Raw genomic sequence first — 115,343 nt, forward strand, 5'->3', positions numbered from 1 at the left:
ATGGTACCTACACGATCACCGGCGTAGCGCCAGGCCCACAAACGGTGCGAGCGATTGCACCAGAGCACTACCGGGTCGGCGATGCCTACGCGGCCGAAGACCGTCTTTACGTTGCTTACGGGGGATCCAATCTCGGCGGTGGTTTTTACCACTTGATGATTCGCCAAATCGATCCGATCGACGGATCCGTTCTAGCGACGATTCCGACGACGATTCCGATACGATTTGGAATGGAGATCACGTTCCACGGAAACTCGTTCATCGTGGTCGACAATTGGAACGACCAAGTTCACGAAGTCGCGATGGACGGCGAACTCATTGAAACGGTACCGCTGGGGGACTCCGATGGCGAAGGCGGTTTCTTTACGGCCGAAGATTACGGCGCGACGGTGATCGGCAATTCGATCATCTCAGTACGGAAGATCGGTGGCGATTTGTTTCTGATGCAATACGATCGCGAGGGCAACCAATTTTCTGCGCGCCGCCCCGTATCGATCACTCCGTCTTCGATTGGATTGGTCGCTCCTTCGGTTTGGACCACCGGGGTCGGTCGATCGGCAGACGGCCAATCGATCGTGATCAGTGGAGACAATTCGGCGGTCGCATTGACAATCGATGTCGCTACCGGTGAAGGCATTTTGAGCCGCGAACAGTTTACTGATGTCGACGCGCGTGACTCCCTCGGCGGCGAGATGTTTTTGGCGTTCGACGGCAGCCCGATTTCGGTCATCGATAGCACCGGCAATATCAATCGTACGTTGAGTATCCCTGCCTACCCATTCGGTATAGGCACCGGTGTTTTTCGGGATAACGGATTGCAGGTTTCTGTCACCGCTGGTGAAACCCAGACGGCGCTCGACCACGGATTCAACTCGATGTTGTCGACGGTCAGCGGTACGGTCACCGAAGGAACTGCATTCCAAGGTGCTCAGGTCTACATTGACGTCAATGGCAACGGACAATTTGATCTCGCCGAACCAAACGCGACGACTGGTGCAGACGGAACTTACACGATCACCGACGTGGTGGCCGGAGAACACATCGTGCGGCAAGTGGAGCTTTCAGGTCGGACGACGATCGTTGCCGGTAGTGATGTGACACGACTGTTCGTCTATACGTCCAATAACCAACTCGACAGCACGATCGCTGAGATAGACACTGAAACAGGTGTCACACTACAGGAAATTGCGGCCCCAGGCCCGGCGAACCAGGCGACCGGTATGGCGGTCGAGGGCGGAAAAATCTTCTTGTCCAAGAACGCATCGATGTTTGTAGTCGACGCTGCGACCGGTCAAATGATCGACGAGATTCCTATTCCATCGGGCGTCCACAAAGGTTTGGCGATCCTTGATTCCGTCGCCTATCTGCACGACAGCAGCACCGGGACTCTGAAAACATTTGACCTGCAAACCCGCCGCGTCACCAATTCGATACAGCTCAACGGTTTGATTCCAGGTTACTCTCAGTCCGGTTTGGGCGGCTTGGGAGAATCGCCCGACGGCCAGTCCTTGATCATCACTGCGGGAACGTACGCTTATCAGATCGACCCGGTCACTGGATCTGTCATCGCCGACTTGGGTCAAATCTATCCGGGCGTAGGGATCGCCAGTGCGGGCGGGCTGTTGTTTGAACCCCATCAGTTTAGCGGTAGCCTCATGCTATCGATCGCTGTTCGCGATCAGACGGGACAATTGATCCGCTCGATTCCGGTTCAAATTACCAATAGTGTCCAAGCTCTTGGTGCCGAATCCGTTGCAGCTTCGGCTCATCGAATCAGCGTTTACGGCGGCGACAACTTTGCAAATCTAGACTTCGATAACGTTGCCGATACGGGCACGATTTCGGGCATGCAATTTATCGATTCGAACGCGAACGGAATCGTCGACGCGGGTGAGGTGCCGCAAGCCGGAGTCGTCGTGTTTGTTGATGACAACGCGAACGGCTTTCCAGATGCTGGCGAATCTCAAACAATCAGTCAGGCAGATGGATCTTACGTCTTGACCGATGTTCCCACCGGGAATTCGTTGGTCCGCACGATCACTCCCGCCAATCATCGTCCGACCGTTGTTTCCTACTCGGCGGATCGCCTGTTTGCGACTGGCCGCATTACCGACGGTAATAGTCCCACCGGCTACATCATGGACGTTCGCGAAATCGATCCGGCAACCGGCAACGTGATGACCGTTGCTCACACCGATCTTCCGATCTCCTATAGCCACTCCACCGCGTTCGATGGCCAGCAGCTAATTGTCATCGATAACACACTTGATTCCTTGTTTAAGATCGGACTCGATGGAACCCTGATCGAAACAGTGCCGCTACCGTGGGTCGGAAATGACATTTTGTTCGTCAACGGTCCGGTCATGGCTCGCGGTGCCATCTATGTGTTGGCCAGCAGCGGCGAACAGCAGTGGATCTACCGTTTCGACACGGAATCGAATCAGTTCGTTGAACCCAAGGCGTTGACGTTGTTGCTTCCTGCTGGGGATACCCCACCCCAGTTCAGCACCTCGTTGTCGGAATCGGTCGACGGTCAATCGATCATCGCCTACGCGAGCGACCAACGTGCTTTCACGATCGATCCGGCCACCGGACGAACGACCAGCGTCGTCGAACTCGCGGAGACTCAAGGTTTTGACTATGCAGCGACAGCCGTCGGTCAAGAATTGTTTGTCGGCTCAAGTGGCTCTAGCGGAACGCTTGTTTACAACGATGCTTGGGTGCTTCAACGCACGATGACGACTAACTTTACGCGCCAAGGTTTCGGCGGTGGACTCTATGAAGACAGCGGGTTGGTGGTCAGCGTTTCCAGCGGACAAACGACCGCCGATGTGTCCTTCGGCTATCGATCGACGCTGGGGACGATTTCGGGAACGATCCTCGATGACGTGAACAGCGACGGAATTTCGGATGTAGGCGATCAACCTCGCGTCGGCGTGGACGTGTTCTTGGACTCGAACCGCAACGGAGTCCTCGACGCGGGCGAAGTTTTCGTGACGACCGATGCAGCGGGGACTTACACGTTCACCGGAATCACGCCGGGCGATCATCAAGTTCAAGTCGTCACGACATCGGACGAGCGATCCGTCACGACCGCTGGACAAGCGACGCGATTGTTCACCACCCAAAGTGGCTCGGGAGTCGGCCCGACGGTGATTCGCGAACTGGATCCGATTTCCGGTGCGGTGCTCAATACGTTCGACGCCCCCGAAGATGTAGGCAACGCGGGTCTGGCGCTCGATCAGCACGCGTTGTATTTCGCGACACAGGATGACCTGTACAGCCTCGACCCCGATACTGGCGAAGTGTTCGCGTACCTAGAACTGCCCAACGGCGACTACACCGGCGCCGCGGCTGTCGGCGGGCATGTGTTCGTTGTCGAACCGAATACCAACAAGATCTTGAAGATCGAGCCACTCAGCCAAACCGTCGTCGCCACATTCACGTCGACATTCGATTTGACGGGCACGTTAGGCGAAAGCTTCGATGGCACCAAGCTAATCGCTAGCACCGCCAACAACGGTGTTGTTGCGATCGACCCGGTCGATGGCAGTGAGGATTCGAACGTCAATTTTCTGTGGATGGATGCCGGGTCTGGAGCGGCTGCCGGCGAGCACTACCACGGCTCGCAAGGCAAAATTCAAATACGAAACCAGCAAAACCAATTGACGCGAACTCTGCCGACCGCCTACCACCCGAGCTATGCATCCGGCCTAGCTGTCGCCGAAGTTCCCCACCGCGAAGCCCGACTCAACATGGCCGCCGACGCCACAATTTCAGGCGTCGACTTCTTAATCCGATCCGGCCTCGCCACATCGGACATCGAACTATCGGCAACGTCAATCAACGAAAACATCGACACTTCAGCTGCCGACGTCATGTTCGCTGAACTTTCAGCCGTCGACGCATCGCCAATCGGCCAATACTTCTTCTCCCTAGCCATCGGCAACGGCGATGACGACAACGAAAAATTCGTCATCGTCGGCAACGAACTGCGCATCAAGCAAAACGAAGTCATCGACTATGAAACCCAACCGACCTACCAAGTCCGCGTCTTCGTCGGCGACAACTCGCAAGTGCTGATGGAAAAAGAACTGACGCTGTCAGTGAACAACTTGATCGAGATGTCGACCAACGGCCCCTCAGGAAATGGAATAACAATCGCCAATGGAACCAGTCAACGTTCGCGAGTTGATTCGGTGACCGTCGAGTTTGATTCGGCGGTAACTGTCGAACCGGGCGCATTTGAAATCGTCAACTTGACCGACCCGACGCAAATCGTTTCCGTCACCCTTGCCCCCGCCAGCACAAGCACAGCTGCGGTCTTGTCTTTCGCGGGTTCATCCGTCGACGCGTTCGGATCACTGAAGGACGGGAACTACCGTTTGATCATCCATGAATCGCTGATCCACGACGGAGCTGGAAACTACCTAGATGCGAACCACGACGGCGAAACCGACGGCCAAATGACCGATGATTTCTTTAGGCTGTACGGCGACCGAGACGGAAACCGTGAAGTGGGATACGTCGACTTCCTCTACTTTCGGGGTTCCTACGGTTCGTCCAGCACTTCGGACGAGAACTTGTCCGCATTTGATCTCAACACTAACGGGATAGTCGACTACTACGACTACCTTTTCTTCAGAGGCAGCTATGGCAAAAAAATATTGCCGTAACTAGGCTGACACAGCTTCCCAATTTCCCGAGCAAACCTATGTTTTTCAAATACAGACACATCGCCTTAATCCTTTGCTTTTCATTAGGATTCCCGTCGATTTCAATAGCAGATTTCGTTCTCCATTTCGTGAATAGCGATGACGAGATTGTTACCGCATTAAACGTAAATCCGGGAGAGTCTGTTTCGTTCAAGCTGATACTCACACAAACCAACTCTGAGACGCGTCTAAGCGATGAAGGGCTTAACCTTTTTGACGCGTCCATTACTTCCAACAACCTGTTGTTTGGTACCCCAACTGGAATCTCGCTTGACGCGGCATTTTCTGAAAGCTTGCTTGGCGCGTCAACGTTCTCAGCGGAAGACTATGAGTTTCATGGCACTGCCCCAGTCCTAAGTCCTGACTCTGCAGTGACCCCAAACTTTTTTTCAACGCCGACGTTACTAATTCATGACTCAATTCTATTGGGAACGGGCACTTATCTAGTCGATTCAATGGCCACAGGTACGGCAACGCTTACGGCTGCCGGGATCCCATTCGACATCTTCCCCTCCTTTGTTCTTGCTGCCGACAATCCAGTGTTCGCCACTCAGTTCAACCCGACACCCGCAATGCTCACCCTTCAGGCCAACGCCGTTCCCGAGCCTTCGTCTGCCGTTTTGATAGGGCTAGCGATTGCGGTGGGCGGGCTTCGATTGCGTCGACGTCGGGTTTAGCTTGAATGGGGCGTCGGAGATTGCGGGCTGCTAGCCTGCAATTCACGACAGGCTGGCAACCTGTGTTACGGCGTCGGTTGTGCTTGCCACTGTCGATGCGCACAGAAGTAGAAAGACGGGCCACCGATCCATTGGTCTCTTGCGAGCCCCCGCCCGTGAATCGTTTCTTGATCGGCTTTGCCGCGTTTCTAATGCTGACTGGCCGATCAGACGCCAAACAGCCCAACATCTTGTTCGTTCTCGGATGACCATGCGCTGCAGTCTTTTACAGCCGAGAGTGGTCTGCCGGCATCCTATTGATTCCTGCAAACTTAATTTTGCGTTCACCGTCGACACAACCCACCCAACTCACCCATTCGGGTACATTTGAAAATAGGTCTAGAATCAAGCTGTTAGCACGGGAACCCTATCCTTGCCGCACCAAAGAAAACGCACTCGTTCAGCACGCCCCCGTTCAGTTCGACCTCGTTCAGCTCGATCGCTAGGTGTCGAACAACTTGAATCGCGAAGACTGCTTGCCAGCGATTTTGGTGATGAACCACTCTACTACGAGGGTTTTCCAAATTCTCCCCAACAGACTGACGAGTTAGTTTACGGGCCGAATTTCCCGAACGTCCAAACATATCGTGCCAACGGCCGATTTACTGCGACGGCCACCGACGGTGGCGGCTTCACATTCGGCGACCCAATTACGTTGACTTGGGGATTTGTCAACGACGGAACAACGCTCCCCGGCGGATTCGTTTCAGGAGAAGTCACGTCACCAAGCAACCTAATTTCGTTCCTTGGGGATATTTACGGGGTTAGTACAAACGACACGAACTATCAAGACGAACCTTGGTTTCCTCTGATCCAATCCGTGTTTGATCGCTGGGGAGAACTATCCAGCATCACGTATGTATACGAGCCCAACGACGACGGCGCGACATTTCCCAGCACACCTGGCAGCCTAGGGGTTCGCGCAGATATCCGAATTGGTGGTCACACGCTCGATGGCAACTCAAACGTACTTGCCTACAACGTCAGTCCGAATTTCGGTGACATGGTAATCGACACCGACGATTCGGTTTACAACAACATTTCGACGAATTCGCGACGTTTAAGAACCATCGTTGCTCATGAACATGGACACGGGCTTGGACTCAATCACGTCGAATCGAACAATGCTGCCTTTCTGTTAGAGCCATTCCTCAACGTTGCGTTTGACGGTCCACAACTCGATGACATCTACGGCGTCCAGAGTCTTTACGGTGACGCACTCGAACCCAACGATTCGATTGCCGAGGCGACTAGTTTAGGTGTGATCGCCGTCGGATCATCTGTCAGCCTCGGCAGTGACGCGAACGATACGGTCGTCGACATTTCGGATACTGACTTCTTAACTGTGGACAGACAAACCGACACCGACCTGTTCGCATTCACTACCGAAGCGGCCGCAGATGTCACCGTCACGTTGACTCCCGTAGGGCCGACCTACAACGAAGGCCCTCAAGGCGGAAGTCAGTCGGCCTACAACTTGCAAACTCGCGGCGACCTTACGCTAGAACTGCTTGATGCGAGCGGCGTGGTGATCTCAACCAGTAACGTGGCCGGCCTCGGTGGCACCGAGTCGATTAACTTGGTCCTGCCGCAATCGGGTACGTATCACGCTGCGGTCACGAGCGACTCTACTTTTGCCCAGTTCTACGAACTGTCGATCAATGTTGAGGCGACCCCGGCTGTGAATATCGCTTCAAATTTTGGTGGAACGAATCTACGCGAGGGTGGTAGCGCCGAATCCTATCAAATTTTTCTCGGCACCACTCCCGAAGGTGCTGTTGAGGTAACGGCTACGGCCGACGATCAGCTCGAGATCAGCTTAGACGCAGTCCTGTTCTCTACGTCGTTGAATTTGACGCTAGCCGATACGACGCCCGTCACGGTTTTCGTACGAGCTCTTGATGACAACGTTTCCGAAGGTGTTCATACGGGGACGATCGAGCACCAGATCACCGCCACCATGGATGGAACAGACTATCCGCTTTCCCGCACGATCGCTTCATTACAGCCGAGTATCGATGACAACGAACTTGGCAACTGGCTGTCCGCCGAGCCTCTTGCGGGTCAAGTCTTTGAGACCATTGGAAACGAGGGTTCACTTGACGATGCGAACGACGTTCGCTACTTCAACTTCGAACTCCTGGAAGGGGAAACCTTAGCAGTACGTGCCGAACCCGATTCGAATGAAACCTTGGTCTTGGAGTGGGTGGGAGTCTCAGCCGCGGCAACAGCAGCTTCACCTGGTTCGCCCGTTATCTTGACTTCGCAAGTCGCGCCAGCGACCGGCTCATACCAGTTGAAAGTTACTGCGAGTGGCGCGACGCAGTTCACGATGGACGCTTGGCGAAACACAATTTTGGAAAAGCTGAATGGTGATACGAGTCCTCTTAGTCCGCTGCCGCTTGTAGCGGGCTTGGGGTTGATCGACGGGACCGCCAGCAACGCTTCTATCTATGGAATCATCGGGAATTCAGACGCAGTGCCGGGGACCACCATCGAACTGGTCCAGAGAAATGCCCCGACCGAATTTGTTGACCTTACACAATTGCCTGCATCGAACTCGTTCATGCTCAACAACAACTCGACTTTGAGCACGAGTATTTCAGTGGGCAACGATGTCTTCCCGGCAGGAACTTGGAAGATGCATGACAATGGCAGCTTGACTCCGACAACTGGATTCACGATTCCATTGCTACAAGACAACACATCGATCCCGAACTCTGGCATTGTGACTGCGATGATGCCGTTCTGGGACGAACTTGATGCAAGCCTGATCTACTACGACGAAATTCTGATCGACGGTATTCCTGCGTTCGTTGCCCAGTGGCAAGACCGGCCCCATCGTAGCTTTGGAGGGGCTGTCACGTTTCAGGTTCAAGTTTTTGATGACGGACCTGTGTTAGCGAAATACGCCTACAAAGACGTATCGTTTGGCAACGTTGCAGTTGACGGGGGAGCTTCGGCGACCGTCGGTTTTCAAGCCAATGGCACGACCGCGGTGGCCCTTAGCACAAACTCGCCGTCGCTTTCTGATGGCGATGTCGTGGATGTCCAATTTGCCCTCGAGCCAGATGTGGACGTTTACTCAATCGACTGGACAGGCAAAGCGGGCACCAAGGTCGACCTAATTCTGGATGGACTTGGCAGCGAAAGCTACGCGGCGGAAGAGTTGCAAATCATCGGTCCGGATGGATCAACGGTGTTAGCAACGGCCGTAAACGATGCAGTGGCCTCTGGTGTTGCGACCGACCATGATTTGGCCATCTTGGGATTCGTTGTGCCGACCGACGGAGTCTATTTTGTTCGGCTCAGCGCAGCCTTGCAGTCCGAATATGCAATGACTGTTGCTGAATCAACCGTCATTGATACCGAGCCAAACGAAGGACCAGCAGCACTACGAACAATCCCCAGCGAAGGACATGTGATCGGGTCGCTCGACGCGAATTCAGACGTTCAGGATCGGTACTCAGTTTCGCTTGCCGCAGGTGAGACTCTGCTGGTTCGAACCGCAACGCCACTCGACCAGTTTGCATCGGTGAACAACACGCTGGACCCAGGATTGACGATCATTGCACCGGATCAGGTGACCGTAGTTGCCGAAGACGCCGACTCAGTCGACGGAAAGAACGCAGAAGTTGTATTCACGGCTGGCTCGGCAGGCGTGTACACCGTTGCAACGCAAGCGGCCAGCGGAGCGGGCGACTATCAGTTGGCGGTCGCGATTGTCGACGAAGTAACCGTTGACTTGCCCATCGGCACGAGCAATGACGTGACGGTCAAACTCAACGGCACCGACGTCGAGGTGCTAGACAATCATAATGGTGGAGCTGTCTTGGCAACCGCTCCGTTGTCTTCGTCCCTTTCGCTGACAATCAACGGCGGCAACTTGGACGATGTAGTGACGATCGACTATTCCGACGGCTTCTTTCGGTTCCCGAGTGGAATCAGTTTTGCGGATCCGGCCGGAACAGATCGCTTGATCATCAAGGGTACCGGCGGCTCGCTGGCCACGTACCAGTCGACCGGCAACACACTCGGCAACGCTAGCGTCTTGATACAAGAAGGATCGCTGCAAAGTACGATCACGTTCACCGGAGTCGAGCCGTTGGATGTGACCGAAATGAGTGCATTCGATGCTGACGGTACATTGAATGTTGGTATCGATACCCTAACGATTGGATCTACCACTGCGTCACTCGGGGCGATTGCGTTACTAGGCATCACCGAGAGTGCCGGCACCATTGTCGCCAGCAATGGCTTGTTGGTTGCCAACGGAGAGAGCGTCACAGGATTTGGAACGATTGACACCCCCAACGACATCGCATTCCAGGTGTTGATCAATGGTTCGATTGACGGTGCCAGTTCAACTCGTCCCATCACTTTGCCAGGCTACATCCAGGGCGTTGGGTCGCTGAACCATGTCAGTGTCACTGGCACTTATAGCCCTGGCGCTAGTGCTGCGCAAGTCATCAATGGCAGCGTAAGCTACGCAGCGGGCTCGGACTTGGTGTTAGAAATTGGCGGAACGACGCCCGGCAGCAGCGGGTTTGACCAAATCGTTCACACCGGGACCGCCTCACTTGCCGGCAATCTAAAAGTCGAACTGATCAACAGCTTTGCACCCGCGATAGGCGACTCGTTCACAATCATCACGTCGACCGATGGGATCGGCGGCACATTTGCAGTCGAAACGCTGCCAGCCCTATCCGCAGGCCTGGGCTGGGACGTCTCGTATTCCACGAACTCAGTGCGTCTAGATGTGATCGGCATCGACGAAACTCCGCCAACGATTACGGATGTGAAAATTGCTTCGTCGTCATGGTCGCCAACCTTCAAGTCTTTCGTTGATCCGATCGACTCCGACGGGCTGCCACTTCCCGGCGCTGATCAGCTCAAGAATTTGACTTGGTCTAATCTGGATACGATCATCGTTGAATTCAGCGAGAACGTTCAGCAGTCTGACGGATCGGACATCAACCTCGGCAACCTTTCGCTAGCGGGTGTCAACATCCTGGACTACGAAGCTTTTCCGGGCTTAATTGCAGTCTACACCGATGGTGGCGGAGCAGGGCCGTTTAAGCTGACCCTCCAACTCGACAGCGCTGCAGTGTTTGACGCCGAGAAGTTACTGTTGACGATTAACGATACGGTCCAGGACGCAAGCGGGAATTTGCTCGATGGCGAATGGACGAACTCGGTCAGCATGGTGTCGGGCGACGCGACTGCCGGAGGCGACTTTGCCTTTCGCATCGATGTGCTTCCGGGTGACACCACGGGCGACGACTTCTTGCTTGGAAATGACACCGATACAGTGGCCATGGTTCAGTTCACGTTTGCGGGTGGCCCCAGCTACGACCCGTTCACTGACATCAATGGTGACGGTTTCCTGTTGGGCGACGATACGGACACGGTAGCATCGGTACAGTTCAGCTTCCTGCCTTTCGGTAACCCGGTTGCTCCGCCGGAAGCCCCAAGCCCAAGTCCGTTGTTGGCTTCAACTTCTTCTTCGTTACGGCTACTCAGCGAAGAAGGGTCCGATGAAAGTTGGGCCAATTCAGTAGACGCCACGCTAAATGAACTTTTTTGATAGTCGAATGGTTTTGAACCAGTGCCCCGAACTTTCGCTGCGCTATTCCAATTTGTGTTCAACAATTCAATTATTGATGCTTACGGAGCAGTTCGAAACGATCAAGCAAATGCCGTTTGGACTTCCGATTGCTTGAGCCATCGGCTTCGGTGTCAAATGCAGAGCGGCGATGGGGATCCGGGCGAGGTTCTCCTAGTTTTAGGAGCAACCGGAATGTTGACGACGCTTGTTGATCAGCGACTGAAGGTTGGCGAGGTCAATTTTTCGGTGTCGAACGTGGCTGCGGAACCGAACGAAGTCGGTCGCATTCGCCACGGCATCTCACAGTTAAGTAGAATGATGGGCCACCTATCCATTGTTCTCTTGCGAGACCCCGCCCGTGAATCGTTTCTTGATCGGCTTTGCCGCGTTTCTGCTGCTGACTGGCCTGACCGACGCCAAACAGCCCAATATTCTGTTCGTATTTTCGGATGATCATGCGTTACAGTCCATTGGCGCCTACGGGTCGACGATCAATCAGACACCGAACCTAGACCGGATCGCCAAAGAAGGCGCCGTGTTTCGCAACTCGTTTTGCGCCAATTCGATCTGCGGGCCGTCGCGGGCTTGCATCCTGACAGGTAAGCACTCGCACATCAACGGATTTCTACACAACGGAAACCGGTTCGACGGTTCGCAGATGACGTTTCCGAAATTGATGCAAGAGGTTGGTTACCAAACCGCGATCATCGGCAAATGGCATCTCAGCAGCGATCCAGTTGGCTTCGATCACTGGGAAGTTTTGCCTGGCCAAGGCAACTACTACAATCCGGACCTGCTGCAGATGGACGGCAGTCGCAAACGATTCGACGGCTACTGCACCGACATCATCACCGAGCACACATTGAAGTGGCTCAAGGAAGATCGCGACCCCGACAAGCCCTTCATCATGATGTGCCAACACAAGGCACCGCACCGCAACTGGTCACCGCCACCACGCTACTACTCGCTTTACGACGACACCACGATTCCCGAACCGGACACTCTATTCGACGATTACAGTGGGCGCAGCGACTTGCTGAAAGAGAACGAAATGACGATCGCCAATCACATGCATTGGGGACACGACATGAAGTTTCACGGTGAAAACCAGTTTCCCGACCACTTTGCCGATCTGCACAAGAACGCTGAATACGGTCGCATGACAGCGGACCAGAAAGCCGCTTGGGACGCGGCGTACGAGCCCAAGAACCAAGCCTTCATTGCCAAAATGAAAGCCGGCGGATTCACCGATCGCGAAGTCACTCAGTGGAAGTACCAGCGATACATCAAGGACTATCTGCGATGCATTCAAGCCGTTGACGATTCGATGGGCAGCCTGCTAGCGTACTTGGACGAATCTGGAATAGCCGACGATACGATCGTGATCTACAGCAGCGACCAAGGATTCTACCTAGGTGAACATGGCTGGTACGACAAACGATGGATGTTCGAGGAATCACTACGAATGCCATTTTTGGTTCGTTGGCCTGGCGTGATCAACCCCGGCGTCGACTCGACCGCAATGATCCAAAACATTGACTATGCGCCGACGTTCTTGGAAATCGCCGGAGCCGAAGTGCCGGCCGAAATTCAGGGCCGCAGCATGGTCGAAATGATGAAGAACCAAGGCAAACCGTCGGCCAGTTGGCGAGACGCCATCTACTATGCGTATTACGAAAACGCAGCCTCCCACAATGTGCCGATTCACGACGGAGTTCGCACGGATCGGTACAAGCTGATGTTCTTCCCGCGGACTCGACAGTGGAATTTGTTCGACTTGGAAACTGATCCGCTGGAAATGGCGAGCGTTCACGACAGCGAAGCTTATGCGGATGTCTTGGCAGGAATGCAAAAACGGTATCGCGATCTTCGCCAGTTCTATGACGTAAACACTGCCATCATCCCGGCCACTCGCAACGAAGAGAAACGGTGGGCCGAGCGTCATCAGGAAATGAACCGTCAAGCCAAGCAGGGCGATGTCGATTTGGCCTTCATCGGGGACTCGATCACTCAGGGCTGGGAAGGCGCAGGCAAGGAAGTCTGGGAGAAATATTACGGCAATCGAAAAACGATTAATTTAGGCATCGGTGGCGACCGGACCGAGCATGTCATATGGCGACTAACGCACGGCAACCTAAGCAAAATCAAACCCCAAGTTGCCGTGCTGATGATTGGCACGAACAACACAGGACACTTGGACCAAGACCCTGCACAAGTTGCCGCAGGCGTTCAAGAGATTCTGAACATCCTGGCTGAAAGGTTGCCGGATACGAAGGTCGTGTTGCAAGGGATCTTCCCTCGCGGCAATGGCCCACTGGACCTGAAGCGGCTCAACAACATTGCGATCAACGAAATGATCCGCAAGATGGCCGACGGTGATCGAGTGCAGTTCCTAGAAATTGGCGATCAGTTTGTCGAGTCCGATGGGACGATCGATCCAAAGATCATGCCAGACAAACTGCACCTGTCGCCCGAAGGTTATGAGCGATGGGCAAAAGCACTTGAGCCAACGTTGATTGAACTGGGCCTTTAACGAACAACCCCAGATGCCCCTGCGACTCTGTCGCAGGGTGTAGGGTGTAGGGTTTGGTTCCTGTCAGCTGATTTGCAGCTGACGTCCCGCGATCGGAGTCGCGGGCCCACGCGAAGGTGGCTCGCTCGTTAACCGGCCAGCCGCGAGATGCGGTTGTGGGGCTCGGCGAGTTCTTCGGCGCTGGCCTGATAGCGGTATTGCATCAAGTAGGCGTCTTCATCGGTGTCTTCATAGAAGTCACGCAAAACCGAGACGGCGCGGAAGCCAATCTTTTTGAAAAATAATTGTGCAACGAGGTTCGTTTCACGGACTTCCAACATGATTCGGTTGCGACGTTCTTGGGACAACTTGCCCAACAGCTTTCCGATCATTGCGAACCCGACGCCCGAGCGACGACTGTCGGCACCGACAGCAAAGTTCAAGATATGCAAGCGGTTCTTGTGCAGCTCATAAATCATGAAGCCGACCACCTTGTCGTCTTCTTCGGCTACCATCCCGATGCAGTTCCGTTGGCGGAGGCAGCGGATGAAATCATCCTCTGTCCATGCAAACTCGAAACTCTTGTTTTCGATCCCCAACACTGCCGGCATATCCCGGCGGATCATCCAACGAATGTGAACACAAGTGCGTGTTTGTTCGGTTTCCACCCTGGGACTCCTTTCCAGCGAAACAACCTCGTCTCAGAAAACTAAATCCGTCTTCCGAGCCACTCCCGAGCCATCATGGCTGAGCGAATGGGAGATTAGCAGATGACCAAAATGGGACCAAGGTTAAAAAGCAAACTTGTTGGAAACGGAAGCATAAACCCGGGAACCCGTGAAACGAATGTGAAACGCGAGCAGGTTCGTCCTGCGGGATTGGCGCCGCTGACGCTGTTGATTGCCTACTGGATGTGCTGACGACATGGGAATGACGACATGGGAATGGGGTGAGCCGAGGACTGAAACGATCCAAGGCGGATGCAGGCTGACCCGGCCGCAGACCCGGCCGCAGACTCGGCCGCAGACTCGGCCGCAGACCCGGCCGAAGACTCGGCCACTTGCGAGTCACGACTCATGCGATCAATCACGACCGAGAAATCGGCGCGTAAAAAAAGCCCGAGCTGCGTTGACAACTCGGGCTCTTGAATCTTTGCTTTTTGCTGGCCTGAACTAGCCAGCAATTCTTAGATTTGGTTTAGCGGCGACACAGAGGATGTCCTTCAATCGCTCGAACTCTTCAGCATCGGTGAAGTGGATCGTGATTTTGCCGCGGCTGCGAGCCGACGACTTGATCTCGATTTTGGTGCCAAAGATCATTCGCATCTCTTGCTGCATCGCTTCGATTTGCGGCGACACAGGACGACGTTTTTGACGCGACGCGTTGACGATCACTTTGCCCGTATCTTCGTCTTCTTCGTTCTTCAGCAGCTCGGCCACATGAGTCTCGGTCGCCCGGACACTCCAGCGCTCGTCCATGATTTTGCGAGCGATGTTGACTTGGACTTCTTCGTCGCCGATCGGCAGCAACGCCCGTGCGTGTCCCGCACTGACTTCGCCAGCGGTTAGCCAGTCGAGGATTTGCTGGGGCAACTCGAGCAGTCGCATCAGGTTTGCGATCGTGCTGCGATCAATGCTCAAGCGGCGAGCCAGGTCATCCTGCTTGCACTTGTGCTCGGTGATGTAGCGTTTGAACGACATCGCCTTTTCGATCGGGTTCAAGTCCTTGCGTTGCAAGTTCTCGATGATCGCCAGCTCCGCGACCAATCGATCGTCGGCCTCGCGAACTTCCGCACGGATCTTGGTTAGACCTGCGTGGATGGTTGCTCGCAGGCGACGTTCGCCACTGATGAGTTGATACTTGCCGTCAACAATGCGAACCAGGATTGGTTGCAGTTGTTGGTGGCTCTTGATGCTTTCAGCTAGCGAAGCGATTTCGTCGACGTTGAATTCGCGGCGAGGTTGGAACGGATTGTTCTCGACCTCGCTGACGTTCAGTTCGATCGACTCGATGCCGTGCGATGCACTAGCGTCACCGTCGACGTGGTCCGAACCGCGTGGTGCGTCGTCGTCCATCGAATCACCAAGAAGAGCGGCAAGTCCTTTGCCAAGTCTTCGGTCTTTATTGGTCGTTGCACTAGTCACGTTGGAGCACCTCCATGCACAGCTGAGTATAGGCGAACGCGCCACGCGATCGCGGGGCGTATTGAAACACGGTTTTGCCATGGCTGGGGGCTTCGCAAAGCGAAACGTCCCTGGGCACGACATTATCAAAAACGATGTCTCCGAAGAAATCCCGAACTTCTTCATCAACTTCGTGAGTGAGTTCTAAATGCGGATCGTACATTGTCAGTAGGATGCCGCCGAAGGTCAGTCGTCCGTCAGTCGCGACGATGACCTTTTTGATGGTTTGAATTAATTGTGTCAGGCCTTCCATGGCGAAGTACTCGCACTGGATCGGCATCAGAACTTCGGTCGACGCGGTTAGTGCTGTCTGTGTCAACGCACCAACACTGGGCGGACAGTCAATCAGCACGAAGTCGTAGTCTTCGATGACAGCGTCGAAGTGGCGGCGGACCAGGCGGGTGTGGGCACTGTCGCTATGAGCCAGCTTGTCGACGTCGTGGAAGGTTCGGCTGCCAGGCACGACCGACAGGTTGTCTTGGCGAGAATCGACGATGTGGCCGACCAGATCATCTTCGCTGACAAGGGCGTGCCCGTCGGTGGGTGAGATGCCTAGGGACGTAGTCGCATTGCACTGGGGGTCCATGTCGACCAACAGCGTCCGCTGGCCGGCTAGAGCCAGCGCGGCAGAAAGATTGACGGCAGTGGTTGTTTTGCCCACGCCTCCTTTCTGATTGACCACGCAAAGTATCCTTCCCACCGGGGATGTTCTCGTCTTTGAGAATCTGACATTCAACGAAACCGAATCTGGCTCGCTCGATGGGCGGAAAGTAGGGCATATGTTCCGCATGAAACAAGACTGGTTTCACAAGAAACTACTCTTGACGTGGGAGGTAGATTCTGTGGTCGGCGTTTGGCGGTGAACCGGCATGGCCCTGCGACTCCGTTCGCAGGGTATAGGCTGCACTCATATACTGCTTTGCAGTTTCTATCCCGCGAACGGAGTCGCGAGTCCACTGGGGCTTGCCCGATTTTGATTTAGGCTAGATCAGGGAGGTAGAGGCGGTCCTGGCCTTGATACAGGTCAGCCTTTTCGGGGTTGCTTGCGATGTAGCGGCGGAACCTTTGGAAGTGGGCGTCATCTCGCGCCAGATGGTCGAGGCTCTCTGACTGAAAGACGTGCCCTGTCCGGCTAAGCGACTGGTTGATCCGGAGTGCTTGGTAATGCTTCCATAAGAAGCACTGTTCGAGTTGTATTCGCTGGCGATCTTGGGCCGCAGACTGCGAAGCTGGTCGCCCCAGTAAGGCTGACTCGGACCAATCCCACGAGCGAGGAGTCAGTGGTACCGCTGGGCCATGATTCGATTGCAGGCCGCCAGCGGATTCGAATCGGACAGCCGGTCGGTGATGAAGTCCGTCGCACCCGGTTGCTGCCAATGCGGAAGGTCGCCAAAGGTCACCTGGAATTCGGCGTCGGGATCAAAGAACTGGAAGTCCGAAATCCGCAACATTTCCGGTCACCCCTGTGGCCCTGCGACTCCGCTCGCAGGGTGTACGAGTTTGCAAACTGCTTTGCAGCTTACATCCCGCGAGCGGAATCGCGGGTCCAACTGGTTTGCCCGATTACCCGTTAGGATAGTGGGTTGAAGGTCAGGCCGCTTAGCAGCTTGGGATAGAAGTAGGTGCTCTTGGCGGGCATTCGCTCTTTGTGCAGGCTGATCCTTTCGACGTGCTCGAGCTGAGCCGGCATCACCAGAGCCGCCAGCGTGTACGGCTCGTCCGAATCGCTTTCGGCCTGACTGCCCTGCCCTTCGATCCCGTCAACCACTTCGGTGACTTCGTGAACGTAGGTTGGTTTGGGGTGGCCTTTGGCGGACAGCAGATCATCGATGACCAAGCGGTGCAGCAAACTGACACCCAGCCCACGCCAATCGGCACTTTGATCGGCGGCGATCTGGGCCATCTTGCCAGCCGATTTATCGGTCGCCCGGCACAGCAACCAGGTCTCGTCGCCGGTGGCGTACAAGCCGATCAGCCCCTGCTCGGCCGCCTGCTGCATCATGCCCCAGACTTCGGCCGCGGCGCGAGCGCCACCGGCCACCACATCGCAGTCAAAGTACTCGCCCAATGCCGTCGTGATTTCAGCTGACGAGAATGACCGCGTCCCTCGCAGTAGCCGGTGAGTAGGCAGCACGACCATCCCCGGGTCGCTCATCCCGACCAGCATCGTCATCACGAAATTTGCGGGATGGTCGACCGGAAGCGAACCACCCTGCTCTGCCGAATTCAGCTCGGCCGCGACTTGGTTTTTGTAGTTGCAACTGGTCTCGTAGCGATGATGCCCGTCGGCAACGAACATCGGCCGGTCGTCCATCAGAGCATTGACCTTGGCGATCACGGTCTCGTCCGTCACGGGCCATAGCGTGTGACGAACGCCCAGGTGATCGGTCGCTTCAATCGGTTCGGTACCGACCGTGGCCGCGTCCAGCAGGTCGATGACTTCGTTGGTCGGGTCGGGATAGAGTCCGAAGATCTGGCTGTTGTTTTGCTTCGTCGCCGTCGTCAGCTTCAGCCGATCAGCCTTGGCACTGGCGTGCGTTTCTTCGTGAGGATAGATGTTGCCTTCGCCAAACGGAGTCGTACGGACGCGGCCCTGAAATCCGCGGCGAGTGACGGTGGTGCCGTCGACTTCGAAGGTTTGGTGGTAGACGTAGTAGGCGGGCTTGGCATCGCGAACCAGGACTCCCTCGCTCTGCCACTGCTGGACGAACTTTGCCGCCCGCGCGTACTTCTCCTCGCCAGTCGAGTCACCGGGTTCGGTTCGGTTCAGGATGATGCGGATGACGTTGGCCGCGTGCCGCTTGTAGAGCTCGTCTTGAAGCTTTGGATCGATGACGTCATAGGGCGGCGCGACGACATCCGAGAGCGAACCGACATGCTGAAGATTGTAGCGCAGGGCGGCGAAAGGGCGAGTTTGAGGCATTTTTGCGGGCTAAGATTTTTTGTTGAAGTTGCCGTGAAACAGGCAATGTATCAGACCCCGAACGACCAATCTCAAGCAAACCCAAGCGCGCAAAACGAGCCGTAAAAATGCGAAAATGCTGAAGCGTCGGCGCACGAAAAAGCCCGGGCGTCGTTTCCAACGCTCGGGCCTTCGGTTTATTCAGTTCACACAACCGGCTTAATAGCGGTAGTGGTTCGGCTTGTAGGGACCTTCAACGGGAACGCCCATGTAGTCAGCCTGGTCCTGAGTCAGCTTGGTGAGCTTGACGCCGCAAGCAGCCAAGTGCAGACGTGCGACTTCTTCGTCGAGCGCCTTCGGCATCAGATAGACCTGAACCTTGTACTTGTCGTTGTCGCGGTTTTCCCACAACTCCATTTGAGCCAACACCTGGTTGGTGAAGCTGGTGCTCATCACGAAGCTTGGGTGACCCGTCGCACAGCCCAGGTTCACCAAGCGGCCCTTGGCCAAAATGATGACGCTGCGGCCGGTGTCGTTGAACGTATAGCGGTCTACGGCACCAACGTCCGAAGGCTTGATCTCGCTGACCGTTGCCTTACCGGCGGCGACTTGCTTGTCGATCCAAGCAATGTCGATTTCAGTGTCGAAGTGACCAATGTTGCAAAGGATCGCGTCATTGGGCATTTCGGTGATGTGGTTGCCCAGAATGATGTCCTTGTTGCCCGTCGTGGTGACGAACAAACGACCTTCCTTGCAGGCCTCATCCATCGTTGTGACTTCGAAACCTTCCATCGCTGCTTGCAACGCGTTGATCGGATCGATTTCAGTCACGATGACGCGACAACCGTAGCTCTTTAGGCTGTGTGCACAGCCTTTGCCGACGTCGCCGTAACCGCAAACCACGGCAACCTTACCAGCCAACATCACGTCGGTGGCTCGCTTGACGCCGTCCGCCAACGATTCCCGGCAACCGTACAGGTTGTCGAACTTCGACTTGGTGGCCGAGTCATTGATGTTGATCGCAGGCACTTGAAGGCGCGCGTTCTTGACCATCACGTCCAGACGGTGAACGCCGGCGGTGGTTTCTTCGCTGATGCCGGAAATGTCGGTCAACAGTTCTGGGAACTTGTCGTGAACCATCGCGGTCAAGTCACCGCCGTCGTCCAAGATCATGTTCAGCTTCTTGCCGTCGCCGAAGTCCAGCGTTTGCTCGATGCACCAATCGAACTCTTCATTCGTCATGCCCTTCCAGGCAAAGACGGGGATTCCAGCCGCAGCAATCGCGGCAGCCGCATGATCTTGGGTGCTGAAGATATTGCAGGACGACCAGGTCACTTCGGCACCCAATTCGACGAGCGTCTCGATCAAGACAGCCGTTTGGATCGTCATGTGCAGGCAGCCAGCGATGCGAGCACCAGCCAGTGGCTTGGACTTGCCGTACTTTTTACGCAGAGCCATCAGGCCCGGCATTTCGTTCTCAGCAAGCTGGATTTCTTTGCGACCGAATTCGGCCAGCGAGATGTCTTTGACTTTGTAAGGGAGTCGGTCCGTTTCGACTTGTGACACGCGTTTCTCTCGTTTCTTTGAGGGAACAGGAAAATGATATTGCCTGACAGCCGCGTTCTAGATTGTTGCCAAAACGCAGCGACGTGACGGACCGAACACAGGGACTCCCGCTGATTCGCACTTCTTTGATGCCAGTAACTCAGTTACCGTCCGGCTGATCCGATCGGCAACGTTGATATTTTAACGGTAAGTCAACAAAAAAGTAGGGCCAAAACGTTCACACTCCGTCAGTTCGGCCCAGCAAACGTCGCACCCTTGCTTCATGCTAGCATTCAAGCGGGCATCCAACCGCACCACCCGAATAGCGGTCGACATCCTGCCTCTCGCTACTGCCCGACCGAGCAGAACGCCTGGATCAGCTCGGACGACTTGGTTCCCTTTGGCGACTCAACACCGCTAGCGGTATCTACGCTGGTCGCCGAACTGGCCTGAATCGCATCCGACAAATTGTCCGGCGTCAAACCACCGGCAAGCGTCCAGGCGACTGATGGATTCAGCGACGCCCATGCAGCGATCGCATTCCAATCGAGCGTCTTGCCGCTGCCACCATGCGCGGCTCCGGCGTCAGCATCAAACAAAACGTGATAGCCAGCCTCAATCCACAGGCGGCTGGCGGCATCGATTTGCGAGACTGTTAGCGGCCCCGTCGGCAGTTTGATCGCACGTAGTTTTCGACCGGACACCTGCGAAGCCGATTCGACCGTTTCGTCGCCGTGCAGCTGAATCGCATCCAAGCCGACGACGTCAGCGATCTCGGCGATCCGCGCCGGAGCCTCGTTGACGAAAACACCAACGCGAAACAATCCCAGCCCAGCGGCAGCGGCCGACAGCTCTTGGGTGCGCGGGTCGTCAGGATCAACGTATCGAATGCTGGGCGGAAAGAAGTTCAGACCGATCGCGTCGCCGCCCGCCGCAGCGACCGCTTCGATGTCGCTGTGCAGTCGAACTCCGCAAATCTTGACCCGAAATATCATCACCACCCTCACAACCCGGAAATTTTGACTAACCCCACCCCCGCCGGCATTCCGACAACAACTGTACAGGTAGCTTGGACTTAGGATAACCAATGATGACGAACAACACTTCTTGGATGCCGCGACCCGACCTCGCGCTCGTTTTCACGACTGTCTTCGTGATCGTGCTGGCCAATCTGCCAGCACCGGTTCCGCACCAGGTTGTCGAAGTTTCCAACACCGAGGCAACTGATACGTCGCACACGTACTCCTTGGCCGTCAACGATCCGCGACTGCGACGACTGACTCGCCGCATCGACACCTACGGAAAATCCGCACCAGCCGCAGCGGTCGGAAAAGCGAAATGGATGGCGGAAACGTCATCGATCTATGCCGAGCGAACCTTGCTGGATCTGGCCAAGCTTGAAACGCAATCGGACGAAGCCACTTCGCTAGCAACGGGAAAAACACCGGCATCGTCCACCCCGATCATGATGGTTTCTTACGTCAAAACACCGGACGCAAAACCGACACCGACCAACTTAGTCGAGTACTGGTCAAACTTCAGCAAGACCAGCGAAAAGTCGATCGAAACGATCCGTACAAACTGGCAAAAACGCATCGCATCGCTCGGCCCGCCTCCGGTCAAGCTCGCCGGCACGGTGCCGGGCGTGATTTCGGGCGGAACGATCTACGTGGCCTCGATTCTGGCGATCTTCGCGACCCTGGTCATGGCTACATGGCGGTCGTCATACCCAACACGCCGACTGCAACACCCGGTTGCGATCACGACCGAAGACCACCAGTCCGTAGCGAACGATTCCGGACTCGCCATCACACTGCCGGCCGGATCGGTACGGCTACATCAACCCATGATGGTTCACCTGCGGCGAATGGCGTACGCCGGATTGATAGTGATTGCAATTTTGCAGTGGCTCTAAGCCAAATCGGCGTGCGTGCCCGTTCGCCAAGATTTGCAAACCAGTTCCCACACCATGCCGCCTCGCGTTTCCCAACGGACTCACAAAACTATTTGTGATGCAGCAGTCGCTTTGAATCGGCTTGGGTGATGCGGCCGAAGATGTCTCGCAGGATCACCTGCTCTAGCGAAACGTCGCGGCCTAGCGGGATCCAGCCCAAGGTTTGCGGGCTGTCGTCGTAACCATCTTGCTGGCGAACGATGGTTCCATCGTGGCGAACGGCCGCCGTTGATTCAGTCGCGTATTGGCTGCGATCGGTGTCTTCAAGATCCTTCTGCACGATGACTTCGATCGTGTAGGCCGCGCCACGCGGGCGAACGGTGATGGTGGCCCGTCGCCGGATCGACTGCAATGTACTTTGCAACCGCTCGAATCCCGCCGTACTGTCTTTTCGCCACGGCTCTAGCAGCGACGCACCGATCTGGTACGACGTCTCGACGGTACCGTCCAAGATGATCCCGTCCGAGTTCTGCACGGGCTGTTCGCGGACGATACGAAAATAGTCGTCGACTGCGTCGATTACCTGCGACCAGACGAAAACATCGTTCGCCGGCGGCAGCTCTAACGGGTTGGGCACGAACGTGTCGGGCACGTCATTCTTTAACCGATACGCCAACTGTCCGCACCCAGCCGTAATGCTGGTGGCCGCGATCGCCAGCATGGATGCCAACAACGTGCGCCGAGTGATCGGTCGTTTTGGTTTGGGCGTCAACATGCGGTCAGGAACGGGCACAGGTGTTTGCGTTTACGGGCGGCTGGCGACACTGGTTGGTAACGGTTTTGCACCAGGCGCATCGTCGGGGAACATCGACCAGACCGCGATCCGGTGCTGCATCGACTCCATAACTTCACGCTGCGACTTGCTGATTTTTTCGGCGCGAATCTTTGTTCGAATCTCGTCCTGCACTTCGCTAAGCGGGACGTTTCCGGCTTCGATACGTTCGAGCACGCGGACAATGTGCAGGCCTTCTTCGTCCTCAATGATCTCGCTCATCGCGTTAGTAGGGATCGAGAAAATTTGCTGATCAAGCTTGGCCGATGCCAGCGATCCTTTGGTCGTCCAATCGTGCAAGCCACCTTTGTTTGCAAATGGCTCTTGGCTCTTTTCACGAGCAACGGCCTGCATGTTGCCACCAAAGTAGGCTTCGCGGCCCATTTCCGCGATCGCTGCGTAGGCGTCGTCGCGAGTTGGAAAGCGGAAAAACATCACCGACATTTGCTCCCACCGGGCCCGCGTGGGGCGGTGAAACGAATCAGCGTTGATGTGATAGTACTCGTTGATTTCGGAGATCGACACATTCGGTTCTCGATCAACCTTGCTGCGAATGTAGAGGTGACCGAGCATCTGGTCGACGAACTCGCGCTGCCGCGATGCGAGCGAACTGCCCTTTTCTCTTAGCAACTTGTCCAGTTCGGACGGGTCTTCGGTTTTGTACTGTTTCAGCAACTCCGGCAACTCGGAATCGTAGAACATCTTGCGAGCACGCGAGGTCAGCTTGTCGTCGGCTTCGCGGCGTTTATCGGCGGCTTCCGTTCCGACCTGATCGATCAGGAAAGCTTCTCGCATCATTTTGTTTTGGATGGCTTGCGCGAGCGATTGGCGCAGCAAGTTGACCTTAAAGAACTGCAACTTGTCTTCGGGAACCTGCTGGCCGGTTTTTTCAATCGCTTCGTTGATTTTCGCTTCGACCTTGGGCATCAAATCGCCCAACAAAATCGGTGTTTGGCCAACGACGGCGACAATCGCCGCAGGATCGGTCGGCAGATCGACTTCTGCACCTCCCCCGGCTCCGGGTGCTCGCGCACCGGTTCCCTGGGCAATCGCCGTTGAAGCGACCAAGACAAGAGCAACAAAGGAGAGATGGCGCGGCAACATTCCGTATCCTGCAAGAAGACAACGGGGAAAAACGATCAGGTTGCTTCGGCTTGTAGAACGCCGGCGGTTGCCAAGGCAATAGGAAAAACAGGGCTGGCATAGAGCTGGTGATCAACCGAGGGCAAGAATCACGGCATGCAGGAGAAAAACGAGCGGTTCGGAGAGTCGACCAAATCGTGAAGGTTGATATCCCCACAACGGTGGCCCGTGATGTAGAATAATGGCCTGCCCTACCGGACTGTCGATTGGTCCTCCTACCCCGCCCTCTAGCGGACACCTGCCGCGTGTCTTGCTGAAAACGCTTGCCTCGCCGAAAGGCTGAAAGGTCGTTCCATGCTCAACCGCAGACAGCTACTTCAAGGATTGGCAGCCGGTGCCGCAATTGGCCCCACGCTGAACCCCGATCGCGTGCTGGGTTCGCCCGCCAGCAACACGAACGCGAAACGCATCGTTTTCTTCATGCAGAACCAAGGCTTCGATCCGAAGACGTGCGTTCCCGATGGCATGAGCAGCAGCGGATCGCTGGCCAAAGCCAAGCTGCCCGAACCGATCAGCGCTTTGGAACCTTACAAAGATCGGCTGCACATCATCAACGGCCTGCACGGCCGGCACACCAGTCCATCGCACAGCGCATTTTTCGGCGCCCTGGGCGGCTATCGCGGCAGCGACGGGGTGCCGCCAAGTGCACCGACGATCGACTATGAGCTCAGCAAGGTTCTGCCACAAACGCTGTTGCCGCATTTGTGCATTGGCATGGATTCGATCGAGAACATGTCGACCAAGCCAACGATTGCAACGCTGTCGGCCAGTGGTGCGGGGCAACCAATCTTCATGCATTCGAACCCGAACCATCTGTACCAGATGCTGTACGGCGGCATCTCGACCGGCGACATTCGCCTGCAACATGAAGCACGATCGAATGTGCTTAGCCAGATCGAAAAGATGGCGGTCAACAAGGGCATGTCTTTGCCGGCGTCCGATCAAAATCGTTACGGTCAGTTTGTCGAAGGCTTCAAAGAAATCAACGGCCTGCGAGACCGGCTGGACACAGTTGCCGATCACTTGCGGAAGTTCGCACCCGTGGTGGACGAGCGATACACGAAACCTGAATTCGAAACCGACTGGCACGACGTGCTGTTGGACCTTGGCATCTCGGCGCTGACATCGGGCATCACCAACACGCTGACGATCGGTTCAGGACGCGGCGAGATCTTTGGTGCGTGGAAGGGACTTGGCATCGATCAACAGGGCCACAACCTGGGACACATGGACCAGCCAGACAATCCGATCTGGATCAAGATTCGCCAGTACAACAGTCGCATGTTGGTGCGGATCATGGAAGCCTTGGAAAGCATCCCCGAAGGCAGTGGCACGATGATGGACCACACGCTAATCGTCTACACCAGCAACAACGCGGACAAGCAACACACCAACGGCGCGAACTGGCCGGTGATGTTGCTGGGCAACTTGGACGGTGCTTTCAAGACAGGCTGCTTCACCCAACTGGACGGCAATCGACCAATCAATGCGTTGTATGCATCGTTGTTGCAGGCGGCCGGCCAAAACTGCGATCGCTTCAATATGGACGACAAAATCGCAGGCAAGTTCGACAATGGAGTTGGACCGCTGAAGGAAGTGCTCGCATGATCAAGGCTAGGTCCGCTTGGGTGCTGGGGCAGACATTGGTTTGGATGTCGTTTTTTTCAGCATCGACAGCAAATGCCGAAACCTACACGCCTGGTCAGAAGTTCGATAAAGACTTTGAAACGTATGCACAGTCTTTTCTTGGCGATCACTGCGTCGACTGTCACGGCGACTCGGATCCCGAAGGCAATCTATCGCTTCATGATCTGGGACCAATCGACGAAGTCAACGCGGCGACGTGGCGAAGCGTCTGGGCGCAAGTCACGCTGCGTGAAATGCCGCCCAAAGACATGACACAACCCGAGGTGATCGAGCGATTGCAGTTCACGGACGGGATCGTCAGCGAGATGACTCGCGTCATGCAGGACAAAGGCGGTTTCTTCGACCACCTTGATCCGAACAAAGGAAACTTTTTGGATCACGACCTGCTGTTCGGCCCGCTGCCGGACGGCATCAAGTTGGCACCGACATCATCGCCCGCTCGCATTTGGCGACTCACGCCGCAAGAACACATCACGCGTCTGAACGAACTGATCAATCACGAACCGGCGTTCGATCCGTCCAAGCCAGGACTACGCAGCCATGGTGACGTCGTCCCGACCAATCACGGTGGCGAACTGAAGCTCTACTTCGGCGTCGATCGAATCATCAAGTGGCAAGGCGGAACCGTGGCGTACGCCACCGCAGTCAAGAGCGTGCCCGCCGTTCTGTCATCCGCTCGTGACCATGGACTCGAAAACTATCCCAACTTCTATTCGGTCAACAGCGCCGAGGCGACTCAGATTCTTGGCGTTGCCAACGACATCATTCGCTACATGGCCGAAGGTCCACTCAGCATCGCCGAGCCGTATCAGATCACGGACGACCCAAATTCCATCGCCGACAAAATGAAAGGCGACCTGCGCGGCTTGCCTACTAGTCTTGTGTACGGCACAAAGATCGAACGTCCGCTGACGCCGGTCTACGACCTGATGAAAGACGACGGTGTCACTGACGAGCGTTTACGAGCGGCGGTGGACTTTCTGTTCGAATCGCTGACGTTCCGTCCACCGACCAACAAGGAATCGAACCAGTATTTGACGATCGTCAAACGTTCGATCGAAAAACTGGGCAAACAAGATGGCGCAGTCCTAGGACTGTCGGCGATCTTCCTCGATCGGGATGCGTTATTCCGACCCGAACTAGCCAGCACTGGCAAAGCCGACCGCAACGGTCGCGTCATGCTAAGGGACTGGGAACTTGGCTTGGCTGTCAATCACGCCCTGCGGTACATCAAACCCGACGATGAACTCCGCGGCGCGATCCTGGATGGCCGCATGCGAACGCGGTCGGATGTCGAGCGTGAAGTCGAGCGGATGCTGGCGGATGACAGCATTCGCAAGCCTCGTGTGCTGCGGTTCTTTCGCGAATTCTTTGATTACGACCTCGGTGGCTACATCTGCAAAGATAACAAAGCGCTAGCCGAGACCGGCGTTAGCACGCGAGGCACGGCGCACTACAGCAGCATGTTCGACGCCACCGCCAGCACGGATCGTTTGATCGAAATGATCCTGCAAGACGACAAAGATGTGCTGAAGCAGTTACTGACGACGGATAAAGTCGTCGCCACCGAAACGGACAAAGTTTACTTTGGCCGAAAACGAACGGAAAAGGAAATTGCCGACTCGGTCGCCGCAGCCAAAAAAGCAGCAGCCGACGCCGCAAAGTTAGAAGCAGCCGAACTGGAAGCTTGGAAGCTGGCCAACCCTGGCAAGAAACCACCGAAGCCAGCTAAAGAGGCAGCCAAGGCGAGGCGAGATAACATCAATCACGAAGTCGAAGAAGCGGACCTTTCCGGTCCGAACATCTACGCTCGTGTTGGTCGGCGCAGCTTTGGCGCCGGCTCGATGAAACCAGAACGAATCTTGGCGACCGCCCCCGAGGGCCAGCGTTTGGGACTGCTGACGCATCCGAGTTGGTTAGTGTCGCATTCCGACGCGATGGACAATCACGCCATCCGACGTGGCCGATGGGTTCGCGAACGCTTGCTGGGTGGCGGCATTCCCGATGTGCCGATCACCGTCGACGCGATGCTGCCGGACGAGCCCAAAAACACGCTACGCCAGCGGATGCGAGTCACCACCGAAACGTACTGCTGGACCTGTCACGAAAAAATGGATCCGCTTGGATTGCCGTTTGAAATGTTCAACCACGCCGGCCTGTACCGCGAAACCGAACTCAACAAACCCGTCGACTCGACCGGCGAGATCATCGATTCGGGCGACCCGGGCCTCGATGGCAAAGTCGACAACGCCATTGAAATGATCCAGCGACTGGCTGATAGCGAGCGAGTGGAACAAGTTTTTGTTCGCCACGCTTTCCGTTTCTGGATGGGCCGCAACGAAACGATCAACGACGCACCCGTTCTGCAAGCAGCTCATCGGGCTTACAAAGACGACGGTGGCAGCATGAAAGCGATGCTGGTTTCGCTGCTGACGTCAGACGCGTTCCTCTATCGCACGCGATCCGAAACGACGCTCGCCGCCGCGAACTGAATCGGCAATTTTTATCTCGTACTCAAACTCTACGTCCGTCGAAATGGTGTCGCCAATCCGAGTCGCATTTGTTGGCCTCATCGTTACGGCTGCATCGTTCTCGCTTGATTCCGCGACGTTGGCACAAGATCGCTGGCCCGACGTCCGAGGGCCCGAGCGGAATTACCACCTGACTTCGTCGTCGGCGTATCCGACGAAGTGGAGCGTCGCCACCGATAAAAACATTCGCTGGCGAATGCCCTTGCCGGAAACCGGCCACAGCGGCATCGCTGCCTGGGGCGACCGGCTGTTTCTGACTTGTTTCCGAAAGCTAGACGAAGCCGACAACGGCCCTCAAGGCACGTGGGTTTCGCAGACACGCGGGTATTGCTTGGATTCAAATACCGGCAAAATTCTCTGGTTCTGTGACTTACCAGGCCAGCGGCCGAACCAAGTCAACGGCACGTTCACGGATTCAACGACGCCGACGCCAATCACCGATGGCAAGCATGTCTGGTTCGTCAGCGCTGGCGGATTCATGGCCTGTCACACCGTGGACGGCCAAAGAGTGTGGGCAAATGGATTCGAAGTTCGCACGAAACATTCCGCTAAACAATTCCAGCCGTTCCTGCACGACGGGAATCTGTACTACACGATGATGCGAGACGCGGACGATCCGCTCAGGCGCCCGCAAACGGCCACCGACTATGACAAGAACAGCAAGTCCGGCTGGCCCTGGATGCACGTTCGACGATTCGATGCGCTCACCGGCGATCCCACCGGAATCATTCCGGATGGAATCAGTGTTCACAGCAAAGGTGCGCTCGGATTGCTGCGGGGCGAAACCGTCTTGCTGCACGCCAAAGGTGGCAGCCACAGCCCGCCCGAAAAACCCTACGGCATCAGCCTCACTCGGCTCGACGACCAACAAACCCTGCTCTGGGAACAACCAGGACTGTCGTTCGAAGGCACCCACTTCATCGACGCGAAACACGCTTACTGTTTCGACAAAGATGACTTCGTCGTGCTGGACCTTGCCACAGGCGAGACCGTCAAACGGATCCGCGTTCGCGGCGCTGGACGCCTGACTGCGTATGATGAAACCGCCGGCCGCTACCAATCGGCCGTCGATGCTTCGAACCTAAAACCAAAGAATCTGCAAACTCACCGCACCAACATCGGCGTCGGCCGATACCATTTTTTCATGAGCGGCCAGCCCGGCATCCTCGGCCGCATCGATTTGCAAACCGACGAGGTGAGTTACCTGCAAGTACCGATCCAAGTCGTCGTTGAAAACGGCACCCGCAAATTCTCGTGGACTGACTTCCAGGCCGGTGACGACACGGGTTCTGGCTTCAAAGTCGAAGGCGACCGGCGACGTCTTGGCCACGGCTTCGGACACATTTCGGCCGCGACACCAATCGTCGTCAACAACCACATCTACTTTTCAACGGTACTAGGAACGACCTACGTTATCGACGCCAGCCACGAAGAGTTTGACGAACACTCACTCGTCGCTGTCAACGACTTAGGCCCGCCCGGCGAAACTTGGACCCTCGCCCCCTTCTCTGCCGCCGGCGGACACCTTTACCAACGCACCGCCAAAGAAATCATCTGCATCGGCGATCGACCTTAAATTCGAGCTTAGTATTTTTTCGAGATTCGAAGTAGCCAACGACCCCCTGCCACTTGCGGAGCACCATTCCCCCGGCACAAAATTATTACTAGCAGCTGTTAGCCCGGACACCCCTGAGTGTTTGTCCCACCTACCCCTAGCCAGTACTGAGATCATTAATGACGCGATCTTCCTTTTTTGCTGGACAGTCTCACAGTTCTCGATCTCGCCGCTTGCGACTAGCAGCGATTGCCCTGGGCATCAGCGTCGGAACACTCATTGCAATTGATTCGGCATCGGCACAAACGACTTGGGCTTTCCCAACTTCGGGAACTTGGTCTGACAGTACGAAGTGGAGCACGAACGTCGTTCCCGACAACGTGGCCGAAAACGTATTGATCGATCAAACAGGCACTTACACCGTCACGCTTGACGACAACAGGTCGATCAACAATCTCACGCTCAACGCGGCCGACGCAACCCTCAGCCACACCTCTGGCACCTTGTCGCTAAATGGCGCCATCAGCGTTACGGCTGGGCGATACGAATTAAGCAACGGCACGATTGAGGGAGGAATGGTTGTTGGTAGCGAACTTGCCTATCTAGGCGGCACGCTCAAGGGCGTTTCGGTTACCGGTGATTTGAACTTGTCTGAATCAGGCAGCTCGGTTGGACTCGCAGGCGGTACCACGATCGCCGGTGATGTAACGGTCGATAACTACTCAACCTTGTCTCTTGAACAAGTCCATGCCTTTAGCAACCAAACGATGACGCTAGGTGAAGCGGGTGGTGCGTCGTCGGGGACACTCTATGTTGCCACGGGTGGCGGCATGAATGTCGATAACACTGCGACAGTCAACTTGAAGTCAGGCAATCTGTATCTGCAAGGTGCACTGGTCAACGATGGAACCATCCTGGCCGACGAAGCGACTTCCGTGAGTATTGACGACTTCGGCGGCGGCGTCTTTACTAACACCGGCACCGTGACGTCAACCAACGGAGCCAACCTGAGCATCAATTCAGCGAACACCACCAACACCGGCACGATGTCCGCAACAGTGGGATCGACACTGGATTTGGGCGGTACGTGGTCCAATGTCGGTGGCACGCTGGCGGTTGACGACACGTCCACGCTAAATCTCGATGGCTCATTCAACACTGCCGATTTGGGAACCATCAATCTCACGCCCGGTGGCACCGTCAACATCACTGGAAACCAGAACAACACCGGCAGCACATTCGTCGGCGTTTCCGGTTGGAAACTAAACGGTGGAACGATCACCGGTGGATCGCTTGATGGCACAAGCTTGCCATTCGTAGGTGGCACCTTAAATGGTGTCGCGGTCACCAGTGATTTGAATTTGACGGACCCGTCGGGCTACCTCTCGCTCGCCGGCGGTACCACGATTGCCGGTGACGTCGCGATCAACAACAACTCGACCTTGTATCTCGAACAAGTTCACAACTTCAGCAACCAAACAGTCACCGTGGGTGAAGCCGGTGGTGCGTCGTCGGGGACACTTTATGTTGCCACGGGTGGCGGCATGAATGTCGACAACACTGCGACCGCCAACTTGAAGTCAGGCAATCTGTATCTGCAAGGTGCGCTGGTCAACGATGGAACCATCCTGGCCGACGAAGCGACGTTCGTGAGTGTTGACGATTTTGGCGGCGGCGCCATTACCAACACCGGCACCGTGACGTCGACCAACGGAGCCAACCTGAGCATCAATTCAGCGAACACCACCAACACCGGCACGATGTCCGCAACAGTGGGATCGACACTAGATTTGGGCGGTACGTGGTCCAACGTCGGTGGCACGCTGGCGGTTGACGACACGTCCACGCTAAATCTCGGTGGCTCCTTCAACACTGCCGATTTGGGGACCATCAATCTCACGCCCGGTGGCACCATCAACATCACCGGAACCCAGAACAACACCGGCAGCACGTTCGCCGGCGCTGCTGGATGGAAACTAAACGGTGGAACCATCACCGGTGGATCACTTGACGGCACGAGCTTGCCAGTCATTGGTGGGACGCTGAGTGGCGTTGCAGTCACCGGTGATTTGAATTTGACGGAATCAGGCGGCTACCTCTCGGTCGCCGGCGGCACCACGATTGCTGGTGACATTGACGTCAACAACTACTCGACCTTGTATCTCGAACAAGTTCAAACCTTCAGCAACCAAACGGTCACCGTGGGTGATGCCGGTGGTGCGTCGTCGGGGACAGTTTATGTCCTTCCAGGTGGCAGCATGAATGTCGACAACACTGCGACCGTCAACTTGAAGGCTGGCAGTCTGTATCTGCAAGGTGCACTGGTCAACGATGGAACGATCCTGGCCGATGAGGCAACTTCCGTGAGTGTTGACGATTTTGGCGGCGGCGTTTTCACCAACACCGCCACGGTGACGTCGACCAACGGAGCCAACCTGAGCATCAACTCAGCGAACACCACCAACACCGGCACGATGTCCGCGACACTGGGATCGACACTACAGTTGGGCGGTACGTGGTCTAACCTCGGCGGTACGCTGGCGGTTGACGACACGTCCACGCTGAATCTCGGTGGCTCCTTCAACACTACCGGTTTGGGGACCATCAATCTCACGCCCGGTGGCACCGTCAACATCACCGGAAGCCAGAACAATGCCGGCAGCACGTTCGTCGGCGCCACCGGTTGGAAGCTAAACGGTGGAACGATCACCGGCGGAACGCTTGATGGAACGAGCTTGCCATTCGTAGGAGGAACACTCAATGGTGTTGCGGTCAACGGTGATTTGAATTTGACGGAATCTGGCGGCTACCTCTCGCTCGCCGGCGGCACCACGATCGCCGGCGATATTGACGTCAACAACTACTCGACCTTGTATCTCGAACAAGGCCACACCTTCAGCAACCAAACGGTCACGCTCGGTGAAGCGGGTGGTGCGTCGGCGGGGACACTTTACGCCACTGCGGACGGGAACGACTTGAGGTTTGCGTCGGATTCAATCCTTGACGGCAATGGAACGTTGACGTCCTATACCGAACCCGTTTATCTCGACGGAGCGATCAGCCCAGGGTTCAGCGCTGGCAGTCTTCAATTCGACGGGGACAGCGAGTTCATCCTCGGCAGTACCGCGATGCTAAACATCGAACTCGGCGGTGTAAACTCAGGTGAACTTGACACCATCACGGCCAATAAATTGACGCTCGGTGGTGGGCTGAACGTTTCACTAATCAATGGTTTCACACTGGCCGACGGAATGGAGTTCAACTTCTTGTTCGTCAGCGATCCGCTCAGCGGCACCGGCATGTTCAGTGGTTTAAATGACATGGATCGAGTAGCAACCTTCGGCGGATTCGACCTGAACATTGCTTACAATGTTGGCGACGGCAACGACGTTCGGTTGTTCAGCACAGTTACCGCCATACCTGAACCGTCTTCCATCATGGTGCTGGCCTTGGGCAGCATTGCGGGTCTGGGATACAGGAAGCGACGTAAAACGCGAGCCCAGGAATGAATCAGATCCGACTACTTCTGCTAACAGTCTTAGCAGTTGGATTTCCTTGCGGCTTGCCTACAGGTTTCGCAGATGTGACGGCCTACATTGATGGCGTAGGCGACCTTTCCGAGCAAGCTGCTTCACCCGATGCCCAGCTCGGTAAGTTGCTTGGTCAGGCCAAAAGTCTGATCGAATCGGGAAACGTGGCCGGCGCTCACGATCTGTTGGCGACATTGGAAACAAACCCCGACGTTTCCGACGTCGATGTGGTAATCGCAGATTTGATGTTCTCGCTTGGCCGTGTCGCCGAGGGCCAGCAGTGGCTCGAAAGAGCTTCTGCAAAGAAGCCCCAGAGTTTGGCAGTTTACTTAGCTTTTAGCGAACTGGCGGTGCGGCAACGCCGTTGGTTCGATGGTTGGGTGCTTACGCGATTGGCCGAGCGACTTGACCCACCCGCCCACTGGTCAGCGACGCTGAAAGACAGTGTTGCAACACGGCTGACGCTGCTGAACGCCGTTTGCTGCGAAGGGCGAACCGAATGGAAGCAAGCCAGAAAAGGCTACGAAGATCTGGTCAACTTGTCCGAAAAGATAGGCGAGGGCATTGTTCGCGACGCAAATCTGGGACTCGCCCGATCTTGTTTTCGACTGCAGGACTACGACGCAGCGCTTGCCGCACTGACAACGATCACGAGCGAGGACAACTCCATCGGAACACCCAACCAGTTACTAGCTCAGTTCTATGAGCAAAGCGATATGCTTTCCGAAGCGGATGCGGCTTACGCAAAGAGCATCGCCGAAGCAAAGCCGGACCAACAACCATCAGCCCACTTGGCGTATGCTCGTTTCTTACTGCACACCAATGCACCGGAGATGGCGAAAAGGCATCTCCAATTTACGCTTCCCGAAAGCCCAAACACCAAAGAACAAGAATCCGAACTGCAGTTCCTGCAGGCGGTACTGGCGCGAATGGAAGGCGACGTGACCGATGCCCAAACACGACTATCGAAACTGCACCAAACACGGCCCAGTGCAGTTGCAGTTTCAAGTCACCTGGCCTCGATTTTGGTTGACCGCCAAGACGAAGCGATGCGGGCCAGAGCACTGCAAATCGCTGAATCGGCTGTCCGCAATTCTCCAAATTCAGCAGACGCCTGGGCAACGCTTGGCTGGGTCCGACTACGTTTAGGCGACTACGAAGCCGCTGACAAAAGTTTGATGCAATCACTGAAGCTTGGAAAACCATCACGCGACACATTGCACTATCTAGCAGAAATCAATCGAGCCGCCGGAAAGACGCAAGAAGCCGAAACGCTGGACAGACTTTACGAGACGGCGAAGGGCCCGAAATTCTTTGCCACACGCAAGTAGAATTGCCCCAGAACTTGCGGAGGCCACTCCATTCATGTCTGGCTACCATTCGGTTAAGTTGCATCTTTGAACGGATTTCGTTCGGGCGGTTCGTCGTGGCTGACTGTTTTTAGGATTTGCTGTACGAACGCGTTCAGTAGTGGAACTCGGTGCCGCACCCAAACGTGAGCGGCTTCGGGTTTGCAGCCTAGCCGCGATTTGGCATCCAGCGCCGTGCGGCCAAAGGAAATTCGCCGGCATCGCCAGCGGATCGCTTGCTCGATGACAGCCAACAGCAATCGATGGTAGACCGGCAGCGTCGCGTTCGACTCGTAGTCCATTCCAAGATAGAAACCGACCGCGGTATCACCGTCACGGATCACCGTCACAAAACCGATCAGCTTTCCGTCCTGACGAATACCAATATTGACGAAGTCCTCGGCAAGCGAATCCGACATCCTCGGCAGCGTACTCTGCTGCAGAGAGAACAAGCAAACGTCGGCTCGCTGGGCAACCGATTGGTACAGTCGGTACAAGTCGTCCGCCTCGGCATGAGCGTCGTCGATCGCCGCGACTTCGAACGATTCGTTCTCGAATGGTTTGAATACCTTTCTCGCCGCCGCCCGATATCGTTTCGTCAGACTAGCCGCATAGTCATCGAACGTTCGCCAGTCCGGGTCGATCGCTAGGACCATGTTGGGTTCCGTTTCCAACGGACTGTACCGAAAAGCAGCCAGCTCGGACGCTGGTTCTCGATCCCCTTCGAATAGATCTTTGACGATCACGTAATCGGTTTGCCCATGCAATCGATTGGCCCGCCGGATTCGATACAGACACTCGGCGACACCCGGCCACACTTTCGCCCGATCACAGCCTGGCGCGAACGCGACTCCGTCCGGTCCCCAAGTGTGCACGTTTCCGCACATCGTGATGCGTCGTTTGACGAGCGCGAGCGATTTGCGTTTCAACTCTGGCGACAAGGTCCAGCGCTGCTGAGATTTCTGATCAAACAATTGCTCACCACTGACGTTGAACGACTGAGTCGCAACCGCGGCAACCGGCAGTCCTGCGTCATAGACGATCGCAAAGTCGCGTACGATCTCGCCGACAAAGTCATCTTGTGCCCCGCTTAGAAACCGCCGGCTCATGAAGACTGACGCGGCACGAGTGACATTGTCCCAGTGACCAGCGTCAAGAAACTCGATCCTGCTCGCGACCGCGAATTGGAAATTACTCGGTCGCCTGGTACAGGTTTCTGATTGGGACTCTGCAGCCATGACAGCAGCCTCGGGTTTGGAGAGTTGTTTTGCAGCTACTTTCCCCGCAGGGAAAGCCACACACAGCAATTGCGAATCAGTACGAATCGGAAACAGACTCGCCTACGTGGTTAGCCGTGCACGCTTACATGGTCCGCTCAAGCTGCCTCGCGGTTGGATCCGCCGAATTTCCAAGCTTGGATTCACTGTAATCGCGAGAATCAACAACGTTGCCAGCAAGATCGACTTTGATTCGTCACTTTTGCTTGAAACGCAACGCATGCTCCGGCAATCGGATCGACGAATTTGCGGCAGCCAATGCAGCGTAGAGCTTGCCTAGGTCGTAGCGATAGTTTTTTGAGATTTGGATTTTCTCGCCGGACCTCATGTACATCATGATTGTGCTAAAATCGACGTGATTTTGATAAGTTTGCTTGATCTCGACGATTTCGCTTACCAGCACCGAGAACGAAGCTGTTTCAAAAATGGGATCGGCCATTTCAAAGCGGTCTGAGTCTACTGCTATTTTGAAAGTTCGATTGCGAATCCAGAAGAAAAGGGCAGCAAAAAACAAACAGAGCTCGACCAATGGAAAGGCAATATTTATCCAATAGAATAGCTGTTCGCGAGCCGCGGACGGCTCAATGTACATGCGAGCTGACACGTACATCAAGAATAGTGCGCCCATGTTAAACAGCAGCGTCATGGCCATTCGCCGCTGCTTTCGTTCGTAAAGATAGATATGACTCATGGACGTTTAAGTTTTAAAAATGGCGACGCGGTTATCCTGTTTTCTCTTCGCTTCAAGTTAGTATCGGCCGTTCAAAAAATGTTTCGACGACTCGCCGCGACGTGCTGTGTATCGATGATCGCCTTATTGGTCGCATCCGCGGCGACTGCTAGCGCGCAGACGAAGCAGGAAATCGCGAAGCAAAATTCTCTGCAACCTGCACCGTTCGTCTTGGCCGTCCTAAAGAAAGGCGAAACAAAGGAGATACAGCTCTGCTGGGATGCTGGCACAGGACGTGCGCCGGTCACATTTTTGGGCCACCAACGAGTGCTCACCGATGGAATTGTAACGGACAACCCCGGCGGTGTGATTCGCTACCAACAAAACGGCGTAACCGCGGAATTCGACAAAGCGAAGTCTACCGCGGTCCAATCGGCGCTCTACAAGACCGGTCAGTACACGGGACGACAAGATGATGGTTCGTACAAGCATGTAACGATCACTGTTGTTCGCGTAACCGCTAACCCGAACGCCAACGTCGGTGCTCACTCGGTGTTCGTCCACGTTGTCTCGGGCACAGGCCGCAGTATGCAATCGTCGGGCGAGATCCGAGTCTTAGTCGGCGAATAGCAAGCGGACGACCCGAGAAACATCGGCGATGAAAGCCAACGTTGCTGCCCGCTTGTTGAGCGCATCGAACGCACGCAAATGAAAAAAATCTCGCGACTGTCTGATTGACGCCGCTCCAAGCGAGCAAGTGTGGAATTGCGTCTTTCACTGCGAACGTTACCGCGACAAAAACCACCCAGTCGTCCCACTCGCCATCCTCAGGTTGAGGCCAGTATGCGGCGGCAAGTTTTCTGGCAAAAAATCAACTTGTACAGAAACTAAATGTTTAAAAATTAGTTAAACACTGGAAGACGTTCTCTCCGATCCCCCAGTTCCAGTAGTTAAGCCTGAGCATGCAATCCACTGCGAAAGTCAACTTGGAATGTCCCGTTTGCGGGGTGACCCAGTTTCGGCATCGTTTCAAGAAGAAAAACAGAGCGTTTTGGCAATGCCAGTCGTGTGACATGGAACTGCAGTATCCGTTGCCCACCGCGGACGAGTTGCGTGACTACTATGACAATAGCTACTCCGAAGGGATGTACAACGAGTTTGCGTCAGCCCAGACGATGAAGCGGATGACTGCGGGCCGTCGACTGCTAGAGATACGGCGACATCTTCCCATTGGTGGGCAGTGGCTTGACGTCGGATGCGCCGACGGAATGTTTATCGACGTGGCGAACGCAAACGGCGTCAACGTCGAAGGGGTTGAGCTATCGCAAGTCGCGGTCGACCTGGCTCGAAATTCTGGTTTAAAGGTTCACTGCGGCACGATCGATTCGTTGCCGGAAGACCGGATGTTTGACACCATCACCGCGTTTGATGTGCTGGAACATGTCCTCGATCCCGTCTAGTTTATCCAGGGACTTCGTCGCCGAGTTCGCGATGACGGGCACATCGTTTTGACATTGCCCGACTTGAATTCGATGGCACGCCGTCTGATGGGAAGCCGCTGGTACTTTTACATTCCCGAAGAACACTTGCACTACTTCAACCGCAAGAATCTTAGCCGGCTGCTTGAGCAAGAAGGCTTCACCGTCAAAGCCGCAAAACGAACGTACAAGCCGCTGACGTTTGACTACTCGTTGATTCAGTTCCAAGAGTACAACCCTCTGATTCACCGCACGCTCAGCACAGTCGGCAAATTGGTGCCTCAAGGCTTGCGATCTAAGATTGTTCCGCTGCCGATCGGCGAAATGATGCTGATCGCTCAGAAGAACCCTGCTTGGACTGGCACCCGCAAGGCGAAGCAGCCGGAAACACCGACTCGGACACGCGGATCCCGCCCCGCGAGTTCCGAATCGAAATCTCACCGCAGCTAGGTGCCTCGGTGCTAAGCGAGTGACTGCAATGCCAGAAAACTCGACATGCTCGAGTTTCAATAATGGCGTTTGACTGGCGTTACACCGGCGGAAATACAGATTCTCGCCCTCGTTCGCGCTGAAGTCGTAACCGTGCAGAATCGGTTTGCTGGTCAGTTGATCGGATTGATCACAGAAAACCTGTCATTGACCGTAGCGATCATGACTACAGTGCGCTCGATTTGCGGTATTTTTTGGTTTCCTCGGCGAGCCTGGGGGCCGATCACCACCTCTGCAAGTCCTTGCGTGTGATACGCTTAGCACTCGAGCAGAGACACTAGCCCTGCCTGTCTTTTACTATCCCCCTTATCACGCGGAGACACACCCAATGTCCATCAACATTCTCGACATGGTCAAGAGCCAAATTGGCGGCCAGATCGCTGGCCAAATTGCAGGCAAGTTTGGGGTGAACGAGCAAACGGCGAAGGCTGGGATTGATGCATTGTTGCCAACGATTCTGGGTGGGCTGGTCAGCAAAGTATCGTCGCCTGGCGGGACCGAAACGCTTGACAGAACACTCGACGAGGGCGATTACGACGGTGGGATGCTGGACAACCTTGGCGACATTTTCTCGGGCAACAGCGGCGACGAGTTGGCCAACAAAGGCGGCGGCGTGGTATCGATGATCTTCGGCGACAAGGCAGCCGTATTGGGGCCGATCATCGCAAAGCTCACGGGTATGAAGTCAGATTCCGTAATGTCGATGCTGGCGATGTTGGCACCACTGGTGATGAGCTACCTTGGTAAGGCCAAGAGCAGTGCTGGAATGGATGCCAACGGCTTGGCCAGCATGTTGATGTCGCAGAAGGACTCGATCGCATCCGCGATGCCTCCGGGCGTTTCCGATGCAATGGGATTGGGATTGCTTCCTCAAAGCAAACCAGCTGCAACTCCTGCACCCGCGCCCGCACCTCAGGCTGCAGAAGGCGGTGGCGGTGGTCTGGCCAAGATCTTGATCCCGCTCGTGATCTTGGGCGCGGTTGGCTACGGTTGCTACAAGTATATCTTCGCTGGAATTCGCCCGCCGGGCGAACAAGGCAACCTTATCATCGAGCAAGATCCGAATGGCGCCAACGATGGTGGCTACGGCCCAGAAGAAGGCAGCGCTCCTGCCGCGGCCACGCCAGCCGAAGCGACTCCGGCGACGACCGCGGCTACGCCAGAGTTTGACGTTACTAAAATGCCAGCCATGTTCAAATCGCTTGGTAGCACCTTCGAAGAAATCACTGACGTCGAATCGGCCAAAGCAGCAATGCCAAAACTTGAAACGATGGACAAGCAACTCGATGCCGCTTCGTCTAGCCTTGCCGCAGTCCCAGAGCTCGTTCGCGGACCAATCATCAAAACGCTTCAAGACAATATGCCTGCCGTCGAATCTGCGATCGAAAAAGCTCTGGCCATTCCCGGCGTGGGCGACGTGCTGAAGCCGATCGTTGACAGCATGATGTCGAAGATCAAACCGCTGCTCGGTGATGCCAGCTAATACGCTCGCCAGCTTGCTTCGAACTCGCCTGTATGCGTCGATGACGTAGCGGAACGACAGATGATCCAGTAGCACCACTGCGGTTGCTAGCAACGATGCGGTTTACCTTGACTCGGTATGGCGATAGAGCCTACCAAGCGTTCATGGTTCTGTATCGATTTCTAGTCGCCGCGATTGTGCTGGGCGCATCCGGTTGCCGGATGGGTGCTCACGTTGCTGTTTGGCAACCGCCGCAACTGGAATCCACTGTCGGCAAACGAGTTGCGGTATCGACGGTGACTGGTCCGAAAGAAGTCGCTGGGCCACTGCGCGAAAAGATGTTGGCGATGGCCCCCGCGGACTCGGGCCGCGATATGGCCACCATTGATCCCGAACAGATGGCTAGCACTGAATCGATTCGGTTGGTTTCAGGCACGGACGACGTCAACGACATCGCGCTCGCATCAGTAGCCAAGAAAGAAAACATCGACTACGTGCTTCGCGGCCAAGTGATTTCGCGAACGCAATCACCCGACACCAAATTCGATCCGACCGCACCGCTGGCGATCTCGTGGCGATTGATGTCGATTGGCGACAACCGTCACGTCGGCGGCCGCCCGGTGGTCGTGGATCTTGAATCCGCCCGAGAAACGTATCCAGATTTGGCGTTAGTCGCTGATCCCACCGAAGCCTTAACCACGGCGGCGGTACGCCAATCCTATCGTTTAGTTTCGCCCTGGATCGATCGCGAACGCATCCAGCTTGCCATTCCCTACGGGATGCCGGGCAGCAAAGAAGTCCGGCGCGGCAACATGCTAGCGCTCAACGGTCGCTGGGGCGAAGCCGAAACGGTCTGGCAAGAAACTCTAACCAAACACCCCACTCAAACGGCCGCAGTACACAACTTGGCGATCGCGGCCGCCGCGGGTCAAGACTTTTCAAAAGCAAAAGAACTGGCTCGCCGCGCAATCCGTCGCCAACCGACCGGGTTGCACAAACAGTCGTTAGTTTGGATCGAACAGAAACAACGTCTGTATCACCAAGCATTCAATTTGCCGGAACCGCCCGAAGGATGGTTCGTGACGCACAGCGACGACGAGTAACGAATCATTCGGCTCACTCTTGCGCCGCAGCTTCCTGCAACATGGATTGTACCCGCCGTTCGACTTCGGATGTGATCTCGGTCGTTTGGCCTTTGATCTTTTTGTCGCCGATGACTTCGACGCCCTCGCCGAACATCACCGTCGCACTTCGCCGTGCCTTGATCGACGCAGTGAACTTCCGCAATACGTCCTCTTCGAACTTGTCGATCGTTTCCGCCATTCGCTCGATCGACGGACGGTCCACGACGTAGTCGCCGGGGTAACTGAACGACTGAACGACCAAGAACAAGTCTTCCAAGTCATCATCAAGCGTGCGTTTGGCTTCTTCGGATAACGAATTTTCCGATCGCTTTCCAATGATCGTTTTCCGCGCTGCTTTGACCCGTTCAGGAATCGACTTGTCGCCGCCGCTCAATTCATGTCGCGCCTCGACTGCATCCAAAATGAAGTCACCAAGATTGCGGATCCGCTGCGGCAATCGTCCGATGCGAGTCTCGCCAAGGTATTCAAGTTCCTTGACCACCAACAACGCTTCAGCGAACCGATAAATCCGTTCGTCGAGCGGACGCCCAGTCTGACGTCGCCAAAAGATTGCCTCTTCCAGTTCTCCCATCGTTTCAACTAGCGATTCCGTCGGGTCATCTTCGTAGCGATACGAGATTGCACAGGGAACACAAACGATCCGGCGAGTTGCCTTGCGCGCCGCAGCCACCGCGATCGCTGCGGCTCCTTCGCGAAACGGAGTGACTCGGTCGCTGCAGTGATAGATCTCGCCTTCGGGAAAAATCACGAGCGGTTCGGGCTTGTCTTGCATCAATGACGACGCCAACTTGAAAGCGCCGATATCATTGGCTTCGCGATCAACACTGAAACAGCCATGCTTGCGTAGCAACCACTGAACCAAACGCGACTTGTCGTGAAAGACATGCCACGTTGCCATCAGGTACAGCGGCGTTCCAATCCGATCGGCAGCCGAATAGATCACGTAGGGATCGGCATGCGAAGAATGGTTCGGCATGATCATCACGCCATCACCACGATCCAAATGCGACCTCACAATGTCGTCGCCCGTCACGTCAATCTGCGATATTCGAACTTCGCGGTCACACTGCCGTGTGCGCATGCCGCGAAGCCAATTGACAATCGACGGTGACAGGGCAGGCGTCCAGACTTGCGGAGCAAACCGCATTCGGTATCGATTCATTGGGATTCGGTCCCGTTGAGTTTCTTGAGCGCCAACAACAATGCTTGTGTGCCCTTCTTGCGGTTCCCTTGTGCCGCGACGGCTTGATACAGTTGGTGGGCCAGCGCCAACCCAGGCAAACACAGGTTCACTCGCGCCGCTTCGTCTAGCGCGATGCCCATATCCTTGATAAAGTGTTCGACATAAAAACCAGGCTCGAAATCGCCGGCCACCATGCGTGGTGCCAAGTTGGATAACGACCAACTTCCCGCCGCGCCGCTGCTGACACTCTGCAGCACCGTTTCGACATTCAGCCCGACTTTCTCGGCGTACAGCATCCCCTCGCAAACCGCGATCATGCCGGCTGCGATCAACGTCTGGTTCACCATCTTGGTGTGCTGGCCCGATCCGGCCGGTCCTTGATGAACAATCGTCTTGCCCATCAATCGCAGCAACGGATCAATCGCGTCGACCACGACCGCATCGCCACCGATCATGATGGAAAGCGCCGCGTTGCGAGCCCCCAAGTCACCGCCGCTGACCGGTGCGTCGACCGAATGCACGCCGACCTGACGAGCTCGCCGATCGATTTCAACGGCAAGTGATGGCTTGCTGGTCGTCATGTCCACGACAACGCACCCCGGCGATGCGCCAGCGAGGACTCCGTCTGCGCCTAAGATCACGGACTCTACGTCCGACGGAAAACCCACAATTGTGAATACCACGTCACTGGATCTCGCAACGTCCGCAGGCGACGCCACCCGCGTCGCGCCGCAAGCCACCAGTTCGTCTGACTTTTCCGGCGAACGGTTGTAGACGGTCGTCTGGTAACCTGCCTCGATCAGATGACCGCACATGCTGCGTCCCATCACACCCGTTCCGATCCAGCCGATACGCGTGGACTTCGAGACCTTCAAAGTTGGGGTTTGATTCGCAGTCATAGTTGAGCAAAAGCAAGCGAGTTCGATTCGATAAAATCAAGGACTCTCGCCAAGCGGAATGGCGGTGGCCCATGTCGGCAGTATTTCGCCAGTATGGCATAAACCAATCACGATCGGCGTCTGGTGCGATTCACCGACCGCCGTTTTACCTTTCTGTTTCTTGCCACTGTCGGACTGTCCCTGCAAAGGACGACCAATCGACGAACTCAGCTCGACCGAATGCTTTGTCGACGTGTTTCGTCGCAGCAATCGAGTGATCTTAGCGGCTTCACGTTTCGCCATCACGTCGGAAATCACCGACGCGATCCCCTGCCCCGTTCGCAGCCAGTCGACTCGAACCGGTCGATCCGTCTGCCGTGACACCGCCTCGACAAAGTGACGAAAAAACATTGGACGAAACGACAGGTAAGTCGGCGTCACCAGAACCGGCGTCGTCCGGCCGAGCGTGGACAGACGAACGATTTCACCAGCGAGTACGTCGAGCGACATAGAACACGACAACTTGGGTTGCAGAGAAAAGGAAACGACCGCGAAAAATCGATCCGTCATTGACACGTTCAAATCACCCTCCTGCCCCGCGGGAGGGTCGGACTCAATCCCGTACGATCGCTTAGGTACCAGTCCTCATGCGTGCCAACATTGACTGGAAGTCGATCGTCACGCTGCGCGGAGCATTCTCGGAGGCATCGGGCGAATCGGTTCGCGTCAGCTCTAGCTCGTCTTCGATCACCAAGATGTCACTGTCGTCATGTGCCAAACGAATGTGATCGCTCCACTGGTCTTCGTTTTCATAGTTATCAGATTCGTATTCACTGGCAGCCATGTCGTCGGCAGCCTTCATTTCTAGATCATTGCTGCTGTCGCAGTCAGTGCTGCAATCGTCATCGCAACTGTTATGAGGTTCGAAACTCGATCCGATGTCCATCATGTTTTGGTGCACATCGCTTGAGTCCGAATACACTTCGACGGTCGGATCGACGCTTGTCATACCTACGATTTCTTGATGCAACATTGATTCCAAACTCATGCGAGCCGGTACCTTTGGTGCCACCGGTGCCTTTGATGCCGCCGGCGCCGATTCGCGAACAGGAATCGAGGGCTCTTTCGATGGCGAAGAATCCTTTGAAACGCTGGCGGAAATCTCTTCTTCGATTTCAAATTCGCCGAACAGAGCGGATGGCAGCGGTGCGACAGCTTTGTATTCTTCGTCGCTGTCATCGACCCACATTGCGGTCGACTGTTCCAAATCGATGCTCTCGTCGGCCAACTGCCACTCGTCTTCGTCCGCGAACCCGAGCGATTCCGAATCATCAAGTTCAGCGACTTCGCGACCGGACATGTCATCATCCGCAGCGGCAGGCTGCATCGACTTCTTTTCAAGCGGTTTCATCGGAGCCAATTCCAACTCACCAAATTCAATGGGTGATCCACCCGTCGCTTTTAACGCTGGCTCATCAACCATCGGGCATGGCAACTGCTGTAGCGCAGCCCAAGCCCGATCAACCACTGCTTCGGTGATCAGCGACTCGCCCGCTTCTTCAGCGGTATCGATAGCCTGGGTCATCATCTGGTTGACCAACCGAGGCACACCGCTGGACGCGTGATGAATGGCACTGACGGCCTCGTCAACGATCACGTCCTTTGGATCGGCGCCGCATCCGCGAATGATCTCGTGGATGTAGTACCGTGTTTCATGACCATTCATCGGATGCAGATAACAGCGAGTCGCGATTCGCTGCGTGAACGCCTCCAAGCTTGTATCGATAAGCACTTCGTCTAGCTTCATTGCGCCACAAACGACCGCCGAAACTCGTGGCTTACCACCTTTCATGATGTTGGTCACCATTCGCACCGCCTCCAAGACCTCCGGTGCAATCGATTGCGCTTCGTCGATCACGATCAACAGCCCACCGCTTGCGGAAGACGGTCCACAGACCCGGTCGACGAGCGCCAACTGCAAGTCATTCTCGGGGGCTTGGGAAAAGTTCATGCCCAAGTGGTGCAGCAGGTGCCGAAGAAACGACGCCCGATCGTCAATCGGTGTTTCACCGAGCACCACGACTTCGTGAGTTTCTTTGTATTGTTCGACCAATAGGCCACAGATCAGGCTCTTGCCCGTACCGGGAGGTCCGATCACCAGCGAAACGGCTTCCTGAGCATCGACGCTGCGACAGACTCGTGCGAACGCTTCTTCGACGCTTCCGAGTGCCACGTAGCGAGTGACGGCCGGGAAAGAAGGAAAGGCAGGAACGTGATAGTCTTGTTCAGTCGATTGCATCGTATGGCCCGCGTGCTTCGGTTGGGGGAGGTCAGTTTGCACTACAATCGGAATAATCGACACATCTTGCCGCCACCTTGAGTGGAATCAGAATTGACCGGACATTTGGGTGATGAAGGGACTCGCTAATCACACGCCAACTGTTTCCCAACCCCAAAATGAGCGGGCTGAGTCCCTCGCTCGCCAATCCAACGCGTGAAACACACGCTGGCTGCCGTGCCGATCCACGCGAATGAAACTTTCAATGGACGGCCAAGCGGCACAATCGGCATCGCTTACCGCCTGTTCCGGCTGGCGAGCTTCACTCTTTTTTCAGAGCTAACGTCGGCGCACCGCGGCGCCGATACGGACCACTGCCCAAGGGTCGCCGGTGGAGGCGACGCACCAGAATTGGGCCATTCACTCTCTTACGCCCCCAAGGAAATGTATGATCGGTTTATCACCTCGTAAGATCGACTTCTCGACTCTTTGCGAGACTATCGAAAAACGATTGTGCGAGCTCGGCCACCTTGTGCCGAACCAATTCCAGATGACTCAGCGCGAAGTCGTCCGAGGCGGAAAGTCCGTCGGCGTCTACTTTTGCGTTCACGGCCCAAGAAGCGTGAAGTTGACCGCGATTTGCGATTTCAATAAGAAACAAGTCATCTTTTACGGCAGCGACGGTATCCGGCGCGAAAGCATGCCTGTCGCTGTCCAACCACCGTCCGCAATCGCCTGCTAACGATCGACGGCCCCGGTCGCTCAGGTAAACGACGGGCTTTGCTCCACCCTCCATTCCAAGCAGGGGCGAGCCCAAGCGAGGAGAGGTTTCGAGCAGCCGGTCGCTCCATGACGTGTCACGGCTCAGGCAAAAGTCGAGCTATCGCAACACCGGACAGACATCGAACCATTCGCGATGCTGTTCGGCCATCCACGGCGTTGCCTCGGACGGTCCCCACAATCCGGTCGGATACGGGAACAGGGACGGCGCCGCAGGACTCTTCCAAGCCGCGATGATCGGATCGATGATTCCCCACGCCAATTCGACTTCGTCGCTACGTGCGAACAGGCTAGCGTCGCCGTTCATCGCGTCGAGCAATAAACGCTGGTACGCGTCGGGTAATTCGGCTCCGCCGGCCTGTTGAAAACTGAAATCCATCGTGCTGGTCCGTGTCTTCATTTCAGAATCTGGCACCTTGGTTTCAAAGTGCAGTTGAATTCCTTCGGCCGGCTGGACTTGGATCACCAAACGATTGCCGACCGGGGTGCGAGTCTTTTCGCCGAACAAAATGTGAGGCACATTCTTGAACTGGACCACGATCTGAGTCGTGCGACACGACATGCCTTTACCACTGCGCAAGAAGAACGGCACGCCCTTCCATCGCCAATTGTCGCAGTACAGTTTCAGCACCGCAAACGTTTCCGTTTGACTATTTTTCGGAACACCTTCTTCACGAAGATAGCCCTCGTATTGGCCGCGCATGGTGTTGTTGGCAAAATCGCTGCCAAGCATTTTGCGAACGCTGTGCAGCACCTTCACTTTTTCATCACGCACGAGCGCCGCGTCGTAACGCGCCGGAGGCTCCATCGCCGTGATCATCATCAACTGCAAAAGGTGATTCTGAAACATGTCGCGCAGAATGCCCGACGTGTCGTAATACCCAGCCCGACGTCCGATCACGACTTCTTCGGCAACGGTGATCTGAACGTGATCGACATAATTGCGATTCCAGATGGGTTCAAAAATGCTGTTGGCGAACCGCAACGCAAAGATATTCTGGACCGTTTCTTTGCCCAGATAATGATCGATTCGATAGATCTGGTCTTCGCGAAAGACACTATGAATCGAACAGTTCAGCGCCTGGGCGGTGGCCAAGTCCGTGCCGAACGGTTTCTCGATAATGACGCGGCGATAGCCATTGGTGTCGTCGGCGAGCCCGGCTTTCCCGAGCTGCTGGATGGCTTCCTCGTACAACTGCGGCATCGTTGACAAGTAATAAACGCGGCCAGCCGATGCGTCACTCTCGACAGTTTTCAAGAATTCAGCGAGAGCTTTGAAATCATCTTGGTTTTTGATGTCGCCCGCTTGATAGAAAATGTTCTCAGCGAACTTGTCCCAAGCTTCGGCCGTGAAGTGCTCGCCGCCGAACTTTTCCGTCATCGTTCTTAACGAATCACGCCACTCTTCGTGCTTGAATTCGCTGCGAGACACACCGACGATGCGAGAACCTTCGGGCCAACGTCCTTTGACAAACAAGCGAAACAACGCGGGAACCAGTTTGCGACTCGTCAGGTCTCCCGACGCACCGAAAATTACGATCGTGTCTGCCATAGCTGCTTTCCCAATGAAATCTAATCGCGTAATCGCGGCCCCTATTCGACTTGCACAGACACACAGCTTACGAAAGCTAGCCACTTGGGGCGAGGGCGATACAAATGCGGCCCAATTCGCCAAGCGAACGGATAGAAAGCAGGTCCAAACATCACTCTCTCTCAGGGAGAGTCGGACGCAGCAGCGGCCGAAGAGGGTTACGTCCGCCCCTCCCGCACGCAGGAGGTTGATTTTGAGCGTGTGAACGCTGGCGGAAGTTTCGAACGTTTCGCTACGGCAGCAGGTCGATGACGCGCTGCAAATCTTCGGGAATCGGCGCTTCGAATGTCATCCGCTTTCCGGTTTGCGGATTCGTGATGGTCAGCTTTCGGGCATGCAGCGCCTGCCGATCCAGCACCACACTGGTGTCAGACTCGTCACGCTTGCCGCTGGTCAACGATGAAATGCTGACGACGCTGTGACCGCCGTACAGTTTGTCGCACAAAATGGGACAACGAATATGAGCTAAATGGACTCGCAATTGGTGTGTCCGACCCGTTTTCGGCAACAAGCGAACTTGCGTGAATCGACCGTGTCGCGAAATCACTTCGTAAAACGTTGACGCAGGCTTACTGGTCATATGATTGGCCCGGACCGCCATTTTGTCGCGCTGGTACGGGTGCCGGCCAATCGGCGCATCAATCACGTCGCGATCCCGATCCAATGGTGCATTGGTGATCGCGAAATATTCTTTTTCAGTCGATCGGTCAGCGAACTGATCGGACAAATGCACGTGAACCGCATTGGTTTTCGCGATCACGATCACGCCCGATGTGTCTCGGTCGAGACGGTGAACGATGCCGGGACGAGTTGGCCCGCCGACGTCGGATAGCGACTGGAACCGATACGCCAGAGCGCTCGTCAGCGTACCGCTCCAGTGTCCGCGAGCCGGATGGCAGACCATACCGGGTGGCTTGTTGACGACGACCATGCCGTCGTCTTCGTACAGCACATCCAGCGGGATATTCTCGGGCACGGTATCGTCGGTCGCCAATGGCGGAACCCGAAAACGAATCTGTTGCCCGTGTTTCAATTTCAAGCTAGGCCGACAAATCTTGCCGTCCACTTCGGCGCCATCGTCTTGAACCGCCGCACGAATTTGAGTCCGGCTATATCCGTCGCAGCTTTGCGACAGGAACAAGTCAACGCGATCGCCATCGGAAGATTCCGGCACCACAAAGTCACGATACACCGCTTCGGCGATCATCACCTCGCCGTCGATGTCGTCCCCTGATTCATCATCAGCAGGAACGTCGGGCGCATCGTGTTTCAGTTCGGCTTCCGTGCGATCATGGTTTCGCGGCGAGTCATCGCCGCGTCGGTTACTCGGCACTAGCTGTTTCAGCCTTCGAATCTTCTTTGACTTCTTCGCCCTTGGCTTCATCAGCCGTTTCGCTAGCTTCTTCCTTGACACCCGTTTCGGCGCCGTCGTCGGCTGGCAATTCCAGGCCTTCATCCGATTCCATGACGGTTGAGTTTTCTCCACCGGGCAGATTCAGATCGGGCAAATCCAAGTCCGGCAGATCGGGTAGCGACGCACTGCCGGGAAGCGACGGCGGCAAAGAGGGATCGGACGGCGAGAAATCTTGATCGGCAAACCAAGCCAGGAAACTCTTTGTCCCTGGCTTTCCGAGAGCCGCGATGCGTTCTTCGGCCTTTTCGGTCATTTCATCGGATTCACCGACGGCGATGGTTTCTTTGTACTGTGCGATTGCTTCATCCAGTTCGCCAAGCGATTCGTGTGCACGCGCCAAACCGAAGTGACCACGCGAAATCAACAATGGGTCCGTAGCGCCGACCAACGCGTTTTCGTACGCTTTCTTGGCGTCGCCCAGCAACGTGACTGCGTTGTCACGGTCGGCGAACAACGCGTCCACGCCTTCGGTCAAAAACTGGTTGGCTTGATAGAGCTTCGCCCATTCGGAAGCCAACGTGCCAGGGAACTTCTCACTGACGCCGGCCAGGATTTCTGTATCGTTGCTGTTCATCGCTTCGATCAATTCGAACGTCGAATAGCTGCGTTTGCTGGTTTGTTCCCCGTTGTAAAGCATCCAGGCCAATCCAGCTACAATCAGCCCGCCGATCACGACGGCAATCACCTTGGAATGCGGCTCGATGACTTTGTTGATGCGATCTAGGTAAATCGCCAAGTCGTTTTGTTGCAGTTCGTGACGTCGATCGTTCATGATCTTCCGTGGACTTCGATCAGATGGGCAAACGGGTGTTTCAAGCCCGGAAGTATAGAAATGCCATGAGTTTAGCGTCAAGACGGAAGACGCTGATGTAGCGTCACGAATTGAGTTTTTAGGCGTTAAGAATGACGTTTTGGTAAAGCTTGCCATTTTTTCCCGCAAGCCACCGTCGCTATTTCTCGACTGCCTTTTCCTGCAACTCTTCCAAACTGGCCCATTCGAGGGTCGATATGTGACAAGCCTCGAGCACCACTTGGGGCGCCGCATCAGCGTCGTAGGCTTCACGCCAGCGGGCCGCACACAAACACCATCGATCGCCTGGTTTCAGGCCAGGAAATCGATAGACCGGCATCGGTGTGCTCAGATCATTGCCTCGCGATTTGCTGAATTCCAAAAACTCGGCCGTCACCTGGCAGCAAACCGTGTGCAACCCAGCGTCGTCGCCGCCGGTATTACAACAACCATCGCGATAAAACCCAGTCATCGGATCAGTGCTACATGACTCGAGTTCGGTGCCCAATACGTTTTTTGCCATGGTGATCGCGTGCAACTCGGTGAGGACATTGGAAAGCGATGATTGTAGCAAATCAAACGTCGGCCTACCAAAACGGCAAGAATAGCCATGCGGAAGTCGAACTCGCTGAGCGGTTCGACGGCGATTCAACAACTCTTTCCCGCAGGATCTCTTCACGCGGAATCGTAGCGGCGTCTTTCACTTTCCGCCGGCAGCCTTCGGATTGATCGGATCCACTGGTTCCGCGTCTTCACCGCCAGATTCCTCCATCGACGATTGCGAACTCTCGAGATTTGCCATGGCCGCTTCGTAGGCTTTGATCGCGTCCATATCCGCGTCACCTGTGACCGTTTTGTTAGCGGGCTCGCTGCATCCGGCAATTGCCAACACGCCGCAGAATAGGGAAAGGCGAGTCAAATTTTTCATATCTAGAATTTCTTTATTTGTGCAGTTTCACTGCGGGAACGGTAAAAATCTTTGACCGGTATTATCGAGTCGAAATCCGAGGTCAATTTAAGAATTTGTTAAAGAGGCACGCGGACCACTTCGATTGGACTCGCACAACCATCCCAGCCTGACCTTCTTTCCGAAGATCAGACCGTCATTTTTTCAGCTCGACTGACGCCCTAGAACTCTTCGATCGTTTCCGAACTTGCTCGAGTTCCCAAAGCGCCCCAAAGACCATACGGACTCGCACTGCCTGGTGACGCTGCGCCGTTACCATTAAGCCACACGTTCGAAGCGGTCTGATCGCCAGCTTCGATCGAATCGGTGATGAACTTGACGGCACCGTCACCCATCAAGACGTGGCATCCGCCTTGGTGATGGCTGGACATGGTCGCGATCAATGTGGTGCCCAATGTATTGTAAGGACCACAGATCTCGCGGTTCGGAGGCAGAATGTTTGTGACTCCACTGAAGAACGGACCATTGTCGGCCCAGCGGTAACCTCGCCCAAATGAGGCACGCGATTGCATCTTGTACTGCGCTTGCCAAAAACGAGGGCGTAACGGATCAACCAGGGGCTGGCATCGCGATGGGTTGTTGCGAATGTTGCCCAGCGAGATACCAGGGGCACTGGAGTTCGGTGCAGACTCAGTAACCTGACCTCGAATGCTGTTGTCGCCTAGATCGGTGACGATTTCACCCATTGCAACCGTGTTCGATAAACCATCCAGGCAATCGCGAAACTTCGCATCTTGTTGTGGCATGAAGAACCCACGGTGAGCCGCTCTGGCTTGATTGCTGGTGCCAGTTGTCACGACACGTCGGTTATTGGCGTTGCCCCAATACAAACTCCAACACGAATCCCCGAGTCCGGCGGCATAGTTGGTTCTTCCCAAGGCAGGCAGGCCAAAACCGGGATCGCTTGGGCATCGAAAAGCGGTAACATCAGTGGTCCAGGGAATGTACTGGATCTGGTCAGGGGTTGGCCCCATCGCTGGCCAAGGGTTGGTAGTCGTACCGACAGCCGCACCAGTGTTGCCGTCTGTTCGAACTGAGCTAGGATTCGAAATTTGCTCCCAAAGTGCTTGCTGTTCTAGATACGGCAGCGTCGGCACCAACATGCTCAATCGAATGCGATTGCCAGCGGAAGACGCCTGAAACCACAGACCATTATCGCCGGGATTGGTTCCAGTTCCGTGTGTCGGAAGCTGCTTGAACGCCGAGTGATAGTTGTGAATTGCCAAGCCGATCTGCTTGAAATTATTGCTGCAGCTCATGCGTCGAGCCGCTTCGCGGGCTGCTTGAACGGCCGGCAACAACAGCCCGACCAATACTCCGATGATCGCGATCACCACCAGAAGCTCAACAAGCGTGAACCCCCGCTTACTCTTGTGAATCTTCATCCATCTGTCTCCATTAGAACGAGAAAATCAATACATCTCCCAAGACACCCCCGCCGCAAATAACGGCGACCGAGAACCCCTTGCGTGACAACGATGGCGATTGTTACGCCTAAGAGCGGGGGATACAAGAACGATTCGCGACACCAGGCAAACGATTTGCGACGCCATTGCAAATCCAAGCCGGGCTTCCATCCATAAGCCTAACGGTTCGGCGGCATAGATGCGAAAAGATAATCCGGCGCTGGCCGAAGCACGCAGAGAATGTTCAGTGCAACGACACCTTAGCGGAATGGTTCGTGAACCGATCAACGCCCAGCTTTTATGAAAAGCGCAGGCTGCAGAAACAAGCCTACGCTCATTGAACCTGCTGAAACATGAATCGCAAGTTTCTCCGGTCGCAAGCTCCCCTAAACCTACTCCACGAATGCTAGCCCCCAAACCCTACCGCGTTAAAAAGATCAAACGAATTTTTTGGAACGCGAAGGAAATGCTTAGAGAAGACGAGTCGGCGTGCTGGCCCGCATCACGATGCGGAATCAACACGCCGGCCCATCGGAAGATTTCTTCGCCAAGAACAGAGTCGTTTCACCAAGAGACGCTTACTTTGCGTCTTTGCCAGTATTTGGTTTGATCGGATCGACCGCCTCTTTATCCTCGCCACCTGGCTTCTCCATCGAGGATTGTGAGTTCGAAAGCGCCGCCATGCTGGCTTCGTACGCTTTGATCGCGTCCATGTCCGCGTTACCGGTAACGGTCTTGTTAGCAGGTTCGCCGCAACCAGCCATCGTTAACGCAAAACAAAACAGTGAAAGGCAAGTCATGTTTTTCATCTTCGGAATCTCTTTTTCGGGGAGGTGCCGTAACATTTGAAGCAACGCATCGCAGGCCTAGCGGGCTAGACCTGCGCAACCATTTCCGCGTGACAAAATGAGAGTCAGACGGATTCTTTTTTCAGCTCGCCTGAAAACCTGATAGTCCGAGTCAGCTTGGTTTTCGGGTAGGGCCAGTTCCCAACGGCCGAGCGAATCAACGGATTGGCCGGTGGGAACCGGCCCTACTTTGATCCGCCTACCTGAACTTGAGTTGACTCGGACCGCTAGAACTCTTCACTAATCGTTTCTTTGTTGGCTCGAGTCCCCAGAGCTCCCCAAAGTCCGTAGGGGCTCGCGCTGCCCGGTGACGCTGCACCTGTGCCGTTGACCCACACGCTTGGAGCGGTCTGATTGCCAGCTTCGATCGAGTCGGTGACGAACTTGACAGCACCATCTCCCATCAAGACATGGCATCCGCCTTGGTGGTGGCTAGACATGGTCGCGATCAATGTGGTGCCCAACGTATTGTACGGACCACAGATCTCGCGGTTCGGAGGAAGAATGTTTGTGACTCCACTGAAGAACGGACCATTGTCGGCCCAGCGAAAACCTCTTGCGAATGCGGCGCGTGACTGCATCTTGTATTGGGCTTGCCAAAAACGAGGACGCAACGGATCAATCAACGGCAGACATCGCGATGGATTGTTGCGAATGTTGCCGAGTGAAATACCAGGGGCACTCGAATTCGGTGCAGACTCTGTGACCTGAGTTCGGCTGCTGTTGTCGCCAAGGTCGGTCAAGATTTCACCCATTGCAATCGTGTTGGACAAGCCGTCCAAGACGTCGCGAAATTTCGCGTTTTGCTGAGGCTGAAAGAAGCCGCGGTGAGTGGCTCGGGCCATCGCGGAGGTGGCCGCAGTTACAACTCGCACGTTGTTGGCATTGCCAAAGTACAGTTGCCAACACGAATCGCCGAGCCCGGCCGCGTAGTTGGTTCGCCCGAGTGCAGGCAGACCAAAACCGGGATCGCTTGGGCAGCGGAACGCAGTAATATCCGTGGTCCAAGGAATGTACTGGATCTGATCAGGTGTCGGTCCCATCGCTGGCCAGGGATTGGCTACCGTACCAACGGCCGCGGCAGTGTCACCGTCCGTACGCACCGAGCTAGGATTCGAAATCTGTTCCCAAAGCGCTTGCTGTTCTAGGAACGGCAGCGCCGGCACCAACATGCTCAAACGGACTCGGTTGGCGGTATCGGACGGATTAAAGTAGACACCCACGTTGGGATTGGTACCTGTACCGTGAGCCGGCAGCTGCTTGAAGCCCGAGTGATAGTTGTGAATTGCCAAGCCAATTTGCTTGAAATTATTACTACAACTCATCCGACGAGCCGCTTCGCGGGCTGCTTGAACGGCGGGCAACAATAGCCCAACTAACACTCCGATGATTGCAATCACTACTAAAAGTTCAACAAGCGTGAACCCTCGCTGTATACCACGATTCCGCATCTATCCATCTCCGTGGAAACGAGACCAATAAAAACTTGCCTACAGGACACCCCGCCGAAGACAACGGCGACGAAAAAATCCCTGCGGACAATCGATAATTTTGGAGCTGCGAGTTACGGCATACAAGAATAATTTGCGTCGTCAAGACTCATTTTCGCGACAATTTCGCAAGCGAGAAACGACCGAAAAAACAGCACAAAGACCCTACCGCAGGCGTGTACACGCTGCAACGCCACCCGCCGTGCCCCTACCCCTTAGGCCGGCAAACGCAACCCGACCACGAGAGCCCCCTCGAATGAGATTCCACCCTCAAAAAGCAACCCAAATCACCCTCAAATTTCCGAATGCCGTGCACAAAGAAGGCCGAATCCCCTTGCCTTATTCAGTTACTTTGGGGCCTTGGTACTTGTTAACGATTCGGTGGAAGCCGTCGACTAGTCTTGCTTCGTGGAAGCTTGAAAGCAGTCCGACGCTTAGTTTCATAAGTCGGAGACGAGAAAGAGCTTCAGCTTTGTCGATCGCGTGAATGGCTGCTTTGGCTTTCGGCTCGACAACAACAAGTTCGTTGACCAGCAAATCGGCTCGAAAGGCACAGGGATCATGCAAGTCGTAGTCGAGTGCAACGGGCTTTTTTTCAACCAACTTGAACCCTCGCTTACGAAGCTCATATGCAAGGCAACAACGATAGACCGTTTCCAAAAGTCCTGGCCCGAGTCGCCGATACACCTCGATCGCCGCACCTATGATCGCCTGTGTCAGTTCATTTTCACTGATCGCTTTCGCCTACCTCTTGTCGTTTGCTCTTCGCGATTCAGCGGCATGCACACGTTGCGCTAAAAAAACTCCTGTCTGTTTATTAAAACGCGAAGGGCGGAGGAGCGAAGAATCGCGGAGACAGAGAAAGAAGAAGAACAAAATGGCGCCTAGAGTTCCATGCCGTCTGGTAGCGGGGCGGTGAAAGTGACGCGTTGGTTGGTGGTGGGATGCGTCAGGGTTAGGCTTGATGCGTGCAGGCACAGGCGACTGATCGGGTTGGTCGTCGCGCCGTATTTGGCGTCGCCTGCGATCGGGTGACCGATGGCCGACATCTGTGCGCGGATTTGGTTCTTCTTGCCAGTTTTCAATTTGACGCGAACCAGCGTGTGAGCTTCGCGGCGCTCGAGCGATTGATACGATAGTGACGCTTTCACGCCGCCCCGATCGGGCGAATCTGACGCGTGGACAAGCAAGCGCTCGTCTTCGGATAAAAAGTGAGTGAGGTCCGCGTGGTCCGGGTCCGGCGTGCCTTCGACGAGGGCGTGATAGAACTTCTCGGACTTGCCCCAGTTGTCTTTGATCTTCTTTTGCACAAGCTCGCTCTTGGCCAGCAACAGAACACCCGACGTGTATAGATCCAAACGCTGGACAATGAAGCAGCGTTGGCGTTGTTCGGCCAAAGCTTGATTGACAATCGACTCGACCGTCAACTTACGCTCGTGCTTGTTACCAACCGTCAACAGTCCGTTGGGCTTGTTGAGTACAAAGATACTGTCGTCTTCGAACAGAACATCAAAGGGCAGCGACCGCGCGACCGGCGCTCGCTCTTTGCGAATCTCAACCAAGTCGTTTGGGGCAACCGGGGCGTCATGCTGAGTCGACGAGACACCGTTGATGTGAACCAAACCACTACGCAAAATCTCTTTCACGCGAGTTCGCTTCGTGTCACTGAGCGAGGCAACTAGATGAGCCAGCAAACCGGTCGGCTGCTTGGGACTGGGCAACCGTCGAATGGACATGGTTTTCTCGTGGAGCGAACAAACGAACGGATGAATCAAGTCGGTAAGAGCGAGATTCGAAGAGGCGAGTCAGGATTGTACTTGCCTGCGGGACTTTCACGAGAGCGGCCGTGTCGTTAGGTTCTCGCCATTCGATAACAACTAGACCACGACTCGTTTCCCAGTCCACTTGCCGGGTCCTTTCTTGCCGTCCCACGCTGCGTGGGGGGCGAAGGTTCGTTGGTCTAGCTCGTCGCGATTTTTACGGAACCATGATGCGACTAGCGACAGAGTATGGGGATGCGCGCCGTGGCCTCGATCGAGTTGGCTGGCTGTCATTGATGCCCACGACTTCATCTTGTCTTGAATCGCGTCGTATTCGGACGCGTTTCTTGGCGCAGCGATGCAGTCGGCGATTTCGCCGCTGTGGATCAAGTACCACGTGCCGCAGCCGTCGTGGCCGGGCACGGCATAGATGAACGTGAATCGGCGACGGGCTTGGCTGAGCAATTTCAGTTTGCGATCGATGTACTCGAGCGACTTGATCGTCTCGCGAGCCCGACCGGCCAGTTCGTACTGGTGATTCGCGGCGGCCGTTTCCATTTGCTGCTGGACGATGTCGAGCGGTTCGTGATTAAACCCATCCAGAAAACTCTCGGCCGCGCTGACGCGTTGGTCGTACGCCGCTCGTGAACAGGCCGCAGCACATGGTCCCAAGCACGTACCTATTTCGAGTCGTAGACAACCGGGACGATGATCCAAATCGAACAACTGCAATTGATCGGCGAACTGAAACGTTTGCTTCTGGCCACAGTCGCGGAGCTTGAAGACTTTGTTTAGCGTTTCCACGACCGCGTTCATTCGTGCGGCGCCGTAGAACGGGCCTTCGACGGCAATACAGTCCTCGGACGTTAATTGTTTCAGCGTCTTCGCTTTTGACGGACGCGAGATCGTGAAGAACGTCGCCGGATTCTTGCCCAGACAAAGGTAAACCGGCCGTTGACGCTTCGGCACTCCTTGAACGTTCCAGCGAGGCTCGAAACGGCGGATCAGTTGTTGCTCGCGAACTAGCGCCGCAAACTCACTCGGCTGCGACTCCCACTGGATCGCCCGCGCACTCTCGATGATCCGGCCGCCCTTTTCCTGCGAATTCGAGGCGGCAAAATAACTGAGCAATCGCGATCGCAGCGACTTGCTTTTGCCGACGTAGATCAGGTTGCCTTTGCGGTCCAGCATCCCGTAGACACCGGGCACACGAGGACACGACTGGATCACCTTCGCTTTCAATCCATCGATGCTGGCGTCGCCAACGGCGTCAACGGAGCGTGGCGGATGAGGGCTAAGCGGATCCGGACCAAAGCCGAAAATTGGCTGATCGCCAAAGAGTGCATCCATGCGAATTTTCGTCCTGTGATATTGTTAGGCCGCCGACCAGCCTAGGCCGTTGTACTCGAATCGCCGAGCAATTGGTTGATCTTCGCGGCGACAATGAAATCATTCTCGCTCAATCCGCCAATCGCGTGAGTCGTCATGTCGATGCGAACGTGACGGTATCCGGTCAGATGCAGATCCGGATGATGCTGTTCCGCTTCGGCCACGTCAGCGATGCTTTGCAACAACTTCATCGCTTTAACGAAGTTGCCACAGTTGACTTTACGAAAGATCGCCTTGCCTTCGTCGTCGAGCGTCCAGCCCGGCGTCGCCGCCAAGAACCCGACCGCTGAATCGCGATCGATCTTAGGCACGCCGCCTTCGCAAGGGACGCATCTTTTTTGGACCAGCGAATCAGTGGTGGGGTTTGTCATCGGGTTTCCTTTTCTACTTTCCGATTTGATCGGCAAGTTCCTTGGCGTTGTAGATCGATCTTAGCGCTTCCAAGATTCCAATGCCGGAAACGCTGACCGCCCTACCCTGCTTGTCGCTGTAGACATAGTCGCTGGTCAGGCTTTGGATGTTACCGTCAAAGATCAATCCCACCAACTCGCCAGCGCGATTGACGACCGGCGAACCGCTGTTCCCACCAATGATGTCGGCGGTACAAACGAAGTTCAATTGAGTGTCCAAATCAACGGAGTCCTTGGCCTTCATCCACGACGGCGGCAAGTCCATGTCGGCTTGTCCTTCGTGATCGGCCGCATGTTGATACGCACCGGCGAAGTTCGTGAACGGATCAATTTGCTTGCCGTCTTCTTCATATCCTTTGACCGTTCCGAACGCCAAACGCAGCGTAAACGTCGCGTCGGGGTATCCGCCGGTACCTTCGATCGCCGAGGTTGCACGAGTGATCTTCGCATAAGCTTGTCGTTCGCGTTCTTCGACTTCTTCGTTTCGTTTGCGAATGCGGCGGTACTCGTCTTCTAGTTTTCTGGCCAACACGATCATGGCATCGTCGCTGACCAAGACACGGTCGAGTCCGCCGTCGATCAATTCTTGGCGAACGTCGACATCAAACAGCTTCGTTTCGCTGACCAAAGCCGCCGCTCGTTCACGCGGCCCCAGCCCCGCCAATATTTCGACGACCAGACGATCGTCGGCACCGCGATGTTCGATCATCCGCGCTAGCTCGTCCGCCAATTTGACTTGTTCCAAGTCTGCGTAGATCGGCGCTGTGCTGAGCAGTTCTTGCAGCAACGATTCGCGTGACGAGTCCGTGTATCCTCGCAGCCGTTCTTCGTTCGGCTTGCGATCTTCGGCCGCCAGCAACGTGATCTGTTGTGCCAGATCGAACAGCGTGCTACGCAGCGACGCCGACTCGGTCAGCAGCTCTTTCTTTTCGGCCTGGATCGCTTCGATTGCCTTCCATGCAGAGGCGAGTTCCTGCAGTTCGGGGTTCTCCGAAATCTGTTGCAGAATTCGGTCCTCGCGGCCGCGTTTGGTCGCCATCGTTGCCGGATCTTGCAAACCCGCCAACATGCCGGTGTAAGCCTTGCGAGCGTTCTGGATTCCGAACAACTCGTCGCGAGCACGCCGGGTGGCTTCTTTGCCCTCGAGCCCAAACTGCTGCATCAAGATTTCTTTGCGGCGCAAGTAATCCAACACATACGGAATTCGGCTGTCACGCAGAAACTCGAGCGCCGCGACCGTGAAGATTCGCTGTGTCCGGCCCGGGTTACCGCTGACGAACACAAGCTCGCCATCGGAAAGCGGCTCGCGATTCCAGCTTAGAAAGTGTTCCAGTTTGGCCGGCTTGCCGTCTTCGTAGACGCGCATGATCGTCGCGTCGACGTTGTAGCGAGGGTATTCAAAGTTGTCCGCGTCGCCGCCAAAGAAAGCAGCCGCGGTTTCCGGTGCCCAAACCAAACGGACGTCGGTGTACTTTTTGTAACGATACAAGTGATAGCGAGCTCCGCCGAACAACGTGATCACGTCGCTGCGCAAGCCCGTCTTTTCAGTCGATTCGCTTTCGACCTTTGCGATCGCTGCACGGCGCTGGGCCGCAGAGTCTTCGGCCGATGCGTTTTCTTTGACTTCGGCATTGATGCGATCGGTGACGTCTTCGATCGAAACCAATTGGTTCAATTCCAGATCGGGCGTTTTCAGTTCGTCGGCTTGGGTCGCGGCCAAAAATCCGTCATCGATCAAGTTGCGATCGGCTGACGACAACTTATGCAGCGTATCACTGGCGACGTGATGGTTGGTCAGAACCAACCCGTCGGACGAAATAAACGATCCGCTGCCACCGCTGTTGAAGCGAACCGAACTGAGCCGCAGGTGGTCGGCCCACTCGGCCGTCGGCTCGAAACCGTGACGTTCCTTTAGCGTTTTGGTGGGCAGATCGTTGAACAAGTACATCCCCTCGTCACCCGAAAGATCCGGCGACAAGGACGCAAACGCGAGATTGAACATAAGCAAACAGGCAAAGATGCGAGACATGAGAAACGGCGGGGTTGGCGGGAGTGCGGCTTTGACAATCGGAATTAGCGACCGTGAAATCGCATGAGACCAGAGGTTAGACGACTAGTTTAGAGAACTCTGGGCGACCGCGCGGACAAGCGTATTTTGCCCCGCTGGGCTAATCATGCCAAGCGAGAAACCCAGACCCCGCAAACTGCCTATTCCTCCCGTCGGCTAAGGAGCGAAGTTCTAGGTTCGTGTACGACCAAAGCCATATTCTCTCTTTCCTACGGTCCGGATTTGTTCGTACAGTCGCAGCCAGAAACACATTTTCAGCCGCGAAGGATCGCAGTGATGGAAACGACAGGCGCACCACGGATTCTGATTTCACGCATGAGCGCAATCGGAGACTCGATTTTGACTTTGCCGGTCGCCTGTGCGATCCGCGAGAACTTTCCGGACGCCTTCATCGGCTGGGTGATCGAAAAGAAAGCGGCGCCGATGGTTCGCGGTCACCAAGCGCTTGACGCTGTGATCGAACTGGAACGCGGTTGGTTCACTTCGCCCAAACGGATGAGAGAAACTCGATCGACGCTTCGGCCCTATAACTTTGAGATTTCGATCGACTGCCAAGGACTGACAAAATCAGCGCTGGCCGGATACTTGTCGGGCGCAAAACGCCGCATCGGCTTTGCCGGCAAACATGGGGGCGAAATCAGCCGGGTGCTCAACAACATCAAGATCCCTCCGGTGTTTTCGCACATCACCGACCGATCGCTCGAGCTGCTGATTCCGCTGGATATTCATTCGCCCAAGGTACAATGGAAACTGCCGCTGTCGCCAGCGTCGCGAACCTGGGCGGCACGTTGGCGCCGAACGATTCCAGCCACTCGGCTGGCCGTGCTGAATCCCGGTGCGACCTGGGCATCAAAAGCCTGGGAACCCGACCGGTTCGGACAAACTGCAAAATACGCAGCTGATAAGTTTGGCTACCGCAGCGTGGTCGTTTGGGGCACGTTCGAAGAACGCTTGATGGCCGAACAAATCGTTGCCCACTCGGGCGGCGCCGCGACGCTTGCACCCGATACGGACCTGCATCACTTGGGTGCGCTAATCGAGCAAGCGGACTTGTTTATCAGCGGCGACACCGGCCCGCTGCACATTGCGGTCGCGGTTGGGACCGACACGATTGGTTTGTACGGCGCCACTCGGCCGGGCGATTCTGGCCCGTATGGCCAGTTTGCGTTGCAAAATGCCTACGAGAGCGGCTCGCGAACCCATCGCCGAGCGGCTGACAACACGGCCATGCGAGCAATCAGCACAGCGGACGTCTGCGAGGCGATCGATCAAATCGAAGCCAAGCGAGCGATCATGACGGCGGCCTGACCGACTCGCACTGAACGGGACACTCTGCCCTCGCCGCCCATCGAGCTTGCGAATCGGTGTATCTTTGAACCGACAGGGGAAATTTGCACTGATCCATCCCGAGTACTCGACGTGCCCAGACTCAACCACAACGATGCCATTGGCGATCGATATGACGGCGAGCTATTCAGTGATCCACCACTGAGTGATCCAGACGGGCAGAAAGTCGATTCGCCGTTCCGTCCTGACCGGATTGTTTCGGGTGGCCAAACAGGGATCGATCGCGCGGGACTGGACGTTGCCATCGACCTGGGGATTGAACACGGCGGTTGGTGCCCCAAGGGACGCTTGGCCGAAGACGGCACCGTGCCGGCAAAGTACCAACTGACCGAGTACTCGTCGCCGAAGTACTCCGCTCGGACGGCGCAAAACGTGATCGACAGCGACGCGACACTGATTCTGTATGAACGCAAACTGATCGGCGGCACATTGCTGACCGCTCGACTTTGCAAGCGGCACAAGCGACCGTGTTTCTTGATCCAAATGGATGCCGAAGGTCCGCAGGAAGCGATCGTTTGGCTTTCCGAACTGCGACCGGCAACGCTAAACATCGCTGGCCCACGCGAATCGACGTCGCCTGGGATTGCTGGTCGGGCGCGACCGCTGTTGTTGGAAATGCTCTCACAGCCTGTGTAACCGAACCGTTCATTGGCTTTCGGCACACCTTTCCAACGCAGAAGAGCAAGCCTGGGCAGTAAAGTCGCCGATAGCTTTTCTGTCCCCGCAGCCCAAACAAGTAGCCTGAACGGAATAGGCCACCCCATGCTTATTTGGTGCGTCGTTGTCATCGCGACCGCCGTGGGAACTCCCGCCAACAAACCTCAATCGCCGGCGTCGGATCCACGAATCCGGCGCCGGCCCTCATCGCGGCCACGGACGTTCCGCGCTTGACCAACCAGGATTTCACGGACCATGATTCACCAAATTTGTCGACGGCTTCGCCGAGTCGCTCTGGCCGCGTTGTTAACTGCAACCGCATCGGCTGCCTCCAACGACCATGCCGATGCTGGTGTTTTCACCTTTGCCCATGACTTTGGTGACCCGGGCGAAATTGGACAGGTCGAGGACCTCGTGCAGGTTCCTGCGTTGATCGAGACCGCCAAGTCGGTTGTGCTGAGTTCACAAGCGAGCGTGCCGATACAATCGCTGGCGTCACAATCACTGGCGTCACAATCACTGGCGTCACAGCAGCCGATCGAGGAAGAAGAGGAACTGTGCGGGTGGGCCGATTCGGATGACATGCACGTCGGGGTAGCGACGCACGACTCCTGTCCGATGCCGCCTCGATCCGAGGTGGCGGCATCACGTCACACGCCATCGCCAGCGATCACGACATCGGCGCTAGCGGCGACGGCAATCGCAGCGACAGGAGTCCAGGTGCAACAGTTTGTCGAGCCCTTCGCGATGGTTGAGCCGTACTTGGAAGACTCGCTAGCCAGTGTCGAGAGACTGCAGTCCTGGTACAGCGGTCTGGTCGCCAAAGCCGAGGCTCAAGCCCAAGCCCAGCAGGCTCGCGAGCGAGATGCGGCCGTCCGATCGGCGATCGCCGAAATCGCCCGCGCTGAACCGATTGACGTCAAGGGATTCGAACCGCCAGCGATCAATAGCACCGCAGTCGCTTCCATCGAAGTCACACGACTGGATCCGTTGGTCGGCGGCTCAGCTTTCATCGCCACGATCGAAGAAGAGTACATGGCGTACGATTGGTCGAAGCGTGACATGAAGTTGTGGTCCGCACTGCCGACCGTGACCCGGCCGTTCTGCATTCGTTCGCAAAGCGATCTGACGGTCAACGCGATGATGGAAAAGGCGTTCCAAGATGAATCCGCCCGAACGTCGCTCGCTTCGACGATCAAGTCGTCGCCCGAATGCCTGCTGGGCGAAGTGACGGACCGTGTCGACTCGCTAGTCAGTGCATGGTCGATTCAACAGCTCGCAAAGCCTACGTCGATCGGCAAAGCGATTGCCGTGGCCTTCACGTCAACCAAACAGGCGACCCAAGCAACGATCCAAGCGATCGCACTGCGGTTGCCAAAGACCGACGAAGGCCCCAGCGAAACAGGCAATAAGCTGCTGGCCCGAGCTGGTTTGGATGCACCAAGCGAAGAACCAGCCGACGAATCGATCGCGACGGCTCCGGAATCCGCTAAGCCGCTTCGCTAGCACGGGCGACTGCGAATCGCCGCAGCCCGACTGCAGCAACAAAAAAAAACGCCTCGTGGATTCACGAGGCGTTTTTCGTTGGATTGGGTTCGCAGAGCGAAGACTACACCGCAGCAGCGGCTTCTTCTTTGGCAACCACGTTAATGCGACGACCTTTTTGATCGAACATCACGTTTCCGTCGATCAACGCATAAAGCGTGTAATCGTTGCCTTGGCCGACACCCTTTCCAGGGTGCCACTTGGTGCCAACCTGGCGGATCAGAATGTTACCAGCAATAACGGATTGACCGCCGAACTTCTTGACTCCGCGACGTTGTGCGTTCGAATCGCGACCGTTACGGCTAGAGCCCTGTCCCTTTTTGTGTGCCATGGTGGCGTCCTGTATCGAAAGATTCGTTTGTTTTTGGATCTGAGTCGCGAAGAATAGCGGAGCGGCGGATAATTCTCAAGGGGTTTGGCCAACTGCCCACACACGAAGCCCACGGGTCTCTTGATCCTTCTTTACTCGACCACCTCCACCACGATGGGGTGGGTCGTTACACCACCATCAACGCCGGCGGTCAAGAAAAACTGGCGTTTCCCCAATTTCGCGATCGGATCGGCGGTCACAAAGAAATCTTGCTGCGTCATTCCTGCCGGAACCAGCAGCCCGTTGAGTCCGATGTTGTCGACATAAACGCCGTGGGTCGAGTTCCGCCCGGCCTCTTCTTTGCCAAAGCTGACTTCATTTTTAAAGCCGTCTTTTCGATCCAGGATCACGCGAGCGGGCACGGTTTCGCCTCTTCGCACGGTCAGTGTCCAAGCCGAGTCGGCTATTTCGGTTCGGCCGATCGGCTGGATCGTCGAAATCACTTCCGCTCGGTTGGCAACCTTCAATTTGCCGATTGATCCCACCCGTCGCTCGACGTTTCGCCCGAGCACCTTGGCCGTTGCAACCAAAGTCGGCTCGACCTCGCCGTCCCAACCCTTCGCGGACTCGGGAATCCAAACCATCGCCACCGCTGACTGCTGGCCCTTTTCGATCGTGACAGGAAAGTTCGATACAACTTCCTCCGGCAAACCCTGAATATCGAACTTCACCGGACCATCAAACCCATCGGTGCGGTCGACGTTGATCTGAATTTCACGACCTCCGCCCCGCCGCAGACTCTTGGTGACCGGTTTCACATGAGGCACAAACGCTGGCTGTGCCGCTCTCACTGCCAAGGTGTATCCGTAATCGTCACCGCCTTCCCCGCGAGTGTCGGTGACTTGCACGGTGTATCGCCCATCGGCCGGAGCGGTGAACAGTAACCGACTGCCCGTACCCGCCATCCGCATCGGATCGTCATCGTTTTCGTAGTAGATGTCAAACACGGGCAACCCGTTCGCCAAAGGCTGGTCACCCGGCGCAAGCGGGCGAACGACATAGGCGGGTTCGCCTAACGCATGAGTCGAGTGCGTGGTACCAAAGAATGTCCAGCGATTGCCGCTGTTCGGATAAACATTGAACCCCGAATCGGGACCACGCGGACGCATGAACAAGCGAGTCACTTCTCCGCTGGCGTACAAAAAATCGTTCAAGTTCAGCTCTTCGAAATTGAACATCCGAAAGTCATTGACCTGCGTGCTGTTCTTTCCGCGAAACGTAAAGTACGTGTCGCGAATCGCTTGCAACCGAACTCGCGGAACCCGTTGACCATCGTCGTCAACGATTGCAATAAAGGGATCAATCTTGCCAGCCTTGCCAGTGGCATCCGCATCAATCGCCCAAACTTCGCCCGCCCGAGCATGCCAGCGAAAACGGTCGACTTGACCTGGCAGAGAAATCACGCCGCTGATGCGGGCTCCGCGATCAACGTCGACCACACCCGACTGCGATTTCAATTCGGATTTCGCATCGGACTCGGACACACTGACCAGCTCGCCCAAGTCCATGTACTTTGGCGGAACAGCATGCGGTCCCTCGATCGGCTTCCCATTCGACTTGCCGCTCATTGCTGGCAATTCACGTCGTTCGACAGTGCCGTTCATCATCGAGACAAGGATCGATTTTCCGCCCAAGTCAATCGCCAAATCGCTAGCACCGCTGCCAACCGAATCGATCACTCCCGACGGTGTCCAATCCGACGTGCGGATGCGTTTCAAGTTGCCTGCTTCACTCATCACGACCAGTTCTTTGCCGTCACCGGTCAACGCAAAATTCACAAGCGGTGACTCGTCCACGAAACGAGTTGCGACGATTGGATTGATACGAGGTTTATCGACGGACTTCAATCGCCAAACTCGCAACCGGTTGTCGGCACTGCCTGCCAAGACGTACTTTCCATCGGCAGTAATCTCGACGGTAAAGACTTCACCTTCGGGCTGGCTAAGCGTGTCGAATCGTTGCCCCGTTTTAACGTCCCAGATCTTTACCGTTTCATCCGCACAGGCACTGACCAGCAGATTGCCGTCAGGCGAAAAGACCAAGTCAAAGATGGCACCGTTATGTCCGCTGAACGTTCGGATCGGATCGCCCGTCGCTGCGTTCCACAACACGATCTGGCGGTCATAGCCAGCGGTCGCCACCAGCGTTTCATCAGGCGAAAACACAGCTGCATACAGCACGTCGCTGTGACCGACCATCTCGACCAATCGCTCACCCGTGGCGACCGAATAAATAGCTGCGTCCCCATACGCTCCGGTAACACCCGACGCGATCAAAATCCGTTCGCCATCGCGGCTGAACTCAATCGCATTGACCTTGCCAAAATCGCCGCGGATCGTGTTAACCACTTTGTCGCCGTCGACCAACTCGACCGATCCAAATCGGGCGAGCGCGTGAAGCTTGCTTTTGCCTGACGCCGCGATCGCCGTGATTGGCTTCGCCGCATTTTTATTCGTCGCGATCTTTGGTGTTCGCAAGACTGTTTTGATCGGCATGTCGCCGTCCGGCCCAATCGCACCTTGTTCGATCCAAGCCTCGATCGTCGCCAGTTCGGCTTCGCTGGGCCCCTGTTCGCCATCGGGCGGCATGACTGGTTCCAACTTGCCCGCCGCCATCAAGAACAACCGACTACTCGACGGCACGCCGGCGGTGATCACCGCCCCATTTTCGCCACCCTTCATCATCGCAGCATGCGAATCCATCACCAAGTCACCTTCCGAATCGCCGTCTGCGTGGCAACTGATGCAGTATGTCTGGAAGATTGGTAAGACGTCGCGAACATAATCAACCGGCTCGGCCGCCGAAGTGGCAGCAAGCGAGCAAATGACAAGACAAAGAGATAGAAGATTTCGCATGGTGTTGTCGAATCAGTGGAATCGTGTGACTGGCTGATTGGTGGCTGCCTGATTGGCGAATAGCCAATTAGTGATTGAACGTGAACTCGGTGCTCGTCAGGATGCTCCAGGCAACGTCCTGCAGCGCCGTCGCTCGGTCGTCGCCGTATTCCCTCGTCACTTCCAACAGAGTCACTCGCTCGTCATCAGTCGGCTGCCGGACAAGAGCGCGAGTGAACAACGCGTTAATGATCGCGGCGTCGTCGGCACCGTCCTTGATCTGCTTAGCGATGAAACTGTCGTCGCTGGACAGTTTTTCGTTTATCGTGTTGCCGTTGGACAAGTGCAGCACCTGAACCATGCTGGGCTCGCTGCTGCGTTCACATTCGCACGTGATCTCGCGAGGGTTCCGCCCAAAGGTTTGCAGAAAGTACGAATCGACCGACGAATCGTACAGCTCAATCGCACGCGTTCCCTTGGGATAGAAATCCGTGTCCTGAAAATCGCCACCAGGAAATGCCAAACGCGTGAATGAAGTCACCGTCCCGAGCGTTTGATCGATCGAATCCAGCAGCACCTCGGCAATCATTCGCCGCGGATAATAGCGACTCAAGTACTTTTGTTCGTCGCGGTTTTCGTCCGTCGGCAGGCTGCTGCGTTGGTAAGTCTCGCTCGCCAAGATCGACCGCATCAATTCCTTCAAATCGAAATCTGCTTCGGCCAGATGCTTCGCCGCCGCCGCCAACAGGGACTCGTTCGACGCCGGATTGCTGGCGCGAAGATCGTCGACTTGTTCCACTAGACCGCGACCAAAAAAGTTCGCCCAAATTCGATTGGTGATCGAACGCGCGAAGTACGGATTGTCAGGATCCGTCATCCAAGCAGCCAAAGCTTCTCGCCGGTCGCTAGGATCATCGATCGCCAGAACATCAGCATCCAGCGGCGCAGGCGGTTGCGGTTTCCCCGTTTTGGGTTGAATCAAATCGCCCACGGTTGAAACGTACAACGTGCGAACGCCATCGCCATTGCGACCGTCGCCGCCCCAACCTTTCGCGTGGACGCGGGCGAACAGGTTCGCCATCGCGTAGTACTGATCGTTGGTCCATTTTTCGAGTGGGTGATTGTGACACTTAGCACAACCGATCGACAAACCCATGAACGCTTGGCAAGCACTTTCGGTCATTTCTTCCGGCGATTGATTCAGTGCATAGAAGTTTGTCGCTCCGTTCTGGTCACTCTTGCCCTTCGCCGTCAAAATCTCGCGAACGGTTTCGTCCCAAGGTTGGTTCTTGCGGACCGCCTCGTGTAGCCACTGGTAATACGACTTGACCGCAATCGGCCGTAGCCGTGTGCCATTGATCACTAGCACGTCCGACCACTTGTACGCCCAATAGTCGACGTAGTCTTCGCCAGCCAACAGGCGATCGACCAAACGCGAGCGACGATTGCGAACATCGTCGGCAAAGAACGCTTCCCGCTCGGCATCGGTCGGCAATCGGCCAATCGTGTCGACCGTCGCACGACGCAGGTATGTACTATCGTCACACCGCGGCGACGGTCTCAGGTGCAATGTCTTGAGCTGCGTCAGATTCAGCTCGTCAATGAAGTTCGACCGCGGCGCGTCGTCGTAGACATCGGCAGGGACGTCGTACGGATACGGAACCGTCATTCGGGCCAACGCCACCTTGCTGCCGAACCAGACCAGAACCGCCCCTTCGCCGCTGCCGCGGACCGAAGCCGTTCCGCCACTATCGACGCTGGCGACGGCTTCATCGGTCGCGGTGAACTGAGCCCAACGAGTCACGTCACGCTGGGAGCCATCGTTGTAGTGCCCCATCACGGTGATTGTGGAGGTGTCGCCCGGTGATAACAACGCGTTTTCCGGCGATACAGTGATTCGCGTCAGCCTTGCGTCATCGTCCGCGGGTGCATCCGCACCGTCGGCGATCCAGCGAGCGATCGTCTCGTAGTCTTGCGAACCGGCTTCCAAGCGGATGCCACCTTTGTGTGGCAATGCCCCGGTTGGCTTGGCGAGCACCAACGAACGCCCAGGATCCGAAATCTCAATCCGCCGTCCACGTGATTGACGTGCAATCGCGGCAAAATCAGCTTCGCTATCGTAACCTTTCAGCGACAGACGAAACCCGCCCTTGCCCGCCAGCGCACCATGACAAGCGCCCATGTTGCAACCGTTTTTGGTCAAAATATTTTGCACGTCATTGCGAAAGCTGATCGGTTTTGCGTCCTCGGCGTTCGCAATGCCGCAGCAAGCAGTGCCATTAACAAAAACGTACGAAACAGCAACAAACAGAATGGTGGTGATGCGATGCATGAACATGAAAAGGCTTCGTTATTAAATCAGGCGGGACTGCACGATCGAACAGCAGCTATGCGAATAGTTCTTTAATTTCTCGGACACCGAAATCCACTAACGGGAACGGCCGTCCACCGGGCCCCGGCATCTCAGCGTGCAAGTCCAAGCCCAGACTCTTGAAGATCGTCGCGATGATCTCGCCTGGACTCGTAGGCCGATCCACCGGCACCGCGCCGATCGGATCGCTAGCCCCGATCGCTCGGCCGCCCTGCACTCCGCCGCCCGCAAATGTGCAACTGAAACACTGAGGCCAGTGATCTCGGCCGCCTGCCGGATTAACCTTCGGCGTCCGACCAAACTCTGCCAGTCCGCAAACCATCGTATCGCCAAGCAACCCACGTTGATCCAGATCCTCGATCAGCGCCGAGTACCCTTGGTCGTACATCGGCGCAACGATGTTCTTCATGCCGTCAATGGTCGTGAACGGTTTGCTGCCGTGGATGTCCCAGGTGATTTCGCCAAAGACGGTCAAGAACGTGTTGATCGTCACGAAACGAACACCAGCCTCGACCAATCGCCGCGACAACAAACAGCACTGACCAAATCGGTTCATGCCATAGCGTTCACGCACCGCCGTCGACTCCTTCGTCAAATCGAATGCCTCGCGAGCCTGCGGACTGTTCATCAACCGATACGCGGCTTCGAAGTTCTTGTCCAGCATCTTGGCCGACTCGGTCGCTTCCAATTCGGCCATGCGACTTTCGATCGCCGCTCGCATCCGCCGGCGCCGATCAATGCGAACGTCGCCGAGCGTTTGCGGCGGCAACAGGTCGGGCACTTTGAAGTTGGGTTGGCTGGGGTCCGCCATCAACGCGAACGGATCATAAGCTTTGCCCAAGAAACCGCCCGATTGTCCGTTGGGCAAATTCCCGCCGCCGCGGCCCATCGTTTCAGGCAACACGACATGAGCGGGCAAGTCGCTGCGGCGGCCCTTCATGTACTGCAGCACCGCACCGGCGTGAGGATAGTTGACGCCGCCGGTGAACTGCCGGCCGGTCTGCAGCATCTGCCAACCGGCATCGTGAACCGCCGCCGCAGTGTGATAACACGAACGAACGATCGAGAACTTGTCGGCCACCTCGGCATGACCGGGCAAGATCTCGCTGACTTGAAAATCACCGCGAGTCGAAATTGGCTTGAATGGGCCACGCACTTCCGCCGGCGCTTCGGGCTTCATGTCGAACGTGTCCAACTGACTCGGCGCGCCCAAGTTGAAGATCATGATGCAGGACCGCTTATCCTTGGACGGATCGACGATGCCTCGTTCAGCCGCGGCCAAGAACTCAGGCAGCCCCAATCCGATCGCACCCAACGTGCCGATTTGTAAAAAATCACGGCGTTTGGTGCCGTTACAGGTGTGAGAAGTGCCGCGGGACGTCAAATTGAGCATCGATGGGGACCAGATCGCGATGGAAGAATCATTGCCACTGAAGGACTCTATCGTACACCGTTCCGCTGGTACCCGATTGCAATGATCGCGCACCTTCTTGTACAAATCACGCATGACGACAGAGACAAACCTGCTTCGCGACCGCTTTTTCGCTTCGCTGGCCGATGCCGCCTCGCTGCTGAGGCTATTTGACTTTGTGCCGGACGTTTTCGTGTATGTCAAAAACAAGGACGGTCAGTTCGTCGCCGGCAACCAACCGTGGCTAGAGATGCGTGGTGTTGCGTCGATTGACGAAATCGCGGGTAAAACCGACCTCGAACTGCACCCGCTCTATTGGGCTCGGCAATACCAACAGGAAGACCAGCGGGTGATCCAATCGGGGCAAGAATTGCCCGACCAAGTTTGGCTGGTGCCGTCAGGACAGGGAAAACTGAGCACGTTCATCAGCACAAAAATCCCGCTTCGTGGCGTTTCGGGTGAAGTCATCGGGATCGCGGGAGTCATGTATTCCACGGACAAAGACGACGCTTCGACGGGTGCATCGAACCCGATTGAACGAGCGACCGCAATTATTGCGGATCGCTTCGACGGGCCGTTGACGGTTGCCGAAATCGCGGCGTCGGTCGGATTGTCGGCCAGCCAACTGAATCGCCGTTTCCGAACCCGCTTCCAGATCCCGCCGTCTGAATACCTGCAGCGGGTCCGGATCCACCAAGCCAGCCGTCTGCTGACTGAAACGGACGCACCGATTAGCAGCGTGGCACTGGAAACCGGATTCTTCGATCAAGCTCACCTGACCCGCACATTCCGACGCTGGATGGGCATGACTCCGACCGATTTCCGCAAATCCGTCCGCTAGGTCTCTGAAGCCAGAAACGATGTTTCGGCTATACTGTCCGCTCGCATCTCTTGCCTCCCCTCAACCATCGTGTTCCCTTGAAAAACCACGGTTTCTTTCGAATCACCGCTGCCGCACCGACCACCTCGGTCGCTAATCCGGCCGCCAATGCCGCGGCGTCGATGCGGATGATCGATTCGGTCGATACCGACTTGATCGTCTTGCCGGAACTCGGTTTGACTGGTTACACGTGCGGCGATCTATTCGGGTCCGATGCTCTGCTGGATTCGGCGATGGACGCCTTGGCCGAGATTGCCGCGCACACATCGTTGCACCGGAAAATCGTGATCGTCGGATTGCCAATGGCCGTCGGCCCTTCGCTGATGAACGTCGCCGCCGTGATCGCCAATGGCAGCATCGAAGCGGTGATCCCCAAGACGTACTTGCCAACGTACCGCGAATTTTACGAAGGACGCCACTTTCGCGGCTCAACGTCAGCCGATCCGAAAACGATTGAACTGTTCGGCGACGAAGTCCCGTTCGGCACCGACATTCTGGTCCGGCACGGCGATGTGACGATCGCAGTCGAAATCTGCGAAGACTTTTGGACACCGATCCCACCGAGTTCACACGCTGCGATCGCGGGCGCCAATGTGTTGGTGAACTTGTCGGCAAGCAACGAAACGATTGGCAAAGCTTCCTGGCGTCGTGACTTGGTCCGCAGCCAATCGGGCCGCTGCATTGCTGCCTACGTTTATTCGTCGGCTGGACCAGGCGAGTCGACGTCGGACTTGGTGTTTGGCGGGCATTGCTTGATCGCTGAAAACGGCGGCATGCTGGGCGAATCTCGACGGGTTGGCGATGGAATCGAACCATCGCATGTCGAGCAAACCATCGTGACTCGCGACGTGGACCTCCACCGATTGGCTCACGACCGACGCGTGATCGGATCGTTCGACGACGCAATGACTGTCGTGCACCGCCAGTACCGAACTGTCACGGTCGAGTTTCCTGAAATCGATGAGGACTGGGGACCGCTGCCGCGAAAAAACTTGCTTCGACCTCTCGATGCTCATCCGTTCGTACCTGACCAGAGCGATGAACTGGAAGCTCGCTGCGCCGAGATTTTTGCGATCCAAACCGCGGGCCTGACCAAGCGTCTGTCGCGACTCGGGCCAACCACGAAACTTTCGATTGGAATCTCGGGCGGACTCGACAGCACGCTGGCGTTGCTGGTGGCACTTCGTGCCTGCGACGCGGTTGGCAAGTCACGTGCTGACATCGTCGGCGTCACGATGCCCGGTTTCGGAACGACGCAGCACACTCGTATGAGCGCCGATCAACTGATCGAAACGACCGAAATCTCGCCCGAGTGCATCGACATCCGGCGTTTGAGTCTGGACACGTTCTTGTCGCTCGGACATACGCCGCTGGGGGTTTCGATCAACAACGAAACCACGATCGACGAACTGCAAACGAAGTTAAATGACGTTGACGACGACGCAAAAGACTTAACGTTTGAAAACGTTCAAGCTCGGATTCGCACGATGCTGTTGATGAGCCGCGGATTCGTGCTGGGGACCGGCGATATGAGCGAACAGGCGCTCGGGTGGTCGACTTATAACGCAGACCATATGTCGATGTACAACGTCAACACGTCGGTGCCCAAGACGTTAGTTCAGTTCTTGGTACGGTTTGCTGCTGATCACTACTTCGACGGACCGCTGCGACAAGTCCTGCACCGCATCGCCGACACTCCGATCTCACCCGAACTGTTGCCACCACGCGCCGATGGGACGATTCGTCAGTCGACCGAAGCGACGGTGGGATCGTACGAGTTGCTTGACTTCTTTCTGTATCACTTTGTCCGCAACGGATCCGATCGCGACAAGATTCTGTTCTTGGCAAGCCATGCCAAGTTCGATCAAGCGTATGCACCGGAGCAAATCGAGAGAACGCTCGATGGGTTCATCAAACGATTTTTCTTCAATCAATTCAAACGCAACTGTGTACCCGACGGACCCAAAGTCGGTTCGGTAAGCCTGTCGCCTCGCGGCGACTGGCGGATGCCCAGTGATGCCGATGCGGATGCATTCGGTGAGTGATAACCGTACGAACCATCGCGATGCCAACGAACGACTGATTCGCGTGGCGGTTGAGCGGCAGATGATCACGTCGGAACAAGCGACGGAATTGCTTGATTTAGCCGAACGCAAGTCAGCGCCGGTCGGCCAAGTGGCGATCGAAGCGTCGATGATGTCGCCACCCCAAATCGAAATCGCAGAAGCGTTTGTGGACCCAGACGATCTTGCCCCCGGCTTTCGCCTTGTCGATGTGCTGGGACAGGGTGCGTTGGGCGTCGTCTATCGTGCTCATCAAGGACGACTACAGCGTGACGTCGCGATCAAAGCCATCATGCAAACGCGACTGCAGCAAAGCAATGTGCTGCAGCGTTTTCAAAAAGAGTCGGCCGCGATTGGACGCTTGCAACACCCCAATATCGTTTCGGCGTTTGATTCGGGGACCCACCAGGGGCGAGTCTTTTTGGTCATGGAATTGGTTCGCGGCATTGATTTGCGAATGCGGATCAAGCAAGGTCCGATACCGCTGTCGCACGCGTTGTCGATCGTGCGACAAACGGCATCCGGCTTGGCTCATGCGGCGTCGCACGAAATCATCCACCGCGACATCAAGCCGGCAAACTTGATGCTGACTGAAGTCTCCACAGGTTTTGACTTGCCGGTTGGAGTCCCGCTGGTGAAGATTGCCGACTTCGGCTTGGCCAGGCTCAACGACATTGGCTCTTCCGAAGACGCCGATCAATTGACCATGACCGGCACGACGCTTGGGACACCCATGTACTGTGCGCCCGAACAACTGACTGGCGATCCGGTTGATCACCGAGCCGACATCTATGCGCTCGGTGCAACGCTGTTTTCCGTTTTGTCGGGGGAAACACCATTCGAAGGCGGGACGACTCACAAACTGATCGCCGCCAAAATCATCGGCCAACCGCCACGCTACGATCGACTGCCCGAAAACCTACCGTCCGGCATGCATCAGTTGATTGCCGACATGATGCACCACGATCCCAACCAGCGGATCGGCGACTATACCGATTTGATTCGGCGGATCGACGAACAAATGGCCGGGCCAGACCTGGAAGACACGTTACTGATCGGCAGTTCGCGGCCGCCAAAACCAAAGCCTTCCCGGCGTGTTTGGCCGATCATTGCGGTTACAGGTGGACTCGTCGCGGCGGTGATTGCGGTGACGATGGCAGTGATCACAGGCAACCCGTTTCGAGAGACTCCGTTGACTCCGCCTGCTTCGCTGGAAACCGTGTGGTCCGAACCCCTTTTCGACGGCCAAAGCCTTGCCAGCTGGACAAATCATCAATCCGTTTGGAAGGTGACCGAGGACACCGAAGGATCAAGAGTGTTGGCGGGGAAGGGTAAGATATCGCGACGACTGGTACCGCTGCCACCCGATGTTGCGGCAACCGCGATAGCGTTGGGCCTGCGTGTGCGAGTGAACTTATTGACTGCCAAAGCAGCCGAGGTACAGTTTGCATTTGACGGTGATGATGTCACCACCGAGCCCCGCTGGGTCGTACGGCTAGATCCAGATCGCGCGATGCTTGGACATCGATCCGCAGTTGACGACAAACTTGACGTGTCCGGGTCGCTGCCCATCGAAACCGGCATATCGCCCGATGGGCCGAACTGGATCGAAGTCCAACTGCAGCAATATTCCGATCGCTGGTACGTACTTGTCGAAGGCAAACCGCTCGGCAGTTTCCTCAGCAACGCGTCGCTGGCGACAAACCAAATCCAGCTCGTCGCGATCGACGGTGAAGCGCATTTTTCAGACATCAGCACATTCGGACTGGAAGTCGATCGCACGTCAGAACCAGGCAGGTGATCCGCAGACGGATCGTCAGAACGAGACTGCGGAGACGAACTTGGCTTGATGTAGACAAATAACTCAATTCATTTTTTAGTTTGCGTCCATTTGAGTGTGTTAGAATGGAGGCTCGCGTAAATTCTTACCTTTATCAAACCAAGAAATGCTTGATCGCCGAATTTTCACCACGTTTTGCGCGATCGCCTTTGGGTCGATTTGCCATGCTTCGAATGTCGATTTTGGACGAGAAATCCGACCGCTGCTCAATGAACATTGCGTGGCTTGTCACGGCGGCGTGAAGAAAGCGGCGGATATCTCGTTCATTCATCGTGATGAGGCCCTATCAGTGATCGAACCGGGTGAACCCGAGTTCTCGCTTTTGATCGAGCGAATCATCACGACAGATCCTGATTCGATCATGCCACCGCCCGAGCACGGTCATCCGTTGACGAGCGAACAAATCAAGTTGTTCGAACGCTGGATCGCCGAGGGTGCGAATTGGCAACAACCTTGGTCGTATGAAAAACCGATCGCACCCGCGACGCCGGCCGTCGAAAAGGCTGACTGGTGCGACAGCCCGATCGACAACTTTGTTCTGCAGCGTCTGGAACAACTGTCGATCGCACCCGCGCCGGACGCATCGCCCGCCGAGTGGTTGCGACGCGCGACGTTAGACTTGACGGGGATTCCGCCTACACCGGCCCAGCATGAAGCTTTCTTGGCAAGTGTTTCATCCGATAGCAAAGCTGCCTATGCCGAGAAAGTGGACGAGCTGCTGAAGTCGCCAGGTTTCGGACACCGCTGGGCATCGGTTTGGCTAGACCAAATCCGATACGCCGATTCACGTGGGCTAGGTTTGGACGGTCGACGCGAGATCTGGAAGTACCGTGACTGGGTGATCAAGTCACTCAACAACGACATGCCGTTTGACGAATTCACGATCAAACAGATCGCTGGCGACCTGCTGCTCAACCCGACTATCGACGATCGCTTGGCAACCGCCGCAACTCGGCTGACTCAGACCAACGAAGAAGGTGGCACCGACGACGAAGAATTCCGGATCGCCGCGGTGCTGGATCGTGTCAGCACGGTTTGGCAAACTTGGCAAGGGATCACGTTCGGCTGCGTCCAATGCCACAGCCACCCGTATGACCCAATCAATCACGACGAGTTCTACAAGTTCGCTGCGTTTTTTAACAACTCGGTCGATTGCGATTTGAACGAAGAGTACCCACTGCTGAGCGTGCCGCTCGACGACAAGGATCTGGCCCGAGCCGGCGAACTGGACAATCAAATTGCCAAATTGAAGGAATCGATCTGGCAAAGCGAACATGCAATTGTCAGCGGCGACGAATCCGACTGGTGGCCACTCGATAAGTTCACTTCGGCAGCGAATCTCCAAACGCAAGTGAAAACAGAAGTACGCGATGGTCATACCGAATTCGCGACGCTCGACACGCTGTCGGCTGGCACCGTAATCACGATCGATGCAACCTTAGGCGATCAACACCAATCGATGTCAGCGATCCGCACAACTTTCCTGCCACGCAATCCCGAAACGGCTAAAGCGGATTCTGAATGGGGGTTCATGGTGTCGCACTTTGAAGCGACGTTGATCGCAGCCGATGGGACGCGATCGGCGATTGAATTGGCCCGAGTGATCGGCGATGAACCGCACCCGCTGAAAGATCCCGAACAAAGTCTGAACGCGAAAAACAACGACGGCTTCTCGGCCTACAGTCGCATTCATCACGCTCGCGCGGCAACTTTTGTTTTCAAAACGCCTGTTGAGTTGCCTGCCGGTTCACACTTGGAATTGAAATGGTCTAACAAAGCACAGATGCTTGGCGCGTTTCCGCTGGTGACTCGTCGCGGATACTTCGACGCATCCGGCAATCCGGACCTGATCGAACAACTTGCCAATGACGAACTGGCTTCGCTTCGCAAAGACCTAAAACGCCTCGCCGACGAACGAAGAACAATCAAATCCAGTCGCACTCCCGTGATGGCAGAGCGGCCCGAAAACCTCAAACGACCGACTCACGTGTTCATTCGTGGGCTGTTCCTGACCAAAGGCGAAGAAGTCACGCCAGAGATCCCGGTGGCGTTTGGCCAGCTACCTGCGGACGCGACAAAAGATCGATTGGCGCTGGCGAAGTGGTTGGTGTCGCCTGAAAACCCCCTGACATCGCGTGTCGCCGTCAACCGAGTTTGGGCACGGATGTTTGGGATCGGATTGGTCGCGACCGAAGAAGACTTTGGCACCAGCGGCGAAGCCCCGTCACATCCCCAGTTGCTGGACTACTTGGCGACCGAGTTTTCGACTCACCAAGGATTCAGCATGAAGAAGCTGATTCGCTCGATCGTGTTGTCTCACACCTACCGACAAACCGCAGCGATTCGTCCAGAAATTCAAGCTGACGATCCTGACAACCGTTTGATGGCCCGCGGACCGCGATTCCGAATGCCGGCTGAAATGGTTCGCGACCAAGCGTTGGCTGCTTCGGGATTGTTGACCGACAGCTTTGGTGGCAAACCTGTTTTCCCGCCCATCCCCGACGGCGTTTGGAAACCGTTTTCGGGTGACAAATGGGACACTGCTGGTCCCGACGACCCGAATCGGTATCGCCGCAGCATTTACACCTACACCAAACGCAGCATTCCGTATCCGATGATGTCGACCTTCGACGCGCCGTCACGTGAATTCTGCAACCCGCGCCGCTTGCGATCCAATACTCCTCTGCAAGCGTTGATCACGCTCAACGACGTGACGTTTGTGGAGTGCACCGAAGCACTTGCCAAACAAATGGAAGCCCACGGCAAAACGATCGATGAAAAACTGAGCTACGGATTTTTGGCGATGACAAGCCGCGAACCGGACACTTCGGAACTCGCGTCGCTCGAAAAACTATTCCTGCAATCGATGAAAGAAGAATCCAGCCCAGCCGAAGCGATGACTGATGTGGCTTCGGTTTTGATGAACCTTGACGAGATCATGAGCAAGTAATGAAACGACGAGAAACGATCGACCAGCAGTATCTGCGTCAAACGCTCGAAGAACGAACGCGTCGCCATTTCTTGCGTGACTCGGCGACCGGTCTTGGCGCGTTATGGATGGCCACCCAGTCGTCCAACACTAACGCCGCTTTTTTGCCAAACCACCAACCCGATAACCCGCTTAGCCCCGTCGCGCCTCCGTTGCCGGCAAAGGTCAAGCGAGTGATCTACTTGCACATGGTTGGCGCACCGAGCCAGTTGGAACTGTTCGACTATAAGCCGGACCTGAAAGAGCTGGACGGCCAAGATTGCCCGCAATCGTTCTTGGAAGGCAAGCGTTTCGCGTTCATCAATGGAACCCCCAAAATGCTGGGGCCTCAGTTTCCGTTCAAGCAATACGGCGAATCGGGTGCTTGGTTTTCCGACCGCATGCCGCACTTGGCCCAGCATGCCGACGACCTGTGCTTCATCAAAACGATGCAGACCGACCAGTTCAACCACGGTCCCGCTCAACTGATGGTTCACACCGGAACGGCACAAATGGGTTCGCCCTCGATCGGATCATGGGTGACCTGGGGGCTCGGTTCCGAGAACGCCGACTTACCCGGATTCATCGTCTTGCTTTCCGGTGGCCGGTTGCCTCGCGTCGGGAAAGCATTGTGGGGATCAGGTTTCTTGCCGTCAGTTTACCAAGGTGTTCAGTGCCGATCGCAGGGTGATCCGGTGCTGAACGTGTCCAATCCATCCGGTGTTAGCCGAGCCGATCGTCGCCGTGTGCTGGACACGCTGGACGAGCTGAACCGGCATGCTCATGAAACATTCGGTGACCCTGAAACGCTAACACGCATTGCCCAGTACGAGATGGCTTTCCGGATGCAGACGGCTGCGCCGGAGGTGATGGATCTAAACAAAGAGTCCGCAGAAACACTGGAAGCCTACGGCGCTGACCCGAACAAAGAATCGTTTGCCAACAATTGCTTGCTGGCACGGCGGTTAGTCGAAAATGGAGTCCGGTTTGTGCAACTGTACGACTGGGGCTGGGACACGCACGGGTCGAACAAGAGTGAAGCTCTTGAATTCGGCTTGGTCGATAAATGCACCCAAACGGATAAGCCGATTGCCGCGCTGCTGGCGGACTTGAAAGCCCGCGGGCTGATGGAAGACACGCTGGTGATCTGGGGTGGCGAATTTGGCCGGACACCGATGCGTGAAAACCGCGGCGGTAAGGAAATGGCGTTCATGGGTCGCGATCACAGCCCCGATGCGTTCACAATCTGGATGGCCGGTGCAGGCGTCAAAGCGGGCTACACCCACGGCATCACCGATGACGTCGGATACACGGCGGCCGTCGATCCGGTGCAGGTGCGTGACATGCACGCAACGCTTCTACACTTGATGGGATTCGACGCTCCGAAATTCAGCTACCCGTTCAAAGGACTGAATCAGAAACTAACGGGCGTGAAAGAATCACGCGTAGTGAAAGAAATCTTGACTTAGGTACCTATTCAGACAATGGGCCTCAGACAACTGGTCCGGCGTTCTTGATCGCGTCGCTTGCGCCGGATTCAAACGTTTTGAAATTCTGCTGGAACAAGCCAGCGAGTTTCTTGACACTGGCGTCATAGGCAGCCTTGTCTGCCCAAGCGTCGCGAGGCGATAGGATTTCGGAAGGAACGCCGTCGCACGTTATTGGCACTTTCAGTCCAAAGACCGCATCGGTTTGCGTTTCGGCTTCACCCAGCGAACCGCTGTGGATCGCGTCGATGATGGCCCGCGTGTGCTTCAAACTCATTCGTTTGCCGACACCGTATGGGCCGCCCGCCCAACCCGTGTTGACCAACCACGCCTTCGCGCCGTGCTTTTGAATCTGTTCGGCCAACAGTTCGGCATACTTAGCCGGGTGCCAAACGAGGAACGCGGCACCAAAGCAGGCACTGAACGTCGCAGTCGGTTCGTTCACATTCATCTCTGTCCCCGCGGTCTTCGCCGTGTAACCGCTGATGAAGTGGTACATCGCTTGTTCGGTCGTCAACTGCGACACAGGCGGCAGAACACCGAACGCGTCACAGGTCAAGAAAATGATGTTCTTAGGGTGCGGCCCGACGCAAGGGATCTTGGCGTTCTCGATAAAGTCGATCGGGTAAGCCACGCGAGTGTTTTCGGTGATCGACGCGTCGTCGTAATTGACCTCGTGAGTCGTCTCGTCGAAAACAACGTTTTCCAGCACCGCGCCATAACGAATCGCGTCGAAAATCTCTGGCTCGTTCTCCTGCGACAAGTGAATGACTTTTGCGTAACAGCCGCCTTCGATATTGAAAACGCCTTTGTCTGACCAGCAATGCTCGTCGTCGCCAATCAGTTGCCGATGCGGATCGGTCGACAAAGTGGTTTTGCCGGTCCCGGACAGCCCAAAGAACAAAGTCAGATCATCCTCAGACGCTTGATTGGCGCTGCAGTGCATACTGAGCACGCCCCGCTTTGGCATCAAGTAGTTCATCACCGTGAAGACGCCCTTCTTCATTTCGCCGGCGTACTGAGTCCCCAGGATCACCAGTTCGCCCGTTTCGATCGACAAGTCAATGCTCGTCTTGCTGGTCATTTGGGCGGTATGCGGATTGGCGGGGAATGCACCCGCGTTGAAAATAACAATGTTGGGATCGCCAAAACTTGCAAGCTGTTCTGCGGTTGGCCGAATCAACATGTTGTGCATGAACAAGGCGTGATAGGCACTCTCGGCAATCACTCGAACCTTGATGCGGTGATCGGGATCCCAACCCGCGAAACCGTCGAACACATAGATCGCGTCGCGTGTGTTGAGATAGTCGATTGCCCGTTGACGGTTGATCGTGAACGACCGGTCGGCCAACCGGATGTTGACGTCTCCCCACCAAATGTCGTCCGTCGAATCTGGGTGATCGACGATCCGTTTGTCTTTCGGGCTGCGTCCAGTCTTGTCGCCGCTGCGTGTGGCAAGCGCGCCAGACGCTGCGATGACCGCGTGATTTCCAGCGATGGCGAACTCATACAATCGCGCCGGGGTCGCGTTGTGAATGATGTTGGAAACGTTAAGACCGTAGCCAGACAAATCAATCGGATTGACGCTCATGGAACACTGCTAAATCGAGTCGGCGAAATGAAATCTTTCGCCAGCAAGTTTAGCGCCGAGAGCGTCGTGTGGCGACCCGGCGTCGCTTACAAAGAACCGTCGCGGCAAAAACCGAAAGCACCGCCATCGTGGTTGGCTCAGGAACCGCCACGACTGCTGTTGCAAAGGCCGCGAACAATCGCGGCGGCGGCGATGGCCCGGACGTGCTAGCGTCGAACGCGAACTGAGTCGAAAAACTTGTGTTGGTAAAGAACACTTGGTTATCAATCCCGGAAACCATCAAGTTTCCGCTCGCATCGATGTCGATGTCATACAGACCGGTCGCGTCGATGATGTTTGCGGTCGAAACGATGTTACCGGCCGCATCAAGTTTCAGAATTTCGTCGTTGCCATGAACGGCAAAGTAGTTGCCCAACCCATCCGCCACCAATCCATTCAGACTGAGCCCGGAGGTCGCGGTCGGCAAATTGATTTGATCCAATCGCAACAACGTGTTGGGATCGTAAACGTTTAGCACTGTCGGCGAAGATGTCGCGGACGTGCTTTCGGTTCCCAACGCATAGAGCCGACCGTCGAAACCGAAGTTCAAGTCGTTGGCAATGAAGTCGGTGGCAAATCGCGTCGATGTGAATCCACTTGCCGCATCAAACCGTAAAATACCTTGCTCATTGCGAGCCCCCACGGGCTGGTCGGCAACGAACACCTGGGCGCCGATTGCCGCGACCGTGCCCCGGTTGAGGACGTTGCCGATCGCAAAACCGGTACCCGGCCCGGACCGATCCGTTTGGACGCCGGTCGCTTGGTCAATCGTTGACAGAGACGGGTTGAAGGTGCCGTTGAACACGTGAATGTTGCCCAGCGTGTCCACTGCGATGTCGCGCGGCACCTCGGTGCTGCCTGCACCGGCGTCATCAGCGACCGTAAACGCTTGAATAAAAAGTCCAGCGCTCGTGAACTCGCGAAGCGTATTTGTGTTGACGTCCATGACCAACACATTGCCCGGCGTCACGATAGCGGCGCCAAGCTGTGCTGGAGCAACGCTAAGCAGAAACGCAAACGACAACGCGCCAGCGATGCAAAATTGACGGGACATCTTTCAGACTCGGCACATCAAGGATCGGAAACACAAAGCTCTCCCGTAGTCAGGAAAAGCTAGCGGTCCAGTATAGTCCCTAAGACGTGACCAGTGGCGTTATTGCGAAACCGTTCCGGTGACCACGCACGAAGTAGCTCGTTTCCCGGGCAAGTTTGTGACAATTCGGATTTCTTGCGAAATCGGCGTGTCCGTACCGTCGCCGGTGTAGACCAGCTTGACCATGTGCAGCTTTTTCGAACCGACCGGGACAACGAACTTGAATCGTTCATCGCTGCATTCAACATCGGAAATCTCAAACGGCTCTTCGCCACGGACTATCAGCTTCTTCTCGACCGATCCGTTGGGCTGGGTCGTCCCCAAACTGACCGCTTCGGGCGAAACGTTGACCGGCGGACGAACTCGACCCGAAATCGACATTTCGGTCGTCGGAAAACTGCGGTCATTGCTGATCAGCGTCAAGCGTTCACGAATTTCGCCGTCGCTCATCTCACCGTTCATTCGAACCGACATGCGGTAACGAACTTGGTTTGATGTTCGTTCTGCGGGATCCAAACGGACTCGTAAATCAGAACAATGGCTGCGAACGTCGATGATTTCCCAGCTGGGGTTTCCGTTGTGCGTGATCATGACTTCGCGTTCACGTTCTTCGCCGGCCGGAACGTCACCGAAAGCGACTTCCGGCGGATCAAACGTGATGTCAGTGCGAATGAATCCGCTGACGTTCAATTGGACTTCGGCGTACTTGGGACGATCAAACACGACGGTGATCGTCGCGGCCTTTTGACCGATGAAGCTGCTGGTGTTGAAGGTCGCGACAACCGCCGCCGTTTCGTGAGTCTGCAGGGTATCCGCGGTCAACGTTGGCGTGGTGCATCCGCAACTGGTGCGAACCGCCGCCACGTGGACTTCTTCATTGTAGATATTGGTGAAATCAAAGTGGTATTCGCACTTGGTTCCTCGTCCGACCGTGCGGAACTCATGCTTCTTTTCTTTGAACATCTTGTCGGCGTAGTTGTCCGCTGACGCTGTTGTTGGACTTAATGTCTGGCAAACAGCCGCTACCAACGCAACAACCAAGAATTTCGACCATTCGCGACGTTCAAAACGCACCATCATTCCATACCGGTGAGAGGGGGAAGGGATAATCTAAAGCCACTGGATTCCGCCATCCGCGCAGGTTAACACGAACCGCAAATTTCACCCAGGTGGATCAGAGCTTCCGGTAGTTACCGTTTCGGCAACTTCGAGGAAATTTTCCAGTAATTCCGATAATCGCTCCATCGGAAGCCCCACGACGTTGCTGACGCTGCCGTCGCCGATCACCTGCAACCAGTCATTTCCATCCTGGTATCCGAACGCTCCCGCTTTGCCTTCCCAAAGCATCGAGTCCAGATAATCTTCCAACATCTGCTCGGTCAGCTTCTGCATTTTCAACTCAGTCCGGACCACGTCGACGACACACATTTCGTGTTTCACAGACCAAACGCAAACGCCGGTGTAAACGTCGTGCTTGCGACCGCTCAGCAAACGCAACGTGGTTTCAGCATGATCTTGATCGTGCGGTTTACCCAAAATTTGCCCCAGACACGACGCCACCGTATCGGCTGCGATGATCAGCCCCGTGTCAACTTTGGTGGCGATGTCGGCCGCTTTGCGATACGCATAGCGAGCAACCATTTCCGGTGCCGTTTCGCGGCTGCACATCCCACACTCGGCTTCGTCCGAAGCGACCTGGACCGAATAGTCGTATCCAGCCGCAGTCAGCAACTGAGCACGGCGCGGCGAACCGCTGGCCAAAATCAACGGCTCGTCGGTTGGCAATTCCGCACGTGGCAGGTTCCGCATCAACGGCAAGTCTTCGGTGGGTTTCATCGCAGCGATTGTTTTGAAAATGGGAGACTTGAAATCAGAGACGCTCGTTACGCCGGTGGCGCGGGATCATCATCGGATTGCGGTGGCGGGTCCGACGGTGGTGCATCGGATGACGGCGGGCTGTCGTTTCCCGTATCCGCAGGCGGCGGAAGCTCGGGTGGTGGATTCGCGCCGGCTTGCTGACGTTGCTCTAACTGTTTGACGGCACCGCGCAGCGATTCAAGCAATCGTGGTACTTGGCCGGCCGCGACAAACACGCGCGCACTGACCGCCGACTGTGGAAAGAAGCTGGTCAGAAAGTCCAAACCAAACTCACTCGCGCCGTGACCGATCATCACGCCGTTGGCGTACACGCCGCTGAGCACTTCGTCGGGCAACTTCAGGTCGTCGTAGATTTCCTGCGGCGACGGCCTGCGCTGGTTTGGGTTAGGCGGCTGGACCGGTGGTGCTTGTGGATTGCCGAAGCGACCCTTGTACAGTTCCAAGTTCGTATTGAGCGCGTCAATGAACTGAGGCATCACCGGATGCGGAATCACGACTCGCTTGGCCACTTTGTGCGGACGTCCGATCGTCTGCAAAAAGTCAACGATATATTCATTCGGCCCCGTCATCACGATCGCGCCGGTGCTGAAGCAACCGTCGGCGACGTTTTCGGGAACGCGAGCACGTACAGCAGGATTATTGTCGCTCGATTGCGGTGGCTCGGGCGATGGTGGATTGGAGTCCGAAGTCATGCGGCGATACGTGCTGGATCAGAGAGTTGAAGTGGCCCGAACAAAAGCGGTCCCTCATTCTAAACGGCTCGTCGAGCTTGCCACACCCCAGCTTGCCACATACCAACCCAGCGATCCTAGCGGCGAAGCTATCGCTATCTCAACTTTCCAGTTCTTCTCGCACTCGCTGCGGCGTCGCCGTTCGCCGCGGCATCACCAATTCGGGCGATGCCAACAGAGTCGCAAAGAACGCCAGCGTGGCCACCACGACGACAACGTTGATCGTCCAAACCGAATTGCGGCCCGTCACGATTTCTCCCAGCGTCCAGGCCCAGTTCGTGATCTGCCAACCGGAATAGGAATACGAACGATAATCGTTCAAATGCAATCCGATTGAATAAGGAACGATCGCCGCCAACATCGCAACGGCGACCAGTGCCGCGATGCCAATTTCTGCTCTCGGATTGTTTCGAATCCGAATGATTGCCACCAGCCATCGAACAACCACAAGAAAACCGACCAAGTAGGCGGAATAGCCGACGCAAAGTTGCTTCAACATGCCGGTCACGATCGTCGTTCGTCCGCCCGCAAACTGGCCAGCCAAATCAATGCCGATCACAACCGCCGCAGTGATCACAACAATGTTCACGACGGAAAATACTAGCCCGCTGGCCGGTCCCGGCGTCAACCAAGTCAACGTCGCTCGCGCAAGTAGGCTGCTTGGCAATTCGCGTCGGACTCGCGGCGTCATCGTTGACGATTCGCCCGTGAACATGCTGCTGCACAACGTCCACAACCCGGCCAATCCCGTCGCCGCCATCGACGAAATCGCAATTCCTGCATCGTCGTCCAGCATTTTGATCGCCAACATGCAAAGCCCCAGCACAACCGCCGATACGATCATCAACGACACTCGCAGGTGCGTCGACCGGTTCTCGCTTTCGGGCGTCAATTGAGCTGCCGTCGCAGTCAGGAACAAATGTCCCAGTGCCAGGCTTAGCGAGATCGTCGCAATCACAGCCAACAACACCTGCTCTCCCGTCAACGGATTGCCTTCCAAAATCATCCCGATCACCAGAAAACCAATGGTCCATTCGGCCATCAACAACATGCCCATCACCGCCAACAGAGTCGTGATCCGGCCAGTACGAGTGCGGGCAACCGGCGCAAAGAACAAAGCGACAATCGTCAACTCGATCGCCGACACCAACAGGATCCCCATCATCAACAAAGTCGTCGGCAGGTCGACACCGCGAAGTGTGTAGGCATACGCAACACACGGAAACAACGCCACAAAATAAAGCAGCATCTGCAACATCGCGCTAGCCAACTTACCCAGCACAATTTGCCAGGGACTCAGCACCGTAATCGACAACAGCTCGAGCGTCCCGTCATCGATTTCGCCTTCAAGCGACCGGTACGCCGCCAACGGGACGACGATCAGCATTGGCAGCGCAAGAACCAAGTAGTAGCCAATCAGCATCCGTGGCGCTGACGGCGACGTGTAAATCTGTGGCATCATCGACAGGCTGCCGATGATCGTCCAAGCCAGCGCGGCAACCAACAATACCGAGAACGTGATCACGAACTGGCGACTCTTCAGCGCCTGACGAGTCTCTTTGACCAAAATTGGATTCAGAGCATCGCCAATCCGTTCGCACCACGCGTCGAGCCGGTCCAATCGGCTGGCTTGCGGCGATTCGGGAATCACATCAACGGTGGGATCGGTCGTGATCGATGTCATGGCGAACAGGATAAGAAAAGGTGCATGGATTTCGACTGACCGTATCGTACAACGCCGGGCGGCGGCACGTGGGAATCGTCCGAAAATCGCAGCAGACCCTGTGTTCGCAATCGCTGCGCGGGCGTTAAACGAAACCGGGGGCGCGGGTATAGTGATGGACAGAGTTGCGGATTTTCCTGGCTAGAAACGGACGATGAGGACGGTGGGTATGGACGCGATTTTCAAGAATCTGACCGAGGCACAGCGCGAGGCAGTCGCTCACGTCGACGGTCCCATGCTGATTTTGGCGGGACCCGGATCCGGAAAGACTCGCGTTGTCACCCACCGGATCGCCAACATGATCCAACAAGGTGTCCAGCCGTGGCAGATCGCGGCGCTGACATTTACGAACAAAGCCGCCGACGAAATGCGGTTGCGAGTCAATGCGTTGGCACCGAACCAACCCGTTTGGATGGGCACGTTCCACCGCTTTTGTGCCCAACAACTGCGCCGCTACGCGACGATGGTCGGGCTGCAAGAAAATTACTCGATCTACGACACGTCCGATTCAAAACAAGCGATGAAACGGGCGGTCTTAGCCGCCGGTGTCTCGACCACTCACGCATCGCCCGATCAGATCGCTTCAGCAATCAGCGATGCCAAAAACCGTTTGATGACGCCTGAAATGATGCTGGGCCAGACACTGCGTCCGCTCGACACATTGGCGGCCAAGGTTTACCCGATCTATCAACAGCAATTGTTGACGGCCAACGCCGTCGACTTCGACGATCTGCTGCTGCACGTCGCCAACTTGTTGCGTGAGAACCCGGAACTGCGCAGCGAGATGGACCGAAAGTTCAAATACATCTTGGTTGACGAGTATCAGGACACCAATTTGGCTCAGTACGCGATCGTTCGCGCCCTTTCGATTGATCAACCCAACCTCGCCGTCACCGGGGATCCCGACCAATCGATTTATGGCTGGCGAGGCGCCGACCTGAACAACATCCTGGATTTCGAAAAAGATTATCCGTCGGTAAAAACGGTTCGGCTAGAAAAAAACTATCGCAGCACGCCAAACATTCTGCGCGCCGCCGATCAATTGATTCGGCACAACCGACGTCGCAAAGCGAAAGACCTGTTCACCGATCATCCCGAAGGTGACGCGGTGATTTTGAGGATGTTCGAGGACGGCTATCAGGAAGCCGATGGCATTGCGGATGAGATCATTCGCGCGATCACCGACGAAGGAATGAAGCCGTCCGACTTTGCGATTTTCTGTCGCATGAACGCACTGACACGTTCGCTCGAACACGCGCTGCGTAGCCGTTCGCTGCCGTACCAAATCATCAACGGCGTCGAGTTTTATCAGCGACGTGAAATCAAAGACTTGCTGGCTTACCTGCACCTGATCAACAACCCCAGCCACGATGTGGCGCTGATGCGGGTGATCAACACGCCGACGCGAGGCATCGGAAATCGCACGGTGGAACGAATCCGCGATTTTGCGGATTACAACGCGATTCCCATGCTAGAGGCGGCTCGGCGAGCCAACGAAATCGAGGGCTTGGCGAAGCGTGCGATCACGATGATCGGCAAGTTCATCAAGATTTACGACCGATTGGCGATCAAGGCAAACTCGTCACTGGAAGACATGATCCGCTATCTAGTTACGGAAACGGAATACGAAGCGTATTTGGAAAAGACAGCCGTCGAACAACAAGACGCCAACCCGATGTCGAACGTCGACGAACTGATCACAGCGGCTGTAGAATTCGACCGCCAACACCCCGACGACGGATCGCTAGAAGCGTTCTTGGAACAAGTCGCCTTGGTCTCCGACACGGACTCGATCGACGGCGAAACCGACCGGGTCACGATCATGACGTTGCACGCTTCGAAGGGACTGGAGTATCCGCGAGTGTTCATCATCGCGGTCGAAGATGACCTGCTGCCGCACAAGCGATCCAAGGAAACCGACGCTCAGTTCGAAGAGGAACGGCGTCTGTTGTTCGTCGGCATCACGCGAGCGAAGGAGTGGCTGCAGATGAGTTGTTGCAAGCGGCGCGCGATTCGCGGCGATACTCGGCCCGTCATCCCCAGTCCGTTCCTGAACGAGTTGCCGCTTGATGAAATGAAGCGGATCGAAAGCACCGGAAATCGCGATTGGTTTGACGAGGAAGAAGACAGCTACGACCAGTCCTATCCCGATTCGTGGGACTTGCCCGACGAAGGAGAACCGACCAGTGACACCATCGCGGAATCAGCACCGATCGTTGCACCGGCGGGTTTCGAGATCGACGAAATTTCGCAGTTGCCTCAAGAAGAACTGGCCGCAGCGGTGAAGCCCAAAAAGAAAAACAACGTGATCGTAGCCGGATTAAAAACGGGCGCGGATCTGTTGGCTGGCGGCGCACCGCCATTGATGAGTTACCGCGAGGGGACTCAGGTCCGCCACGCCGAACATGGCGAAGGCACGATCATCGAAGTCACCGGCCGCGGCCCCAAGCGAACGGCCAAAGTTCAGTTCGACCACGGCGAACATAGCTTCCGTTTGGCGTACGCAAAACTGGAAGTTCTGTAGGGACACAAAAAAACCGGCCGACAGCCTTTTTCAGACTGCCGACCGGCTTTATGGTTGCTTCGACCTTTCGGCGGCAAAATGGAGCCGCTGGGAGAAACGCGAAGATCTCGACGTGCTTCTGCACAAGTCTTTAAGTGATCTAGGCGAACCCTAAAAATGATCCCTCTGCCGAAAACTACTGGGCCGAAGCAGGCGCTGGCTTTGTTCAAAGCCAACGCCTTTATTTTAGACTCACGTAAGCGGTCAGCAAAGGCATCGACAGAACTTTCGCGTCAGATGAAGTCCGATTGAGAAAGTTTTGTACTTTTTTGATGCCGACTCTCTGCCTGGACTTCCACGTCTTCGAGATCGTTCGGAAACAAGCCCCGCACATCGCACTCTCGCTCTGGGAGAGTCGGACGCTATAGCGGCCGGAGAGGGTCTCGCAAAAGCCGCTGCCGCTGCCAAGTCCGCCCCTCCCGCAAGCGGAAGGGTAAATTTGGCGCGACGAAAGTCGAAGGTATTTCCGAAAAAGTCCTTAAGGCCTTACTCGTCTTCAGGCTTGATTTCTTCGAAACCCATTTCCTTGTCCATCGACTCGTAGTAACCGCGACGGATGTCGGTAATGTCGCTGGCGACCATTCGCGCCATCATACGATTGACGGGCTGTTTGAATTGGGCACGCAGTTCGTCGGTCGACGGTTCAAATTTTGTCGGTTCGACGACGTAGACGACTCGTTCGGGTTGGTTGACCGCAGTCGCAACTTTCCCTTCGTCCGTCGTGAACACCGCACTCATGAATTTGTCCCCAACCGAGTCCAGTTCGGGAACGTTACCAATCGTCGCACCTTGGAATCCGAACGAGTCCATCCAAGTGAACGGGCCGAGGTCTTGGCGGAAGTTATCCTTCTTGTCGTCGGGAACCAAGTCGGCAAGCGGCGCGCCGGCTTCCGCCTTCTTGGCTAGTTCAGCAGCCGCAGCTTTGGCCAACTTTCGGGCCTCTTCCATCCGAATTGCCATCACCACTTCGTCACGAACTTCGTCGAGCGATGGCGTGTAGGCTTCGGTTTCTTCGACTTTCCAAGTCACATAAATTTTACCCGATTGGTCGTCGGCGGTACGAACGGGCGAGAACAACGGCTGCTTGGCCAATTGTGTTTGGCCGTTGTCAAAGCCGAACATCATGACGGCGAAGCTTGGGCCACGGCGACCGAACTGGGTGCCGACTTCGAATGAGTTCGAGATCGGCTCGTCGCTGATGGTGAGTTCGTCGTGAGGTCCAATCGATTCGAGTTTCAGTCCCAACTCACCAGCAAGCTTGGCTAGGTCTGGACGAACTGGTGGCTCGGCTTCCTTGCCAGAAGCAAGGTAGCTTTGGTAGATGCCTTGGCGGCTGAAGTAGGTTCGCATAGCCGAGGTTGCGGCCGTGACCGCTTTGTCCATTCGCTCGCGAGCCTTCGGCGCGGCCAAGTCGTTGGCGATATCGTCGCGAACGTCTTCAAACGTTTGAACCTTCGGTTCTTCCTTTTTAGGTTCTTCCTCTTCCTTGGGCTCGTCTTTTTTAGGTTCTTCTTTTTTAGGCTCGGGCTTCTTTTCTTCGGCTGGCTCTTCCTCCGCAGCTTCCGGCTTGGCTTCCTTCGCCTCAGCCTTTTCTTCTGCTGGCTCTTCGTCTGCCTTCATCTCTTCTTTTTCATCAGCCGTCTTGTCGGCTTCCGCATCCGCAGCAGCTTCGCCTTTTCCTTCAGCTTCGTCGTCTTGGAAAGCGACCAAGCGAACGGCGCTGGTTCGAGTGACGCTGGACGATTTCTTATCGTCGGCTGCTTCGGCCGCATCTTCGACGGACTCTTCAACCGCTTCCTTTACTTCTTCTTTCGCGTCGTCAGCCTTTGCATCCGCCTTCTTCTCTGCCTTGACTTCTGCTGCTGGCTCTTCCTTCTTTTCTTCTTCCTTGGCTTCTTCTACCACCGCGTCTTCCACCATCGCTTCTTCTTCAGCGACTTCTTCTTCGGTTGCTACTTCGGCTTCCGCTTCTTCAACAGTGGCTTTTTCTTCAACAGCCGCTTCTTCGGGCAACTGGAAGTCGCCGCCCTTCAAACGGCGCTCGTATTCAGCGCGGATGGCTGCTTCGTCTAGCTTGGCGACTTCTTCGTCCAAGTAGGTTTGATAGTTACCGACCAAGTATTCGAACTTGGCGTTGTATCGTTTGTGGAAACCGGGTTCAGCCGACTGATCGCTTGGATCACGGTCCTTACCGTCTTCGAAGACTTCACGAATCCGCGATGCGGCCGGTTCGGCGTCGGTTTTGTCGATGTAGTCGTTGACCAGAACGCCGTACGTGTTGACGACTGCATTTTGGTTCAGCTTCAAGAAGTTTCGCCACTGTTCGTCCGGCGTCAGCAACGGCCCTTGGGTACCAAATAGGCCCGAATTGCCGCGACGCAAGTAAACGTCGGCCAGCAAATGGCTGCGTAGTTGTTCGTACAGGTGAGGCGGTCCCATGCGGTTGCTGGTCGATTTCATCAATCGAGCAGTGATTTCGCTGGGGCTGATCAAGCCATCGGTGAATCGTTCCAACCAAACTTGCAATGCGTTGTCGTCAAGTTCGAAACCGGCTTTGCGAGCCCGATCGGCGAACATGAACGTGCGAATCGTGCCTTCATTGTTGGGGTTTTCGTTGATCCCGAGCGATCGAATTTGCTTTGCTTGGGCGTCATACTGGAATCCCGACGTGCGAGGCACACCACCACGAGCGATCGTTTCGTTGGCCAATTCGCCAAGAAAATTGACCGTGGCAGCGTGATTTTGAGTGAAATACCCGACACGCGTCTGCGTCAGCTCCGTGCCCGCGTATTTTGCGACGACCACATCGCCGGCCGCGCCAGCTTGTTTTTGCAAGTAAGTTTGCAAAATGGGCAGAACGACGAACGAGACCAATGCGAGCAAGGTCGCGAAGATCATGAACGGTTTAAGGTTCTGACGAAACAGTTCAAAAGGACTGGTGCTCATGTGAAACGAACTTTCGGCCGCGGGTGGTCTGGCGGGATCGGGTCAGGAGGAATACGGTTGCGACGATCACGAAGGGAATTCGGCGTGTCGGCTTGACAACGGCGCCTCAGCGTTCAACTCTCTTTGCAGACGAGAAGATTTTTCGAAACTGTGACATCGTCGCGAACCGGAAAGGGTATCGCCGGCGGTTTTGAAGGGTCAAGCCGAGATTCAACGGTTTCTGTCATTGAAGCGGCCAACCAGGACACGTGTTGGCCGTAAAACTGTCAGGAAGTGTCCAGGCCTCCTCGGGGCCGACAAAGAAGATTGACGAAGAAAACAAGCCACCGGGTCAAATCCCGGGGCATTCATAACCATTTCATCCCAACCATTGATGTGTTTGCATGGCCAAGAGCACGGGCAAGACGTTAGTGATCGTCGAATCGCCGGCGAAAGCACGAACGATCGGAAAATTCCTAGGCCCAAATTATGTGGTCGAGGCCAGTATCGGGCACGTCCGCGACTTGCCAGCGGGCAAAAAGGAAGTGCCGGAGAAGTACAAAGGTGAATCCTGGGCGTACTTGGGCGTCAACACGGACGACAACTTTGACCCGCTGTACATCGTTCCCGACGAAAAGAAAAAACAGGTCAAGAAGCTAAAAGACGCACTCAAAGGCGTCGACGAACTCTATCTGGCGACGGACGAAGACCGCGAGGGTGAAGCGATTAGCTGGCACCTTCAAGAGCTGTTAAAGCCGAAGGTGCCTGTCCACCGCTTGGTTTTCCACGAAATCACCAAAGAAGCGATCGCCAACGCACTCTCAGCGACTCGCAAGATCGACGATTCGCTGGTCAAAGCTCAAGAAACTCGCCGGATTCTGGACCGCTTGTACGGATTCGACATGTCGAACCTGTTGTGGCGAAAAATCGGCAAAGGCACCAGCGCCGGTCGTGTCCAATCGGTGGCCGTTCGATTGATCGTCGACCGCGAACGTGACCGAATCGCGTTTGTGGATTCGACCTACTGGGATTTGGACGCTGTCTTTTTGACGGACAAGAAAGAAACGCTGCAGGCGACACTTTCGACCGTCGATGGACGCCGGATCCCGCGGGGAACGGATTTTGACTCGACGACCGGTAAACTGAAGAACGCCGATCTGTTGCAGATGGACGAGAAAGAGGCCAATGCGCTAGCCGAAAAACTTCGCAAGGCGGACTTCAAGGTCACCAAGGTCGAAGTCAAACCGTTCACTCAGCGACCGCTGCCACCGTTCACGACCAGCACGATGCAGCAGGAAGCCGGCCGAAAGCTCGGATTCACCGCAAAACGTGCGATGAGTGCGGCTCAGCGGCTGTATGAAAACGGTTACATCACCTACATGCGTACCGACAGCACGACGCTTTCGAAAGAAGCCATCACGGCGGCACGAGATCTGGTCCGCAGCGAGTACGGCCCCGACTTTTTGCACCCCGACGTCCGAGTTTACAAAGGCAAGGTCAAGAACGCCCAAGAGGCTCACGAAGCGATTCGGCCCGCCGGTACGCCGTTCCGCGTCCCGGAAACCGTCCGCGGCGAGTTGGATTCGGACCAGTTCCGATTGTTCGATCTGATTTGGAAACGCACGATCGCTTGCCAAATGGCCGATGCGAAAAAGCAACGAATCAGCGTCACCATCGAAGGCGGCGGCGCGACCTTTACGGCCAGCGGAACCAGCATTCTGTTCGAAGGTTTCTTGCGTGCCTACGTCGAAGGCAGCGACAACCCGGACCAAGAACTGGCCAACAAAGAGAAACTGCTGCCGAATGTCAGCGAATCGGATCCGCTGAACCCCGACGCGCTCGATCCCAAGGGACACACCACTCAGCCGCCGGCCCGTTACACCGAAGCCTCCCTGACGCAGACTTTGGAAGAAAAAGGCATCGGCCGGCCGTCAACATTCGCGTCGATCATCGGCACGATCACCGACGAGCGACGGAACTATATCGTCAAAAAGGGATCGGCATTGGTTCCAACGTGGCGTGCGTTCAGCGTGACGCGGCTGATGGAACAGCACTTTGGGACGCTGGTCGATTACGAATTTACGGCCCAGCTTGAGGACTTCCTGGACTCGATCAGCCGCGACGAGGCCGACCGCGATGACTATTTGCGCAAGTTCTACTTCGGTGACGATTCGACGGACAAGCACAACGTCGGGCTAAAGAATCGGCTGGTCGAAAAGCTGGACCAGATCGACGCCAAAGAATCGGCGATGTTTTCGATGGGGACTCCGACCGAAGGCGAACATCGCGAAGAGGTCTTCGTTCGTGTCGGAAAGTTTGGCCCGTACTTGGAACAGGGCGAACGAACAGCGTCGATCCCGGACGGCTTGCCGCCGGACGAAATGGACTTGGCCAAAGGCCTGGAATTGCTCGAGGCTGGCCAAGTCGAAGAGGACCCGATCGGGATCCACCCTGAAACCAACAAGCCGATTTACTTGAAAGTCGGTCGGTTTGGCCCGTACATCCAATTGGGTGCCCCCGACGATGAAGAGAAACGCAACCAGGGCCTGTTGCAGGGCATGGAAGTCGGTGACTTGACGCTGGAACTGGCTTGCAAGCTGCTGACGCTGCCGCGAACGCTCGGGGACCACCCTGAATCGAAGCAGCCGATCCAGGCGTTCGATGGCCGTTATGGGCCGTACATCAAGTGCGAAAAAGATACTCGTTCGCTGCCAGCGGGAATGTCGCCGCTTGAAGTCACGTTCGAGGAAGCGATGGCGCTGTTGGCACAGCCCAAAACGCGCGGCCGAGGGACACCGAAGGAACCGCTGAAGCTGTACGAAAAGCCGTCGCCAATCACCGAAAAGGAAGTCAAAATCCTGGAAGGTCGCTTCGGACCGTACGTCACCGACGGCGAAACGAACGCCAGCCTGCGAAAGGGAATGGACCCGAAAGAAATGACTTTCGACGCCGCCCTGGACCTGCTGGCCGAACGAGCCGCCAAAGGACCAACCAAGAAGAAAAAGAAAAAAGCGACGAAGAAAAAGGCCGCCAAGAAGGCTGCACCTAAGAAAAAGGCCGCAAAAAAGAAAACTGCTACAAAAAAAGCAGCCAAAAAGAAGGGCGTGGCCAAGAAGAAGCCCTAGCCGTCGGGCCGCATCGCGGAGCCCAGCAGAGTCCGCCGAAGCGAAGGCTCGGCGGAAGGCCCAAAACACCCTCTTTCGTATTTCCTTTGGTGTCACTACACTTCGGCACCCTAACAACCCACTCGGAGAATCTGATCCATGCCGTCCGGAATCGAACGTGTTCGCGAAATTCGTCGTCGACGCACCCGCAAGAAAAAAGTTGCGAAGCTGTTGGCTCGCGCCCAAGCCGGAACGATGGAAAAGTCGGAAGTTGCTCGCAAGCTACGCCGAATGACCACCGGTGCAGAAATCATCATCGCTCGCGAAGGCTTGGCGTAAGTCGAGTTCGAGCCGGTTGTTAGAAAGCAAAGGCCGAAACTCTCGACGAGTTTCGCTACGGAGCGTCTTGCAGTGCTGGAATCGCTGCTTCGCTAGCGGCGGATCATGATTCCACCGACTGACTTACCCAGTGGTTCTCGGTCATCGACGCTGACTCCGTCAATCTTGCCTGACATCGCCGATTTGATTCGGCGGATCAGCTCTTTTAAGTCTGCGGGCGACCCTTCGGCGTCCAGTGTGACACTGCCATCCGGTTCGTTTTGAACGAAACCGTGAACGGCTAGATTCACCGACTGCTCGACCACCGTCATCCGGAAACCGACTCCCTGGACGTGTCCGGTGAACTGGACGTGCACGCGTTTAGGCTTTATCGACATTTGGATCTGACGTCCGAGGGATCAGAGGTCACGGGACAGCGCTAAAGAAGGTCTTCGGTGACCGTATCGCTGATGTCTTTGGCTGGCCGCGGCACTGCTGGGTTCAACCGCTCGATCACGACCATGCACATGTCGTCGAACGGCGGAGCGTCACCGATGTGTTTCAAAACCGCTTCGACGATGCTGTCCTTGATCGCATCGGCATCACCAGGTGCGGCCGTCAGTCCCCGCAACCGATCGATCCCGAACTCTTCGTCCTGCTTGTCCATCGCTTCGTTGATCCCGTCGGTGTACAGCACCGCCAAATCGCCGACTTCGAACTTGAACCGCACCACCTCGTACTCCATGCCGTCGTCGATAGCGATCGGCAAACCCGATTCCTCTTCGCTGGGCTCACAGATCGATCCGTCGGACTTTTTGCGAACCAGCGGAGCCATGTGGCCGGCGTTCACGATCGAGACATATTCGTCGGTTGGGTCGACCACGATGACCAAGAACGTAATGAATCGCTCGACATGCAGCCGACTCATGTGGTCGTTCAGCCGCTCAATCGCGCTTCCCACGTCGGGATCGCTTGCCAAGCAAAAACGCGTCTCGGCCGACAACTTCGCCATGAACATCGCCGCCGCGACTCCGTGACCCACGACGTCCGCAACGACGATCGCCACGCGTCCATCGGTCAGGTGGATGTAGTCAAAGTAGTCGCCGCCGATGTGGTTGGCAGCTTTGTAGAAACTGCGAACGCGAAATCCTGTCGCGTCGGGCGGCGATTGCGGCAAGAACGCCTGCTGGACTTCGGTGGCTAGCTTCAAATCCTGCTCCGTTTCCTTTTGCTGCAGCGCCTGTTCGTGCATGCGGGCGTTGTTGATCACGATTCCAGCTTGTGCGGCGACACCGGCCAGCAAATCAGTGTCCTCTTCGCGGAACTGGCCACGTCCTTGGGTCGAATCGATCTGTAGGGCTCCGTAGGCTTTCCCATCGGCGTCAAGCAGCGGAGCACAGATCATCGACTTGATCGAGAAGTCGGCGATCGATTGGCTGCTGTCAAAGCGACTGTCTTCGGATGCATCAAGCGACAGAATTGCTTCACCCGAATTCATGACTTCACGCAAGATCGTGCGGCTGATTCGGACGGTTTCGGTTTCGTCCTGTAGTGCACGCGTCTTGACCCAACGCGGCACAAGATTGCCCGCGGCATCCTGCATGACGATAAAGCCACGGTCAGCCGCAGGAAAAATACTGAACAGACTGCTGAGCACCTTCGGCAATACTTCATCGACCGCCAACGCACCGGTCAGGTTTCGGTTGATCTGCATCAACGCCTCGAGCTTTGCCTCGGGCGTTGCGACCATCTTCAGCCCCTCGGCAGAGCTGCGGAATTCGATTTTTGCACCGAACGCAGTTCCCGAGTCTTCGCCGTTGCCATTGGTTTCGGTCTCATCGACCATCATGATGCCGAAGTTCGATCCGTCGAACGTCATTTCGTTGCCGGCACGCGCAAACTCGGGGATCACTTCGCCCTGAAATTCGAACTCGACGTCACTGACTCGGATCCGGTCGCCCTGAGCCAAAAGCTCAGGCTCGGTCAGCAATTGCCCGTTCAAAAACGTCCCATTTCGACTGCCCGAGTCTTCGACGAAGAACTGATCGCCTTCCTTGAAGACCTTTGCGTGATAACGGCTGACGGCGCCGGCTTCGACCACAATGCTGCACTCGGGGTGACGCCCAAGCGTGGTTTCCCGATCGACCAATTCGAATCGCGTGGATTCGCCGCTGCTGTTGTTGGTAACCAAAAAAGCCATCGATAATCCCTGGTGCATTCAGACGTAACTGGCGTCATTGTAGATGCGAGGCGCGCACTCCACAACGAACCACCGACCGCGATCGAATCCCCTAATCGATCTCGCACGGCTAACGGCCCGAGCGACTATTCGTCGATCTCGAAGCTTCGTTTGACGCGTTTCCACAAAGTCTCGGGCTTCCCCAGGATTCCCGCCCACGGGTCCCACGAATCGGGAACTGGCGAGACGAACTCCATCGTGTTTTTTAAAGTCGGATGATCGACCTTCAAACGCCAACTATGCAGCGCAATGCCCGGCGCGAATCCGCGACGTCCGCCATACTTGACGTCGCCCAGAACCGGAAATCCTCGATCGGCAAACTGGACTCGGATCTGGTGCTTGCGACCACTGATCAACTGAATCGCCATCACCGTGGCTTGCTCGGTTCGCCCCAGCACGATGTACCGCAACGCGGCTTCTTGAGTATCCCGACCATCCGGCACGACTCGCATTCGCTTGGCCGGTTCATCCTTGCGAACGTGATCGACAAGAAATCCCTGGTCACCTTCGATTTCGTTATCGACGCCAAACAAGCCCTCAACAATTGCCAGATAGATTTTGCCAGCACCACCGCCTGACTTGTCCGCAAATTGCGGCGTCAGTCGCGACGCCGACTTGCTCGTTCGCGCCAGCACCAATGTGCCCGTCGTCATCAAATCCAAGCGGCTGACGACGCCGATGAAGACCTTGCCAGGCTTCTGGTACTTGATGCGAACGTAATCGCAAGCCATCTCGTGTACCGTCGGCATCCCCGGCTCGGCACCCATTGTCGCGATGCCCGCGGGCTTGTTGACGACCAGCAAGTGGTTGTCTTCGAACAGTACAGAAAGGTTGCTCATCGTGATCCGAGTGTTGGCACTGATTTAGTCTACGAAAATCCCCGTAGACATCCCCGTAAACATCCCAGCATCTTACGCTAAACGGTCCGAGGCGATGTGGTACTGCGGATCTTCGGAAACGTTAATCTCAACCAAATCGCCTGCGTTATCCAGCAATTCGCGACACTCGGCGCTAAGGTGAGTCAGGTGCAGGCGTTTGCCTGCGGCCTGGTACTTTTCGGCAAGCCCGTTGATCGCTTCCAGTCCAGATTGGTCGTAGACGCGGGTGTAGTAAAAGTCGATCACGACGTCGTCGGGATCGTTGGCGACGTCGAACATTTCTTTGAACGATGTCACCGAAGCAAAGAACAGCGGCCCGTGCAGTTGATAAATCTTGCTGCCAAATTCGTTCAGTTTGGAATCGGCACCAATGTGAGTCGCGTGCTGCCAAGCGAATACAAGAGCCGACACGATCACACCCAAGATCACGGCGGTGGCCAAGTCGTGCATGAAAACCGTATAGCCGGCGACCAAAACCATCACCAACATGTCGCTGGTTGGCATCCGGCGGAACATCTTCAGCGACGCCCACTCGAATGTGCCGATCACAACCATGAACATCACGCCAACCAAAGCCGCCATCGGGATCTGTTCAATCCACGGCGCCAAAAACAAGACAAACAACAACAGGCAAATCGATGCGGTGACACCCGACAAGCGTCCGCGTCCACCCGAGTTCACGTTGATCAGCGACTGGCCAATCATCGCACATCCGCCCATGCCCCCGAACAAGCCGCAAGTCATGTTTGCAACGCCCTGGCCAATGCACTCACGATTGCCCTGACCACGCGTTTCAGTGATCTCGTCGATCAACGTCAATGTCATCAACGACTCGATCAAACCGACGCCGCACAGCACGACTGCGAATGGCAGAATGATTCGCAATGTTTCGAAATTCATCGGCACCATGTCGAAGTCCAGAAAGAACAACCGCGGCAGCCCGCCGCTGATGCCAGACTCTTCGCCATCGGTCGATGCGATCGCCGCAGCCACCCTGTCGGACGCCGCTTTGATCTCGGGTGTTGATTCGATCGAGCTCGCTGCACCTGCGCTGACAAGGCTGGCGTTTAACGCCAATGCATCATCATCGTTTTCATTTTCGTTAGTCAGAACTGCCAAGTCAGCTCGAGCATCCGCGATTGACTTGGCCTTGGTGTTGGTTCGCAGCATGTCGCCAACAGTTGCCAACATATTGGGTTGGCCCGGTTCGACACCGCGATTGACGGCGATCGAAATCATCGTGATCGTCAAAATCGCAGCAAGTGACGCAGGAATGGCCTTCGTCAGTTTTGGCAACCACGCGATGATCGCCATTGTCAGTGCAACCAGAGCCAACATCAGTCCCAAACGAGTGCCGGACAGGAACACCAAATTGCCATCGTCGGACAGCGTTTTGAAACTGCCAAGCTGGGCCAATCCAATCACGATCGCTAGACCGTTGACGAAACCTAACATGACCGAGTGAGGAACCATGCGGATCAGTTTGCCGAGCCGGCCAATGCCGATCGCAATCTGAAACAATCCACAAAGAATTACCGTCGGGAACAGGTACTCAACGCCATACGTCGCAACCAGTGAAACGACCACTACGGCCATCGCACCAGTGGCACCGGAAATCATGCCAGGCCGACCGCCAACCACAGCAGTGATCAGCCCCAGAAAAAACGCCGAGTACAGTCCAATCAGAGGAGAAACGCCGGCAACAAACGCGAACGCGATCGCTTCGGGGACGAGAGCCAGGGCGACAGTTACGCCTGACAGCACGTCGTTCTTGATGGAACCAGATTGTTGGCGAAAAAAGTTGAGCATCGGGCTAGGGGGCAAAAGGAAGTTCGACAAAGATTGTGCCGAACTCTAACACACCCACAAAAAAGCGATAGTTCAACGCATTTTGCGAGGCGATCGCCCCCATTAACAAGCCCCGGACACAACGATCGGCCCCGCAAAAAATCGACAACCTGCTGCTTTCTCGCCAGTCAAATTAGGGCCGGTTCCCACCGGCCAACCCGTTGATTCGAGCGGCCGGCGGGAATCAGCCCTACCCGAAAACAAAGCTGACTCGGACCACTAACGCCCGTCTGATCTGCCATACGCGTCGCTGAGCACTTGCATGGTGTGCTTGACCTGGATTTTCGAACCTGCTTGTTTCAAGTGGACCGACAACTGGGTCATGCAGCCGATATTGCCAGTTGCAACGACTGCGGCGTCTGTGGCAATCACGCTGGCCGCTTTCTGTTGTCCCAGCGACGCGGCCACTTCGGGCTGGTCGATGTTGTAAGTTCCTGCCGACCCGCAGCACAAATGTCCGTCGGCGATTTCGACCAACTGCAAACCGGGAACCATCCTCAACAATTGACGCGGCTCGCTACGAACCCCCTGCGCATTGGCCAAGTGACATGCATCGTGGTAGGCGACGCGAATCGGCTGGTTCGTATCCGCAACGGGCACCAAGTCACCTAACTCGGCCAAGTACTTCGACACGTCAACGACGCGATCGCGAAACGAACTCGCGCGATCGTGATCTGATGTCCCCTTCAAGATCACCGGGTACTCGTGCATTCCGCTGCCACAACCGGCAGCATTGGTCACGATCGCATCAACATCGTCTGGAAATGCAGCCAAGTTTTGGCGGGCAAAATTCTGCGCCGCCGCATGGTTTCCGACATGCCACGAAAGCGCACCGCAGCAAGTTTGTTTCTTCGGCACGACGACTTCGACACCGTTACGAGTCAACACGTCAATCGTCGCTGTGTTGATGTCGGGATCCAAGACGCTTTGCGCACACCCGATCAACAAGGCTACTCGCCCACGCCGAGTCCCAACCGCAGGATTCACGGATGCCCATGCTTGTTTGGGCGGCAACCGAACGGGCAGCAAGTCCAACATCACGCGCAGCGAATTCGGCAACACACTGGCAAACGGCTTGACCAGCTTCCCCGACATCGCGGCAATTCGAAAACGCCCAGGATACGGAAGCGTCAACTGAGCCACCGTGCGACGGAAACGGTCGCCCCACGTTCGCGATCGCTTAGGCTCAATCAACGCACGAAAGGGACTGATCAATTCGCGGTACGACACGCCCGACGGACAAGCCGGCTCGCAAGCCAAACAACCCAAACACGAATCGAGATGCGGCGTCGCCTCGTCGATCGACAACGTGCCCTCCAAGACTTCTTTCATCAAGACGATACGGCCACGCGGCGATGCAGCTTCTTGGCCGATTTCCTGATACGTCGGACAAGCCGCCAAACAGAACCCGCAGTGAACGCAGGTGCTGACCGCCGAAATCATGTCCGGTCCGCACGCACCATGTTGGTCAGGATTGATTTTGTGAAGCATTGTTATTCGCCGAATCGGTTCAGAGGATCCATGGCCGCTTTGATATTCCGCGATAACTGCGACTGATAGATTTTGCCGATGATCGCTTGATTCCAGTCGCCTCGAACGACCAGCCCGGTCAATGCAAGTTTTGTCAGACGCTCACTCAAAAACGCGATGTCGTCGGTGGCAACCCAGACGATGTTGTCTGCGGCGCTGGCATGATGATCGAAATCGCAAAGCGACTGCGACGATGCCGGCACTTTTACAACGTGCGAACGGTCACCGGCGAACGTGAGCTCCGTCACGCTCTGCCAAAACGAATCACTCGAATCTAACTCGCGAACATCATCGCCCCAGCGCCCCGAGACCTGCGCTGCGATCGCTTGATTGACTTGCGGCGGCCCAGCAAGTCGCAAGTAAAGATTGAATTCATTCCTCCGCGAATCGATCGCGTCGAACTCCCACTGGCTGGCGGCCGCTTCGCTGATTCGCCGATTCAAATTGTCGCTTGACTGGCAATTCACCACCAACGTCAGCGTCGACGCGGGCTTGGGAAAGACCTTGAACGTCAACTCGGTCATCACGCCAAGCCGACCGAGGCTGCCGACCATCAACTTCGGAATGTCAAATCCGGCTGCGTTCTTAACGACCTTGCCGCCGCTGCGGATCATCTTGCCATCGCCCGAAACAAACGAGCAACCAATGATGAAGTCACGCAGCCCGCCAAACCGAAACCGCCCTGCCCCCGACAACCCAGCCGCCACCGTGCCACCGATAGTCGCGCCAGCCTGAACCAACATCGGGTCAAACGGCAAGTACTGATTGCGACCGGCAAGCACCGCGTTGATCTCGTCAATCCGCGTTCCAGCTAGTGCCGTAAACGTGAACTCCGACGGCTCGTACTCGATCACGCCCGACATCGCCGACAACGAAACGCGAGTCGTGTCACCGTCACGAGTCATCGTTGACATCGCAGGCTTGGTCATATTTCCGCACGGCGTGATTTGTTGGTGCCCACGAATCGCGTCCACCAATTCGGCTTCATTTGCCGGTCTTAGAATCGAATCATTCACGTTGGATCACCCCCGCCTTTTCGAGCGGATGTAGCCCAGCCATCCCCAGCGACGGTGCTTCGGGGCCGGGAAACATTTTGCCGGGATTCGAAATCAACTTTGGATCAAACGCTCGCCGCAGTCGATCGAACATCTCAACGGTGTTGGCGTCATACATTTTCGCCAAGAAGTCTCGCTTCTCCATTCCCACGCCGTGTTCGCCGGTGATCGATCCCCCCATTGAAATGCACAGTTGCGACAAATCCGCTGCGACCGCTTCGGCGCGATGCAACATCCCGTCGATGTTGCCGTCGAACATGATCAGCGGGTGCAAGTTTCCATCGCCAGCATGAAAAACGTTGGCGATTCGAATGCCACTGTCGACCGACAGTTTCTCGATCGCCACAAGCGCCTCGCCCAACCGATTACGCGGGACCACGCCGTCTTGCACCAGAAAATCAGGACTCAACCGACCGACTGCCGAAAAGACACTCTTGCGTCCTTTCCAAATCCCCATCCGCTGCTCGTGATCCTTGGCGATCATTTGCACGACTGGCGAAGTGGCCGTGATGACACGCTGAAGCAGCTCGCGTTCGAAAGCGATTCGTTCTTTAGGGCCTTCCAGTTCGACGATCAGAACCGCTGCGGCGCCGGTTGGATAGTTACACTTCACCGCCGCTTCGGCGGCCTCGATCGACACTGCGTCCATGATCTCGATCGCGCCTGGCAACAAACCCGATTCAATCACTGCCGAGACTGCGTCGCCGGCCGCACGCAGCGAATCGTATCCGATCAAAACCGTGTGGAACATTTCGGGCTTGGGCAACAGCCGCAACGTGATCTCAAGTGCGATCCCGAACAGCCCCTCGCTGCCACAGAACAGCCCCGTATAGTCCGGCCCAATCGACTCGGTACTTGCGCCGCCCATCGTCACGACTTCGCCAGCCGCCGTGACCACCTTCATGCCCAAAACATGGTTCGACGTCATCCCGTATTTCAAGCAATGGGCACCGCCGGCATTGAATGCGACGTTGCCGCCGATCGTGCACACCGTTTGGCTGGACGGATCGGGGGCAAAGTACAGCCCGTACGGATCAGCGGCCTGTGATACTTTCAAGTTGATCACGCCGGGCTCGACCACTGCCGTCCGCGCATCCGGGTTCAAGTCCAGAATCCGGTTCATTCGGTTCAGCGCGATCACGATCCCATCGGCGACCGGCAGCGAGCCGCCCGACAGACTGGTCCCCGAACCGCGTGCCACAAACGGAACGTCGTTTTCGAAACACCACCGAACTGCCGCAACAATCTCGTCAGCCGTTTCAGGGATGACCACCGCCAACGGCTTAGCACGAAACGCAGCCAGTCCATCCGATTCGAACGCCGACCGAGACGCCGCATCGCAAACGAAACGATCAGCGGGAAACAGTTTCCCCAAATCCATCACTCGGTCATCTGCTCTGGTGATCGTCACATCCAACCTATGGTTCTTTCAATGCGGAATGGTAGCGAAACAACCGCACTGTAACTGATCCGAGGGGGCGACTGGTGGCCGACCACAGCAATCCGCGAATCGCTAATCAGCCAATCGATTCCGGGTTAACCAGATTGGGCGGCACTTCGCCTCGGCAGGCTGCCAAGCAGTTCTCGGCGGCCATGTTGCCCATTTTCGTCCGTGTGCCGATCGTGGCGCTGCCAAGGTGCGGCGCGATGACGGCGTTGGGCATCTGGTACAGATCCGGATGAAGTTCCGGTTCGCGTTCGTAAACGTCCAAACCGGCGGACGCAATCGTCCCGTCTTGAAGTGCCGCGACCAAAGCAGCCTCGTCAATGATCGGGCCACGTGCGGTGTTGACGATCGTGGCAATCGGCTTCATCAAAGACAACTCGCGAGCACCAATCAAGTGCTTCGTCTCGTCGTTGAGCGCTACGTGGACAGACACATAATCCGATTGTCGCAGCACTTCGTCCATTTCTGCGTAGACAACACCCAGACTCGATTCTTGCTCGGGCGACAGACGCGTTCGGTTCCAGTAGACGATCTTCATGTCGAAACCGCGTGCCCGGCGAGCAACCGCTTGCGCAATCCGACCGAACCCGATCAAACCTAGCGTGCTGCCGCTGACATCGTTGCCAAGGAACTGCAACGGTCCCCAACCATGCCAATTCCCGGCTCGCACAAATTGGTCGCCCTCGACCACCCGTCGCGCCGCAGAAAGCAACAACGCGAACGCCATGTCGGCAGTCGTGTCAGTCAATACGCCTGGCGTGTTGGTGACCAAGATCTTGCGATCCGTGGCAGCGTCGACATCAATGTTGTTGAACCCGACAGCAAAGTTGGCCACGACCTTTAAATTCGAATTTGCGGCCAGGATTTCGTCGTCGATCAGATCGGTCAGCAAACACAGCAAACCGTCGACATCCTGAACACCAGCAATGATCTCGGCCTTGGTCAAAACCCGATCATCGGGATTGAAGGTCAGATCCGATTGCTGGCGAAGAATCGCCATCGATTCGGGTGGAAGCTCGCGAGTGAGAAAGATTTTCGGTCGCGTCATCTTCTTGAATCCGCCCAAATTACTCGGCATTTACAAGCAAAAATTCACTCTTCCGCTCGCGTGAGGGTCGGACGCTGCAGCGGTCGGCGAGGGCCGCGTGCAAAACCCTCTCCGGCCGCTGCAGCGCCCGACTCTCCCAGCGTCCGACTCTCCCAGTGGGAGAGTGACGTTCCGAACTTACGTCCGTACGTGATTAAGCAGCCAACGCTTTCTTTTCGCTTCGCTCAACCAACCACAACAAGATCGGGCTGGCCACGAAAACGGAACTGTAAGTACCGACGATCACACCGACGACTAACGAGAACGCGAACGCGTGAATCCCGTCACCACCGAACCAGTACAACAGAATGACCACGATGAACGTGGTCAACGAAGTCAGCAACGTTCGGCTGAGCGTTTGATTGATCGACGTGTTGATCATATCGCTGGTCAGTCGAGGTGCCTTGCCCTTCGTTTCACGAATCCGGTCAAACACCACGATCGTATCGTTGAGCGAGTAACCGATGATCGTCAAGATCGCAGCGACAACGGTCAGACTGATTTTGAACGGGTCAATCAGCAAGAAACCGAGTGCATCCGCCAACCAATAGCTGATGGCGATCGCACCGAGCGTGATCAGCACGTCGTGCAGCAACGCAACCACAGCAGCGAATCCGTAGATCACTCGTTGGAATCGGAACCAGATGTATCCGATGATGCAAAGCAAGCTGGCGAACAGAGCACCCAATGCTCGACCGATCATGTCACCGGCGACTCGAGCACCCACGCTGCTGCTGCTGATCCAAACCGGATCGGCGTCCAGTGTGGACTTGAATGTTTCAAGAACCTTGTCAGCGTCAGCCGCGTTGATCGGCATGTCAACTTGCCATTTCTGGAACGTCAACGACGAATCGGCTGACCACTCGTCGCTGCCTTCGCCAATCGGAATGAGTTCGATTGACCGCTCGGCCAACGAAACGCCGGCCGTTTTGGCTGCCGCAATCAGCGACTCTTTCAACGTCGAACCGTTCAGCAGTCCGCCATTGGTTTCGCCTTCGACACCCAACTCGATGATCGCACTGCTGTTGTAAACCGTTTCATCAGCGGCTGCGTCCGCAGGTGCAGCGACATCGGTTTCAGCTTCGTCTTGTGCACGAGCGACCGCGAACATGACGCCGTTGTCGTCGGAAGCTTTGAAGAAGCTGTTCTCATTGCCGGCAGGCTTTACCGTACCGGTCTTCGCAGCACCGGGGCTGATCGAAACGCTGTAGGTGACCAGCTTGACGCCTTCGGCCGCCTTGAACGCTTTCGCGACAGCCGCCTTCAACTCTTCGACCGTTTCGAATGACGAGTCGACTTTGTAGACCGTTCGATCGGCGACACCTTCCATCGTCACACCGTTGACGGTGTAGGGCACGTCTTCGGAACCCTTATCGGTGACCTTCACCATTTCAGGCTTCACGATATTACGAACTTCATCCGTCTTTGTTGGTGTGTCCAATCGGAACTGGACCGACGAACCACCAGCAAAGTCGATGTCGAAAATACTCTCGCCACGAGCGAACAGTGACGCCAGCCCGATGCAAACGAGGATTGCCGAGCAAGCCAGTGCGAAGCGGCCCTTGCCCATGAAATCGATCCCGGCTTCACCCGACAACGACGATTTAAGCGAGTTCACGCCGTCCGACATACTCAGCGACAGGAAGCCACGGCGTTCGGCAAGGTCGAACAGGGTTCGAGAAACGTAAATCGCAGTGAACATCGAGAACACGATGCCCAAGATCAGAGTCACAGCAAAACCGCGAATTTGATCCGTACCAATCGCATACAACACGATCGCGGTGATCAACGTCGTCAAGTTAGCATCGACAATCGTGACAGTCGCCTTGGCGAAACCATTTCGAATTGCCATCCGAGCGGCAGCGCCCTTTTTCAGTTCTTCGCGGATCCGTTCAAAAATCAGCACGTTCGCGTCAACCGACATACCGACCGTCAAAACCAAACCGGCTAAACCAGGCAGGGTCAACGGTTGGTTGATCAACACCATCGTTGCCAAGATCATTCCCAAGTTCATGACCAACGCGATGCATGCGACCACGCCTGCAAAACGGTAATAAACCAGGATGAAGATCAAAACCAGAATCAGCGATGCCGAAATCGCCCAGACGCCCTTAGTGATCGTGTCCTTACCAAGCGTTGCGTCGATTTGATTTTCAGCAATCGGTTTCTTTGTCAGTGCGGCAGGCAACTGCCCCGCCTTCAAGATCTGAACCAGCGATTCGACTTCTTGGCGAGTGAACTTGCCCGTGATGCGACCTTCCTTGCGGATCGGCGACTGGATGCTTGGTGCCGACAACAAGTTATCATCCAGCACGATGCCCAAACGGCGAGTCCGTTGACCGATCGGTGCGTTGTTGGTTGTCAACACGAAGAATCGGTTGGATCCCGAATCGGTCAGATTGAACGCGACGGCAGGCGAACCCTTTTCGTCAAAGGTACTGGCCGCAAACGCTAGGTCTTCGCCAGTGATGTCGATCAAAGGATCAATAATCATCAGCGCTTCGATGCCCGACATGCCTTGCTGGTCAATGAACGCAGCGATCGCTGCCGCACCGTTCTCACCACGCAATTGGGCTGGCAAATTCAGAATGTCGCCCGTGTCAGGGTTCCGCAAAATCGCGTCGCCTACGTCAACTCGCAGCGGTCCAAGCTTGCCGTCTTGCTTTTCGCGATCGACGTTCGCCCAGATGCCGACGACCGAGTTGTCGAGTCCAGGATCGCGAACGACTTCTTCCAATCGAGCGGCGCGCTCTTTTGACGCCGCCTGCTCCATTGCCAGATTGATTTGTGGTTGGTGGTCGGATTGATTGGCAAGGATCGCGAAACGCAAAATACCGGCTTCTTCGACCAATCCCTTGATACGGTCAACTTCACGCTGATCGACTTCGGGAACAATGATTTCGATTTGCGATTCACCGTAGGGGCGGATCACGATTTCTTGAGTGCCCGACGGGTTGATTCGGCGTGTCAGTGGCTCGACCAAGTCTTCCGACGTAATCTGCTGAATGTCATCGTCGCCGCCCGCATTCAACTTATTCGGGTCCATTTCGTAGACAAGGATCGTGCCCCCGCGAAGGTCAACGCCCAAACCTGGACGCGACCGCGCCAGCACGACTCCGCTGGCGATGATTGCCAACAGAATCCAGCCGAAACGAGTGCCGTAGGACGGCATCTTGATCGACTTGGCCAGATAGTTGCCAATCACAAATGGTAAGATCAGAACCGCCAAAGCGATCGCGACGGCACCGTACTGCTCCCACGAAATGCCCTGCTCGGCAGCGCTGGTGGCGGCTTTGCTTGCCGCCGACGCTGCCAAATCCTGAGCAGCCGAAGCAGCCGTAGCTGGATCCGTTTGGGCCAAGTTAAAAAAGTTGAGGGCCGAGTCGGCAGAGACCAGATTGGTCATGAAAGAGCAGTCCATCGTTTTCTTGTATCGGGATCGGTGGGGGGAGGGCTCGTCGTGTCCTTCGCGGCGTCAGGTCAATCGCATCACAGCGGAGACCTCATACGCTGCTATTTCGCGTTCGAGCCGTCTTCCTTGGATTGGTCGGAATTGTTTTCTTTGCCGGATGTTTCTTTGTCGGTCACGATCCGCGAAATCGCTGATCGGTTGACTTTGATTCGTGTGTTGGCGTTTTCGTCGATTCGCAATGTTACCACGTCGCTGTCAGGTGAAACCGCCGCGACAACCGCGTGAATGCCGCCAATCGTGACGACTCGGTCGTTCTTTTTGATCGCCGACATCAACTTTGCTTCGTCCGATTTGCGTCGGCGCTCCGGTGCAATGACGATGAAGTAGAACAGGAACAGAAGCCCGGCAGGCAAAAGGAACGGCGACAGAAAATCACCAGGTCCGCCGGACGGCGCCGCACCCGCCGGAGCAGCACCGGCACCACCACCTGCGTCTTGCGCCAGTAGTTGCAGGTCCAGTGCATACCGATTCATGATGCGAACGATCAACAAACGACAACGCCTTGCATTGAGTGGTCCTTTGAACGCAACTTTCGAGTACGAAATTGCTAGAAAGTTGCCGGGCAAAGGGATTAGAGGATGCGGCATGATATGGATACGCAAAAATCGTCACAACCCCAGCACAACAAAGGGAGTTAGGATTCACCGATAATGCTTGACCTTCCGGCCTGGCCGCCCCTGTGGCCCTCGATCTCGGCAGCCGCGTTCGACTGTGTCAATTCAGGCGACTGGGGACGATACGACTCGGCCGCCGTCACTCAATTGCAGTCTCGACTGACCCAAATGACCGGTTCCGCGACCGCTCGAACCTGCTGCAGCGGGTCGGCGGCGGTCGAACTGGCGTTGCGCGCCGCCGGTGTTGGACCGGGCGACGAAGTCATCACGGCGGCCTTCGACTACCCCGGCAATGTCCGCGCCATCGAACTGATCGGCGGAAAACCAGTGCTAGCGGACGTGGCCAGCGGTACACCATGCCTGGACCTTACCAGCGTCGAAGCAGCGGCGTCCCCTTTGGTCAAAGCCGTCGTCGCATCCCACCTGTTTGGCGTGCCAGCCGACGTGGTCGAACTGAAACGTATCTGCGAAGACCGCGGCTGGTTCCTGATCGAGGACGCTTGTCAGGTCGCGGGGATGCAGATCGGAGCGATGCAGATCGAAGGTCGCGCCGCCGGCTCGATCGGTCATTTCGGAACCTGGTCGACCGGCGGCAGCAAACTGATCACCTGTGGCAGCGGCGGAGTCATCTTTGCTAGCGATGATCGGTCAGCGGCTCGCCTGAATCCGATCCTCGATCGGCCCAGCGACGCGTTCGCGATGCCGCCGCTGGCCGCCGCGATGGTCTTGCCGCAACTCGATCGGCTGGACGAAATGAACGGGCGTCGCAGCGAAACGGCGGTCTTCATTCGCGACCACGTATTGCCTGAACAAACAAACTGGACCTGGGAAAGCGGCGACCGAGACAAATCGGCGTTCTACAAAGTCGCCTTCACTGTCGAATCGACTGAGCGGCGAGAAACGATCATCGCCAAGGCCGGGCAAGTCGGCTTGCCAATCGGCGTTGGATTCAGGTCGCTGGCCGGCACCAGCACGCGGCGATGCCGCAAACCGGTGCCGCTGGATCGGTCACAAATGCTCGGCGAGCGACTAATGGTGCTGGACCACCGAGCACTGATGATCCCGCCGGACCGCTGGGACGAGCTTGCCAGTGCATTCGCAAAGCTGGTAAAGAAGTAACGTGAACAACGATCTGCCCCAAATGAACGTCGCACGACGAGGAAACGATTGAGAAATGGAAACGACGCTCCATCATCAACTGAAACTCGGTTACGCCGACGATCCTTCGCAAACCGAAGTCGTCTTGGGCAGCTACCGCATCGACGCGATCCGGCGCTGTGGAAATTCCGGCGATGAACTGATCGAAGTCCAGTGCGCGTCGCTCTCCGCGATTCGCGACAAGTGCCGCGACCTGCTGAAACGACACACTCTGCGCGTCGTCAAACCCATCGTCATCCGAACTCGAATCATCAAGTTGGCCAAGCGTGATGGCCCGATCAAGTCGCGACGACTGAGCCCGAAACGCGGCAGCGTGCTAAACGTTTTTGACGAACTGATCTACTTCACTCGAGTGTTCCCGCACACAAACTTGACCATCGAAGTGCCGCTGATTCACGTCGAAGAACACCGTGTGCCGAGCACCAAAAAACGGCGACGAAGTTGGCACAAAGACTACACCGTCGCCGACGTCAAACTTGAATCAATCGCCAGTGTGATCGAACTGAAAAAACCAGCGGACCTACTGTCGCTACTGGATCTTCCCGACGACATCACGTCGTTCAATACGGCCGAACTCGCCTCTGCAATCGACCGCCCAAGATGGCACGCCCAACAGATCGCGTACGTGCTAAGAAAAACCGGCGCGATCGACCAAACCAGCCGCAACATCAAAGGCGTCGTGTACCAACGGGCAGCCTAAAACGCGGCCTTCACTTCGTCAAAATCAGCTTGCCTTGGCGGGTGCTTTGCAGGCGATAGAGCTTGTTCTCGTACTCGATCCAAACCTCGTCGCCACAGCGTGCTAGGTCGCTGAAACGCAGGATCTTGCGAGCCGAATTTTCGGCTCCGGAAGGTGTCGCAGGTTTTATCCCTGGCGCCTTTCCAGACGCGGTCGGTTCGTTCGGATTGGCGTCGCGCTGGGATGACATGGGAACAGTCAAAGGGTTGGAAAAAGTTGCCCTGGCCGCGTTGTTGCGAACCGCTCTCAATAAGAAACTGGCTCCAGCGATTTTTGTCAACATTCATTGCGAAAAAAATATCGCCGTAATTTGCGGGACGAAAAGGTGCCCGTGAAATTTCCTCTGCCGAAATTCGGTCCCGACGGGCTTTTCGGCCAGAGCGATCCAGACTAGAATCCCGCTTGTTGAGACTCATTCTCAACAGCCTTCCAAGGTAGCAAGCCAGGCAAAGCGACGTCCGGTGCGAAGCGAGACTTCTCCGCTTTACGACCGACGTTCGCCATCTGACCCAGCGAGCAAGACAGAAGCATCGCACCGAGTTGCATTGGGCAACGAATCGGGCGTTTTTCGTGACTTGTTTTGCAGAGGCCTGTGCTATGCAGTGGTGTCGTTTTCTGTGGGTGCCTTTGGCGATTAGTTTCGCCTGGTTGATCCCCACCTCGGTCGCAAACGCGGCTATCTATGTCCCCGGTGAATCAGTGCCGGATATTACCGGCGAAGTGTTCGGCTGGTCGCCGTCGTCGACCGACAGCAGTTTTGCGTTTTGGGATCGCTTCGATGGATTCGCCGGTGGATCGGCTCCCGGTTTCCTACCGGCGGGAACTTCTCCATCGGCTGACAGCAATTTCGCCGGCGCCGGATTACCCAGCTTACTGACGTTCGATTCAAACCAATCTCTAGCGTCCAGCGGAAACGCATACGGCGGCTTATTCGGTCCCGGCGATGATTCGACTTTCGTCACCGACGCTTTCGCCACTGTTCGATCGGGAACCACCGGCGGCGGATTCACTCGCATCGTCGCTCAGTTCGAAACGCTCGGCTCGGAACTCGATTATTCGTCGATCTTGCTCAGCTCGTCGGCGCTTACCGAAGGCACCATCGCACCAAGCTTTGCGATCGAAACAGAACGAGTTTCGCTCGGCGGCACATTTGGCGGCGAAGGCGTCAGCTATCTGGCTCTTTGGGACTTGGATTCGTCGCAAGCTGAATACCGGTTCGATTTCGCGGCTCAATCCAGCAGCATGTCGCTCGATCAGTTTCGCATCGACACGTTCACGCAAAACACGTCGTTCATCACTCCGTCGGCCGTTCCCGAACCGAGCAGCTTGGCAGTCCTAGGTTTAATCGCCGGCGGATTTGCCATGCGTCGCAAACGTCAACGAACCACTCGACGTTCATCACATCCCCGTACCGCATTCACGTTGATCGAACTGCTTGTGGTGATTGCGATCATTGGCATTCTGATTGGCTTGCTGCTGCCAGGCGTGCAAGCGGCTCGCGAAGCCGCACGTCGAATGTCGTGCAGCAACAATCTGAAACAGATCGGGTTGGCGATGCACAACTACAACGATGTCAATCGAAGATTGCCGCCCAGCGCGATGGGCATTCGCGTCAGCGGCACCACCCGACAACCCGTGCAACGCGCTGGCCTGACGGCATTCGTGTCGATTCTGCCCTATGTCGAACAGGCGGACCTGTTCGAACAATTCGACATCAGTGCCGATGCTTGGTCGCCTCAAAACGAAGCAACCGCCAAACGAACGCCGCCAGTTTATCGGTGCCCATCCATGTCGCTGCCCGACAGCGGTGGAACGCCGGACGGCTATTCCAGCTATGCACTTTCGACGGGCACAAAAAAGTACCGCAACCAAATCCACAACGGTGCGATTGTCGATTCGATGAACGTGTTTCGTGGCGAACGAGTAACGGCTGGACTGGCCGACTCGGTATCGTGGTTGCCCTGGGTAACCGTGGACGACATCTCTAACGCCGACGGAACGACCAACACACTGATGGTCGGTGAATTTGGCGTTCAGGTTCGCGAAACATCGTCCTTGCCGTTCCCGTATCCGGGTTCCGGAGGCGAGAGCGCGGGCAAGTGGGCCATCAGCTATCCGTATCACTCGGCCGCTTCGACGTTTGGCAAGTTCAATGCAAAAGAAATTTCGCTGTTCGACATTCCTTCGTACGAATCATTTCGCGGCCCTCATGCCGCCGGCGTACAGTTCGTACTCAGTGACGGCAGCGTACGTTTCCTGACGGAATCAGTCGACGCTGTCACCCTGCAGCGTTTGACCGCACGTAACGACGGCGAAGTGATCGACCAAGAACCATGGTAAACATTCGCGTCATAAGCCTAATGCTGCTGATTGTTTGCCTGGTTAGCCTGGTCGGCTGCAGTAGCGGCCACGAGTCAACCGTTACGGCCAATGGAATTCTAAGTGTCCGCGGCAAACCACTATCGGGAGCCGTCATAACACTGGAACCGATGTCCGGCACGACTGGCCCAAACGCCTCCGTTCCGGTTTTCGGCGGCAAATTCAGTGTACCAGCAACCGCCGACCTGCACGGCGGAACCTACCGCGTACGCGTTGCGATGATTCCGCGTGAATTGTGCAAAGGACTGCCCGCCGAACAGGCCGCGCTGCTGCCGCCCGCCGACACCATGATTGACCCGGCGTTTGACGCCAACAGCCAACTGGTTTGCGAACTAAAACCAGATCACTCGAACTCGCTGAAATTTGAAGTTGAGTTCCTATAGCCCGACAATGCGACTATCGCACCCACCCATTCAATCCTGAAAGAAACCATGAAACCTTTACCGATCTACCGGATCGCATTGCTCGCGATCACCTGCACGACTTTCTCCCACACCGCCGCTGCCCACATGCCGTGGCTGGCCACCGACGACCAAGGTCACGCCGTGATGTGGTTCGGTGAATCACCGGCCGATCGCACTTACCCCATGCCCGAAAAAGTCGCGGCGATCGAACTGACCACAGCCAAGTTGGCCGTCGACACACAGCCAGTCGAAACGGATTCGCTGCGTGGCATCCGCAGCCAGGCCCCCGTTAATTCGGCGGACGAAGTTTCCGGCGTGGT

The 115,343-nt window shown here is 56.0% G+C and carries 80 protein-coding genes and 1 pseudogene (2 of these 81 cut by a window edge); 31 read left to right on the top strand and 50 right to left on the bottom strand.

Annotated features, from left to right (window positions below; translation table 11 throughout):
* The 4 genes from Poly59_RS21400 to Poly59_RS21415 form a co-directional block, all read left to right on the top strand.
* Positions 1-4,676, top strand: the final stretch of a protein-coding gene (locus Poly59_RS21400; protein ID WP_146536169.1) for an SdrD B-like domain-containing protein. It extends 10,054 nt beyond the left edge of the window; only the last 4,676 of its 14,730 coding nucleotides appear in the window; its start codon lies beyond the left edge, outside the window; it ends in the stop codon at positions 4,674-4,676.
* Positions 4,677-4,714: 38 nt separating this feature from the next.
* Positions 4,715-5,392, top strand: a complete 678-nt coding sequence (locus tag Poly59_RS21405) for a PEP-CTERM sorting domain-containing protein (RefSeq protein ID WP_146536170.1) — start codon at positions 4,715-4,717, stop codon at positions 5,390-5,392.
* A 412-nt stretch (positions 5,393-5,804) separates the two neighbouring features.
* The gene (locus tag Poly59_RS21410; RefSeq protein ID WP_146536171.1) at positions 5,805-11,018 is read left to right on the top strand and encodes a beta strand repeat-containing protein; all 5,214 of its coding nucleotides are present in this window, start codon (positions 5,805-5,807) and stop codon (positions 11,016-11,018) included.
* A 379-nt stretch (positions 11,019-11,397) separates the two neighbouring features.
* Entirely contained in the window at positions 11,398-13,572 is a 2,175-nt protein-coding gene (locus Poly59_RS21415; protein ID WP_246151833.1) for a sulfatase/phosphatase domain-containing protein, read from the top strand.
* Positions 13,573-13,700: 128 nt separating this feature from the next.
* On the opposite strand, the gene rimI is transcribed toward Poly59_RS21415, so the two are convergent.
* From rimI to Poly59_RS21450, 7 genes are all read right to left on the bottom strand, one after another.
* Positions 13,701-14,177 (bottom strand): ribosomal protein S18-alanine N-acetyltransferase, encoded by a 477-nt coding sequence (rimI, locus tag Poly59_RS21420; protein WP_146536841.1) that lies wholly within the window; start codon positions 14,175-14,177, stop codon positions 13,701-13,703.
* A gap of 546 nt (positions 14,178-14,723) precedes the next feature.
* Positions 14,724-15,695 (bottom strand): ParB/RepB/Spo0J family partition protein, encoded by a 972-nt coding sequence (locus Poly59_RS21425; protein WP_246151835.1) that lies wholly within the window; start codon positions 15,693-15,695, stop codon positions 14,724-14,726.
* Complete coding sequence (locus tag Poly59_RS21430) at positions 15,688-16,434, bottom strand: ParA family protein (RefSeq protein WP_246151836.1); 747 nt, start codon at positions 16,432-16,434, stop codon at positions 15,688-15,690. Before Poly59_RS21430 ends, Poly59_RS21425 begins: the two co-directional genes overlap by 8 nt.
* A 577-nt stretch (positions 16,435-17,011) precedes the next feature.
* Entirely contained in the window at positions 17,012-17,185 is a 174-nt protein-coding gene (locus Poly59_RS30280; RefSeq protein ID WP_246151837.1) for a hypothetical protein, read from the bottom strand.
* 119 nt (positions 17,186-17,304) lie between these two features.
* Positions 17,305-18,657 carry a DUF1015 domain-containing protein gene (locus tag Poly59_RS21440; RefSeq protein ID WP_146536175.1) on the bottom strand — a complete coding sequence of 451 codons (1,353 nt, stop codon included), beginning with the start codon at positions 18,655-18,657 and terminating at the stop codon, positions 17,305-17,307.
* A 198-nt stretch (positions 18,658-18,855) separates the two neighbouring features.
* Positions 18,856-20,202, bottom strand: a complete 1,347-nt coding sequence (ahcY, locus tag Poly59_RS21445; protein ID WP_146536176.1) for an adenosylhomocysteinase — start codon at positions 20,200-20,202, stop codon at positions 18,856-18,858.
* 326 nt (positions 20,203-20,528) lie between these two features.
* A complete protein-coding gene (locus tag Poly59_RS21450) occupies positions 20,529-21,176 on the bottom strand; it encodes a phosphoribosylanthranilate isomerase (RefSeq protein WP_246151838.1) in 648 nt (215 codons plus the stop codon).
* A gap of 95 nt (positions 21,177-21,271) precedes the next feature.
* Between Poly59_RS21450 and Poly59_RS21455 the strand changes: the two genes are divergently transcribed.
* Complete coding sequence (locus Poly59_RS21455; RefSeq protein WP_222436152.1) at positions 21,272-22,096, top strand: hypothetical protein; 825 nt, start codon at positions 21,272-21,274, stop codon at positions 22,094-22,096.
* Between the two features lie 88 nt (positions 22,097-22,184).
* On the opposite strand, the gene Poly59_RS21460 is transcribed toward Poly59_RS21455, so the two are convergent.
* Entirely contained in the window at positions 22,185-22,868 is a 684-nt protein-coding gene (locus tag Poly59_RS21460) for a hypothetical protein (protein WP_246151839.1), read from the bottom strand.
* Positions 22,869-22,880: 12 nt separating this feature from the next.
* Positions 22,881-24,011 (bottom strand): peptidylprolyl isomerase, encoded by a 1,131-nt coding sequence (locus Poly59_RS21465; RefSeq protein WP_146536179.1) that lies wholly within the window; start codon positions 24,009-24,011, stop codon positions 22,881-22,883.
* 333 nt (positions 24,012-24,344) lie between these two features.
* Here Poly59_RS21465 and Poly59_RS21470 point away from each other — a divergent pair, with 333 nt between their 5' ends.
* From Poly59_RS21470 to Poly59_RS21490, 5 genes are all read left to right on the top strand, one after another.
* Positions 24,345-25,658, top strand: coding sequence for a DUF1552 domain-containing protein (locus Poly59_RS21470; protein WP_146536180.1), 1,314 nt, complete (start codon positions 24,345-24,347; stop codon positions 25,656-25,658).
* Between the two features lie 44 nt (positions 25,659-25,702).
* Positions 25,703-28,189: a DUF1588 domain-containing protein gene (locus Poly59_RS21475; protein WP_146536843.1), complete on the top strand. Its 2,487-nt coding sequence runs from the start codon at positions 25,703-25,705 to the stop codon at positions 28,187-28,189.
* Positions 28,190-28,232: 43 nt separating this feature from the next.
* Positions 28,233-29,804, top strand: coding sequence for a serine/threonine protein kinase (locus Poly59_RS21480; RefSeq protein ID WP_146536181.1), 1,572 nt, complete (start codon positions 28,233-28,235; stop codon positions 29,802-29,804).
* A 158-nt stretch (positions 29,805-29,962) separates the two neighbouring features.
* Positions 29,963-33,292, top strand: a complete 3,330-nt coding sequence (locus Poly59_RS21485) for a beta strand repeat-containing protein (RefSeq protein ID WP_146536182.1) — start codon at positions 29,963-29,965, stop codon at positions 33,290-33,292.
* Positions 33,289-34,644 carry a tetratricopeptide repeat protein gene (locus tag Poly59_RS21490; RefSeq protein ID WP_146536183.1) on the top strand — a complete coding sequence of 452 codons (1,356 nt, stop codon included), beginning with the start codon at positions 33,289-33,291 and terminating at the stop codon, positions 34,642-34,644. Before Poly59_RS21485 ends, Poly59_RS21490 begins: the two co-directional genes overlap by 4 nt.
* A 53-nt stretch (positions 34,645-34,697) precedes the next feature.
* On the opposite strand, the gene Poly59_RS21495 is transcribed toward Poly59_RS21490, so the two are convergent.
* Both Poly59_RS21495 and Poly59_RS21500 read right to left on the bottom strand, forming a co-directional pair.
* On the bottom strand, positions 34,698-35,900 hold the full coding sequence (locus tag Poly59_RS21495) for a GNAT family N-acetyltransferase (RefSeq protein WP_146536184.1): 1,203 nt from the start codon (positions 35,898-35,900) through the stop codon (positions 34,698-34,700).
* A gap of 235 nt (positions 35,901-36,135) precedes the next feature.
* The gene (locus Poly59_RS21500; protein ID WP_146536185.1) at positions 36,136-36,630 is read right to left on the bottom strand and encodes a hypothetical protein; all 495 of its coding nucleotides are present in this window, start codon (positions 36,628-36,630) and stop codon (positions 36,136-36,138) included.
* Positions 36,631-36,708: 78 nt separating this feature from the next.
* Between Poly59_RS21500 and Poly59_RS21505 the strand changes: the two genes are divergently transcribed.
* The 4 genes and pseudogenes from Poly59_RS21505 (at position 36,709) to Poly59_RS21525 (ending at position 41,141) form a co-directional block, all read left to right on the top strand.
* Positions 36,709-37,239 carry a hypothetical protein gene (locus Poly59_RS21505; protein ID WP_146536186.1) on the top strand — a complete coding sequence of 177 codons (531 nt, stop codon included), beginning with the start codon at positions 36,709-36,711 and terminating at the stop codon, positions 37,237-37,239.
* A gap of 554 nt (positions 37,240-37,793) precedes the next feature.
* Positions 37,794-38,537, top strand: a pseudogene (locus tag Poly59_RS30740) (class I SAM-dependent methyltransferase).
* A 367-nt stretch (positions 38,538-38,904) separates the two neighbouring features.
* Positions 38,905-40,059, top strand: coding sequence for a DUF937 domain-containing protein (locus tag Poly59_RS21520; RefSeq protein ID WP_146536189.1), 1,155 nt, complete (start codon positions 38,905-38,907; stop codon positions 40,057-40,059).
* A gap of 95 nt (positions 40,060-40,154) precedes the next feature.
* Entirely contained in the window at positions 40,155-41,141 is a 987-nt protein-coding gene (locus Poly59_RS21525; RefSeq protein WP_146536190.1) for a tetratricopeptide repeat protein, read from the top strand.
* 13 nt (positions 41,142-41,154) lie between these two features.
* Here Poly59_RS21525 and Poly59_RS21530 read toward each other — a convergent pair whose 3' ends face one another.
* From Poly59_RS21530 to Poly59_RS21545, 4 genes are all read right to left on the bottom strand, one after another.
* Complete coding sequence (locus Poly59_RS21530; RefSeq protein WP_146536191.1) at positions 41,155-42,345, bottom strand: 1-acyl-sn-glycerol-3-phosphate acyltransferase; 1,191 nt, start codon at positions 42,343-42,345, stop codon at positions 41,155-41,157.
* A complete protein-coding gene (locus tag Poly59_RS21535; RefSeq protein WP_146536192.1) occupies positions 42,342-43,265 on the bottom strand; it encodes an NAD(P)-dependent oxidoreductase in 924 nt (307 codons plus the stop codon). Before Poly59_RS21535 ends, Poly59_RS21530 begins: the two co-directional genes overlap by 4 nt.
* A gap of 36 nt (positions 43,266-43,301) precedes the next feature.
* Positions 43,302-43,754, bottom strand: a complete 453-nt coding sequence (locus Poly59_RS21540; protein ID WP_186776439.1) for a hypothetical protein — start codon at positions 43,752-43,754, stop codon at positions 43,302-43,304.
* A 121-nt stretch (positions 43,755-43,875) separates the two neighbouring features.
* A complete protein-coding gene (locus Poly59_RS21545; RefSeq protein WP_146536194.1) occupies positions 43,876-45,543 on the bottom strand; it encodes an ExeA family protein in 1,668 nt (555 codons plus the stop codon).
* 529 nt (positions 45,544-46,072) lie between these two features.
* On the opposite strand from Poly59_RS21545, the gene Poly59_RS21550 reads away from it, so the two are divergent.
* On the top strand, positions 46,073-46,264 hold the full coding sequence (locus Poly59_RS21550; RefSeq protein ID WP_246151840.1) for a hypothetical protein: 192 nt from the start codon (positions 46,073-46,075) through the stop codon (positions 46,262-46,264).
* A gap of 138 nt (positions 46,265-46,402) precedes the next feature.
* Here Poly59_RS21550 and zwf read toward each other — a convergent pair whose 3' ends face one another.
* From zwf to Poly59_RS21615, 13 genes are all read right to left on the bottom strand, one after another.
* Entirely contained in the window at positions 46,403-47,854 is a 1,452-nt protein-coding gene (zwf, locus tag Poly59_RS21555; RefSeq protein ID WP_146536196.1) for a glucose-6-phosphate dehydrogenase, read from the bottom strand.
* A 271-nt stretch (positions 47,855-48,125) separates the two neighbouring features.
* On the bottom strand, positions 48,126-49,085 hold the full coding sequence (locus Poly59_RS21560; protein WP_390621526.1) for an RluA family pseudouridine synthase: 960 nt from the start codon (positions 49,083-49,085) through the stop codon (positions 48,126-48,128).
* Between the two features lie 130 nt (positions 49,086-49,215).
* Positions 49,216-50,079 carry a YfgM family protein gene (locus Poly59_RS21565; RefSeq protein ID WP_146536197.1) on the bottom strand — a complete coding sequence of 288 codons (864 nt, stop codon included), beginning with the start codon at positions 50,077-50,079 and terminating at the stop codon, positions 49,216-49,218.
* A 178-nt stretch (positions 50,080-50,257) separates the two neighbouring features.
* Positions 50,258-50,620, bottom strand: coding sequence for a DUF2237 family protein (locus Poly59_RS21570; protein WP_146536198.1), 363 nt, complete (start codon positions 50,618-50,620; stop codon positions 50,258-50,260).
* 177 nt (positions 50,621-50,797) lie between these two features.
* A complete protein-coding gene (locus Poly59_RS21575) occupies positions 50,798-51,025 on the bottom strand; it encodes a hypothetical protein (protein ID WP_146536199.1) in 228 nt (75 codons plus the stop codon).
* Between the two features lie 200 nt (positions 51,026-51,225).
* Complete coding sequence (locus Poly59_RS21580; RefSeq protein ID WP_146536200.1) at positions 51,226-52,449, bottom strand: DUF1559 domain-containing protein; 1,224 nt, start codon at positions 52,447-52,449, stop codon at positions 51,226-51,228.
* 599 nt (positions 52,450-53,048) lie between these two features.
* Positions 53,049-53,270 (bottom strand): hypothetical protein, encoded by a 222-nt coding sequence (locus tag Poly59_RS21585; protein WP_146536201.1) that lies wholly within the window; start codon positions 53,268-53,270, stop codon positions 53,049-53,051.
* Between the two features lie 275 nt (positions 53,271-53,545).
* Entirely contained in the window at positions 53,546-54,769 is a 1,224-nt protein-coding gene (locus Poly59_RS21590; RefSeq protein WP_146536202.1) for a DUF1559 domain-containing protein, read from the bottom strand.
* 378 nt (positions 54,770-55,147) lie between these two features.
* Complete coding sequence (locus Poly59_RS21595; protein WP_146536203.1) at positions 55,148-55,543, bottom strand: GxxExxY protein; 396 nt, start codon at positions 55,541-55,543, stop codon at positions 55,148-55,150.
* A 149-nt stretch (positions 55,544-55,692) separates the two neighbouring features.
* Positions 55,693-56,544, bottom strand: coding sequence for an RluA family pseudouridine synthase (locus Poly59_RS21600; protein ID WP_146536204.1), 852 nt, complete (start codon positions 56,542-56,544; stop codon positions 55,693-55,695).
* 141 nt (positions 56,545-56,685) lie between these two features.
* Positions 56,686-57,918, bottom strand: coding sequence for a GIY-YIG nuclease family protein (locus Poly59_RS21605; RefSeq protein WP_146536205.1), 1,233 nt, complete (start codon positions 57,916-57,918; stop codon positions 56,686-56,688).
* Between the two features lie 41 nt (positions 57,919-57,959).
* The gene (locus Poly59_RS21610) at positions 57,960-58,328 is read right to left on the bottom strand and encodes a 4a-hydroxytetrahydrobiopterin dehydratase (RefSeq protein WP_146536206.1); all 369 of its coding nucleotides are present in this window, start codon (positions 58,326-58,328) and stop codon (positions 57,960-57,962) included.
* A 13-nt stretch (positions 58,329-58,341) separates the two neighbouring features.
* On the bottom strand, positions 58,342-60,396 hold the full coding sequence (locus Poly59_RS21615; RefSeq protein WP_146536207.1) for a S46 family peptidase: 2,055 nt from the start codon (positions 60,394-60,396) through the stop codon (positions 58,342-58,344).
* Between the two features lie 354 nt (positions 60,397-60,750).
* On the opposite strand from Poly59_RS21615, the gene Poly59_RS21620 reads away from it, so the two are divergent.
* The 3 genes from Poly59_RS21620 (at position 60,751) to Poly59_RS21630 (ending at position 63,945) form a co-directional block, all read left to right on the top strand.
* Entirely contained in the window at positions 60,751-61,743 is a 993-nt protein-coding gene (locus Poly59_RS21620; protein WP_146536208.1) for a glycosyltransferase family 9 protein, read from the top strand.
* Between the two features lie 111 nt (positions 61,744-61,854).
* Positions 61,855-62,418, top strand: coding sequence for a putative molybdenum carrier protein (locus tag Poly59_RS21625; protein ID WP_246151843.1), 564 nt, complete (start codon positions 61,855-61,857; stop codon positions 62,416-62,418).
* A gap of 276 nt (positions 62,419-62,694) precedes the next feature.
* The gene (locus tag Poly59_RS21630) at positions 62,695-63,945 is read left to right on the top strand and encodes a hypothetical protein (protein ID WP_146536209.1); all 1,251 of its coding nucleotides are present in this window, start codon (positions 62,695-62,697) and stop codon (positions 63,943-63,945) included.
* A gap of 103 nt (positions 63,946-64,048) precedes the next feature.
* On the opposite strand, the gene rpmA is transcribed toward Poly59_RS21630, so the two are convergent.
* The 4 genes from rpmA to Poly59_RS21650 all read right to left on the bottom strand — a co-directional run bounded on the left by rpmA (position 64,049) and on the right by Poly59_RS21650 (position 70,952).
* On the bottom strand, positions 64,049-64,315 hold the full coding sequence (gene rpmA, locus Poly59_RS21635; RefSeq protein ID WP_146536210.1) for a 50S ribosomal protein L27: 267 nt from the start codon (positions 64,313-64,315) through the stop codon (positions 64,049-64,051).
* 131 nt (positions 64,316-64,446) lie between these two features.
* A complete protein-coding gene (locus tag Poly59_RS21640) occupies positions 64,447-67,209 on the bottom strand; it encodes a WD40 repeat domain-containing protein (protein WP_146536211.1) in 2,763 nt (920 codons plus the stop codon).
* Between the two features lie 67 nt (positions 67,210-67,276).
* The gene (locus tag Poly59_RS21645) at positions 67,277-69,526 is read right to left on the bottom strand and encodes a DUF1549 domain-containing protein (protein ID WP_146536212.1); all 2,250 of its coding nucleotides are present in this window, start codon (positions 69,524-69,526) and stop codon (positions 67,277-67,279) included.
* 49 nt (positions 69,527-69,575) lie between these two features.
* Positions 69,576-70,952 carry a DUF1501 domain-containing protein gene (locus tag Poly59_RS21650; protein WP_146536213.1) on the bottom strand — a complete coding sequence of 459 codons (1,377 nt, stop codon included), beginning with the start codon at positions 70,950-70,952 and terminating at the stop codon, positions 69,576-69,578.
* A 112-nt stretch (positions 70,953-71,064) separates the two neighbouring features.
* On the opposite strand from Poly59_RS21650, the gene Poly59_RS21655 reads away from it, so the two are divergent.
* The 5 genes from Poly59_RS21655 to Poly59_RS21675 all read left to right on the top strand — a co-directional run bounded on the left by Poly59_RS21655 (position 71,065) and on the right by Poly59_RS21675 (position 80,190).
* A complete protein-coding gene (locus Poly59_RS21655; RefSeq protein WP_146536214.1) occupies positions 71,065-71,811 on the top strand; it encodes an AraC family transcriptional regulator in 747 nt (248 codons plus the stop codon).
* A gap of 77 nt (positions 71,812-71,888) precedes the next feature.
* Positions 71,889-73,895 carry an NAD(+) synthase gene (locus tag Poly59_RS21660; RefSeq protein ID WP_146536215.1) on the top strand — a complete coding sequence of 669 codons (2,007 nt, stop codon included), beginning with the start codon at positions 71,889-71,891 and terminating at the stop codon, positions 73,893-73,895.
* The gene (locus tag Poly59_RS21665) at positions 73,888-75,714 is read left to right on the top strand and encodes a serine/threonine protein kinase (RefSeq protein WP_186776440.1); all 1,827 of its coding nucleotides are present in this window, start codon (positions 73,888-73,890) and stop codon (positions 75,712-75,714) included. Before Poly59_RS21660 ends, Poly59_RS21665 begins: the two co-directional genes overlap by 8 nt.
* Before the next feature lie 145 nt (positions 75,715-75,859).
* Positions 75,860-78,703, top strand: a complete 2,844-nt coding sequence (locus Poly59_RS21670; protein ID WP_146536217.1) for a PSD1 and planctomycete cytochrome C domain-containing protein — start codon at positions 75,860-75,862, stop codon at positions 78,701-78,703.
* A complete protein-coding gene (locus Poly59_RS21675) occupies positions 78,703-80,190 on the top strand; it encodes a DUF1501 domain-containing protein (protein WP_146536218.1) in 1,488 nt (495 codons plus the stop codon). Before Poly59_RS21670 ends, Poly59_RS21675 begins: the two co-directional genes overlap by 1 nt.
* A 22-nt stretch (positions 80,191-80,212) precedes the next feature.
* On the opposite strand, the gene pckA is transcribed toward Poly59_RS21675, so the two are convergent.
* From pckA to Poly59_RS21705, 6 genes are all read right to left on the bottom strand, one after another.
* Complete coding sequence (gene pckA / locus Poly59_RS21680; protein WP_146536219.1) at positions 80,213-81,799, bottom strand: phosphoenolpyruvate carboxykinase (ATP); 1,587 nt, start codon at positions 81,797-81,799, stop codon at positions 80,213-80,215.
* 49 nt (positions 81,800-81,848) lie between these two features.
* Complete coding sequence (locus tag Poly59_RS21685; protein ID WP_146536220.1) at positions 81,849-82,892, bottom strand: NHL repeat-containing protein; 1,044 nt, start codon at positions 82,890-82,892, stop codon at positions 81,849-81,851.
* 99 nt (positions 82,893-82,991) lie between these two features.
* Complete coding sequence (locus Poly59_RS21690; protein WP_246151844.1) at positions 82,992-84,008, bottom strand: DUF1573 domain-containing protein; 1,017 nt, start codon at positions 84,006-84,008, stop codon at positions 82,992-82,994.
* 84 nt (positions 84,009-84,092) lie between these two features.
* Positions 84,093-84,740 (bottom strand): Maf family protein, encoded by a 648-nt coding sequence (locus tag Poly59_RS21695; RefSeq protein ID WP_146536847.1) that lies wholly within the window; start codon positions 84,738-84,740, stop codon positions 84,093-84,095.
* 74 nt (positions 84,741-84,814) lie between these two features.
* Entirely contained in the window at positions 84,815-85,501 is a 687-nt protein-coding gene (locus tag Poly59_RS21700) for a DUF3467 domain-containing protein (protein WP_146536221.1), read from the bottom strand.
* A 139-nt stretch (positions 85,502-85,640) separates the two neighbouring features.
* Positions 85,641-87,224, bottom strand: a complete 1,584-nt coding sequence (locus tag Poly59_RS21705) for an ABC transporter permease (RefSeq protein WP_146536222.1) — start codon at positions 87,222-87,224, stop codon at positions 85,641-85,643.
* A 208-nt stretch (positions 87,225-87,432) separates the two neighbouring features.
* Between Poly59_RS21705 and Poly59_RS21710 the strand changes: the two genes are divergently transcribed.
* Positions 87,433-89,787, top strand: a complete 2,355-nt coding sequence (locus Poly59_RS21710) for an ATP-dependent helicase (RefSeq protein ID WP_146536223.1) — start codon at positions 87,433-87,435, stop codon at positions 89,785-89,787.
* Between the two features lie 525 nt (positions 89,788-90,312).
* Here the strand turns inward: Poly59_RS21710 and Poly59_RS21715 are convergent.
* Positions 90,313-92,772, bottom strand: a complete 2,460-nt coding sequence (locus Poly59_RS21715) for a hypothetical protein (RefSeq protein WP_146536224.1) — start codon at positions 92,770-92,772, stop codon at positions 90,313-90,315.
* A 383-nt stretch (positions 92,773-93,155) separates the two neighbouring features.
* Between Poly59_RS21715 and topA the strand changes: the two genes are divergently transcribed.
* Positions 93,156-95,876, top strand: a complete 2,721-nt coding sequence (topA, locus tag Poly59_RS21720; protein ID WP_146536225.1) for a type I DNA topoisomerase — start codon at positions 93,156-93,158, stop codon at positions 95,874-95,876.
* A gap of 138 nt (positions 95,877-96,014) precedes the next feature.
* Positions 96,015-96,194 (top strand): DUF6800 family protein, encoded by a 180-nt coding sequence (locus tag Poly59_RS21725; protein ID WP_146536226.1) that lies wholly within the window; start codon positions 96,015-96,017, stop codon positions 96,192-96,194.
* 92 nt (positions 96,195-96,286) lie between these two features.
* Here the strand turns inward: Poly59_RS21725 and Poly59_RS21730 are convergent, their stop codons facing one another.
* The 10 genes from Poly59_RS21730 to yajC all read right to left on the bottom strand — a co-directional run bounded on the left by Poly59_RS21730 (position 96,287) and on the right by yajC (position 110,316).
* Entirely contained in the window at positions 96,287-96,571 is a 285-nt protein-coding gene (locus tag Poly59_RS21730; protein ID WP_146536227.1) for an acylphosphatase, read from the bottom strand.
* 41 nt (positions 96,572-96,612) lie between these two features.
* Positions 96,613-98,373, bottom strand: coding sequence for a SpoIIE family protein phosphatase (locus Poly59_RS21735; RefSeq protein WP_146536228.1), 1,761 nt, complete (start codon positions 98,371-98,373; stop codon positions 96,613-96,615).
* Between the two features lie 125 nt (positions 98,374-98,498).
* Positions 98,499-99,251, bottom strand: coding sequence for an RluA family pseudouridine synthase (locus tag Poly59_RS21740; protein ID WP_146536229.1), 753 nt, complete (start codon positions 99,249-99,251; stop codon positions 98,499-98,501).
* Between the two features lie 72 nt (positions 99,252-99,323).
* Positions 99,324-101,099, bottom strand: a complete 1,776-nt coding sequence (locus Poly59_RS21745) for a SulP family inorganic anion transporter (protein ID WP_146536230.1) — start codon at positions 101,097-101,099, stop codon at positions 99,324-99,326.
* Between the two features lie 258 nt (positions 101,100-101,357).
* Positions 101,358-102,629: a (Fe-S)-binding protein gene (locus Poly59_RS21750; protein ID WP_146536231.1), complete on the bottom strand. Its 1,272-nt coding sequence runs from the start codon at positions 102,627-102,629 to the stop codon at positions 101,358-101,360.
* A gap of 2 nt (positions 102,630-102,631) precedes the next feature.
* Positions 102,632-103,684 (bottom strand): FAD-binding protein, encoded by a 1,053-nt coding sequence (locus Poly59_RS21755; protein ID WP_146536232.1) that lies wholly within the window; start codon positions 103,682-103,684, stop codon positions 102,632-102,634.
* Positions 103,677-105,134, bottom strand: a complete 1,458-nt coding sequence (locus Poly59_RS21760) for an FAD-binding oxidoreductase (protein WP_246151845.1) — start codon at positions 105,132-105,134, stop codon at positions 103,677-103,679. Before Poly59_RS21760 ends, Poly59_RS21755 begins: the two co-directional genes overlap by 8 nt.
* A gap of 106 nt (positions 105,135-105,240) precedes the next feature.
* A complete protein-coding gene (locus tag Poly59_RS21765) occupies positions 105,241-106,218 on the bottom strand; it encodes a 2-hydroxyacid dehydrogenase (RefSeq protein ID WP_146536233.1) in 978 nt (325 codons plus the stop codon).
* 193 nt (positions 106,219-106,411) lie between these two features.
* The gene (gene secD / locus Poly59_RS21770) at positions 106,412-109,663 is read right to left on the bottom strand and encodes a protein translocase subunit SecD (RefSeq protein WP_146536234.1); all 3,252 of its coding nucleotides are present in this window, start codon (positions 109,661-109,663) and stop codon (positions 106,412-106,414) included.
* Positions 109,664-109,770: 107 nt separating this feature from the next.
* Entirely contained in the window at positions 109,771-110,316 is a 546-nt protein-coding gene (gene yajC, locus Poly59_RS21775; RefSeq protein ID WP_146536235.1) for a preprotein translocase subunit YajC, read from the bottom strand.
* A 63-nt stretch (positions 110,317-110,379) separates the two neighbouring features.
* Between yajC and Poly59_RS21780 the strand changes: the two genes are divergently transcribed.
* Together Poly59_RS21780 and Poly59_RS21785 are read left to right on the top strand one after the other, a co-directional pair.
* The gene (locus Poly59_RS21780) at positions 110,380-111,462 is read left to right on the top strand and encodes a DegT/DnrJ/EryC1/StrS family aminotransferase (RefSeq protein ID WP_146536236.1); all 1,083 of its coding nucleotides are present in this window, start codon (positions 110,380-110,382) and stop codon (positions 111,460-111,462) included.
* 55 nt (positions 111,463-111,517) lie between these two features.
* Positions 111,518-112,201, top strand: a complete 684-nt coding sequence (locus tag Poly59_RS21785; protein WP_146536237.1) for a hypothetical protein — start codon at positions 111,518-111,520, stop codon at positions 112,199-112,201.
* Positions 112,202-112,211: 10 nt separating this feature from the next.
* Here Poly59_RS21785 and hemP read toward each other — a convergent pair whose 3' ends face one another.
* The gene (gene hemP / locus Poly59_RS21790) at positions 112,212-112,430 is read right to left on the bottom strand and encodes a hemin uptake protein HemP (RefSeq protein ID WP_146536238.1); all 219 of its coding nucleotides are present in this window, start codon (positions 112,428-112,430) and stop codon (positions 112,212-112,214) included.
* Positions 112,431-112,837: 407 nt separating this feature from the next.
* On the opposite strand from hemP, the gene Poly59_RS21795 reads away from it, so the two are divergent.
* The 3 genes in view from Poly59_RS21795 to Poly59_RS21805 are tightly spaced (at most 48 nt apart) and all read left to right on the top strand, a layout consistent with a single transcriptional unit that may run on beyond the window.
* Positions 112,838-114,580, top strand: coding sequence for a DUF1559 domain-containing protein (locus Poly59_RS21795; RefSeq protein WP_186776441.1), 1,743 nt, complete (start codon positions 112,838-112,840; stop codon positions 114,578-114,580).
* Positions 114,574-115,002, top strand: a complete 429-nt coding sequence (locus Poly59_RS21800; protein ID WP_146536240.1) for a hypothetical protein — start codon at positions 114,574-114,576, stop codon at positions 115,000-115,002. The genes Poly59_RS21795 and Poly59_RS21800 overlap by 7 nt, the downstream gene beginning before the upstream one ends.
* Positions 115,003-115,050: 48 nt before the next feature.
* A protein-coding gene (locus tag Poly59_RS21805; protein WP_146536241.1) for a Kelch repeat-containing protein crosses the window boundary here: on the top strand, positions 115,051-115,343 show its beginning. Its footprint extends 1,414 nt past the window's final position; 293 of the gene's 1,707 nt are visible here — the first part of the coding sequence; its start codon is at positions 115,051-115,053; the stop codon falls past the right edge of the window.

This window comes from Rubripirellula reticaptiva, from assembly GCF_007860175.1.
In the GTDB taxonomy this organism is placed as follows: Bacteria; Planctomycetota; Planctomycetia; order Pirellulales; family Pirellulaceae; genus Rubripirellula; species Rubripirellula reticaptiva.

Bases quoted from the DNA above. Each gene is read 5' to 3' on its own strand.
- Poly59_RS21405 (WP_146536170.1), top strand. From the start codon at position 4,715: ATGTTTTTCAAATACAGACACATCGCCTTAATCCTTTGCTTTTCATTA.
- rimI (WP_146536841.1), bottom strand. From the start codon at position 14,177: ATGATCCGCCGGGATATGCCGGCAGTGTTGGGGATCGAAAACAAGAGT.
- Poly59_RS30280 (WP_246151837.1), bottom strand. From the start codon at position 17,185: ATGTTGCGGATTTCGGACTTCCAGTTCTTTGATCCCGACGCCGAATTC.
- Poly59_RS21440 (WP_146536175.1), bottom strand. From the start codon at position 18,657: ATGCCTCAAACTCGCCCTTTCGCCGCCCTGCGCTACAATCTTCAGCAT.
- Poly59_RS21450 (WP_246151838.1), bottom strand. From the start codon at position 21,176: ATGATATTTCGGGTCAAGATTTGCGGAGTTCGACTGCACAGCGACATC.
- Poly59_RS21455 (WP_222436152.1), top strand. From the start codon at position 21,272: ATGACGAACAACACTTCTTGGATGCCGCGACCCGACCTCGCGCTCGTT.
- Poly59_RS21465 (WP_146536179.1), bottom strand. From the start codon at position 24,011: ATGTTGCCGCGCCATCTCTCCTTTGTTGCTCTTGTCTTGGTCGCTTCA.
- Poly59_RS21470 (WP_146536180.1), top strand. From the start codon at position 24,345: ATGCTCAACCGCAGACAGCTACTTCAAGGATTGGCAGCCGGTGCCGCA.
- Poly59_RS21475 (WP_146536843.1), top strand. From the start codon at position 25,703: ATGTCGTTTTTTTCAGCATCGACAGCAAATGCCGAAACCTACACGCCT.
- Poly59_RS21480 (WP_146536181.1), top strand. From the start codon at position 28,233: ATGGTGTCGCCAATCCGAGTCGCATTTGTTGGCCTCATCGTTACGGCT.
- Poly59_RS21485 (WP_146536182.1), top strand. From the start codon at position 29,963: ATGACGCGATCTTCCTTTTTTGCTGGACAGTCTCACAGTTCTCGATCT.
- Poly59_RS21490 (WP_146536183.1), top strand. From the start codon at position 33,289: ATGAATCAGATCCGACTACTTCTGCTAACAGTCTTAGCAGTTGGATTT.
- Poly59_RS21495 (WP_146536184.1), bottom strand. From the start codon at position 35,900: ATGGCTGCAGAGTCCCAATCAGAAACCTGTACCAGGCGACCGAGTAAT.
- Poly59_RS21500 (WP_146536185.1), bottom strand. From the start codon at position 36,630: ATGAGTCATATCTATCTTTACGAACGAAAGCAGCGGCGAATGGCCATG.
- Poly59_RS21505 (WP_146536186.1), top strand. From the start codon at position 36,709: ATGTTTCGACGACTCGCCGCGACGTGCTGTGTATCGATGATCGCCTTA.
- Poly59_RS21520 (WP_146536189.1), top strand. From the start codon at position 38,905: ATGTCCATCAACATTCTCGACATGGTCAAGAGCCAAATTGGCGGCCAG.
- Poly59_RS21525 (WP_146536190.1), top strand. From the start codon at position 40,155: ATGCGGTTTACCTTGACTCGGTATGGCGATAGAGCCTACCAAGCGTTC.
- Poly59_RS21530 (WP_146536191.1), bottom strand. From the start codon at position 42,345: ATGAATCGATACCGAATGCGGTTTGCTCCGCAAGTCTGGACGCCTGCC.
- Poly59_RS21535 (WP_146536192.1), bottom strand. From the start codon at position 43,265: ATGACTGCGAATCAAACCCCAACTTTGAAGGTCTCGAAGTCCACGCGT.
- Poly59_RS21540 (WP_186776439.1), bottom strand. From the start codon at position 43,754: ATGTCGCTCGACGTACTCGCTGGTGAAATCGTTCGTCTGTCCACGCTC.
- Poly59_RS21545 (WP_146536194.1), bottom strand. From the start codon at position 45,543: ATGCAATCGACTGAACAAGACTATCACGTTCCTGCCTTTCCTTCTTTC.
- Poly59_RS21550 (WP_246151840.1), top strand. From the start codon at position 46,073: ATGACTCAGCGCGAAGTCGTCCGAGGCGGAAAGTCCGTCGGCGTCTAC.
- zwf (WP_146536196.1), bottom strand. From the start codon at position 47,854: ATGGCAGACACGATCGTAATTTTCGGTGCGTCGGGAGACCTGACGAGT.
- Poly59_RS21565 (WP_146536197.1), bottom strand. From the start codon at position 50,079: ATGAACGATCGACGTCACGAACTGCAACAAAACGACTTGGCGATTTAC.
- Poly59_RS21570 (WP_146536198.1), bottom strand. From the start codon at position 50,620: ATGGCAAAAAACGTATTGGGCACCGAACTCGAGTCATGTAGCACTGAT.
- Poly59_RS21575 (WP_146536199.1), bottom strand. From the start codon at position 51,025: ATGAAAAATTTGACTCGCCTTTCCCTATTCTGCGGCGTGTTGGCAATT.
- Poly59_RS21580 (WP_146536200.1), bottom strand. From the start codon at position 52,449: ATGAAGATTCACAAGAGTAAGCGGGGGTTCACGCTTGTTGAGCTTCTG.
- Poly59_RS21585 (WP_146536201.1), bottom strand. From the start codon at position 53,270: ATGACTTGCCTTTCACTGTTTTGTTTTGCGTTAACGATGGCTGGTTGC.
- Poly59_RS21590 (WP_146536202.1), bottom strand. From the start codon at position 54,769: ATGCGGAATCGTGGTATACAGCGAGGGTTCACGCTTGTTGAACTTTTA.
- Poly59_RS21600 (WP_146536204.1), bottom strand. From the start codon at position 56,544: ATGTCCATTCGACGGTTGCCCAGTCCCAAGCAGCCGACCGGTTTGCTG.
- Poly59_RS21605 (WP_146536205.1), bottom strand. From the start codon at position 57,918: ATGGATGCACTCTTTGGCGATCAGCCAATTTTCGGCTTTGGTCCGGAT.
- Poly59_RS21610 (WP_146536206.1), bottom strand. From the start codon at position 58,328: ATGACAAACCCCACCACTGATTCGCTGGTCCAAAAAAGATGCGTCCCT.
- Poly59_RS21615 (WP_146536207.1), bottom strand. From the start codon at position 60,396: ATGTCTCGCATCTTTGCCTGTTTGCTTATGTTCAATCTCGCGTTTGCG.
- Poly59_RS21620 (WP_146536208.1), top strand. From the start codon at position 60,751: ATGAGCGCAATCGGAGACTCGATTTTGACTTTGCCGGTCGCCTGTGCG.
- Poly59_RS21630 (WP_146536209.1), top strand. From the start codon at position 62,695: ATGATTCACCAAATTTGTCGACGGCTTCGCCGAGTCGCTCTGGCCGCG.
- rpmA (WP_146536210.1), bottom strand. From the start codon at position 64,315: ATGGCACACAAAAAGGGACAGGGCTCTAGCCGTAACGGTCGCGATTCG.
- Poly59_RS21640 (WP_146536211.1), bottom strand. From the start codon at position 67,209: ATGCGAAATCTTCTATCTCTTTGTCTTGTCATTTGCTCGCTTGCTGCC.
- Poly59_RS21645 (WP_146536212.1), bottom strand. From the start codon at position 69,526: ATGTTCATGCATCGCATCACCACCATTCTGTTTGTTGCTGTTTCGTAC.
- Poly59_RS21650 (WP_146536213.1), bottom strand. From the start codon at position 70,952: ATGCTCAATTTGACGTCCCGCGGCACTTCTCACACCTGTAACGGCACC.
- Poly59_RS21655 (WP_146536214.1), top strand. From the start codon at position 71,065: ATGACGACAGAGACAAACCTGCTTCGCGACCGCTTTTTCGCTTCGCTG.
- Poly59_RS21670 (WP_146536217.1), top strand. From the start codon at position 75,860: ATGCTTGATCGCCGAATTTTCACCACGTTTTGCGCGATCGCCTTTGGG.
- Poly59_RS21675 (WP_146536218.1), top strand. From the start codon at position 78,703: ATGAAACGACGAGAAACGATCGACCAGCAGTATCTGCGTCAAACGCTC.
- pckA (WP_146536219.1), bottom strand. From the start codon at position 81,799: ATGAGCGTCAATCCGATTGATTTGTCTGGCTACGGTCTTAACGTTTCC.
- Poly59_RS21685 (WP_146536220.1), bottom strand. From the start codon at position 82,892: ATGTCCCGTCAATTTTGCATCGCTGGCGCGTTGTCGTTTGCGTTTCTG.
- Poly59_RS21690 (WP_246151844.1), bottom strand. From the start codon at position 84,008: ATGGTGCGTTTTGAACGTCGCGAATGGTCGAAATTCTTGGTTGTTGCG.
- Poly59_RS21695 (WP_146536847.1), bottom strand. From the start codon at position 84,740: ATGCGGAACCTGCCACGTGCGGAATTGCCAACCGACGAGCCGTTGATT.
- Poly59_RS21700 (WP_146536221.1), bottom strand. From the start codon at position 85,501: ATGACTTCGGACTCCAATCCACCATCGCCCGAGCCACCGCAATCGAGC.
- Poly59_RS21705 (WP_146536222.1), bottom strand. From the start codon at position 87,224: ATGACATCGATCACGACCGATCCCACCGTTGATGTGATTCCCGAATCG.
- Poly59_RS21710 (WP_146536223.1), top strand. From the start codon at position 87,433: ATGGACGCGATTTTCAAGAATCTGACCGAGGCACAGCGCGAGGCAGTC.
- Poly59_RS21715 (WP_146536224.1), bottom strand. From the start codon at position 92,772: ATGAGCACCAGTCCTTTTGAACTGTTTCGTCAGAACCTTAAACCGTTC.
- topA (WP_146536225.1), top strand. From the start codon at position 93,156: ATGGCCAAGAGCACGGGCAAGACGTTAGTGATCGTCGAATCGCCGGCG.
- Poly59_RS21725 (WP_146536226.1), top strand. From the start codon at position 96,015: ATGCCGTCCGGAATCGAACGTGTTCGCGAAATTCGTCGTCGACGCACC.
- Poly59_RS21730 (WP_146536227.1), bottom strand. From the start codon at position 96,571: ATGTCGATAAAGCCTAAACGCGTGCACGTCCAGTTCACCGGACACGTC.
- Poly59_RS21735 (WP_146536228.1), bottom strand. From the start codon at position 98,373: ATGGCTTTTTTGGTTACCAACAACAGCAGCGGCGAATCCACGCGATTC.
- Poly59_RS21740 (WP_146536229.1), bottom strand. From the start codon at position 99,251: ATGAGCAACCTTTCTGTACTGTTCGAAGACAACCACTTGCTGGTCGTC.
- Poly59_RS21745 (WP_146536230.1), bottom strand. From the start codon at position 101,099: ATGCTCAACTTTTTTCGCCAACAATCTGGTTCCATCAAGAACGACGTG.
- Poly59_RS21750 (WP_146536231.1), bottom strand. From the start codon at position 102,629: ATGCTTCACAAAATCAATCCTGACCAACATGGTGCGTGCGGACCGGAC.
- Poly59_RS21765 (WP_146536233.1), bottom strand. From the start codon at position 106,218: ATGACGCGACCGAAAATCTTTCTCACTCGCGAGCTTCCACCCGAATCG.
- secD (WP_146536234.1), bottom strand. From the start codon at position 109,663: ATGACCAATCTGGTCTCTGCCGACTCGGCCCTCAACTTTTTTAACTTG.
- yajC (WP_146536235.1), bottom strand. From the start codon at position 110,316: ATGCCGCATCCTCTAATCCCTTTGCCCGGCAACTTTCTAGCAATTTCG.
- Poly59_RS21780 (WP_146536236.1), top strand. From the start codon at position 110,380: ATGCTTGACCTTCCGGCCTGGCCGCCCCTGTGGCCCTCGATCTCGGCA.
- Poly59_RS21785 (WP_146536237.1), top strand. From the start codon at position 111,518: ATGGAAACGACGCTCCATCATCAACTGAAACTCGGTTACGCCGACGAT.
- hemP (WP_146536238.1), bottom strand. From the start codon at position 112,430: ATGTCATCCCAGCGCGACGCCAATCCGAACGAACCGACCGCGTCTGGA.
- Poly59_RS21795 (WP_186776441.1), top strand. From the start codon at position 112,838: ATGCAGTGGTGTCGTTTTCTGTGGGTGCCTTTGGCGATTAGTTTCGCC.
- Poly59_RS21800 (WP_146536240.1), top strand. From the start codon at position 114,574: ATGGTAAACATTCGCGTCATAAGCCTAATGCTGCTGATTGTTTGCCTG.